The sequence below is a fragment of the Pseudomonas sp. NPDC087185 genome, assembly GCF_044744955.1.
In the GTDB taxonomy this organism is placed as follows: domain Bacteria; phylum Pseudomonadota; class Gammaproteobacteria; order Pseudomonadales; family Pseudomonadaceae; genus Aquipseudomonas.
The window spans coordinates 170,864-286,206 of sequence record NZ_JBIUZK010000007.1 but is presented as its reverse complement, the minus strand read 5'-3'; the positions used below and the strand labels follow the sequence as shown (position 1 = coordinate 286,206).

Below are 115,343 nucleotides of genomic sequence, written 5' to 3'. Positions count from 1 at the left end.
GAAATCAGCGCCCCGTCGTAGCTGCGCTCGAAATACTGGCGGTTCTGCGCCTCGGCGGCAATTTGCGGAATGATCCCACCAAAACTGTCGACCTCCTGTGATGACAGCCAGTACGTCTTGTAGCCGGCGGCGCGCAAGATGCCCACCAGCGACTTGGTCGAGGCAATCAGATCCCAGTGCTTGATAGGTTCAAGGCTGAGCAATGAGGGCACCGCGACCGACGTATAGGGCGCGGTAGTGCACATGCTGTTGAACTTGAAAACACCCGTTTCCTTGTCAAGGTTAGGTGTAGTTGGTTGGGAGTAACCGTACAGCGACCAATTGTGCGGCCGCGAGGACTCGCCAATCACGAAAACCAGCGTTTCTATAGCCGACTGGTCTGAAATCGCGGTTATGTTAACGTCAGACTCCAGGCGCTGTTTTATGTACTGCTTGGACGCCGTGTACAAACTCAGCGTCAACCCCACTTGCGACAAATAACCCATTGGCGTGCTTTGATCTTTTGCCACGAGATCAAGCACTGCACTTTTGCCAAACCCGTTGAGTTTGACGGTTTTATAAAAGTACGCACCATACCCCACGCACAAAGCGCCAAACGCCATACAACATATCGCTTTGTTCTTATACAACCTGCGCCCATACAGCCCCGCCAGGCCAACACCGTAACACAGAAAAAATATCAGCAGCACGGCACTGATCGAGCGCCAATAGGTGCTCAGGAAGTCGCTGGCCTCCTTGTAGTTGGTCAGACCTATGAACAGATAGGCCGCCGTCAACCGGGAGCCGAAATTAAGAACGAGGAAAAGATCGACGCTGGCCACCAGATAGAACGGCAGCAGAAAAACATGTACCTTGAACTGATGAGTTGAAACAAAGCGTATGGCCAGCAACCAGAGCAACGAGATAGCCAGGGTGTAGAAAACCAGCAGATCCGTTTTCGAACATCGACAGTCTGCCAACAACCTGACGACCAAAGGTGATAACAAAAATGACCATAACAGCGCCGTTGGCCATTCGGCCCTAACCAGCGCTGACGCCCCCTCACCCAGCTTCGTTAGGGTTCTCATGTTCGAATTCTCATGGTGCAGTGTAAATCGTCAGTAGGCCTGCTTGCCGGTGAAGGCATTGAGCGTGCGCACCAGGATCACGAAGTCGAGCCACAGCGACCAGTTATTGATGTACTCGATGTCCGAGTTCACCCGCTGGATCATCTGCTCGATATCCTTGGTTTCCCCCCGGTGGCCGCGCACCTGAGCCAGGCCCGTCATGCCGGGCTTGATGTTGTGGCGCGCGAAGTAATCGACGATGTCCTGGGAATACAGCGTGTCATGTTGCAGTGCGTGCGGGCGCGGGCCCACCAGTGACATTTCGCCTGTCAGCACGTTGAACAACTGCGGCAGTTCATCCAGGCTGGTGCGGCGAATGAAGGCGCCGACCCGGGTCAGCCGCGGGTCATTCTTCTGCGCCTGCTGGACTACACCACTCTCGGGCTGGTGCACACGCATGCTGCGAAACTTCCAGATGCGGAAAGACTCACCGGTCCAACCCGTGCGCTCCTGGCGGAAGAACACAGGCCCTGGGCTATCGAACTTGATGACGGCGGCGACCACCAGCAACACCGGTGATGCGCACAGCAGAATGAACGCTGCCAGCACACGGTCTTCCAGGTTTTTCAGGAACAGGCTCATCCCGGTCAGCGGAGTTTCAGACAGCGTAAGCACTGGGATACCGGCAATTTCACGCACACTGTGGTTGATCAGGCGCAGGGAGAAGATGTCGGGCACCCAGTTGACAGCGATGCACTTGTCCAGCAGCCTCAGGTAGACATCGTTGATCAACTCAGAACCGCCAAGCGGCGTTACCAGGTACACCGTGCGGATCGCGTGCTTGCTGATGATCTCATCCAGGTCGCCAATACGGCCTAATACCGGCAAACGCAGTTTTGCGTCAGCCGCCTCTTGCCCCTCGACTTCATCGATCAGCACACACCCCACTACCCGCTCGCCAAACCAGGGGTTATTGCTTATTTTCTGATACAGGAAGTTAGCCAGATCGCCGCCACCGATAATCAAGGCGTTATCGAGACGGGCGCGGGCGGTAAAACGTTTTTGCAATTCGCGCATGACAATATGCAGCAGCAACTGCACCACATAACCTATAACGAATAGTTGCCCCACCAGCAGCCGTGAATAGGTTTCGCTTTGTTTGGTCACGAAGGCGATGACCACGAGAAAACAAAAAGTCGCCGACCACGCCTTGAACAACCTGAACGCCTTGACCGACAGGCCAACGTTACTTCGGTAAATTGCATAATGGTCGTAAATAACAGCCAGCGCACCAATCAGCAACAACAGCATGATTACATAGTCTGAAGTAATGTAACCAAACCGGTCATAAATCAGGTACCACGCCACACCGGTGACAGCAATCCCGTCGAGCCCCGCCTGGATGGCGTTACTCACGCTGCTTCTGCGCTGGAGCAAGGAACGGCTGCTTCTAGGCTCGAATACCATTATGAGGCCTCTTTTTAGGTGCGCGACTCACGCGAATTCATTACTGCAACGCGATAAAACCAACCTTAGATTTAATACAAAATCATTAAATTGAGACGGCGGCACCCCACGCCGCATATTTTCACTGTAGCAGCACCCGGCCACCAGTGCGGGCCAATTCCGGGGGGGCTCAGCGTTGTTGCGGTGCTTTGCTGCACAGCAGTGCACGCAGCATGAACAGCGGGTTGCCGACCACGTAGCGGACAAACAAGCGCCTGGGCTCCTTGAACAGCCGGTAAACCCACTCGCCTCCCAGTCGACGCATCCAGTTTGGCGCTCGCGTGACCTTGCCGCCGATGAAATCCAGAATGGCCCCGCCGCAGACAATCAGGCAGGGCCTGCCAATGTCGGCCAGCCTGGCGGCGACGGTTTCCTGCTTGGGCATGCCCATGCCCAACACGATCATCTCCGGTTGCAGCGCCCTGGCGAGGTTGATGTAGGTGTCGACCCCGGCGAAACCATCGTGTACCGACACGACGTTCACGCCGTACAGCGCTTCGCTGCGCTGCGCGGCCTGGCTCAGGTAAGGCTCCTGGGTGCCCCAGAACGCGACCCGCCTACCTCGGAACGCTGACAGCAGTTCAGGGATGAAGTCGGTGCCATTCATGTTGAGCCCCGGGGCCAGCCCCAGGCGCCGGTAGAGGATCGCGATGCCGGAACCATCGCGCAGCAGCACATCGGCAGCCGTCAGCGCCTCGCAGTATTCAGCGTTGCTGGCTACCAGGTTCATCGCATGCGCATTGACAAACCCGAGCACGGTCGCGGCCTGCGGCGCGCACAGTGCCTCGAGCACCTGCCGTTCATCTGCCGGGTCATTGACCACCCGCAGCTTACCGATGATCGTCTTCCAGCGTTTGAGCCAAGCCCAGTCATCCATTAGTTGTCATCTCGTTTCGAGCGCACCCATTCCACTTGCCGCTTGAGCAGAAAACCGAGGTACAGGGGGATCTTCTTCGCCGCGTAGAACGGCGCATACAACAACACCGAGAACGGGATCAGCTCACGTGAGAAGCGCCACCAGGCCAGCAGCACCGCCGTGCCCAGCAGGGCCAGGCTAAGTGTTGCAATCACTGCCGGCAGCGCAATACCGAACACCAGCAAGGCCAGCCACGCGACGGTGAACACCACCACCATGGCCAAAGACAGCAACGCCAACGGTGGTACCAGCAAGTCCACGGTCATCGCCAGCAGGGGCCAGTTGCGCTGTGCCAGGGCCCGCCCGATCAACCCCGGCCCCTCCGCCAGCACCAGCCCCAGGTGACCATGCTCCCAACGTGTACGTTGGCTGGCCAGGCCTTCCTGGCTGGTGGGGAACTGGCTGGTGACTTGCGCAGCGGGGCAGAACAACGGCGGCTTGCCGTCACGACAAAGCTCCAAGCCCAGCTTTATGTCCTCGACCAAATGCCCGGTCGCCAGGTTGGCCGCTGCCACATCCTGCCAAGTGAATGCCATGCCCGCCCCCATCAACTGGCAGGGCAGCCCCGCCCGCGTCCAGCCGCGCGGACGCACCAGGTTCTTCACCCGCCAGGCAAACTCGGCAACCTGTACCTTCAGCCCCGCGCCTTTCGGCGCGTGCATCAGGTAAAGGGATTGCACCGGCCGGCCGGACTCGATACAGCAGTGCGCCAAGCGTTCGACAGTACCGGCACTCACCTGGCAATCGGCATCGATGATCAACACCACGTCCGGTGGGTCTTCGGCCAAGTGCCGCACACCGTAGTCCAGCGCATAGCCTTTGCCACGCAATTGCGCGTGCTGGCGCTCGATCACCTGCGCACCGGCGGCACGCGCCAGCGCGGCGGTATCGTCGCTGCAGTTGTCCGCCACCACCAGCAACCGGTCGCCTTCGAGCAATTGTGGGCGGATGGTCGCGAGCGCCGATGCGATGACCGCCGCCTCGTCATGTGCCGGGACCAATACGGCCACGCGCGGGCGCGCGCCCCTGATCGCAGGTACAGGCCGCGCCGGCAGGCACGCCATCAGCACCTGGACGCACAGCACCAATACCGGCAAGAGCACCAGCAGCGCCAGGGTGCCCAATAGCCAACTCAGTAATGTAATCATGCAATTGCCTTGAAATAGCTGACCAACCTGGCCGCTTCGGTATCGATGTCGTGGCGCTGCAGCACGCGCTCATAGGCCGCGTCACCCATCCGCTGCAGGGTGTCGGCAGGTTGCGCCAGGCAGTCCGCCATGGCCGTGGCCAGCTCTTCGACAGCCCCGGCCGGGAACAGCCAGCCGTTTTCGCCCTGCCGAACCAACTCAGGTATACCCGCCACGTAGGTGGTGAGTACCGGGCGGCGCAAGGCCATCGCCTCCATGATCACGACCGGCAAGCCTTCGGCGAAACTAGGCAGTACCAAGGCACGGGCGGCCAGGATCTCTTCGCGCACCTGGGCACTGCTGATCCAGCCCGTGACGCGCACATGTGCCTGCAGGCCATGGCGGGCGATCAGCGCGTCGATCTGCTCGCGCATTTCACCATCACCGGCCAAGACCATTTCGAACGCCACACCCTTGGCCAACAGGATTCGCGCGGCTTCGAGCAACAACAGCTGGCCCTTCTGTTCGCACAGGCGCCCTACGCACACCAACCGCGGCGCTGCCGACGGTGCAACGGCAGCGCCCTCGTGGAAGCTGCGCTCCAGCCCGCAATGCACCACCTTGACCTTGACCCAGTGCTCATGGGCCACCCAGCGGAACAACTGGCTGCGCCCGTACGAGCTGACCGCGGCGACGAACGCGGCGCGGCGAACCTTTTCCCCCATGTGCAGGAACTGCGGTTTGTCGAACTCTTCCGGCCCATGCACGGTGAAGCTGTAGCTGGGCCCTCCAAGGGCGTTGGCCAGCATCACCACTTCAGTGGAGTTGGTGCCGAAATGCGCGTGCACGTGTTCGGCCCCCGACGCTTGTAGCCACTGCACGACGCGGCACGCCTCGGCCAGATAGACCAGGTGGTAGGGCCAGGCACGATCGGCACGCAGCCCCATGCGCAGCGCCAGGCCCAACGCGTGGCAAAAACCTCGTGGCTGGGCGCGCAGCACCTGCAGCAACGGTTTCAGCAGCCCTTTGACGCCGTCCTGCAGCACGTAACGGGTTTTATCCCGCTCGGCTACATCGTCGCTGTCCTGCAGCGCGGCGTCCCAGCCCCGCAGGGCGATGCGTTGAACCTCGATGCCTTGACGTTCCAGCGCAAGAATCTCGCGCCGTATGAAGCTGTGACTGACCTTGGGATACTGATTGATGAAATAAGCAATGCGCATACGCCCCCAAATCGAAGTCCGTTCACTGAATGGCCAAGTCGACTCCGCGATACCCTGGCCTTCATCACGCTGTTCGTCACTGACTGCAGGCCAGTTGTGGCTGCGCCGGCAGCTCTTTTTGCCCGGCCGTGCCGGGCAGTGCTGCTTCTATCTGGGCAAACACGTCGTCCAACAGTTCATTGCGCCTGCGGTACATGGCCCGTTTCTTCGGTGCGATGTCCTCCAGAGTACGCTTTGCCGGCGCCAGCGGAACTGCAAAAAAATCGTCATGTGCCGAGGCTTGGGCGCCGTTCTCCTGCCATATCACATCATAGTTGGCGGCCAGGTCCTGGGCCTTGTCAGCGCCGAAATACGGGTGCCGGTGGTGTCGGTACTGATCACCGACAGCATAGATGCGGGCGACCCCAACCGCCCTGGCCAGGCATTTGAGTGCTTCGACCAGCAGGCTTCTGGGGCGCAGCCCCTGGAAATCCTTGGTCAGGTCGCGGTAGATAGTCAGCGAGGTTTCGCTGTCGATGCCTTTGTGGATGCCCTGCACCGCACCAATGAACAAGCACAGCTCGCCGTCACTGCGGCGCAGCGTGAACGCCAACGACGCTACACGCAGGTCAGCCTGGAACAGGTTGAGCACCAGCTCCCCTTCACGCTTGAACCAGATGGGCCGATCCAGCACCAGGGTACAGCCCGCGCAGTGGCTCGACAGGTCACCGACTACCCGGCTTTCATCGCGCCCCAGCAACAACAGCGCGGGGTAATCCTTTGCGACCACTTCATAGTGTGAAGCCACCACATCGAACCGCTCACGGGCATCCCAACATTTGCTGATGTAGGGCCACTGCACCATGCCGATGCAGTCCACCCCCAGCCTGGCGAAACGTTCGTCGCCCAGCGCATTCGACATGCGTTGCATGAACGCGCTCAGGTCCGGCCACTGCCTGATCATCGCAACCGTCAACTTGCGCTTGTTGTTCAGCGCCCGAGGCGAGTAGCCGGGTTGCAAGGTGAGCACACTTTTAGCTAACGATCTGAAAATCATAGGCATCTCATTTGTACTCGATCAACACCGTTTTGCCGGCCGCGCCCCTGTTCAGCAGGTATTTGAGTTGGCCGAACATCTCAGGGAATTTACCCAGCACTAGAAATACCGCCTGCAACCAGTTCTCGCGCACCGACCTGCCGCCGCGCCGTGCCAGGCGCGCGGCCTGCAACGGGTAGATCAGCAGCAGCAAGAGCCCCCACGGGCCCAGCAACACGCTGGCCAAAACGATCAGCAGCGGTATGCCAAGGCCCCACAGCCAGGCACGTCGCGACTCACGCAACCAATGCCGCTCAGGTGGCGCGCCATGCAAGGCCGCCCCTTCGGCATAGGCATACCCTGCACGCAGGCTGCGCCGCCACCACTGGCCGAAGCGGCTCATGGCGGCGTCGTGCAGGGTCATTTCGGCGGCCAGGCGCCAGACTTTCCACCCCGCCGCTCGCAGGCGGATGCACAGCTCGGGTTCTTCCCCGGCAATCAGTTCAGGGCGATAGCCGGACACGGCCATGAAGGCATCGACACGCATCAGCGCATCACCGCCGCACGCCTTGGCTTCACCCAGCGGGGTGTCCCATTCTAGGTCGCACAGCAGGTTGTAGATCGAATGCTGGGGGAAGCGCTCGCGGCGGCGGCCGCACACCACCGCCACCTGCGGGTGGGCATCGAGAAACGCTTGCGCTGCGGCCAGCCAGCCCGCATCCACCTCGCAGTCACCATCGACGAACTGCACATGGCGGACTGACGGCAGGCGCGTGTGCAGGCAGGCAAACCCTTCGTTGCGCGCGCGCGCAGCGGTGAAAGGGATGGTCATGTCCAGCGCCAGCACCTCCACGCCAAGCGACGATGCCCGTTGCACCGAGCCATCCGTGGAGCCTGAATCGACATACACCACCTTGTCCGCCCGCCCGGCCAACGACGCCAGGCAACGCTCAAGACGAAGGCCTTCGTTACGGCCGATAACCACCACTCCAATGCCTGTCTCCATGGGGCCTCACTCGACAGCGCTGAACGGAACCACCCTTATCCGCGGCCATTCCTTGGCTAGATCATGTGCACTCCATTGCTTCGCTGTGCTTTCTGGCCTTGATGGTTGCGGGCACGCCGACGGCCAGCGAGTTGTCCGGTACGTCGATCAACACCACCGCATTGGAGCCGATCGCGACATTGTTGCCGATACGGATGTTGCCCAGTACCTTGGCGCCGGCACCGATGTCGACATTGTTGCCAAATACCGGCGCAATGGGTTCATCGACGTTCTTCAGCCCTACCACCACGCCATTGCGAATCCGGCAGTCATCGCCGAATCGAGCATAGCCGCTGATGACGATGCCGCCAAAATGGTCGATGACAAAGTTGCGGCCGATCACCACTTCGCACGGCAGCTCCACCCCGGTGATGATCTGCACGAACTTGAACAACACCTTGTAGACAAACGAGAGGATCTTGCGCAAGAACGCGGGCCGAACGCCATAGCGCCAGCGGCCAAAGCGATACACCAGCAATACCCAGAAGCCCTGGGCGCCCCAATCACCACCGTGGGCACGCAAGTCCGCGCGAATGTTATCGAACATGGAGTCACCTACCGTGTGGGTTGGCTTGCGAACCGGGTCTTGAACAACAGCGACCACGTGGCCTGCGTATGCCGCCAGCACGCCTTGATCGCGTCCCAGCCTCGTCCCTTGAGCAGTGCCTTGAGCGCCAGTACCAGGTCACCCAGGCACACCAGCAGCATATGCAGGATCAACCCTGGCACACCGTGATGCTTGCGAAAGTACAGCAGCTCGCTCTCGATCTGGTAGCTGGAGATCTGCCGGCTCGCCGCCTCCAGTTCAGCGACCGACTTGGAGCTTTCGCCACCGATGTGCACGACCGTGGTGTGGGGGTAGAAAACAACCTTCCAACCGGCCGCCTTGACCCGCTTGCAGTGGTCGACCTCCTCGTAATAAAGGAAGTAGCGCGGGTCGAACAACCCCACCTGGTCGAGCACTTCGCGGCGCACCAGATAGAAGCAGCCGGGCAGCCAGTCGCACTCACGCACCGCGTCATGGTCCCAGGTCATCTCGTCGACCATCTTCAACCCAGGGAAAAAGCGCCCAAGGCCGGTACGCGCGACAAACACGTTCAACGGTGTCGGGAAGTACCGGCAACTGGGTTGCAGATCACCATCGCGCCCTACCAGGCGCACGCCCAGGATGCCGCACTCCGGATGAGCGTCCATGTAATCGATGGTTTTCTGCAGGCTGTCGTCGGCCACAAAAGCGTCGGTATTGAGCAGCAGCGCGTATTTGCCCTGCAGGTGCGCCAGCAACTGATTGTTGGCGCGGCCAAAGCCGACATTGAGCGTGTTGCTCAGCAACACTGCATCGGGGCAGACCTGGGCCAGCCGTTGCACCGAATCGTCGACGGAGGCGTTATCCACTACCAGGTAGCTGGCCAGCCGTTCACCGCCGGCCTTGCGCAGCGCATCGAACATCGGTTGCAGCAACGATGCGGTATTGAAGTTGACGACCATCACATCGACGGGTTTTCTATCCATTGCTTCCGTCTCCGAAGAAATACTCGCTGCGCTGGCGCGCCAGCGCAGGCTCCACCGTGGGGTCGTAAGCGCCCTTGCGGTTTTTCACCATCTCGATCCAAGGATAGGCGTTGCAGCGGGCCTCGACCCGGCTGATCAGCTCTTCGGTGGTGCAAATGAATTTGGCCGGGTTGCCGCCGACCACTGTCCCGGGTAGCACATCCTTGGTGACCACGGCGCCGGCGGCGACCACCGAATCCGGCCCGATGGTCACCCGCGGCATGACGATCGCACCGTGCCCGACAAAGCTGTTGTCCTTGATGTCAATGTAGCCGACCGAGTCCAGGTGCTTGCCGTAACAGATCTCGATCAACGCCACCACGCCGTCATGGCCGATCAGTGTGCAGTCCGACAGGCCCACGTTGCTGCCAATGCGCACCAGAGTTGGGTCGGTCACGTTGCAACCGCAGTTGATGTAGACATTGCTGCCCACCGAATGAAACTTGCCCCACCGCGCCAGGTAAGTGCCCCATTCCAGGGGGGTTGGATTGCAGAATTTCTTGTAGGCCGAACTTGCCCGTCCCGTCGCGTAAAAGTACTGCGTCATGGCATTCCGTATCCATCCATTCATACTGCTAGCCTCGCAAGTCAAGCGCTCCTGGACTGTCCCTGAGGCGAATTGGTCTCGTTCTTCTGGGTGATGACCGCAACGCTCTCAACCCTTTGCCCTTTTGTTTCATTCCTTCAAACAACGGCACCGCTGGCCGCCTTTAACTTGGCGTTCAGGTGGTCGGCCAATCGCAATGCAAACTGCAACAGCGGCATCGTCGGGTTGGACGCGCCGCCCGTCGCAAAAATGCTGCTGCCGGCCACATAGAGGTTCTGTGTGCCGAACACTTTACAGTCAGTGTCGACCACACCGAACTCGGGGGACGCCGCCATGCGCGTGGTGCCCATATGGTGCGCATGCGGTTGCACGTTCAGTGGCAGGTCGCTGTCGTAGACAAAGTCGTTCAACTTGACGAAGCCAAGCCCCATGGCGGCGAATTGTTTGGCCAGTTCGCTGCCGATGCACTTGATGGTATGCCTGTCGGTGGCACTGAGTGCCCAATTGACATTGACTTTGGCGACACCGAGCTCATCGGTTTCATCGAGCAGCGAGATGCGGCTTTGTACATTCGGGAATTGCTCGATCATCGTGCTGATGACGCCATCCCCCGGGCAGCTGAACTTGGCAAAGAACTCGATCTTGCTGGCCACCCCCATCTCGCAGGCGATGTTCTCCAGAAAGTGTTTGACCTCAGCCGTTCTACCATAGGTTTGCACATCGGCAAGCACAGCAGTGGTGACATTGCCTTTGCCGGCGTGGTATTCGGAGACGAAGGCATCGGTGGTGTAGTACTGGCGTGTGTCGGTGCCCTGATCGTCTTTCAATATGAACGTGCCCATATCGACATTCAGGTGTTCCATCAGGCAACGCCCGGTCAGCCCCTCTTTTTTGACCACGTTTGCGTTCACCAGGGAAGCGCTGTTGAGCAACTGCCTTGCATTCTCGATGGCGCCGGTTGCCAGGATGAAGTTGCGGGCGGTGACACGCTCGCGATTGCGCGAGTAGTCAGACACCACCGCGGCTTTCAATTCACCTGATGCCGGGTCGAACTCAAGGTCGACGCAGTTGCAGTTGATGAACACATCGAGCCCAGCTGTATCGTTGAGCGCCGCTGCGTATTTTTGCGCGAAACGCGTTGGCGGGCTGAGCAGAAACCGGTCAGCCTCGAAGTCACCGCCGTCCAGGCCCGCGTTCAGCGCGCGAAAGTCGGCACCCCGCGGCAGGTCGACGATATCCATCGCCGCTGGCAGGTAGTGCTCCACCTCCTCATAGGCAATGGGCCAACCCGGTAGGCCGACAGGCGGCGCCACCGCAAAGTCGGAGGCCGTAAACGGGCGGCACCGGCCAGCCCAGTGGTTTGAAGTGCCCCCCAGGTAACGTAGCCGGGTCTCCTGGGCGTACAGTTCAACGCCCGTGGACGAGCACTTGTAGAACGCTTGCGAGCGGGGTGAATACTCATGCCCGCCGCCTTCGAGCAACACCACACTCCACCCCGCCTCGGCCAGGCGCAGGGCCAGGGTGATGCCGGCCGGGCCAGCACCGATGATGCAGACGTCGTAAGCCTTGCGCAGGGTCTTGTCTGATTCATAGTCCTTGATCATGCTGGCCCGTCCCTGAAGTACTCGGAAGGCAATACCCAACCATTGATCACGATAAATTCACCCGTGGGCGCCCTTTTGCGCGCAACCGTCGGAGAAACTCCGAACACGGCTGCCCCGGCACCCAACAAGACGCAATTGCGAAGAAAGCCCCTACGACCGAACTGCCGAGTAAGAAACTGCAGCTTCCCCATGATCAAAAGACCTATGCCATTGATTTTATCGAGCCCGCTTTGGTTAGGGACAACGTGCCGAGAGGGCTTCAAAGCCAATCGAACAAGCGCGTGAGCAAATACCCGCACAGCGCGCCGACCGCCATCATCGGCAGTACCACAAGTTCGCGTTTCACACTGAAAATGTCTAGCTTGCAATTGACATAGATGATCAGGAACAGCGTTGGGAACGTATGCAGTGCAGCGCCCCAGATCGCGTATTTGACCCCACCGATGGCCAGCAACAACGGGATCAGGCTCCACAGCGAAATGAGCCGGATAATATTGTCCATTGCCTGGTACTTGGTATGGCCGAGGGCGATCCACAACTGGTGTGCGAGGGTGTAACGCAGTGTAAAGAACGACAACGACAGGATAGCCAGCATTGGGCCGGCGTCGGCATAACGCGCGTCGTACAACCATCCGACCAGCAGCGGGCTGCCGGTCAGGAAGCCGCCGCACAGGAACAACATGACCAGGTCCACAATCAGCCTGAAATGGAAGTACAACCGCTTCAGGCGCGCCTTGTCACCGGACCTGGCAGCCTCGCTGAACGCCGGCAGGGCAACCGATGCGAAGAGTTTCATCAGGCCGGTCTGAAGCGACCCCAGAATCAGCACGGCAATCGAATAGACGCCCAGCTGCGCCACCGTCATGGTGCCGCCAAACCAGATGCGGTCGCCATACATGGCCAACACACCGACCATCGAAGACAGCAATATCCAACGGCCAAACACGATCAGCTCGGTCAGCGCTTCTCGGTCCCATTGCAGGCGGTTGCGCGGGCCCTGCAGGGCCAGGTGGCCCAGCAGCGTGCCGGCCAGGGCCGAGGTCAGCCCGGCAATCACCAGCGACCAGATCGAACGGGTGAAATAACCGATCAGCAACATCGTGATCAAACCGACGACCTGCGAGGCAATGTCCACCAGGACCACGCGCTTCTGTTGGAAAGTTCGCACCGCGACGTCTATCTTGGTCGACTGGAACCCCCAGATGATCGCCGACAGGCCGGTCACCGCCAGCACCAGGGGCAGCTCGGGGGCGGCATAGGTAGAGTGCGCCGGCCACAGGTCCGCCACTTGCGCGCCCCAGGCGCCAAGCGCCAGCAGCAGCGTCAATGCAAACAGTGTGAAGCCGCGCACAATCTGCACGGTCCAGGCGGTGTTGAGAAACAGCGGGTCGTCGCCACGGTGGCTCTGGATGATGTTCTGGCGCAGACCGACATCGGACAGCAGGTGGAGCAGTACCGAAACGGTGGTGGCAATGACCATCACCCCGAACATTTCCGGCAACAGCAGCCGGGCCATGATCAAGTTGCCGCCAAGGCGCAGCACCTGCGAGGCAATCAGCGACACCAGGTTCCATGCCCCGGCGCCCATGGCGCGCTTGCGCAGACTGGCAGATGCTTGCACATCAATCGACGGCATGACTTCAATCTCTGACTGATTGGCTAGAAGTCACTATAGTTTCAATTAGCCATGATGCTAGTGCCCACCCACCCAGGGACAGGTAACCCCCTCGATGCCAGAACATATACGTGCGCTGATCGTCATTCTGTTCGTGGCCTGTGTGGTGTTTTTCCTCGCGCGCAGCCCGGCTACCGACCTGATTCCCGAGGGGGATTTCAAGCGCCGCCGCAACCTGTGGTTCGCCTTGACGCTGGTGGCGTTTTTTTCCCATAGCTACTGGATCTACACCGCCGTTGCCGCGCTGATCCTGCTTACCGCCAGGCGCCGCGAGCGCAACCCCATGGCGTTGTTCTTCATGCTGTTGTTCGTCATCCCGCCAGCGTCCATCGAGGTGCCCGGGTTTGGCGTGGTCAATTACCTGATCGAACTGAACCACCAGCGCATCCTGGCCCTGTGCGTGCTACTGCCTGCGGCGCTGGTGCTGAGCAAGCAGAGCGATACCCTGCCTTTCGGCCGGCTCTGGGCCGACAAGCTGCTGGCCGCCAGCCTGGTGCTGGTGGGCCTGCTGTACCTGCGCGAGACCACGGTGACCGACACCTTGCGCCAGGGTGTGTACTTGTATATCGACGTATTCCTGCCGTATTACGTCGCCAGCCGGGGGCTGCGGGAAATCAGCGACTTCAAGGACGTGATGCTGGCCTTCGTCATCGCCGCGTTCGTGTTGTCGCTGCTGGCGGTGGCCGAGTACGTGCGCCATTGGCTGCTGTACAACGCGCTGCTCGATGCCCTGGGCGTGCAATGGAGCATGAAAGGCTACCTGAGCCGCGGCGGCGCGCTACGCGCCAGTGTCACCACCGGCCAGGCCATTGCCTTGGGTTACGTCATCACGGTCGCCATCGGGCTGTTCCTGTTCGTCCAGGGCTACGTGCGCAACCGCATGCAGCGTTACCTGGGCGCCCTGCTGCTGGCCGCCGGGCTGTTCGCGCCGCTGTCGCGCGGCCCCTGGGTGGGCGCGGTGGTGCTGATCGTGGTGTACATCGCCATGGGCAGGCGCGCGGCAAGCCGGCTGGCCATGCTGGGCCTGGCCGGGTTGCTGAGCATTCCGCTGCTGAGCATCCTGCCCGGCGGCGAAAAAGTGCTCGACCTGTTGCCATTCATCGGCAGCGTGGACAACGAGAACATCACCTATCGCCAGCGCCTGCTCGACAACTCGTGGATCGTCATTCAGCGATACCCACTGTTCGGTTCGTTCGATTTCCGCAACACCCCGGAAATGCAGTCGATGATCCAGGGCGAAGGCATCATCGACATCGTCAACACCTACATCAACCTGGCGCTGCGCATCGGCCTGGTCGGGCTGGCACTGTTCGTGGGGTTCTTTGCCTGCGTCGTGCTGGGCATCAGAAAGACGCTGCGCACCTTTACCGACAGGGATGACCCGTATCGCGAACTGGGCCGGGTGCTGCTCGCAACCTTGCTCGGCATCCTGGTGACCATCTTCACGGTCAGCAGCATCACGGTGATCCCGGTGATCTACTGGTCGATCGCAGGGCTGGGGATTGCCTATATCCAGATGGTCCGCAGGCTCGGCCATGCCGATGCCACACAGCCCGCCAACGCCAGCCTGCAATCGAGGTAATACGATGACCTGCACACTCCTCGGCCCTTGGACCCGAGCAACGGCACTCGTTGGCCTGTTGATGTTGCCGCTGGCCAGCTGGGGCTCGGAGTGGGTGGTCAGCGTCAACGAGCAGAATGGCTTGCCAGGCCTGACACGCGGCGGCGGCGCGGCAATGGCGTCCAGCTTCAATTTCTGGGGCGCCAACTGGAGTTGGACCGGCTTTTACCCCACGCTCAAGGTCGAAGGCCCCTACCACTACACGCTCGCGGGGCGGAACAAGGACCTGGATTTCGACCTGAACGCCGACATACGCAAGGAACAGGCGCAAACCTTGACCTGGCACTTCGACCTGCAAGCGCAGAGCAAGCAGACCGGTGTCATGGGCGGCGGCATCGTCTGGGACTTCGACCCCGCGCTGATCGCCGGCGAAATGGGCGACCCGGTGCTGCTGCCGGACAATCGCGGCTGGTCGTGGGGCAAGAACGCGCAAGGCCCGCGCGTGGAAATGCGCTTCGACCCGCCGTTGGCCAAGGTCTATTTCGAACGGGGCGACACCCGCCAGATACGGACGTTCTTCTACACCGACCCGATCCGCCCGGGCCGCCAACAGATCAAGGCGGTGATGAACGTCACCGGGGACATCGCCCTCGGCCCGACCCCGAGCGAACGCTTTGGCCTCGCCGACCCCATGCAGTGGCCGGATGACCAGCTCGACTGGCGTACCTCACCGGTGGACCTGTCGTTCCTCAACGCCGCAGAAAAACCCGCAGGCAAACGCGGGTTCGTCAAGGCGGTCGGTGAACAGTTGATGTTTGCCGACAACACCCCGGCGCGCTTCTGGGGCACCAACCTGTCGGCCTATGCGCTGTTCAAGACCCCTGAAGAAGAGATCAAGGCGCAAGCCAAACGGCTGTCTGCGCTAGGCTTCAACCTGGTCAGGGTACACCACCACGATTCGCCGTGGGTAAGCCCGAATGTCTTCGGCGACCTGGAGCGCTTGAAGGATACCCAGCAACTCGATGCCGATGCGCTGAAGAAGATCGACTGGTGGATCAAGTGCCTCAAGGACGAAGGCATCTATGTGTGGCTCGACATGAACGTGTCGCGGGTACTGACTGCCAACGACAACATTTATGGCTTCGATGAGCTGCCCAAGGAGCATGGCGTTGCCGGCCTCAAGGGCTACGCCTACGTCAACGTCACCCTCCAGCAGGCCATGAAGCGCTTTGCCCAGCAGTACATGACCCACGTGAACGGCTACACCGGCTTGGCCTACAAGGACGACCCGGCCATCGCCGCCATCCTGATCACCAACGAGAACGACATCACCCACCACTTCGGCAACGCCCTGCTGCCGGACAAGGGCGTGCCCAAGCACAGCAAGCTGTACATGGAAGAAGCCAAGGCCTTCGCCAAGCGGCAGAACCTGCCGGCAGACCAGACATGGCGTGCCTGGGAACAAGGGCCGTCAAAGCGGTTCCTCAACGACCTGGAACATCGCGTGTTCGTCGACATGGTCAAGGACCTGCGTGACCTGGGGGTCAAGGCCCCTATTGCCACCACCAGCACCTGGGGCGGCAACGGCCTGTCATCACTGCCGTCGCTGACCACCGGTGACGTGATCGACGCCCACGCCTATGGCGGCATCGGCCAGCTGGAGAAAAACCCGCTGACCAGCGACGGCCTGATCAACTGGCTCGGTGCAGCCCAGGTGGTCGGCTTGCCAATGACGGTCACCGAGTGGAATGCCGAGCCCTTCCCGTTACCTGATCGTCACTCGTTGCCGTTGTACGTCGCGGCCACCGCCAGCCACCAGGGCTGGGACGCGATCATGCAATACGCCTACAGCCAGCAGGGCTTCCTGGCTCAGTGGCGCAGGGCGGACAACTGGAACGCCTACAACGACCCCGGGCTGATGGCCACGATGCCCGCTGCCGCCCTGCTCTACCGCCGCGAAGACGTGCAACTGGCCAAGACCCGCTACGTGTTCGCGCCTACGCCTGAGACCTTGTACAACAAGCTGATCACACCGAACACCTCAGTGCTGCTGCGTACCGCCATGGAGAAAGGCAGGCTGCAGATCGCCATGCCGCAGACGCCACAGCTGCCCTGGTTGCGGCCCGGGGCCATCCCCGCCGATGCACAGGTGCTGCGTGACCCGGACCAATCACTGCTGGATGCCAATGCCAGCGAGGCGGTTACCGACACCGGTGAACTGCGGCGCAACTGGCAACGCGGGGTTTACACCATCGACACCCACCTGACCCAGGCCGCAACCGGCTGGCTGGGCGGCCAATCGCTGGCCCTTGGCGACATCACGCTTGGGCTCAAGACCGCCTACGCCAGCGTCGCGGTACAAAGCCTCGATGCCAAACCGCTCAACCAGTCGCGCAGCCTGCTGATCTCACTGGGCACCCGCGCCGTCCCGCGGCCAGACGACATGACACCCTTCCACGTCGAACCCCTTGAGGGCACTTTGAGCATCAAGGCCCCCACCGGCTTGAAACTCTACAGCCGCAGCACCGACGGGCAAGAAAAGTTGCTGCCGTCGAGCTTCAAGGATGGCCGCTACCTGATCACCTTCGACGGCCAATCCATGACCAACTGGCTTTTCTTGAAATAGGGCATATCGCCATCTAGAGTCAATTCAGACCTGAATTCCAGGCATTCGACGCTGCGTCTGTTCCAGGAGGATTGGATGAAGTACTTGGTGGTCGGGGGTTCAGGTTATATCGGTTCGCACATGGTCAAGCACCTGATGCGCGCCGGGCATGCAGTGGTGGTGGCGGATACTGAGGCCGCAGGCCCTGGCATCGAATGGGTCGAGCTGGATATCGCCAATGCGCACGCGCTGGACACCCTGTTCGGGGATTGCCACTTCGACGCCGTCTTCCATTTCGCCTCGTACATCCAGGTAGCTGAATCAGTCACCGACCCTGGCAAGTATTACCAGAACAACGTCGCGGCCACCCTGACGCTGTTGAACGCCATGGTGCGGGCGGGCATCAGGCACCTGATCTTCTCCTCCACCGCCGCCGTCTATGGCGACCCGCACTACGTGCCCATCGATGAGCAGCACCCAAAGGCGCCAATCAACCCCTACGGCCGCAGCAAGTGGATGGTGGAACAGATCCTCCAGGACTTCGACCGGGCGTATGGGCTGAAGTCGGTGTGCCTGCGCTACTTCAATGCTGCGGGCGCCGACCCGGAAGGTCTGCTGGGTGAATGCCACGAGCCGGAGACGCACCTGATCCCGTTGATCCTGCAGGCCGCCTCGGGGCGGCGCGAGGCGATCACCGTGTTCGGTCATGATTACGACACGCCGGACGGCAGCTGCATTCGGGATTACGTGCATGTAGCCGACTTAGCGTCGGCCCATGAACTGGCAGTGGAGTATCTGTCGAAGGGAGGCACTACCACGGCGTTCAACCTGGGCAATGGCTTGGGGTTTTCGGTGCAGGAAGTCATCGATACTGCGCGCGATGTAACGGGGCGGCAGATCAATGTGGTCGAGGCCGCACGTCGCGATGGTGACCCGGCGAGACTGGTGGCGGATGCTTCCAGGGCCAGGCTGGTGCTGGGCTGGCAGCCACGGTTTGATTCGCTGGAGCAGATAGTGCGCCATGCTTGGGAGTGGGAGCTGCAGTATCCGTGGCGATGAACTGAGATCCAGAACACACAAGAGCAGGCCTCCCCAGCCTGCTCCCGTTTGTAGCAAGCCTGCGTCTAGTAGTAAGCCCGCGGCTTCTCATCCGCCTTGTTCAACACCGCGCCGATCAGGTTCGCCGTCGCCAGGTGGTGCAGGCAATCCTCGATGTCCTTCTTGCTGTTCATCCCGTTGGCCACCACCAGCAGCACGCAATCGAACTTCGGCAGCACGGTGAGCGCATCATCGGAGCTCAACAGCGGTGGCAAGTCGAAAATGCAGATGCGCGAGTCGTAGCGGTCGCGCAAGTCGCTGATCAGGCTGCTGACCTTGGGCGATGACAGCATCTCGGTGGACATCGGGATGGGTTCGCGCGTGGGCAGCACGACGAAACGCGGCAAGGTCGGGTTGACCATCACCTCTTCCAGCCAGGCCTCACCCTTGAGCAGCTCGTTGAGCGCTTTGCCCATCGGCAAGCCAAGGCTGCTGCCGACCCTTGGCCGGCGCAGGTCGAAGTCCACCAGCAAGGCGGTCTTGGTGGTGTGATGGGCGATGCTCATCGCCAGGTTCACGGCCAGCACCGTCTTGCCCGCCTCGGGTGTCGGCGAGGTGATCGCCAGGGTGCGCCAGCCGTTTTCCTCCATGGCCTGCAGCACTTGCGTGCGAAGCAGGTCGATGGCGCCGCTCATGTTCGAGTTCTTGTTGTACGAGACGATCCGGTTGCGCTCCAGATGCTCCGCATTCAGCGGCACCACCTTGGTCTGCACATAATCGAACTGCCCCAACGCTTCAGGTTTGTCCGCCAGCAGCGGAGCCTTGGGTGTTTCAGCGGGGGTGGGGGAAACCTGGTGAATATTCTTTCCGATAGCCGGCGTAATTCTGTCCATCGCTGCGCTTCCCTATTCAAACCGAGCCATAGCTTTAAACAGCAAGAGGTCCAGTGGCATGTAGAACACGTGGACGACCACCATCAGCATAGCAACTAGCACCAACCCGGCGATCAGCAGCCACGTCCGCCACTTGCGGCGCCTGGTCACATCCGCCTGCGTGGAAATGTACGGCACAGCCACCAGCACACGCTTGCCCAGCACGCTTTCCAGCGCACCCACACCGCGTACCCGCTGGTTGAGCATTTCCAGCAACATCACCAACCCACCGCCAATGGCCGGTGCCAACACCAGGCCCAGGGCGACGATTTTCTTGCGGTTGGGCTTGACCGGTTTTTCCGGCATCAGAGGAGGCTCCAGCAGCACGAAACGTTCGGCCTTGTTTTCCTGTTCGAGGCTTTCGGTGATTTTCGCACCCATTTCCTTGTTGCGGATTTCCTCGTACTTCTTGCGTGCGTTGTCGTGATCACGCATCAAGGTCACCAGCCCACGCTCGACTTGCGGGGCTTCGAGGATGTCGGCCTCGTAGCCTTCCATCTTGGCGGTGAGCTGGCGTTTCTGTTCGGCCAGCGAGCTGATGCGCGATTGCGCTGCAGCCATCTTGGTGCGCACCCTCGCGGCATCGAGGTTCATGGCCGCAGCCGCAGCGATGCCCTTCCCGCCCGACGCCTGCAGCAGATCGATCTTGCGTTTGACCGCCACGACATCGGGGTGCGCCGGGGTGTATTTGGTGAGCAGCCGGGCGTACTCGGCCTTGAGGCTGGCCAGGTCTTGCGGTTGGTCTGCTGATGCAGGCCTCCCGCCGGCGGCCTGGCTAGGCACGCCCGCATTGGCGGCAGACAGTTCCAGTTCGAGGTAACGCAGTTCTTCCTGGGCGGACTTGTAGTCGCGGTCAACCTCACGGAACTCCAGCTCCGAGCGCGACAGCATGCTCATGCGCAGCTGCTGGTTCTCGGGCAAGGCATTGGCGTGGGCCTGTTTGAAGTCCGCCAGCTTGTTTTCGAGGTCGGCAAGTTCCGCGCCGAGCTTGTTCGCCTCTTGGGTGAGGAACTCGGTGGTTTCAGTAGCCCTTTCAGTGCGCTGTTTCATGTTTTCGTTGAGGAACAGCGTCACCAGTTCGTCGGCCACTTCCTTGGCGACGTCAGCGCGTTTGTCTTCGTACGAAACCGTGAACGCGACCGTCGCTTCGCCTCGGCCTTTTACATAGGTACTCAGCGTGGCCACGACGATCGCGTTGCGCATCTGGTCGATCTTGTCGGTTTCGCTGAACTGCCGGCCCTTGTCGGCGAACAGGTTGTACTTGTCGATGATCTTCAGCAAGTTCTCGCGGGTCATCACGCGCTGGCGGATGACCTCGATGCGCTCATCGGCAAAGCTGTTGTTGTTCGCTGAAACCAGGTCCGGGGAAATCTGCTGGGACTCCACCAGGATGGTGCCGGTCGATTGATAAAGCGGCGGCACCGTGACGGCGACCCCCACGGTTGCGGCAACCACGACCACGATGCTCACCCCCAGCAACAAGGCGCGGTCCTTGATGATGGCGATGTAATCTTTGAGGGAAAGCTCGTACTCGGATTTCATGGTGGCCACCCGTGCGAGAGTCAGATGTCGGGATATCTATACGTCAGCGTCAATCCAGCAATGGTCGCGTCAGCGTCGGGCAAGCCATCTTGCTTACGCTGCTTGTACATCAAAGAGAAACGCAAGTCCCAGGCCGGCGAAAACGCTCGGCTGGCCCAGATGCCGTAGGTCTGCAAGGTATTCGGTGATACGCCTTTGCTGTCCTGCCAGGATGCATCGACGCCCACGCGGTCGACCTCGGTGACCAGGTAGCTCCAACTGCCGCGAACCATGTCGAGTTCGGCGAAACCGCCCTCGGCGTTGGCGACAGTGCTGCGCTCGGCGCTCAAGCTGGCATCGGCACGTACGCCGCGATAGAACAGCGACATGCCGCCTTCACCACGGCGCCCTCCCCCCGGGCCAGTAGTCTTGTTGACGCCAACATGCATCTCGCCTTCGAAGCGCTCGGAGAACCGGTGACGCACGCCGATGTTCGGGCTGTAACTGTTGGAGGACACTGCAGTGGTGTCATCCTGCGGTTCATAACGCCTGGCGTTGAAACCGGTGATGATGTCGGTGCGCTCGTTCCAGGCGTAGGTCCAGGTCGATTTGTTGAACAACTCGTCGTAGCCGGTCAGCGTACTGATGTCGTAACGTGCATGTGAGTACGTGAGCACGTTCGCCAGCGTACTGCGCTCGGTCACCGCACTTGTCCAGTTACCCTCCAGCGTGGTCATCTTCTGGGTGCCGTCGGTGGTGACCACACCGGTATCCTGCACGGCCCCGGACAGCGTGGAGCTTTCTTCATAGCGGGCCAGCAGGCCAAAGCCGCCGGTCTCGGTTTCGCGCTGCCAGCCCAAGCTCAGTTTGGGGTCTTCGCGGTCATCGACGACCGAACGGTCGGATGAGCGCAGTACGTTCACGCCCAACCCAAAGCGCAGCTGGTCACGATCGAACTGGCCCGTGAGGGTGTAGTCGGGTGCAATGATGGTACGCGTCACACCTTTCTCCTCGGACGTCAGGAGCAATGGGTTGCTGTCGTACTCGACAGACGTGGGTACCACGACTGAAGACTGCCAGATGGCGGCGTGAGCCACCCCCACGAACGGCATCATCATGATCGCCGTCGCAACACGTGTTGGTCGAAAAATAGGCACTGGAGATTCTTATTTATATGAAGGGTCAAGGTACGACCAGCGTATCGCCAGCCTGAAGTTGGAAGTTGGTGGACATGTCGCGCCCGGAAACCAGATCCTTGTAGCGCACCGGCAAGACCTTTTGCGACGGACCGCTGCCGCGGATCACCTTGATGGCACTTTCGTCGGCGAATTTGTCCATTCCGCCCGACATGCTAAGTGCCTGAAGCACCGCCGTAGGGCCCGCCATGGGCACCGGGCCTGGCTTGATCACCTTGCCTTGCACATACACGAGATTACCCGCGGTGCCGGTGACGACGACGCTGACGTTGGGGTCGGCGAGAAAGGGTTTGAGCCCGGCCGTTACCTTACTGGCTACCGCCGTGACATCAAGGCCGGCCACATCGATTCGGCCAGCCAGAGGGAATGTGATGCTGCCGTCGGGAAGGACAACGGTTTCCTGGCGAAGTGTGTCTTCCTGCCATACCGAGATCAACACCCTGTCGCCGGGGCTGAGCAGGTACGCCGGGTTGCCAGGGTCGGCGACACTGGCGCCGGACCACGCTACGAGTACGCAGAAGATGGAAATCAGCAAACGCGCCATGAGGGATCCCTCCGGCCTTGCGGCCCAGGTTCAAGAGCACTGAATGAGAACAACACTAAACCTCTCGCTCCGCTTCGCAGCCGGTAAACCTGCTGCGCTGGCCTCGAGCGTCCTGGAGGCCTTCTACCGCGATGCCGCTTCGCCTGCCATTGCCAACCTGCGCCTGGGGCGCCAGCTACTGGAATATAGCAACAGCTGGAAAATTGACAAGCGGCGGATCCCCCCTCGACGCCACGCTCCGTTATTAAGCGTCAAATCACTGGCAGTCGCGTAAAGGTATTCAACTTTTTAATCGTGTTGTACTGAACTAGATTTTCTTTCTGTTGGCCACGGCAACAAACCCGATAACCGCAAATGCAAACAGCCAACCGGCTGTCGCCAAGGGAACAATGTTGGTCTGGCTCATATAAGAGTCAGCCGCCCGAGCTGCACCACTCAATAACACCAACAGAAAAATGGATTTGATGAACAGTGTCGAGCGCATGGTCCCCTCCTACGAAGAGGAAAGTGTGTCATTGGTGTTGTGCGGAAGAATGTAACGCTGGTGATTGGAGCTTATGGGCACGGTGCCATTACGTCAACGATCCGACACCATAATAAATATCAATCGACCACTGTCGCTCTCGTCAATATCTCGACATGCAAAAGATGCAAGGTAGCTTAACCCTGAAGACTCTATTGCAAGCGCTTGATATGGCTGTGATTTGAAATATCACCTTTCGCTGCTGAACCGCCCGGCTATGTGGACGATGCGGCAGTTCAACAGCGTGGATGTGTTTCATCAGCGAGAACAGGTGAGAATCATTGCGCTTCGCGTCACGCTTATGACGGGAACAGGTCTAGGGTGCGCTCCACTTCCTCGATATCGACGGTAAAGCCATCACCCTCGGGCATGCCCACGACAAAGCCGAAATGCTGATGATCGCGATCCGTCAGGTATTTGTAATAGCTGACGAAGCGGTTCGGCGGCTGCAGGGCCAGCACCGCGCCCCCTGTGCGCAGGACATTGACGCCGTGCACCAGCTGGCTGCCCTCGACGCCGATCACCGTCCTGGCCCCCGCGCAGGCCGCAACAATGGTCGGCACATCACACTTGAGCGGGTTGATGACGCGAAAGCCGCGGTGCTTGCGCAAGTGTTCGGCCACTTCCAGTTCGTTGCGCATCAAACGCAAGTCGCCTTCACTGCCGCGCAGGATGAATACCCCTGGGTGTGCGCTGGGGTCTACATGCGACAGCAACTTGTCACCCATGGCACGGTAGCGCTGGTGCCGGCTGCGGTTATTGCTTACATCGTCGAACAACACCAGTTCCTTGAAATAAGCGCTGCGAATTCGCAACGGCTGCATCCCTAACCAATCTTCATAAGCCGGCCCTTGGGTGAACAGCGGATACCGGGCCGATGGCGCGGTGGTTACCGGCACGCCTTCGTCGCAGGCCAATGCATAAGTCGGGCAATCTTCCATCAGCCAGGTGCCAAACCAGGTGTTGCCATTCTGCGTGCAGTAGGCAGCCCCCCGCTCGATCTCGTACTCCACTTTCACCCGCGGAAAACGACCGGGCTTCAACGACAGCCAGTGGCTGGCATTGGCCTTGTAGAGCGCCCCGTCGATCATCCATACATCCTTGATCAGGTAGCCGCGGGTCGGCCCCTGTTGTGCACTGATGCCACCCTCCATGGTGCGTGCCGGGTGCACGTAGGGGTAGAAGCGCTTGGCTTCCCAGCCAGTGACCCGGTCCAGTTGATTGGGTAAATAGTAAGCCGGGGGCGACAGGGTCTGCTCGCCGGGTGCGATATCCCAAGTTTTAACAGCCAGGTTTTTTATATCGATATCGGCTCTGCGCATGAGCCGCTTTCTGAGCATGTTTCGGTAGGCCGCCAGTGTCCAGGTATGTTCGCTGGCCATCCGTGATGCACTGAACATTGAGATATCGCTACCCATCACACGCCCCCTATAGATGACACTGTCAATAACCCGCCAAAGACGTGTGTTGAAATGCCTGCCTGACGTGCAACTTAACTGGACAACACCCTTTCCATCGTCGGCGGGGTTTTTACGCTGGCATAACGCTCGCGCAAGTTCTCGAGAAACAATTCGCCGGAACTTTTCGCGCCATACAGGTAGATCTTGTGCAGGCCGCCGAACACCATTTCGTGATAACGGCTGGCCAGTTCTTCATCACTGGAGCCCTCGGGCAAGCCGAGGTGCAGCGTCAACTTGTTGCCTTCCACCGCAAATAGCGGTGTGTCCCAAAGAAACTGCGCTACCCCGGTCTTAGGCAAGCGGATGAACAGGTAGGCATGGTTGCCCAGCGAATCGACGTCACCGCCGCGCCGGCGCTTCCATTTCAGCAGCCCGTCGTCGGGCCGCGCCAGGCACAGGCCAATATCATAATAGTCATAGCCATTGGCCAAGGCCCACTCAAGCGCCATGAACGTGGTAATCGAGTTGACTTCGCGCAGCCTCTTGGCGTCGGAAAACACCGCTTCGCAGTACCCGAAACGCAGGGTGCTCCAGTAGCGCTTGCCCGCGCGGGTTATCTCGCAGCCCAGGTGGCAAGCAACCACTTCGCCATTGAGCGTGATCAAGTCCAGCCGGCCCACGCCCTTGGCCAGGCGGAACACGTCTTCCGTGGGAAATTGCGCCGCATGAATACCCTGCCTGGCAGTGGCATAGGGGCGCAGCAGGTCACGGTCGGCCATGGCGATTTCTTCATCCGACATGGTCTGCCGCATTTCGTACAGTGGACGGTTCTTGCGGATGCTGCGGCGCAGTTCGCTGTCGTAGCGAGCAGTGATATCGTCCAGCGAGCGTCCCAGCGGGACAACGGCGCTCAGGTAATGCGGGACAGACAAGGCCCCCAGGGTGGGCAGTTCACTGACCACCACCCGGTTCGCAGTACCGGTCGCCGCACTGCTCTCGGGCGCTTGGGCTGTCTGCTGCCCCTTGCCGCCAATCAGCAACTTGGCCATTTCTCGTTGCTGCTTTCTGCCAATGTACAAAATCTCGTACGGGCTTTCCTGTTGTACCCTGAACCTGGCGACCTCCCAGCGCCAAAAGCAGGCGCGCCCTAACACGTCGCGTAACACATTTGAGACGTTTCTGAGCTCGTAGCGCATGGACGGGGAGATGAATTTTCGGGCTATCGCTGCCAGGTGCTGTTTCATGTCTTCTTCGACGTCCTTAGAGGTTGCCCATGGGCTTGATCGGAAAAGAGTAACGGTAAAGCGCAGATAACCCACTCAACACACTGATATATATAATAACTTTGCCTAACACCACCCCTAACATTCAGTAACAATTTAAGATGCAAGGGCGCAACTTGGCAAGCGGCCAATTGATATCACGCCCCTCTATTTAATGGCGTCAAATAACGTGTAATTAACACACGGGGCCGCTGCTGGCATCTATCGACAAGTGACTATCTCTCGAGGCTCCCGCCACCCTTCACCCGGGCAGGCTGGCTGGCCAACCAACGCGCGAGGTCAGGCGCCGGCATCGGCCGCCCCATCAGGTAACCCTGCCCCTGATCGCAGCCTGCATTGCGCAGGAAGTCGTACTGCTCCTGGGTTTCGATGCCTTCTGCCGTGATGCGATACCCCAGGGCGTGGCCCAGGTCGATGATCGCGCGGGCGATGGCCACTGCGTCATCGTCACCCGGCAGGTCCTTGATGAAGGCCCGGTCGATTTTCAGGTGATCGATCGGCAAGGCGCGCAGGTAAGCCAGCGACGAGTATCCCGTGCCGAAGTCGTCCACTGCCGTGGCGACGCCCATGGCCTGCAACTGAGCCAGGGCGGCGCAGGCCTGTTGCTGGCTTTCCATCAGCAGGCTCTCGGTGATTTCCACTTCCAGCAGGTTCGGCGACAGGTCGTGGCGTTCCAGCGCCACCGCCAGGCTCGATACGTAATCGCTGCGTTCGATCTGCAACGCGGCCACGTTGATGGCCAGCGGGCCAGGCAGGCAGTTATCGCTACGCCAGGCGGCCAACTGCGCGCAGGCCAGCTCCAGCACGCGCTCACCCAGCGGAATGATCAGGCCGGTACGCTCCGCCAGCGGGATGAACTCGCCTGGCGAAACCAGGCCATGCTGGGGGTCGCGCCAGCGCAGCAAGGCTTCGACCCCTTCCAGATGGCCACTGAACAGATCGACCTTGGGTTGGTACCACAGCTCGAACTCGTTGTTCTGCAACGCCCGGCGCAGGTTGCGCTCAAGGTCCAGGCGCTGCTGCAGCCGCGCCGTCATGTCGGGGTGATAAGGCCTCCAGGTATTGCGCCCGCCCTCCTTGGCCACGTACATCGCCGTGTCAGCGTGACGCAGCAGGCTGTCGACGTCTTCCCCGTGTTGCGGGCACCAGGCCAGGCCTATGCTACCGGTGACCAACGCGGCGTTGCCGTTGAGATCGAACGGCCGCTGCAGGCAGCGCAGCAGGTGACGGACCTGATGATTGATCTGGCCCTGGGTGCCCTGCAGCATGAACACGAACTCATCGCCGCCCAGGCGGCACAGGCGGTCTGCGGCGTCCAGCTCCTGCAGAAAACGCGCGGTGGCCTGCTGCAACAGCAGGTCACCCATCGCATGCCCCAGGCTGTCATTGACCTGCTTGAAGCCGTCGATATCCAGCATCAGCACCGCCAAGCCATGGCCTTTGCAGGTGGCCTCGGCCAACTGCTGCTGGAACAGTACCCGGTTGGGCAGGCCGGTGATGGTGTCGTAATGCGCCAGCCGCTGCAGCTGCGCCTGCGAACGCTGCAGCTCGCGGTTGCGCTGCACCAGTTGGCGCTGCTTGCGGTTGATCTGGGCGACGAACAGGCTGATCAGCCCCGTGCTGATCAGCGCGAACCAGAACAAGGGCGAGGCGAACAGCGCCACCGCCTGGTGCGCCTGCTGACGTTGCGCGTCCAGGTGCCCAAGCGCCACCGACAAGCCGATACCACCCAGGGCAAAGGCCACCGGCAGCAAGCGCTGGAAGGTCTGGCGCAGGGTGCCGGCAGCCGGCTTCTGCTCATCGGAATACGGGGAATTGGACGGGATCATAAGCCTGCGGACGCACTCGATTGCTTCTGTATCGGCGCAGCCCCAGCAATGTTGAGCCAGACTGGTGTTTTTCTTCAGGGCGGTGCATGCTCCAAGCTGAAGCGTTTCACCTAGACCATTATGTGAGGTGCAGTACCCATGGACCGTTTGCTCGATTCGTTGTTTCCTGCCGCCGAGAACATCCCCGAGGCGTGGCGCCTGGGTGAGCCCCTCGAGCAACGCGACTACCTGGTGAACGGTGAACTGCGGCGCTGGGATGGCCCGCTGGCCACGGTGCGCAGCCCGGTGTGGCTCAAGGAAGGCGACAGCGAGCGCCAGGTCATTCTCGGCAGCGCCCCGCTGCTCGATGCCGACACCGCGCTGACCGCACTCGATGCCGCCGTAGAAGCCTATGACAAGGGCCGCGGCGCGTGGCCTAACATGCGCGTTGCCGAACGCATCGCGCATGTCGAAACCTTCCTGGCGCGCATGCGCGAGCAGCGCCAGGCGGTGGTCAAACTGCTGATGTGGGAGATCGGCAAGAACCTCAAGGATTCCGAGAAGGAGTTCGACCGCACCTGCGATTACATCGTCGATACCATCAACGCGCTCAAGGACCTCGACCGCCGCTCCAGCCGCTTCGAACTGGAACAAGGCACCCTTGGTCAGATCCGCCGCGCGCCGTTAGGCGTGGCACTGTGCATGGGGCCGTACAACTACCCGCTCAACGAGACCTTCACCACGCTGATCCCGGCCTTGATCATGGGCAACACCGTGGTGTTCAAGCCGGCCAAGTTCGGTGTGCTGCTGATCCGCCCGCTGCTCGAAGCCTTCCGCGACAGTTTCCCGCCAGGGGTGATCAACGTCATTTATGGCCGTGGCCGCGAAACGGTCAGCGCCCTGATGGCGAGCGGCAAGGTCGATGTGTTCGCCTTCATCGGCACGCACAAGGCCGCCAGCGACCTGAAAAAACTGCACCCTCGCCCGCACCGCCTGCGCGCTGCGCTGGGGCTGGATGCCAAGAACCCCGGCATCGTGCTGCCTCAGGTAGACCTGGATAACGCAGTCGAAGAAGCCGTCACCGGTGCGCTGTCGTTCAACGGCCAGCGCTGCACCGCTCTGAAGATTCTCTTCGTTCATGAAGACGTGGTCGATTCGTTCCTCGACAAGTTCCAGCGCAAGCTCGCCGCGCTGAAACCGGGCATGCCCTGGGAGCCCGGCGTGGCCCTGACGCCGCTGCCGGAACAGGGCAAGGTCGATTACCTCGACGGCCTGGTGGCCGACGCCACGGCCAAGGGCGCGCGGGTACTCAACGAAGGCGGCGGGCAAAGCCGTGGTTCGTTCTTTTACCCTGCCCTGCTCTACCCGGTCAGCAGCGACATGCGCGTGTACGACGAGGAACAGTTCGGCCCTGTGGTGCCGGTGGTGCCTTACCGCGACCTGCAGGATGTGATCGACTACGTACTCGAGTCCGACTACGGCCAGCAGCTGAGCCTGTTCGGCAACGACCCGCAGACCATCGGCAGCCTGGTCGACATCTTCGCCAATCAGGTCGGCCGCATCAACCTCAACGCCCAGTGCCAACGCGGCCCGGACACCTACCCGTTCAACGGCCGCAAGAACAGCGCCGAGGGTACGCTGTCGGTGCATGACGCCCTGCGGGTGTTCTCGATCCGCACCTTGGTCGCGACGCGATTCCAGGAAGCCAACAAAGCACTGATCAGCGAGATCATTCGCAATCGGCAGTCGAGCTTCCTGACCACCGATTACATCTTCTGACCGCGCCGCGGTTATAGACAATCGTTCTAGCAGGTGTGTCGATCTTCCTCTTTGCTAAACGACTCTATGCAACAGGGGCCCGACCGGGCTCCTTTGCAACCACGTCACGGGAGATTCGAACATGGCAGCCAAACCCATCCCCGAAGGCCAGCACAGCATCACCCCCTACCTGGGCATAAAGGATGCCGCCAAGGCCATCGAGTTCTACAAGAACGCCTTTGGCGCAGTCGAGATGTTCCGCCTCGAAGGCCCGGACGGCCGTGTCGGCCACGCCGAACTGAGGATCGGCGACTCGTCACTGATGCTCGCCGACCCCTGCGACATGGAAGGCGGCCTGACGTCCAGCCAGTCGCTCAACGGCGTCGCCGTCGGCCTGCACCTGTATGTCGAAGACTGCGACAAGGTCTACGCCCAGGCCCTGGCCGCCGGCGCTACCCCATTGCATGACGTGCAGGACCAGTTCTACGGCGACCGCAGTGGCACGCTGAAAGACCCGTTCGGCAACATGTGGTTCGTCTCCACCCATAAAGAGGACCTCAGCCCCGACGAAATCCGCGCTCGTGCCGCCAAGATGTTTGGCGGTAGTTGAGTTGCACGTTGAAAGCGGCGCGACTTTGCTTGAAGCTTGTGGCTCGTAGCTGGGAGCTGCTTCATGCGAATCATCGACAAAACCGCCGCGCAGGTGCGTAGCCTGATCCCGGCCGAAGAGGAACTGCTGCAGGCCTTTGCCACCGGCACCCTCGTCGGCCCCCGCCTGCTGCAGGCCAACCAGCTGCTGATGAAGGTGCGCAGCGCCAACCAGTGGCTGGCCTGCGACTGCCGCAAGGATGCCCTGCCGGTACTCAATGTCACCCTCAATGGCAGCACCGGCACGCTGTTTCTCAAGAACAACCCCGGCACCGCCGAGCATGCGCCTGGTTGCCCCTTCACCAAGGACGAACGCGAGGCCGCCGAGCGCGAGGACGACCCAGCCCCACCCGCCGCCTGGCTGGCGCCCGATACCGCACTGCGCCTGCTCGGCGACTTTCGCAAGGCCAGCGAAAGCACCGGCGGCGCCAGTGACGGCAGCGAACGCCGTGAACAGCAACGCCTGCTGTCGCTGCTGCTGACCTGGATCGAAACCAGTGGTTTGAACCTGTATGCCACGCACCTGAAAAAAGACCTCACCCGCCAGTTCACCGAACTGCGCAGCGTCGCCAGCCGTTACCCGCTGCTGGAGCGCGTGCCTGCCAGCAATTACCTCGAAACCCGGCTGGACATGAAGCACATGATGATGCTCAAGGCCCGCCTGCGCGAGGCCACGGTGTTCGGCAACCACCGCCGCCATGGCCTTTTGCTGGACTGCGTCGACCAGATCAAGGGGCGCAAGCTGTTCAACAACCGCAGCGAGGATGGATTCGACTTCCAGGGGCACCATCTGTACTGGGGTGGCAGTCGGGCGTCCGGGCCACTGCTGGCCCTGACCCTGTATTCCCCCACCACGGCAGGCAGTCACTTCTATGAACTGATCCACGTGGCCAGCGTACCGGTGCTGTCACGTTCACACCTGTTCCCGGTGTACCGCGATGAAGAGCGTGAACCGCTCAAGGCACTGGTATCGTTGATCGACTGGATGGCGAGCAAGGGCGTCAAGGTGCAGATGCGCCGGCCGGTGATCGGGGGCCAGGTGATGGATGAACTGGTGCTGACGTCGGACCAGGACCGAGTGCTGTCGGTGTCATTGCTTGAGCAGCCGCAGGGTCCCGAACCGGATGCCGAAAACTTCAAGCGCTATGCCGATTTCAAGAGCCTGGAGACGTTCCGCAAGTTTGTGGCCGGGTTCTTCATTCGCGAGCGCTGAGCACCGAACCCTGTAGGCGCCAGTAAACCGTCTCCTGCAGGGGCTTCTCATTGACGCTCCTCACCCAAGGAAAAGCGTGTACGCCGGGTTCTCGGTCTCATCCCAGTACCGATAGCCCATCTCCTCCAGCGCCAGCGGCAACCCTGCCTGTTCTTCACCTGGCACCTCCAGCGCGGCAAATACCCGCGCCTCCGCCGCGCCATGGTTGCGGTAATGGAACAGGCTGATGTTCCAACGCTTGCCCAACCGCTCCAGGAAGCCCAGCAGCGCCCCCGGCCGCTCGGGGAACTCAAAGCGCAGCACGCGCTCATCCGCCCCAGGCGCCGCATGCCCGCCCACGGTATGGCGCACGTGCAGCTTGGCCAATTCGTTGTCGGTCAGGTCGAGCACGCTGTAACCCTGACTGGCAAGGCTGGCCAACAGTTGCTCGCGGGGGTCGTGCAGCGGGTGCGTCTGCACACCGACAAACAACCGCGCCTCCTTGCCCGGGTAATAGCGGTAGTTGAACTCGGTGATCTGGCGCTTGCCCAGCGCCTGGCAAAAGGCCCGGAAGCTGCCAGGCTGCTCGGGGATGGTGACGGCGATGATCGCCTCGCGCTGCTCACCCAGTTCGGCGCGCTCGGCCACATGGCGCAAGCGGTCGAAATTGACGTTGGCACCGGAATCGATGGCTACCAGGGTCTGGCCCTGTATACCCTCGCGGGCCACGTACTTCTTGATCCCGGCCACAGCCAGGGCACCGGAAGGCTCGGTGATGGAACGGGTATCGTCGTAGATGTCCTTGATCGCCGCGCACAACTCGTCGCTGCTGACGGTCACCACTTCATCCACGAAGTGTCGGCACAGCTCGAAACAATGGGCACCAACCTGGGCCACCGCGACGCCGTCGGCGAACGTCCCCACCTGCGGCAGGATCACCCGCTCACCGGCGGCCATGGCGGCCTGCAGGCAATTGGAGTCCTCCGGTTCGACACCGATCACCTTCACCTCTGGGCGCAGGTATTTCACATACGCGGCGATCCCCGCCACCAGCCCGCCGCCGCCCACCGGCACGAAGATCGCGTCCAGCGCACCGGGTTGCTGGCGAAGGATCTCCATGCCCACGGTGCCTTGGCCGGCGATCACGTCCGGGTCGTCGTACGGCGGCACGAAGGTTGCGCCCTCGCTGTCGGCAAGCTTCAGCGCATGGGCCAGGGCATGCGGGAAGCTCTCGCCGTGCAGCACCACATGCCCGCCCCGCGAGCGTACTCCCTCAACCTTTAGCGAGGGCGTGGTGGTTGGCATGACGATGGTGGCCTTCAGGCCCAGGTGCGAAGCCGCCAGGGCAACACCCTGGGCGTGGTTGCCTGCTGACGCGGTGATCACCCCGCGCTCGCGTTGGGCTGCGGTCAAACGCGTCAGGCGGGTGTAGGCACCGCGGATCTTGAACGAGAATGTGGGCTGCAGGTCTTCGCGCTTGAGCAGCACCCGGTTACCAAGGCTGGCCGAAAGCGCCGGGGCGGGTTGCAGGGGCGTCTCGATGGCCAGGTCGTACACCGGTGCGGACAAAATGCGCCGCACCTGCTCCGACAGCAACTGCTGCGGGCTAAGCGGGGTACGTGGGCTGACGTTGAGGCTGGTCATCGATTGCAACTCCTTGGCTGTTTTCACGTTGCCCAGGAGTCAGAGAGTAGAAACCCGCCTCCAGGGCGGGTTCGGTGCACGTAAGCGCTAGCCCGCCAAACTGATAATGGCGGTAATAATAATGGCGTTCACGTGCGGGAAAGTGTTCATGGGGTAGGAACTTATCCCGCCGTGCGTGGGCGTGTCAACACTTGGCCTGCTGCGCCGAGAGCGGTACATCGAACACTTTGTCGAAGCCCCACTGGAACACAAAGGCATACACGAAGAAGAACACAAAGAGCGCCAGGTTGGTGAGGAACGCGGCCCACACGCTGACATCCAGCCAGTACGCTACCAGCGGCAGCAAGATCACCACCAGCCCGCCTTCGAAGCCCAGGGCGTGCAGCAGCCGGCGCATGAAGGTGCGCTCACGTTGGGGCTGGCGCGCTTCCCAGCGCTCGAAGGCCCAATTGAAGCCCATGTTCCAGCTCATCGCGATGCCCGACATCAGGATCGACAGCACCGTCGACTGGGCCATGCCGGCACCGAACGCCAGCTCCAGCGCCGGCGCCACGCAGGCCACGGCAATGGCCTCGTAGAGAATGGCCTGGACGATCTTGCGTGCCTTGCCTTGCATGTTTGGTTCCCCTTTGTGTGCTTGCCTTAGGCATTTCATCGTTCTTGAGATCGAGCGCTGCCCGCGCGGCGCTCGATTTGCGCAACGCATGCTAACCCAACCCTGGCGGCTAGCGTACGACTGCGCATTGGACAACCCCGCAGCTGACTGCTTGTATCTATCCATTGCAACCGTTGCGAAGTCGTACACCTCTGTCCAGGGAATCGTACGGGGAACAAGACGATGGCTAACACCGTCATGATGGTATTCGGTACCCGCCCAGAAGCAATCAAGATGGCCCCTCTGGCCAGGGTCCTGCGCGAGTGGCCCGACATCGACCTGCATATCTGCTCCACCGGCCAGCACCGCGAAATGCTCGAACAGGTGCTGACGGCCTTCGGCCTGAGTGTCGACCAAGACCTGAGGGTGATGACCCAGAACCAGACCCTCAACGGGCTGGCCCGAGACCTGCTGGACAAGATCGACAAGGCGTATGAGCAGGTCAAACCGGACATCGTGCTGGTGCACGGCGACACCACCACCAGCTTCATCGCCGGCCTGGCCGCGTTCCACCGGCGTATCCCCATCGGCCACGTCGAAGCCGGGCTGCGCACCGGCAACCTGCAGCAACCCTGGCCCGAGGAAGCCAACCGGCGCCTGACCGGGGTGATCGCCGACCTGCACTTTGCCCCCACCACCAAGGCCCGTGACAACCTGCTGCGCGAAGGCGTGCCGCTGGAACACATCGAGGTGACTGGCAATACCGTTATCGACGCCCTGCTGTGGATGCGTGAATACCTGGCCGATACCGCCTGGCACCCCGTCGCCGAATCCCCATTGCACACGCTGCGCGATGACCAACGCATGGTGCTGATCACCAGCCATCGTCGGGAAAACTTCGGCGCCGGTTTCGAACGCATTTGCCTGGCCCTGGCCGAGCTGGCCCTGCGCTACCCCGATGTGCAGTTCGTCTACCCCGTGCACCTCAACCCGCATGTGCAAAAAGCGGTGTACGGCCTGCTGTCCGGGCGCGACAACATCCACCTGGTGGCACCGCAGGACTACCAGCATTTCGTCTGGCTGATGAACCGCGCCCACATCATTCTCACCGATTCCGGTGGCGTGCAGGAAGAAGCCCCGGCGTTGGGCAAACCGGTACTGGTACTGCGCAAGGTCACCGAGCGCCCATCAGTGCTGGAGGGCGGCACCGTCAAGCTGGTCGGCACCCACGCCGAGCGCATCGTCAAGGAAACCAGCCAACTGCTGGACGACGAGGCAGCCTACACGCGCATGGCCCGGGTGTTTACGCCATTCGGTGATGGCCACGCCAGCGAGATCATCGCCGAACGCCTGAGCCGCTGGTTCGAGGAAGCCGCCAGCCAACGGGACGACGCATGAGCCTGGCTTTCATCGACTTCCTCACCTATGTGCTGTTCGGCCTGAAAATCCTGGCCATCGTCCTTGCCACCTTGATGTTCCTGCTGGGCCTCGACGACCTGTTCATCGACCTCTGCTACTGGTGCCGCAAGCTGGTCCGCCATTTCCGCATCTACGACAAGCACGAAAGGGCCGACGAGAAGCGCCTGTTCGACGTGCCGGAGAAACCCCTTGCGATCATGGTCCCGGCCTGGAACGAAGTCGGCGTAGTGGGCGAAATGGCGCGCCTGGCGGCGTCGACCATCGACTACGAGAACTACCAGATCTTCGTCGGCACCTACCCCAACGACCCGCAGACCCAGGCCGACGTCGATGCCGTGTGCCTGCATTACCCCAACGTGCACAAAGTGGTCTGCGCCCGCCCCGGCCCGACCAGCAAGGCTGACTGCCTGAACAACATCATCGACGCCATCCTGCGCTTTCAGGACGACGCGCGCATCGAGTTCGCCGGCTTCATCCTGCATGATGCCGAGGACGTCATCTCGCCCATGGAGCTGCGCCTGTTCAACTACCTGTTGCCGGCCAAGGACATGATCCAGATCCCGGTGTACCCCTACGCGCCGGAATGGAAGGGCTTCACCGCCGGGCACTACGTGGACGAGTTCGCCGAAAACCACGGCAAGGATGTGATCGTGCGCGAGGCACTCACCGGTCAGGTGCCCAGCGCCGGCGTAGGCACCTGCTTCAGCCGTCACGCCATCAGCGCCCTGCTCGAAGACGGCGACGGCATCGCCTTCGACGTGCAGAGCCTGACCGAAGACTACGACATCGGCTTTCGCCTGAAGCAGAAGGGTATGAAGTGCATCTTCGCCCGCTACTCGGTCAGCGACCCGGCCCTGGCCCTCAAGCACGAATGGCGCCCCGGCATGAGCCGCGAATTCGCCCAGGTGATCTGCGTGCGCGAGCACTTTCCGCGCGACTGGCAGCATGCCATTCGGCAGAAGTCGCGGTGGATCGTCGGCATCGTGTTCCAGGGCACCAGCAACCTCGGCTGGAGCCGCAAGGGCGCGCTCAACTACTTCCTCTGGCGTGACCGTCGCGGCCTGTTCGCCTACCTGTTGAGCTTTCTGGTCAACCTGTTGCTGCTGGTGCTGCTGGCCATGTGGCTGGTGACGGTGGTGGCGCCGGAGTCGTGGCGCTTCATGTCGATCCTCAGCGACAGCTGGCTGCTCACCACCCTGCTCTGGCTCAACGGCCTGATGCTGATCAACCGCCTGTTCCAGCGCGGCTGGTTCGTGACCCGCTATTACGGCATAGGCGAAGGGCTGCTGTCGGCCCCGCGGATGATGTGGAGCAACTTCGTCAACTTCTTCGCCAACCTGCGCGCCCTGCGCCAGGTGATGGAGATGGGCGATTCGCGCCGGGTGGCTTGGGACAAGACCACCCACGAGTTCCCAGCGCTGGCTTCGCCAGCCCGCACACCGCTGGGCCACCGCCTGGTGGAGAAAGGCTACATCAGCGAAGAACAGCTGGAGCAGGCCATCACCAGCCCGGTGCGCCGACGCCTGGGCCGCGAGCTGCTGCTGCGCGGCTGGTTGACCAGTGAACAGCTTGTTCAGGCGCTCTCCGAACAGCTCGACCTGCCGTGGGCGCCGCTCAACCCGTTCAAGCTCGATGCGCAATTGATCGCCAAGCTGCCGCGTCGGCTGGCCACACACTACGGCGTACTGCCGGTGGCCGAAGACGGCGACACCCTGGTGCTGGCCAGCGAGAGCCCGGTCAGCCAGGTCTCGCTGGGTGTGATCAGCCGCCAGCTCAAGCGCCCCGTCACCTGCCGCCTGGCGCCCCAGGGCCGAGTCACGTTGGGCCTGCGCTACCACTACCCAAGCCCCTGGCAGCACGAGGAGACCCGGCAGATGCTCGCGGTGCTCGAAAAGCATCAGGACAACGCCGAGCTGATCGAGCAGGTCAGCACCCACCAGGTCATGCTCGGTGCCTTGCTGCAGGTGCGCGGCATGGTCCCGGCCACCTTGTTCAACCAGGCCCTGATCGACTTCGAACCCGAGCAGCAGAGCCTCGGCGAGCACCTGATCGCACGCGGCATCATCACCGAGCACGTGCTGCAGCAGGCACTCTGCGAACAGGCCAGCGAGCAGCAGGCCGCCTTTGACCTGACCAGGGAGGTGGCATGAAGCCGCGCTTTACCCTCACGTTCGCCGGCTTGTTGCTGTGCTCCACCGCCCTGCCCGCCCTGGCCGCGCCGATGACCGACTTTCAACGCTTTACCAGCTACCCGTTCCTGGAACGCAGCTACCGCGAAGCGAAAAAGGACAACTGGACCGAAGTCGAACGCCTGACCCGGCATGTGCTGGGCCGCGTACCGAACAATGACGAGGCCCGCGCACTGCTAATCGAAGCGCTGGCCCACCAGCGCCGCTACAAAGACGCCGAAGCGATGGCCGAGGCGCTCGGCGACGGCCCTGAGTACGCCGATGCCTTGCTTGAACTGCGCCTGACCTGGATCGAACAGGACCCTCCGCCTCCCAGCCAGGTGGAAGGTTGGCTGGCCAAGGCCGACGGCATGCACCGGGTACGCCTGTGGCAAGCCTACAGCCTGAGCCTGGCCAAGTTTGGCGGTGCCGGCAAGGCCCTGGACTGGCTCAACCAGTTGCCGCCGCGTGACGATGGCCAGGTGCTGCGCCTGGCCCGGGCCAACTTTGCCGAGCAACTGCGCAACTGGAAAGCAACCATCGAGCAGCTGCAACCCTTAGCCGACAAAGGCCAGTTACCGACAGCAGACTGGCAGCGCCTGGCCAATGCCTACGTGCAACAGGTCGATGAAAAGGGCCTGACCCAACTGCTGCAAAGCGCTCCCTCCCCCGAAGTGGCCAACCAGACCCGCCTGGCCATGGCCAACCGGGCCATCGCTGTAGGCCATAACCAGCAGGCACAGCGCTGGCTGCAGGCACTGCCCGCCGAGCAACTGCAACACCCCGCGCTACGCCAGCAACTTTGGGAACTGGCCCGTGAAGGCAACGATGCGCCCTTGGTGCGGCGCCTGAGCAATGAGCTGCAGCGCCCGTGCCTGGAGACGGTCGACTGGCTGTCACGCCACGACCCGGACGTCGCCCGCGAGCAGTTCAAGGACTGCCAGGCCAGCACGGACGCCCGCGCCTACGCGGTACTCAAGCAGCGGCTCTATGGCGACCCTGCCCCAGCGCCGCAACCGCGCACGGCCGCTCAATGGGCGCAGCGCTACCGTCAAAGCGGTGATCTGGCGGCCCTCGAACACGCCACCTTCCTGCTGCTGCAACAAGGTCACAGCCTGCGCACGCGAGCGTTGCTGGAGCAAGCCTACGACCGCCGTCAGGGGCGCCTGACGCCCTCGCTGCTACAACGCCTGGGCAACCTCTATGCGCGCAACGACGGGCCGCTGGACAAGCGGCGCATGCTCAGCCTGATCCCCCGGGTCGATGCCAACACCCGCGCCCAGTTGCTCGGCCGCCTGGCCGAGGCCGGCCAGTGCGACGCCGTGCGCCAGGCCGTTCCCGCAACCCCTGCCGAGGCTGGGCAGTATCGCGCCCTGGGCCGTTGCGCCCTGCCCGACCAGCCCGGTGAAGCCGTGGTCTACTACCAGGCTGCCGAACGCCTGGGCGACAGCGGTAACCGCCTGCCACTGGCCTATGCCCTGGAAGCTGCCGGTGACTCCCAGGCGGCCCTGGCAATTTGGCGCAGCCTGCCGGCCAGTGCCTGGACCGACAATGCCCGCCTGACCGCCGCCGCTGGCGCGTTGAATGCCGGCGACCCGCTGGCCGCACGCCGTTACTGGGACGCCGCCGCGCACAACAACGCCGACGACTGGGCCCTGGGCGCCGCCATTGCCCAACGCCAGGGCGACCTGCAGGCGGCGTTGGGCTTTCAGCGCCAGGCCCTGGCGCACAACCCGCGTGCCGACCACTACTACGCAGCCGCCAGCAGCGCGCAACTGGCGGGCGACAGCGCCCAGAGCACGGCCTGGCTGGCCGAAGCAGTACGCCTGGCTCCAGACCAGCCACGCTACCGCGCCGACTACGGCATGCGCCTGGCGGGCTCGCCTGACAAGGCCCAGCGCCGCCAGTCGATACCCTACCTGGAGGGCGCCACCCAGGACTTCCCGGAGGACTACCGCCTCGGTGAGACCCTCGCCCTGCGTTACGTCGAAGCCCAGGACAGCGCCGCGGCCCGCCGTGAGCTGCGCCGGATCCTCGATGTGGAACAGAACCTGGTGGATGGCGACGACGAATATGGCAGCCTCGAAGCACGCAAGTACCGGCAGCGCCGCGCCCACGAAACCCTGTCACGCCGCGACAGCGTCACCCTGGCCAGCACCTGGTCACCCGCCGGCACCTCGACCAACGACAAATTCCTCGACAACGGCCAGCGCAGTGGCAGTGCACGCCGGGCACAGTCGCAGAACGTGCAGCTGGCCATGTGGGACCACGCCCTGGGCGAGGAGCCCAGCCGCAACGGCAGCACGCTGTCGGTGTACGGCCGGGTGCTGTTCGGTGGCCAGAGCCGCACCGATTACGCGCAAAGCATGGGCACCGGCGTCGGCCTGCGCTACAAGCCGCTGGGCCAGGCCAACCTCAACCTGTATGCCGAGCTGTACCACCAGCGCCAGATCGATGCCGAGCACTACAGCGGCCTGAGCCTGGGCGAGCTGCTGAGCCCGGCCAAGGTCGGTGGCAACTGGGGCGATTTACGCCACAATGCCGAGTCGAGCAACGACCTGCTGCTGCGGGCCACCGCCTCGTTCCTCGACCAGGGCGACTGGCGCAACGACTGGCGGGTCGACCAAGATGACTGGAACGAGCGTTTCCTTTACCTCGATGCCGCCTGGTGGACCCGCGCCGGCGATCACGCCTGGCTCTCGCGCTACCAGCAGGGCCATGCCTGGAAGCTGCCCGGCACGTCACCGCAAACCCTCATGCCTTACGGCTTTATCGAATTCGCCAGCCAGGACCCGAGCAACGACTGGCGCCAGGATGCCCGCGCAGGCGTTGGCGTGCGCTGGCAATGGTGGTTCGATGACGACCGCTACAACGCCTACCGCGGCTCGCTGAAAGTGCGCGCCGAGTACCAGCAGTCGCTCGGGGGCAACCTCTACGAGCGCGCCAACGGGGTGCTGGTTGGCGCGGAGATGACCTTCTGATGCGTACATTGTTGGCAATCTGCATGCTTGCCCTGTGCTGGCCGGCCATGGCCGACCAGCGCCTGTTCTATCAACCGCTGAACCGCGACGCTGATATCAGCCCTGCCCAGTGGCAGCAGCTGTGGCGCGCCACGGCTGCCCAGGGCGGCAAAACCGTGATCGTGCAGTGGAGCGCCTATGGCGACAGCGACTTCGGCGGCCCCCACGGCTGGTTGGCCAACAGCCTGCGCGAGGCCCGCGCCCAGGGGCTTGAGCTGGTACTCGGGTTGTACATGGACCCCGCCTACTACCGGCGCATCGAGCCGCTCGATGGCGATGGCCTGAGCAGCTACTGGAAAGCCCAGCTGGGTCGTTCGCTCGGCCAGTACCGGCAGCTGCGCAAGGACTGGCAGCTGAACGTGGCCGGCTGGTACCTGCCCATGGAGCTGGACGACCTGCACTTTCGTGACGCGGCCCGCCGTGAGGCACTGTACAGCCAATTGCAGGCATTCAACCGGCAGCTGGATAAACCCCTGCACATCAGCGCCTTCAGCGCGGGCAAGCTGGCGCCACGGGTCAATGCCACGTGGCTGGACCAACTGGCGGGGTTGGGTTTGACTGTGTGGTGGCAGGACGGCGCGGGGACCGGGCGCTTGCCGGCGTTGGTCCGCCAGCGCTATGAGCAGGCCTTGCCATGCCGGGTCGGCGTCGTACGTGAAGCATTTCGCCAGGTGAGTGCGCCGGGGCAGGGATTCAGGGCTGAGCCAGCAGAGCCGGCGCTAGCTGGCGGGTGCCATGCAGAAGCCGTGTTTGCCCTGCGCTATCGGCCTTGGGCTCGGGGCACCCTATCGAATGATTGAGTGTCATGGCCGGCCCTTTCGCGGGCTTGTTTCGCGAAGAGGCCGGCACAGACAACGTATTCCTCAACAGGAACACCTGAATGTTCAAGACCATCGAGGAACACGTGCGCAAACAGGTGGCCCCCGCGGCCCTGCGCGCCGAGTTCCGCCAGCATGAATTCGACACGTCTCGACGCTTCTGCCAACTCATCTTCTGCCTCAGCATCACGGTCTGGCTGATTTTCGACCTCATCGTCAGCTACCTGGGCAACCAAGACTTCACCTGGCTTTCAGGCCTGTTCATGGGGCTGCTGTGCAGCCTCACCGTGGCCCTCGGGTTCACCCGCAGGTCTCACCACTTCGACGTGCTCAACCTGCTGTTCATCGCCGTCATCACCCTGGGCATGCGCCTGGTCATCGACGGCATCCCGATCGCCCTGCGCCCGGTCTGGCTGGTGCTGGGCACCTCCACCGTGCTGTACAGCGTCTCGGTGCTGCCCGTGCGGCGCTGGTCGTTCTTCTGTGCCATGGCCATCACCTGGGCCGTGCTCAATCCATTCTATGACACCAACATCGACCTCGATGACCTCGAAGCGGCCATGCTGCTGAGCTATGCGGTGTTCCTCAGCGGCCTGGTAATCTACAGTTATCTGCGCATCCGCCAGGCCAAGCTGCACAACTTCTACATGTCCAAGTTGCTGCTCGAGCAGGCCTATGTCGACGTACTGACCGAAATCCCCAACCGCCGCTCGTTCATGGCCAAGGCCGAGCGCCAGCTGCAGCATGGGCCGCCCGGGCAATACCTGGCGATGATCGACATCGACAACTTCAAGAAGGTCAACGACCGCTTCGGGCATGACATTGGCGATGAAGTGCTCAAGCGCGTGGCGATGCACATCAAGGCATCGATGGGTACGCACGAATTCGCCAGGCTGGGCGGCGAGGAGTTTGCAGTTTTCTTCCAGGGCCTGGACCAACAGGCTGTCGAGCAGCAGGTGGAGGCCTTGTGCAAGCGGGTGCGCGATGACGTAGGCGAGCACCCGGTCACCATCAGCATCGGCCTGGCCCAGGTGGACAGCGCCGACACCCTGACCATGGCGTTGGTCAAGGCTGACCAGGCACTGTATGAGGCCAAGCACAGCGGCAAGGACCGTTTCGTGCTTTGGACTAGCCGGCTGGCAGGCGAATCCTGAACTGCGCCCCACCCAATGCCGACTGCGCCACGGTGAGTGTCCCGCCCTGCCCTTCGATGGCCCTTCTGCTGATCGCCAACCCCAGCCCGAACCCGCCGGTATTGCGGTCGCGGCTGCGGTCCAGGCGGTAGAACGGCTGGAAGATCCGCTCACGCTCCTCGACCGGGATGCCGATGCCGTCATCCTCGACCGTCAGCAGGCACGCGCCGTCCTCTTCCAGCCGCAAGCGCAACAGCAGACTCTCATCGCAGTAGCGCATGCCATTGCGCACCAGGTTCTGCACTGCCCGCGCGGTCAGCCGCGGGTCGAGCACGAAGCGCGGCAGATCGCCCTCGGCGCGCACTTCCCACTGGATGCTCCGGCTGTCGAGTTCTTCGGCAAAGCCGCCGAGCACACTGTCGACCAGCTCCAGCAATGACACTTCAACCCGCTCACGGGCCTGGTCGGCGTTGTAAAGGCGGCTGTAAGACAACAATTCGAGCACCAGCTCATCCAGCTCACGCACATGCCCGACCAGCTCCAACAGGCGCTTGCGGCTGGAGGGCGGCACTTCGTCGAACAACAGCACCAGGCCGAAATCCAGCCGCGTGAGCGGCGTGCGCAATTCATGGGACACCGCATTGAGCAGCTCGCGCTGCTGGTTAACGTGGCGCTCCAGGTCACTGGCCATGGTGTCGAACACCCCGGCCAATTCACCAATGTTGGAGTGCGGCGAAATGTGCGTACGCTCGGCCATCTGCCCCTGCCCCAGGCGCCTGGCGGTCTCCTTCAGGCGCTCCAGGTCACGCCAGTGCGGCCACACCCACAGCAGCAGGCAACCCAGCATGGCGGCGCCGATCAGCACGGTCACGCCCCAGGACAGTACGTTGATGTCCAGCGGGTCTGGTGGCGCATGCAGGCTGACCAGCCAGCCTTCCTCCAGTGGTGCGAGTACCGTTTCGTAATAGCCCCAGTCGCCGATGCGTACGGCGTACAGGCCATGCTCCAGGCGGGCCTGCTCTTGCGCGCTCAACCCGGCCTGGTCGCTGCGCAGCAGGGTCACCTCCAGCGGCGCGAATAGCTTGGCCAGGTCCTGCTCCACCGCAGGCCATTGCTCGCGCGGGGCCTGGCGGAACTGGCGGACGATCAACGACTGCACGCCCTTGGCCTGGTCCAGGTTGTAGGCCATGAAGCGGTCGTGGAACAGGCCGACGATGGCGTCCGGGATCAGCAGCAGCGCACCGGCGTAGGCGACGATGATCACCAGGTACAGGCGCACCAGAATCTTCAGCATGCGGTATCAGCACTCCCACTCGACGCGGCTGAACAAGTAGCCCTTGCCCCACACGGTCTTGATCTTGCGCGCCTCGCCGGCGCTGTCGTCGAATTTGCGGCGCAGCTTGGAAATGGCCACGTCCACCGAACGGTCGGTGCCATTGAACTCGATGCCGCGCAATTGCTGCAGGATGCGGTCGCGGCTGAGCACTTCACCGGCATTGCGCGCCAGCACCACCAGCAGGTTGTACTCGCCACTGGACAACTCGACCTCTTCACCGCGCCAGCTGACCAAGCGCTCGGCCAGGTCGATGCGCAAACCGCCAACCAGGATCTGCTCACTGTCCAGGCGCGGCTCGTGCACGCTACTGCGGCGCAGCAAGGTGCGTACGCGTGCCAGCAAGACCCGCGGTTCGCAGGGTTTGGTCACGTAGTCGTCAGCGCCCATTTCCAGGCCCAGTACTTGGTCGTGGCTGTCGTCGCGGGCCGTCAGCATCAGGATCGGCAGGCTCTGCGATTCCTGGCGCAGCAGGCGGCACACTTGCAGGCCATCGATGCCCGGCAGCATCAGGTCGAGGATCACCAGGTCCGGTTTGTCCTGGCGAAACGCCTCCAGCACATGGTCGCCCCGGGCGATCACCCGCACATGGAAGTCGTTGCGTTGCAGGTAGCTGGCAATCAGCTCGGACAGGGCACTGTCGTCTTCGACCAGCAGAAGGTTTGGCATAAGCGCTTGGACACAAGGGGAAAGAGCGGCAGGATATAGAATCCCGCGGGCAGGCAGGATCGTTCTTCACACTTTTTCACACACACCCTACACAGCTTAACAGGCGCTCAGGCAACCACTGCCTTAGCATACGCACGGTCATCATCGGAAGATCCGTATGCCTATCCTGTTTACCCATCGCCTGCGCCCTTTGGCGCTTCTGGCACTGCTGACCCTGTCCCTGGCCGGTTGTGGCGAAAACGCCGAGCACGACGAGCAGGCACCCACGCCCCATGTTCGGGTGGAAACCCTGCAACTGCAGCCGCTGGCCATCAGCACCGAGCTCAGCGGGCGCATTCTTGCCCCGCGTACTGCCGAGGTACGCGCCCGGGTCGCCGGCGTGGTGCTCAAGCGTGTTTACCGCGAGGGCAGCGACGTCCAGCAAGGCGACGTGCTGTTCCTGATCGATCCGGCGCCGTTCAAGGCCGACCACGACAGCGCACGCGCCACCCTGGCAAAAGCCCAGGCCAACCTGTACCAGGCGCGCCTGCAGGAGCAACGTTACCGCGAGCTGGTCGACGACAAGGCAGTCAGCCGCCAGGAGTACGACAACGCCCGCGCCGCCTTCCTCCAGGCCGACGCCGAAGTTGGCGAGGCCAAGGCTGCACTGGAACGGGCACGCCTGAACCTGGGCTACGCCACCGTCACCGCGCCGATTTCCGGGCGCATAGGCCGTGCGCTGGTCACCGAAGGCGCCCTGGTGGGGCAGAACGAAACCACGCCGCTGGCCACCATCCAGCAGCTGGACCCGATCCACGCCGACGTCACCCAGTCGACCCGCGAACTCAACGCCCTGCGCCGCGCCTTGCGCGCCGGCGAACTGCAGCAGGCCGGCAACGGCGAAGCCCGTGCCACGTTGATTCAGGACGACGGCAGCGCCTACCCGCTGCCCGGCAAGCTGCTGTTCTCCGACATCAGCGTCGACCCGAGCACCAACCAGATCACCCTGCGCAGCGAGTTCCCCAACCCGGACCTCGACCTGCTGCCCGGCAGCTACGTGCGCGTGCGCCTGGAACAGGCCGTGCAGCCCAAAGGCATCAGCGTGCCGCAGCGCGCCATCCTGCGCGACAGTGCCGGGGTGCCGAAAGTGCTGGTGGTCGACGCCCAGGCGCGCATCAGCGAGCGCCAGGTAGTCCTTGGCAATGCCCAGGGCGACCGTTGGATCGTCAGCGAGGGCCTGGCCGCCGGTGACCGAGTGGTGGTGGAGGGCCTGCAGCACGTCAAGGCCGGTGACCCGGTGCAGGTCGACGCCAGCCCGAACACTCAGCCCATCGCCCAGCACAACGGCCAATGAGGGCCTGACCCATGCCGCAATTCTTCATCGACCGACCGGTATTCGCCTGGGTGGTCGCGCTGTTCATCCTGCTGGCCGGCGCGCTGGCCATCCCGCAACTGCCGGTGGCCCAGTACCCCAACGTGGCGCCGCCGCAGGTGGAAATCTACGCCGTGTACCCGGGTGCCTCGGCCGCGACCATGGACGAGAGCGTGGTCAGCCTGATCGAGCAAGAGCTCAATGGCGCCGACAACTTGCTCTACTTCGAATCGCAAAGCAGCCTGGGCAGCGCCACCATCACCGCCACCTTCGAGCCCGGCACCCACCCCGACCTGGCCCAGGTCGATGTGCAGAACCGCCTCAAGGTGGTCGAGTCGCGCCTGCCGCGCCCGGTCACCCAGCAGGGCCTGCAAGTCGAGAAGGTCTCTACCGGCTTTCTGCTGCTCGGCACCCTGACCTCCGAGGACGGCACCCTCGACGAAACCGCGCTGTCGGACATCCTCGCGCGTAACGTGATGAACGAAATCCGCCGCCTCAAGGGTGTCGGCAAAGCCCAGCTGTATGGGTCCGAACGGGCCATGCGCATCTGGATCGACCCGGCCAGGCTGATTGGCTTCAACCTCACGCCCAATGACGTCGCCGAGGCCATCGCCGCGCAGAACGCCCAGGTCGCCCCCGGCAGCATCGGCGACCTGCCTGCCCGCAGCACCCAGGAGATCACCGCCAACGTGGTCGTCAAGGGCCAGCTGAGCACGCCTGAAGCGTTCGCCGCTATCGTGCTGCGGGCAAACCAGGACGGCTCTACCGTGACCCTCGGCGATGTTGCCCGGGTCGAGATCGGCGCCCAGGAATACCAGTACGGCACGCGCCTTAATGGCAAGCCGGCCAGTGCTTTCAGCGTGCAGCTTGCGCCGGGCGCCAACGCCATGGAAACCGCCACCCTGGTGCGGGCGAAGATGCTGGAGCTGTCGCGCTACTTCCCCGAAGGGGTCAAGTACGATATCCCGTACGACACCTCACCGTTCGTCAAGGTCTCCATTCAGCAGGTCATCAGCACCTTGTTCGAGGCCATGCTGCTGGTGTTTGCGGTGATGTTCCTGTTCCTGCAGAACCTGCGCTACACGCTGATCCCGACCCTGGTGGTGCCGGTGGCACTGATGGGCACCTTCGCCGTGATGCTGGCGCTGGGCTTTTCGGTGAACGTGCTGACCCTGTTTGGCATGGTGCTGGCCATCGGCATCCTGGTCGACGATGCCATCGTAGTGGTGGAGAACGTCGAGCGGATCATGGCCGAAGAAGGCCTGCCGCCCAAGGAAGCCACGCGCAAGGCCATGGGCCAGATCAGCGGCGCCATCATCGGCATCACCCTGGTGCTGGTGGCAGTGTTCCTGCCGATGGCATTCATGAAAGGTTCGGTGGGCGTCATCTACCAACAGTTTTCGCTATCGATGGCAGTGTCGATCCTGTTCTCGGCGTTCCTCGCCCTGAGCCTGACCCCAGCCCTGTGTGCGACCCTGCTCAAGCCCTTGGCCAAAGGCGAACACCACGAGCGCAAGGGCTTCTTCGGCTGGTTCAACCGGCGTTTCGAAGCCATGGGCAGCGGTTACGAGCGCTGGGTAGTGAACGCGCTGAAGCGCAGCGGGCGCTACCTGCTGGTGTACGGCGTGCTGCTGGCGGTGCTGGGTTACGGCTTCAGCCAATTGCCCACGGCGTTCCTGCCGACCGAGGACCAGGGCTATACGATCACTGACATCCAGCTGCCGCCCGGTGCCAGCCGTATGCGCACCGAGCAGGTGGCCGCGCAGATCGAGGCGCACAACGCCCAAGAGCCCGGCGTGGGTAACACCACCGTGATTCTCGGTTTCAGCTTCTCCGGCAGCGGGCAGAACGCGGCCCTGACCTTCACCACCCTGAAGGATTGGTCCGAACGCGGTGCCGACGACAGTGCCCAGTCGATTGCCGACCGGGCAACGGCGGCGTTTTCAAAGATCAAGGATGCGGTGGCGTTCTCCGTGCTGCCCCCGCCCATCGACGGCCTGGGTGAATCCACCGGCTTCGAGTTCCGCCTGCAAGACCGAGGCGGCATGGGCCATGCCGCGCTGATGGCCGCCCGTGACGAACTGTTGGCGGGCGCGCGCAAAAGCAACGTGCTGGCTAACGTGCGCGAGTCGTCGCTGGCCGAAAGCCCGCAGGTGCAGCTGGAGATCGACCGCCGCCAGGCCAACGCGCTGGGTATCTCGTTTGCCGACATCGGCGCGGTGCTGGACACTGCCGTAGGCTCCAACTACGTGAACGACTTCCCCAACCAAGGCCGCATGCAACGGGTGGTGGTACAGGCCGAAGGCGACCAGCGCAGCCAGGTCGAGGACTTGCTGAAGATTCACGTACGCAACAGCAGCGGCAAGATGGTCCCGCTGGGCGCCTTTGTGCAGGCAAAGTGGGTCAGTGGCCCGGTGCAGCTGACCCGCTACAACGGTTACCCGGCGGTGTCGATCTCCGGCGAGCCGGCAACCGGCTACAGCTCGGGCGACGCCATGGCCGAGGTCGAACGCCTGGTCGCGCAATTGCCGGCCGGCGCCGGCCTGGAGTGGACCGGCCTGTCGCTGCAGGAGCGCCTGTCCGGCAGCCAGGCACCGCTGCTGATGGCGCTGTCGCTGCTGGTGGTGTTCCTGTGCCTGGCGGCCCTGTACGAAAGCTGGTCGATCCCCACCGCGGTGCTGCTGGTGGTGCCGCTTGGCGTGCTCGGTGCGGTGCTGGCGGTGACCCTGCGCGGCATGCCCAACGACGTGTTCTTCAAGGTCGGCCTGATCACCCTGATCGGCCTGTCAGCGAAGAACGCCATCCTCATCATCGAGTTCGCCAAGAGCCTGGTCGACCAGGGCGTGGATGCCGTCGACGCCGCCGTGCAGGCAGCACGCCTGCGCCTGCGCCCGATCGTGATGACCTCGCTGGCGTTCATCCTCGGCGTGGTACCGCTGGCGATTGCCACCGGCGCCAGCTCGGCGAGCCAGCAGGCGATCGGTACCGGGGTGATCGGCGGGATGCTCAGCGCCACCTTGGCGATAGTGTTCGTGCCGGTGTTCTTCGTGGTGGTGATGCGCTTGGCTGGGCGCAAGCAAGCTCAAACCGCTCAGGCCGAAGCCAGCGACGCCTGACTGGACAAGCATCGCGTTGAATGAGAGGGTTCCGGGCATTGTCTGCCCGGAACCCTTTTTCATGACTGCTCCCCTGCCCCCTTGTTCGATCCTGATTCTCGCCGGTGGCCGCGGCCAGCGCATGGGCGGGCGTGACAAAGGGCTGGTGCAATGGCGGGGTGAGCCGCTGGTGGCGCATGTGCAGCGGGTGGTGCGGCCGCTTAGTGACGATGTGGTGATCTCCTGCAATCGTAACCAGGCGCTTTACCGAGCGTTTGCCGATCAGTTGGTTTCCGATGCTGAAGGGGACTTCCCTGGCCCGCTGGCCGGGGTAATTGCCGGGCTGGCGGTGGCGCGACATGACTGGGTGGTGGTGCTGGCTTGCGATGCGCCGTTGATTGACCAAGGGTTGATCGAGGATTTGCTGCAGTTGGCGGTGGCCAATGCCAGTGCTGCCATGGTGCGCCAGGGTGGGTATTGGCAGCCAATGTTCAGCGTGCTGCCGCGCAGGCTGCTGCCGGTGCTGGAGCAGGCCTGGGCGGCGGGTGAGCGGAGTTTGCAGAAGGCGCTGTTGCTGGAACCGGTGCAGAGGTTGGCGTGTGCCGAGGGTGATCAGCGGTTGAGCAACTTCAACAGCCCGGACTTACTGCAAGGCTGAGATTTTGGCCGATCTCACTGGCCTCTTCGCGGGACAAGCAACGGATCCCCCCCAGCCAGCGCCTCGATACTGATCTCCCGCATCCTGAACTTCTGCACTTTGCCGGTCACCGTCATCGGGAACTCGTCGACGAAGCGGAAATACCGGGGCACCTTGAAATGCGCGATGCGCGCCCTGGCCCACTCACGCAATTCGTCTGCGCTCGCCGCATGCCCCGGATGCAACCGTACCCAGGCAACGATCTCCTCCCCATACTTGCTGCACGGTACGCCGATCACCTGCACATCAGCCACGGCGGGATGGGTGAAGAAGAACTCTTCCAGCTCCCTGGGATAGATGTTCTCACCACCGCGGATGATCATGTCCTTGCTGCGCCCGACAATGCGCACATAGCCCTCCTCGTCCATCACCGCCAGGTCACCGGTGTGCATCCAGCCTTCGCCGTCGATGCTTTCGGCGGTAGCCTTGGGGTTGTTCCAGTAGCCCAGCATCACGCTGTAACCACGGGTGCACAGTTCGCCAATCTCGCCACATGGCACGGTGTTGCCGTCGGCATTTATCACCTTGTTTTCCAGCCGCGGCTGGGTGCGGCCAACGCGGGTCACGCGGCGTTCCAGGTCGTCATTGGCGCCGGTCTGCAGCGACACCGGGCTGGTCTCGGTCATGCCATAGGCAATCTGTACCTCGGCCATGTGCATCTCGTCGATCACCCGGCGCATCACTTCGATCGGGCAGGTGGCGCCGGCCATGATCCCGGTGCGCAGGCTCGACAGGTCGAAGTCGCCGCGCTGCGGGTGGTCCAGTTCGGCGATGAACATGGTCGGTACGCCATACAGCGCAGTGGCCCTTTCTTCGGCCACAGCGCGCAAGGTCGCCAGCGGGTCGAAGGCATCGTTGGGGTAGATCAGGGTACTGCCGTGGGTCATGCAACCCAGGTTGGCCATGACCATGCCGAAACAGTGGTACAGCGGCACCGGGACGACAAGACGGTCGTGCTCGGTCAGGCCGAGGCTTTCACCGACCATGTAGCCGTTGTTGAGGATGTTGCGGTGGCTGAGCGTGGCGCCTTTGGGAAAGCCCGTGGTGCCGGAGGTGTACTGGATATTGATCGGGTCGCCGGGCTGTAACTGCGCCTGGCGCGCGGCCAGGGCCTCAACGCTCACGGCATCGGCGCGGGTTTGCAGGTCGTGCCAGGGGAGGAAGCCCGCCGGTGGCGTGACCGCCAGGCTGACGACCCCGCGCAATTCCGGGAAGCGCTCGCAGATCAACGCGCCGGGGTGCCCTTTCGCCAGCCCCGGGATCAAGCCCAACAGCATGGCGTGGTAGTCCGAGGTTTTGAACGTGTCGGCGCAGATGACCCAGCGGCAGCCAGACTGGCCGAGGGCGTAATCCAGCTCGCTTGCGCGGTAGGCCGGGTTGATATTGACCAGGATCGCGCCGACCTTGGCGCTGGCGAACTGGGTGATACACCATTCGGCGCAGTTCGGTGCCCAGATGCCAAGCCGGTCGCCGGGTTGTACGCCCAAGGCCATGAGCGCGCGGGCGTGCTGATCGACGGCGTCGGCCAGTTGCCGCCAGGTGTAACGCAAGGCCTGATGGCGCACCACCAGCGCTTCGCGCTCGGGGAAGCGGGCGACGATGGTGTCGAAGGCGTCGCCGATGCACTGGGTGAGCAAGGCCTTGCCCTGGTCGCCCTGGGAATAGCTTGGCTGGGTCATGGGTGCTCTCTGGTTGTTTTTGTAGGGGTCCACCGGCCCTTGCGCGGGACAAGCTCGCTCCCACAGGATCTGCACAATCCTCTGTAGGAGCGGGCTTGCCCCGCGAAGACGCCAACACCGAACTACCTGACAAACACCTGCGGCGTAGTGGTCGACATGTCGCCACCCGGCAGCTTGATGTTCTTCACCTTCTCCAGCGTCTGCGGGTCGAACACCGCCAGATCATTGAAGGTGCCGCCCAGGTACAACTTGTCGCCCTTCTTGTCGAAGGTCACGCAGTAATAGGTGTGTTCAAGGTTAGCCGCCTTGATCAGCTTGCGCTCTTTGATGTCATACCGCGCCAGGCGGTTGAGCACGCCGTAGATCTGGTTCGGGTCCTTCGGGGAGCGCAGGCCGGTGAAGTACAGCTCGGTCAGGTCGGCGAATTCCTGGGTGTGGGTCTTGCCGGTCTTCAGGTCGACGCTCAGGTAGCCGTACAGCAGCTCGGCGGTGTTGGGGTCCTGTTTCTCGTCCTTGAACTTGGCGATGGTGTACAGCATCGAGAATTCGTGGCGCGGGCTCTGGTGCGGCCAGAAGTACAGCACGTCCGGCGCGCTGTAGCCCTTGCGGTTCCAGGTGCGCAGCGGCAACGCCACTTCGTACTTGCCGGTGTTCACGTCCATCTTGTAGATGTCCGGCCCTGCCACGAACAGGCTGCCGTCGTCAGCAGCGCGCATCAGGTACACCTGGCGTGGCATCGGGAAGGTACGCACCGGCTTGGCATCGACACCGTCGGCAGTGCGGAACACTTCCAGGCGCGGCGGCTTGACCACGTAATGGTCGTTCAGGCGCTGGCTGGGGTTGACCGTGGCGTACACCTCTTTGCCGTCCGGGCTGATGGCGAACGAGTACATCGACTTGCCGACCTCACCGGGCACGCTGGACAGGTTGGCGTGGAAGGTGGTCTTGCAGGTGTCCAGGTCGATGCCATAGATGTCGGCGTAATGGTTGTTGAGCACATAGGCGGTGCGGTTGTCCGGCGCCATCATCGCGGTGCCGGGGCCGAAGGCGTCGGGCAGGCGGCAGCTCTTGTACAGCAGGTCGCTGGCCACATCGACCACGTGCAGGTTGTTCGGGTAGTTGGTGGCGATCAGGTATTCCTTGCCGGCCTTGAGGGCGGGCCCGGTGTCATCGGCCTGTACCGCCCAGGCGCAGGCCGTGGCGGCGACGGTGAGCGCGAGCTGCGCGCAGAGTCCAGGTTTCATGCGGTTTCCCCTTGTCATTCTTGTTGGGCCGGTCACTTGTCTTTCGGGAACACGGTGCCGAGGTTGCGCCAATCGTCCTGCGAGTTGGTTGCCTGGGCGTTCCAGTCCTGGTAGGTGCTCATCATGTCCGGCACCTGGGCCGGCCACCAGCAAGGGTCGGAGCAGCCATACAGGTCGGCCTCCATCGGCTGGCACAGCGAGCTGACGCCACCAAAGGCGTCAACTTCCCAACCCGGGTCGGTAGTGGCGGTGCAGCCAGCCACCGCGCTCATGGCCATGACTTCTTCCACACGGTCTTCGGCGGCAGCCTGTTCAAGGATGCGCGCCTTGTTGTTCAGGGGCTTCAAGTGCTTCATGTCAGTGTGCCTTGCGCGGGGTGATGTAGCGGTCGATGAAGGCCGGGTTGGCGGCCATGATGCGGCTGTAGACCTCGATGCCGAAGTCGACCCAGTCACGCATCAGCTCGCAATAGTGATAGGTCGGGTGCTGCGGGTCGCCGTAGCGCGCATAGCTTTCGTGGTAACAGCCGCCGGAGCACAGGTTGCGGATGCGGCAGCTGTCGCAACCTGTGTTGCTGCGGTCCAGGCGCTGGGACAGGAAGTCGTTCAGCTGCGCCTGTTTCACACCCTGGTGCACATTGCCAAAGGTCGGCAGGCTGGAGCCTGTGAAGCGGTGGCACAGGTTCAGCTCACCCCCGTGGTCCACCGCCAGCATCTTCAGCCCAGCGCCGCACGGCAGAGCTTTCTTGTGGCCTTCGTGGATGTCGGTGATCAGCTGGTGCAGGTTGGAGAAGCCGATATTGCGGTGCTCCAGCGCCGCCTCCAGGTAGCGCCGGCCGAGAGCCTTCATGTTGGCAAAGACCTCGATCAGCTCCTCGCCGGTCAGGTTGAAATCGGCCATGTCGCCCGAGGTCACCGGGGCAAAACCCACCTCGGCAAAACCCAGCTCGTTAAACAGGTGGTTCCAGATCGTTTCGACATCGGTGATGCCACGGGTCAGGGTCACCCGCGCACCGACCGGGCGGCTGGTGTAGCGCGACAGCAGCATCTCGGCCTTGCGCCGCACCACGTCATAGGTGCCCTGCCCGCCCACGGTGATGCGGTTGCGGTCGTGCACGGTCTTGGGCCCGTCAATGCTCACCGACAGGCCGAAGCGGTGGGCATTGAGCCAGTCAATGGTGTCTTCGGTAAGCAGCGTGGCATTGGTGGTCATGATGAATTCCACCTGCTTGCCAGCTTCGGCGAAGCGCCGCTCGCAGTAGGCGACCATGTGTTCGATCAGCGGCCGGTTGGACAGCGGCTCGCCGCCGAAGAACACCACGCTGTAGCGTTGCTCGTCGGGTGACTCCTTGAGCAGCATCTCCACCGAGGCCTCGGCGGTGGCGGTGCTCATCTTCTTGCCGGCAGACGGTTTGTCCAGGTCTTCCTTGTAGCAGTAGGTGCAGCTGAGGTTGCAACCGGTGTTGACGTTGAGCACCACGGTATTCAGTGCGGTTCGCTCGACCTGCTTGAGGGCGATTTCCGGGGTCAGCGGCGAGCCGTCGCTGACCAGCTCCAGCGCGATCAGCTCACGCAGGGTGTCCTGGATGTCGTCGCCGGCGAACTGTTGGCCGAGGCGCTGCAGCAGCTCCTCGGCGGAGCAGCCTTGCTGACGCAGGGTATCGATGATGCCGCCGGTCACCGCGTCGGCGGTGAACAGCGAACTGCTGGGGATATGGAACAGCATGCGATCGGCATCGACCTGCACTTCGTGCAGGTTGCGCTCGACCAGGTTCAGTAGTACGCCCATGGTGACCTCCCGATAATCGATCCGTTGGTGAATGCGGCTGGTAAACGGCCCTTAGGGCAAGGGCGGGTTGTTCCAGCGCTGGACGGTGACGATCATGTGGCCCTCACCCGTCTGGCCGCCGTCAGCCAGGGTCGCGATCACCTTCAGGTTGCCAGCGTTGTTGGTCATCATCTTGCGTGCAGGGTTAGGGCCCGCACCGCCTGGCACGAACACGCCATCGGCCTGCATCTGCCCGGCAAATTTGACGTCTTCGTCCTCGACCGCCCGTTCGTTGAACGGCTCGACCTTCCAGGTGGCCGGCAGGTAGCCGATGCGCAGCGGCTGGCCGCTGGCATCCTTGCCCCAGGCTTCGGCCTCGAAACGCCCCTGCACCTTCGGTACCGAGGCGCCGTTTTCGCCGATGCGGGCGATGGAGAACGCCGGCACCACCTTCACTTCATCCACTTTGTCGTAGACGGCGAGGTTCGCGCCCTTCAGCGCACCGACCGCCACTTCACGCTGGCCAGGTCTGGCATCGGCCGCCGCGCGCGCCTTGACCCGTACCAGGGTCGGGGTCTGCTCCAGCACCTCGGTCACCTCGACACCGGCGCCCAGGTCTGGCTTGCCGCTCAGGTCACTGCCGACCAGGGTGATCTCGCTTTCGCCACCCGCTTTGATAAAGGCAGGCTGCACCGCCAACAAGCGTGGCTTGCCCGCTTTGACCGCGGTGAAGTCCAGCCCGCGCTCGTCGTGCTCGGCCTCGAACATGCGGCCTTTCATCTCGCCATCCAGCGCGGCGAACACCTGCCGCAGGTTGGCATCGCCGACCTTCACGTTGCCGCGCCACTCATAGCCGTTGTAGAGGATCGCCGAGCCCGTGCCGTTGAATGCCGTGCCATCGGCGTAGGCTCCCTTGACCTCGACCTTGAAGGTATCGCCCTGCTCGGGGCTGACGGTCATCACCCCGCGCACGTCGCCTTTGGCCAGCATGTGGCCGCTGAAAGCCCATTGCCCTGGCAGGGTGTCGGCCTTGGGTTTGGCTTTCTGCCAGTCTGCCCAGGCCGCATTTTCCAGCGGGAAACGCTTGGCCAACTCTGGCACCACTTGCTTGAGGGCGATGTCCAGCCAGTCGCGGTCGCGCGCCTGGGCCTGGTATTCCAGCGATGGCCACTGGCTGAGGTGGAAGTTGACAAGGTGTTCCCATTCCTGCGCCGGGCGGCGCTGCAGGGCGACGCGGGCACCGGAGTGGCAGCGGCCACAGGTTTCGCCGATGAGCGGGTCGAAGTGCTCGACGGTATTGAGCCGGCGCTCCATGGCGTAGCGCACGCCATCAGTTTCACTCGGGGCAAGGCCCTGCTGGTCGGCAAGGTACTTGACCAGGGTGCGACGGTCGTCGTCGCTGATCTGCAGGCCGTGCATGATCTGCATGCGGGCGATGCTCATCAGCCAGCCTTCGGGCGTCTTGCGCTGATGGCTGATGCGGCTGTAGCTGTCGTTGCCCTCGGGGATGTGGCACCCCATGCACTTGTTCTGCAAGAGGCTCGGGCCCTGCTCGGCCGCCATGGCCTGGGTGCCCAGCAGTGCGGCGGCGATCATCGCCAGTTTGCCCGCATGCCGCCGGAGTCGAGTCGTCTTCAAGGTCAGACCTCCACGGTTGTTGTTCTTATGGTTTTCGCACGCTTTGGTACAGCAGGTGTGCATGTGACAGTTGCGATACAGAAACTGTGCCACCTGCTTGAAAGCTGTTGTATTTCAAATTCTTAGTGAGTTTATGGAGCCTGCAGGAGCCCAGTGAGCCCGCGCTGAAGCGTGCTATTTCGCGACAGGGTGTTTCATCTTGAGACAGGGCCTGCTGCGCAGGCCATTCGCGGGGCAAGCCCGCTCCCACAGATAGGCTGCTGCCCTGAGGACGGGTGATGTAACGGTGGGCGGGCTCGCCCCCGCCAAGAGGCCGGTACAGTCACTGTTTCAATCACCGTCTCACACCGTCTCAATGTGCAACAGCGCAGCCACGCCGTTGCCCCCATGCACCAGGGCAAACCCAAGGCAGTTCAAGCAGTTGCGCCCCTTTTGCCAGCTTGGCACGACCATTGCGCCAGTGCCCGTCACATCCAATGACAAGAGGCACAGCCCCATGCTTTCCGACCTGCCCATCCTGCCCGCCACCCGCGCCTTCCTGCAGCGCAAGCTTAAAATGCGCATCGGCGCCGACTGGCAGGACGCCGCCAGCGGTCGCACCCTGGCGTTGCGCAACCCGGCCACCGGCGAAGTGCTCGGCGAAGTGCCTGCCGCCGAGCTGGAAGACGTCGACCGCGCGGTGCGCGCCGCCCGCCAGGCCTTCGACGACTCGCCCTGGAGCCGCCTGCGCCCACGCGAACGGCAGAACCTGCTGTGGCGCCTGGCCGACCTGATGGAACGCGACGCGCAGCAACTGGCCGAGCTGGAATGCCTGAACAACGGCAAGAGCGCCGCCGTGGCCAAGTTCATGGACGTACAACTGGCCATCGACTTCTTGCGCTACATGGCGGGCTGGGCCACCAAGATCGAGGGTAGCACCGTCGAAGCCTCGATGCCGTTGATGCCCAACGACCAGTTTCACGGCTTCACACGCCGCGAAGCGGTGGGTGTGGTCGGCGCCATCGTCGCCTGGAACTTCCCGCTGCTGCTGGCCTGCTGGAAGCTCGGGCCGGCCCTGGCCACCGGCTGCACCGTGGTGCTCAAGCCTGCCGACGAAACCCCGCTGACCGCGCTCAAGCTCGCCGAGCTGGTGGATGAAGCCGGCTACCCGGCCGGTGTGCTCAACGTGATCACCGGCACCGGCCTGAATGCCGGCGCAGCGCTGAGCCGCCACCCAGGCGTGGACAAGCTGACGTTCACCGGCTCTACCGAAGTCGGCAAGCTGATCGGCAAGGCGGCCATGGACAACATGACCCGCGTCACCCTGGAGCTGGGCGGCAAGTCGCCGACCATCGTCATGCCCGACGCCAACCTGCAGGAAGCCGCCGCTGGCGCCGCCACGGCGATCTTCTTCAACCAGGGCCAGGTGTGTTGTGCCGGCTCCCGGTTGTACGTACACCGCAAGCATTTCGACAACGTGGTGGCCGATATCGCCAGCATTGCCAACGGCATGAAGCTCGGTAACGGCCTGGACCCGTCCGTGCACATGGGCCCGCTGATCTCGGCCAAGCAACAGGACCGCGTCACCGGCTACATCGAGCTCGGCCGCGAGCTGGGCGCGACCATCGCCTGTGGCGGCGAAGCCTTTGGGCCGGGCTATTTCGTCAAGCCGACGGTGATCGTCGACGTCGACCAGCGCCATCGCCTGGTGCAGGAGGAAATCTTCGGGCCGGTGCTGGTGGCGATGCCGTTCGATGACCTCGACGAGGTGATCGGCATGGCCAACGACAACCCCTACGGCCTGGGCGCCAGCATCTGGTCGAATGACCTGGCCGCCGTGCACCGGATGATCCCGCGCATCAAGTCGGGCTCAGTGTGGGTCAACTGCCACAGCGCCCTGGACCCGGCCCTGCCGTTCGGGGGCTACAAGATGTCTGGCGTCGGCCGCGAAATGGGCGCGGCCGCGATCGAACATTACACCGAGCTGAAATCGGTGCTGATCAAGCTCTGACCTGCAGCCTGTACGGCCTTTCACGGGGCAAGCCCGCGAAGAGGCCGTTACAGCAACCCAAAACCACAATAAAAACATGGAGTACACCATGAGGCACCCGCTCGCCTGCACGTTGGCACTGTTGCTCGCTACCCCCCTCACCCAAGCCCACGAGCTCTACAACCACGACGGCACCACCCTCAACGCCGACCTTGAAGCTCTGTTCGGCGCCTTCCACAGCGACGAGAGCTACAACCAGGCCGGCAACCGCCAGCCGGGCAGCAGCAACTGGCGCGAGGGCTACGTCAAGTACGGGCTCAGCGGCAGTCAGGCGCTGGTCGACAGCGGCGCCCTGTACGGCGCCTTCAACCTGCTCAGCTCCGCCACCTGGGGCGATGGCGATGCCGCAGGCCTGACGCTCGGCGACGAGCGTCGTACAGCCATTGAAGACCTGTACCTGGGCTGGCGTTCAGCCAATCTGTTCCCGGTGCTGGGCGAGGATGGGGTCGATATTTCCGGCGGCCGCCAGGTCGTGACCTTGGGTGACGGTTTTCTGATCCAGGGTGACCCTGTGAACCTGGGCAAGGTCGACCTGGGCGCCAATTTCGACCGGGGCGGCGCCTATTACCTGGCCGCGCGCAAGGCCTTCGACCGCACGGCCGTGCTGCGCTTGGGTGGCAAGCAAGGCTGGCGAGGCGACGTGATGTGGCTGAAGTCCGACAACCATTACCAGGCCGACACCTCAATGGCGGTGGCCAACATCGAGCATGCTGCCCACGACGGCACCGTCGGCGTCAGCTGGATCCGTGGCCTGGACGTCGACCAGCGCTATGCGCGGATCATGGGCCTGGAGCACCGCGACGGTATGGACACGGTCAGCCTGCGCGGGCGCGGCAACCTAGGGGTCCAAGACCTGGAACTGGCCGGCGAGTACGTCACCCAGGGCCGCAGCGACGGGCGCGAGCACGCCTGGTACCTGGAGGGCAACTGGACGTTCTCCGAACTGCCCTGGACACCCACCGCCAGCTACCGCTACAGCCATTTCTCGGAAGGTTTCGACCCGCTGTTCTATGGCCTGAGCCGCGGTTACGGCACCTGGTTCCAGGGTGAGGTGGCGGCCAACTATGCCGGGCCGTTCAACAGCAACAGCCAGGTGCACCACGTGGCGCTCAAGGGTAAACCCCGGGACAACCTGACGGTGGGGGCGTTGTACTTCGACTTCGATACCCTCGACACCGGCCAAGGCAACCTGGGTGGGCGTGAGCTGGACCTATATGTGGAATGGATGGTCAACGAGCACCTGCTGATCAGCCCGCTGGTGGGGTTCTACAAGCCGGCGCGCAGTGCAGCGAATGGCGGGACGCAGATGGGCAGCCGGGACACCGGGACCTACCTGCAGTTGATCGTCGGGACGTTCTTCTGATCCGAGATCCTGGGGGCGCTGCGCGCCCCTTTCTCAGGTATGCCCCTGCTCTACCAGCCACCGCCGCACCATCAGCTGCCGCGCCTCAGAATGACTGCTCATGACCCCATCGAATGACTGCCCAGCCTGCAATGCCCGCACCACCGGCGCCAGTTCCACCCCCTGCAAATGCCAAACCCCCAATGGCTGATCCGCGGTCACCACGACTTCGGCCTCATCCACCAGCCCATCACGCAGCACCGGCCTGCATTCCACCCGCACAGCCTGCCAATCGGCCGCCAGATGCAACGGCTGCGCGTCCGGCCAACCCCGTCGCCGCGCCCAGAACGGCCGCCCTGCGCGCGCCTGTTCCTGGCCATAGAAATCCCGCCCGATCCGGGCAAAACGCATGAACAGCTGCTCAACCCGCTGCTGATGAAATTGCCGCGCCAGGGCCGCGCGTTCAGGCCGACGCAGCAAGGTATTGATCACTGCAGGCGCCTGCAGCGCCGACGACAACGACTGGAAAATCCCATTCCCCGACAGTGGGTCAACCGCCATGGCAGCATCCCCCACCCGTACCCAGTCGCCCCCCACGCAATCACCGGCAACAATCGCCGTGCTGCTGCGCGCGTGCACCTGTGCAGGCGCCAGGGCCGGCGCGCCGAACAATTCGGCCACCAACATCGATTCACCGCGCCGTCTGGCGCAGTACTCAGGCAGTGCGGCCTTGCCCGGCACACCCTGGGCATCCAGGGTGATCTGCCAGTAACAGCGCCCATCGGCCAACCTGGCCATCCAGGCCCAGCCGTCGTCCAGGCTTTCTACCGCTGAGGCCGGTGCGCCAGGTCGGGCCTGCCAGGCATTGAGCAGGCTGACCGTCTCTGGCCCCCGCAAGCGGTCCGCCGCCAACGGCGCCTGACGCCCCCGCGCTTCAACCAGAAACTCGGCCTGCAGCACACGCCCATCGTCCAGGCGTACCTGATGGCCCTCGGCCTGCAGCACTTCACGGATGCGCCCTTCGACCAGCATCACGCCCGCCCGTGCAAGGTCGTCGCGCAAGGCGCGGTCGAAGCGTTGCCGGTCGAGCAGAAACTCCTGATTCATCTGCAGCTGTTCGCCGTTCCAGCGCACCTGACGGGTCGCCGGCATCGCCGTCTCGCGCAACGCGCCGCCCAGGCCGGCGTGGCGCAGGCCTTCCAGTACCCGCTGCGAAACGCCTTCCACAGCCGCGAAACGGCGCCAGTCGGACACCACCGTGACCGGGTAGCCCAAGCGGCGCAGGCCGATGGCCGTAGCCGCGCCAGCGGGGCCGGCACCCAATACCAGAATGTGCGGTTCAGCCATCACGCGCGCCCCGTCGCTCAGGGCCGACGAATGCTGCGTGGGTTTGCAGCCAGGCCAACACGTGCTCGCGTTCGAGCTCGGGACGTTGCCGCAACAAGGCTGCGATCCGCCCAGTGACAGCGGCGCAGCCCAAACTGGCGCCGGCCATGCTGCGCTCGCCAACATAGCCACCAAAGTCGGCCTGGGCGCTGTTCAACCACGACCATTGCCCAGGGGCACAGCGGGCATCGCCAGTAATACGGATGACACCCGTGTAGGCAGCGGGATAGACCACGCTGCCCTGCGCCGGGCTGGAGGCGCAAAGCAACACGCCTGTGGCCTGAACCTCGGCACAGGCCTGACGCAACACGGGCCGGTCCTGCTGCAGCCCGAGGCTCAGGTTGATCAGCGTCGCGCCCTGCTCTGCCAGCCACAGCAAGGCTGCGGCAACCTGCAAGGCGCTGGTGCTGCCCTGTGCAGTGAATACCTGGGCCACCAGCAACGGCACCTGGCCGGCCTCCTCCCGCAAGCGCGCCAGCACGGCACTGCCATGGCCCAGTCGGTCGGGCTGCGGCTCACCGTCTCGCAGCACGCCATCAGCCAGCCAAAAACGTCGAGATGCAAATAGATCATGGGCCTGCGCGGTCGTGCAGCCACTGTCGACGACGCCAACTCGCACTTCATCGGCCATGCTTGATGACCTCTTGGGGGAGCACCCGCAACTGCCCGCCTTGCAGATGCAGGTGCAGGTCGGCGCCTGCCAAGGTCGAAACGCGATGGCTGATGAGAATGCGCGTGCGCCCGGCAAACAACTGGTCGATGGCGGCAATCACCTCGCGCTCGGTGGCTTCGTCCACCGCCGAGGTGGCTTCATCCAGCACCAGGATGGACGGGGCCTGCAGCACCGCACGGGCGATGGCGATGCGTTGCTTCTGGCCACCGGAAAGCTGCTGGCCGCGCTCACCGAGCAGGCCATCCAGGCCCAGCGGCAGGCTGTCGACCAAGCTTTCCAGGTGCGCCAGGCGTACGACCCGCTCAAGCTCAGCGCGGTTGGCCTGCGGCGCGCCATACGCGAGGTTCTGCGCCAGGGTGCCACGGAACAGCACGATGTCCTGGCTGACCACGGCAATGCGCTGGCGCAACGCAGCCAGGTCGAGTTCACGCAGGTCAGCGCCATCCAGCAGGATGCACCCTGCGTCTGGATCATAGAAACGCTGCAGCAGGTCGATCAACGTTGATTTGCCGACGCCGGAAGCGCCACTGATGGCCACCTTGAGCCCGCCTGGCACGCACACATGCACATCGTCGAGCACCGCACCCTGGCGCCCATCGTGGGCAAAGTGCACGCCTTGCAGGCGCAACTCGCCCGGGCCTTGGGGCATCGGCCGGGGCGTATCCGCTTCGCGCACCGCCACGGCCTCCTGCTTTAGCTCCATCACCCGGCCCAGGCTGACGGCCATGCGCTGCACCGCCACATAAAGGCCCAGCAAGCTCTGCACCGGGCCCACGGCCATGCCCATGTAGGTGGAAAACGCGATCAGCGCGCCCAGTTGCCAAGTGCCTTGGATGACCCACCAGCCGCCCACCAGGAATGCGCAGGCGCGGCACCAGGACGTCAGCGTACCGGGTATCGCCTGGGTGAAGAACTCGGTGACCTGCACCTTGAGCAACTGGCGCATGTAACCCTGGCCCAGCTGGTCGAGGCGCCCGGCCTCGCGGGCTTGCTGGCCGGCAGCCTGGATGAACTTCATCGCCGGCAGCGTTTCGACCAGGAACGACGACACATCCGCCGAACGCTCGCGCAGGCTGCGCACCTCGCGTTCGACCTTGCGCCGCATCCAGCGCAGCCACAGCACTTCGATCGGGACCAGCAGTGCCAACAGCAGCGACAGTTGCCACGACAGCATCAGCATCAACGCCACCGCGCCCACCAGGCCGATCACTGCAGACACCGCCGAGAACAGCGAGTCCACGGCAAAGCGCTGGATTTCGGCCACATCGCCATCCAGCCGCGACAAGATATCCCCGGTGCGCCGGCGCCCGTAGAACGTCGGCGACAGCTGCTGCAGGTGGCGATACAGATCATCACGCAGGGCAAACAGGATGCGCCCGGACAGCCGCGTGTGCAGGTAGCGGTTGACGCCGGCCAGCACGGTGCCGAGCAGGCCGGCGACGATCATGATTGCCGCCATGTGCCAGAGGGTCTGGTAATCCTTGGCCAGCAGGCCTTCGTCGATCAACGTCTTGACCAGCCAGGGTTGGGCCAGGGCCAACAGCGAAGCCCCTAAAGACAAGCCCAGCAGCACGCCGATGGCGCGCCGATGCGGACGGACGAAACCATACAGCCAGGCTAGCGCCTGGCGCATGAGTGCAGGGTCGCTGGTTTCTACCAGCCTTGCGAACAAGCCGCCCATGTCAACCGCGCAACTGCTTGAGCTTGCGGTACAGCGTCGCCCGGCTGATGCCCAGCGCCTCGGCAGCGGCCGAGACATTGCCCTGATGGCGGGCCAATGCTTCGCGAATCAGCTCCAGTTCGTTGTCCTTCAAACTGCCGGAGGGCGCCGTGCCACTGGCCAGTTCATCGAGCAGGCAGTCGGTCAGGTGGTCGAGCGTCAGCAGTGCCTCGCCGTCCTCGCGCATGGCCAGGGCAGTGCGCACGACCATTTCCAGTTGGCGGATGTTGCCTGGCCAGTCGAAACCTTCGAGCAGTGAGGCCAATGCCGGGTCGAGGCTCACGCCCTTGGCGCCGGCCTTGTCCAGCAGGCCCTGAATGATGGCCGCGAGGTCGTCGCGTTCGCGCAACGCCGGCAAACGCAACGTCACGCCGTTGACCCGGTAGTACAGGTCTTCACGAAAATGCTGTTCGTGCACCAAGCGCTTGAGGTCGCGGTGGGTGGCGCAGATCAGCGCCACGTCGATGTCCTGCTCGTCGGCTGCGCCCAAAGGTGCCACCCGACGCTCCTGCAGCACCCGCAACAGGCGTGCCTGCAGGGCCAGCGGCATGTCGCCGATCTCGTCGAGGAACAGCGTGCCGCCGTGGGCCTGCATCAGCCGCCCGACCATCCCGCCGCGACGCGAGCCGGTAAAGGCGCCCTCGCGGTAGCCAAACAGTTCCGACTCGATCAGCCCCTCGGGAATGGCTGCGCAGTTGACCGCGACAAAGGGTTTGTCGGCGCGTGGGCTGGCCTGGTGCAGCGCCCGCGCGACCACCTCCTTGCCGGTACCGGTCTCGCCCAACAGCAACACTGGCAGGCCATTGCCCAGGCCCTGGCGGGCCATGCGCAGGTTGCGCGCCAGGCGCGCATCGCCCCCGGCCAAGGCATCCAGCGCTGGCGACTTATTGGCCAGCGTCGGCTTGTTCGGGGCCGCGTTGCTGCTCAATTGGCCATGGCGTGGCAGCTGCAGGGCGCGGAAGAAGAACTCGCCCTTGGCGGTCTGTACGCTGCTCACTCCGCCCTGCCACAGGCGCGTGATAAAGGCCGGCGAGCGCTCGCCCAGCAGGTCGCTGCTGCGCCGCCCGATCAGGCTCTGGCGCGGCACCTGCAGCAGCTGGCAGGCATTGTCGCTGGCCGCCAGCACTTCACCGTCCAGGCTCAGCGCCAGCAAGCCATGCCAGGCACTGTTGAGGTACTGCGGGCGGCTGTGGAAGGCCAGCACCAGCTGCTCGGGGTGGCACAGGCCGAACAGCCGGCTTTCGATATTGCCGGCGGCCAGCATCAGCATTGTCAGGCTGTCCTGCGGCTGGGCCATGGCCCCTTCACGGGTGATGTCGAGCACCCCGATCACCTCGCCATTCGGGTCGCGCAGCGGCACCGAGGTGCAGGCGAACGGGCTGAGCCGGTCGAGGTAGTGCTCGCCGCAGTTGATCAGGGTCGGCCGCCCTTCCACCACCGCCGTGCCGATGGCGTTGGTGCCGCGCAGCGATTCGCTCCAGCAGCTGCCGGGGTGCAGGTCGCGCAGGCCTTCGCGTTCGAGCACGTGGGTCTGCCCTTCGATGGCCAGCACATTGGCCTGGGCGTCGCCGAGGATGATGATGCCGGCCTTGCCCTGGCGCGCGACCAGGTAATCCAGTTCGGGGGTCACCGCGTCGACCAGCAGCCGGTTGCGTTCGAGCAACGTGCGCAGGTCGTGCCCCTGCTGCAGGCCCAGGCCCACCTGCTCGCCCTGCAGGCAGTCCAGGCCATGGCCCAGGCTGCGCCGCCAGGAGGCGTCGATTTCGTCGCGCAGCATGCCCAGCGGCAGCTCGCCTTCGCTGGCCAGCTTGAGGCGAGCCTGGCGGGATTCGTTCAGCGGGTCTTGGGCGTTTGTTATGGGTAATTGTCGCGCCATGTTCTGCTCCAGCTGTGCCCCTCACGGTGGAGGGCAACGGGCTTTGTGACTCGCCGCAGTGTGCTTCAGATTGACGTTTGCGTAAAGCCGGAAACCGGCGCACCCAATCCCCCAAAGCTGGGGCAGACGCCCCATGGGCAACCGCCATCAAAGTCTTTTCACTTACCTCTGTAGCCCTTGCCCCACAAGCACTCCAGCGATTTACCAGCAACTTGGCACGCCAGTTGCCCCTCCCCTGCCAGACGCCCCAAGTCCATGGGCCCGTTTGCAGGAGGAATTGACTCATGCACCGACCGATACCCAACCCGCTGGCCGTGGCGATTTTCGCCAGCATGCTCCAGCTCCCGGCGCAGGCAGCGCTGTATGCCGTCGACACCGGTCCCTACAACCCCGCCAACGGCGGCTTTGCCGCCTGGTACCAGGATTCGCATGGGCGAACCCTGGACCTGTGCCTGACCAAGGCGGTCAGTTCACGTGTCGCCGGCGCACCCGGCGCACCGTCGTACATGTGCACACTGCTGCCGACGCCCGGCGTGTTCGACGACACCCAGCCGATCGTCTTCCCCACCAACTTCCCCGACGAAGCGTTCTGGTTCACCGCCGACGCTGCCATCGTTGACGCCGCTCGCGGCATCGACCTGAGCTACGGCACGGCGATCGAGGCAGCCTTCGCTGCCGAGGAACCGGTCGAAGGCGACCAGGTGAGTTTCGCCCGGGTGCGCATCCGCGTCGACGTGCCGACCGCCGGCACCTACGTGATCACCCACCCTTACGGCGTTGAGGTGTTCGACGTGCCCGCCGCCGGCCGCCGCGCGATCAACATGACGCGCGACATCGGCATTGCCGGCGCCGGCGATTTCAGCGGCGCCCTCAAGGGCGATGTCGGGCCGTTCCTGCGCAGCGTCAACGGCCCTTACACCGAGGGCAGCGAGCGTTTCATCGGCGACCCCAACCTGGACGAGCGCGTCACCGGCAGCCCGTTCAATACCAACTACGTGCGTATCGAGGGCCCTGGCGGCATCGACCTGCGCACCGAGTTGTTCTCGATCTCCGGCAAGCTCTCCGAGGTGGCCCGGCCTACCCCGTTGATGCCCCTGCGCAGCACCTACTCTCGGCATACCGAGAACGGCGACCTGCGGGCCCAGCAGGACATGTTCGTGCTGGCGCCCCCGCCACCGGCCACTGTCACCCTGACCAGCCAGACCCCGGCCCTGCCCCTGGCCGAAGCCAATGGCACCGGCACCTGGTACGCCCAGTCGGTGATCAACCCGGCACCCGACACCCACCTGCTGATCAGCGCCGACAACAGCCTGGCCATTCCCACCAGCAGCGTGACCAACGCCAGCCTGCCACTGACCGACCTGGTGACCATCACCCGCGCCGAATACAGCCTGGCCAACAGCACCCTGACCCTGGTCGCCAGCACCAGCGACGAGACCTCGCCCCCGCTGCTCACGGCCAAGACCGGCAATGGCACGGTGATCAGCAACCTGACGGGCGACGGCGCAGTGAAGACGCTGAGCACCACCCTGTCGCCCATCCCGCCGGCCAAGGTGCAGGTCACCAGCGCCAATGGCGGTAGCGACATCGAAGACGTGGTGCTGGTGCCATGAACAGACAAAGGCTCAGCCTTCAAGGAGGCAGCATGAACACTTGGCCACGCCGTGCGCTGTTCGCCGCCGGTTTTTCCCTCACTGTTACCAGTGCAGCCTGGGCTGCACTGTCCGAGGTCGACCCGGGCCCCTACACCTTCGCCACCGGCGGTTACCCGATGTGGTACAAGGACGCCGACGGTCTGGCCCTGGAGCTTTGCCAGTCGCGCGCGACCAGTTCGCGGGTCGCCGGGGCCCCGGGTGCGCCGTCCTACATGTGTACGCTGCTGCCGGAGCCGGGCATCTACGATGACGCCCTGCCGCTGGTGTTCCCCGACAACTGGCCACCGGAGATGTTCTGGTTCCTGGCCGAAGCCACCATCCCTGCCGTGGGCAACAGTGGCTATGAACTGGACGCCTACGTGGCGGGCCTTGAGGCCGCGTTTGCCGCCGAGAACCCGGTCGATGGCGATCAGCAAAGTTTTGCCCGTATCCGAATCCGGGTATCGGTGCCCACCGCCGGCACCTACACCATCACCCACCCCTATGGCGTCGAGACGGTCAACGTCGCCACGCCCGGCCGGCGTGCGATCAACATCACCCGCGATATCGGCATCGGCGCACCGGGCAACTTCAGCGGCGCGCTCAACGGTGCGCTCGGGCCGTTCCTGCGCGGGGCTGGCGCACCGTATGTGGAAGTCAACCCGGACACCGGCGCCAGCGAAACCTTCATCGGTGACCCGAACCGGACCGAAGCGGTGCTTGGCAGCCCATTCGGCACCAACTTCATCCGCATCCAGGGCCCGGCCGGGACCATTCAGACCACCCAGTTCACGGTGTCCGGCAAGGTCCTCGACCAGCGTGCGCAAACCCCGGTCACCCTGGAGCGCGCCACCTACTCGCGCAACGGCAGTGGTACCCGCGTGGCGGTGTTCGCGAAAGCCCCCAACAGCGCCAGCCTGTGCCTGCGCAACAGCCTGGCGCTGGTCGGCACGCCGCCTTCGCCTTGCCAGTTCAGCCTGCTTTCAGACAACAACGGGCTGTTCTTCAGCCAGCAACTGAGCCAGGCCGCGCCGCCGTCGGTGGTGGTGGTCACCGCTAGCAACAGCGCCGACAACACCCGGCCGACAGCGCTGTCGAGCAAGCTGTCCGACGTGGTCAAGGTGAGCACCGCGCGGTATGAGTGGGCCAACAAGCGGCTGACCATCGAAGCGCTTTCCAGCGACGAGGTGGTGGTGCCTGACTTGCTTGCCCAGGGCTACGGCCGCCTGTCGAAGTCCGGGACGTTGCAGACCCTGACGGTCAACGACGTCACGCAACCGCCTGCCACCGTCACGGTCAAGTCTGCCCACGGCGGCGTTGATGTGGAACCGGTGGTGGTGGTCGGCACCGCACCGGTCGAAGCCACCAACCAGCCGCCGCTGGCCCAGGCCGATGTCGGCAGCACCAGTGTCGGCGTACCGCTGACCCTGAGCCTGCTGCAGAACGACAGCGACCCGGACGGCAACGTACCGCTGAGCATCACCGACCTGACCCAGCCGGGCACCGGCCTGGGGGGGGTGGTACTCAACGGCACCACTGCCGTCACCTACACCCCACCGGCCGGCGCCACCCAGCCTTTGGTGGCCACCTTCAGCTACCGGGCAATGGACAGCAAAGGCCTGAAGTCCACGCCTGCAAACGTCACCGTCAACGTCGCGCCCAACCGGGCACCGACCGCCAACCCAGAAACCGTCACCACCTTGGGCGTACCGCTGACCATCAACGTGCTGGCAAACGACACCGACCCGGAAGGCAACCTGCCACTGGCGGTCGCCAACCTCACCCAACCCGCCGCCGGCCGCGGCACGGTCAGCACCGATGGCACCAGCATCACCTACACGCCACCGGCCACCGTCACCACGGCGTTCACCACCACGTTCACCTACCAGGCGCGTGACGCGCTGGGGGCGGTGTCCACCTCGGGCACGGTCACCGTCAACGTTCAGCCACGCCCTGCGGCCGAGACCTTCGCGGTCACGGCGGCAACGGTGCAGGCACGCTCCAACAACCGGTTCAACTGGGACATCAGCGGTACGTCCTCGGTGACCACCGGCAACACCATCACCGTGCGCGTGACCACCACCACCGGCGTGCAGACCTTGGGCACCACCACGGTACCGGTGACCGGCCGCTGGCGCCTGGCGGTGAGCAACAGCACCACGGTGATCCCGACAGCAGCACCGACGGCAACCATCACCACCAGCCAAGGCACCACCCGCACCGTCAACGTGACCGTGCAGTGAGGCCGGGAGAACGCCATGAAGCGCCTGTATCCGCTGCTCCTGTGCCTGGCCCTTGCCGGCCACGCCCAGGCCGACGACCTGATGGACAACGCCGACCTTGCCGCCGGCAGCGACCTCGGTGACCCGGTGATCATCCGCCTGCTGCCGGCAGGCGCCGGCCAGGTGGCGGTGATCGAACAGCAGGGTTCGGGCAACCGCGCCGCCCTCGACCAGAACGGCCAGGCCCTGTTGGGCCGCATCGTCCAGGCTGGGGGCGCGCAGGAGGCGTACATCCTGCAAGAAGGTAGTGACCTGATGGCCAGCATCAGCCAACAGGGAAATGGCAACAGCGCGTCGATCCGCCAGAGCGGCACCAGCAACAGCGCCAGCATCGAGCAGATCGGCAACGACAACAGCGCCAGCATCGTGCAGGCCGGCTCGGGTCTCAGCAGTTCCGTGACCCAGGCCGGTAATGGCCAGCATGTGCAGATCACTCAATACCGATAGACCTGGAGGCACCACCATGTTCAAGCTCGCTCCCTTAAGCGCCGCTATCGTCCTGGCCGTCGCCGGCCAGGTCATGGCGGACGACAGCACCTCGACCCAGTCGCAGACCGGCAACCAGAACATCGCCGAAGTCAAACAGACGGTCGCCCCATTTGCCGCCGCCACCCAGACCCAATCTGGCAAAGGCCACAACCACCTGGCGGTGCAGGAAAACAGCACCAGCTACATCGACCAGACCGCCAGCGGCTCGTACAACGCCGGTTACGGCGAGCAGCTGTTCGAAAACGGCAGCCAGATCACCCAACAGGCAGCGGGCACCTACAACGACGCCTTCGCCAGCCAGTCGCTGGGCGAGAACAACGAAGCGCTGCAGGCCCAGCAAGGCGCAGAAAACCGTTCGACCGTGTGGCAGGACAGCCAGTTGGGCAGCCAGGCCACCACCCAGCAGAACGGCCAGCGCAACGAAGCCTTCGTCGAGCAATTGTTCGGCGGCAGCAACAACAAGAGCCTGGTGAACCAGGACGGCCAGGACAACTACGCCGCCGCCGAGCACCTGACGCACAACGACGGCAACATCGAGATCTACCAGCAAGGCAAGCAGAACTGGGCCTACGGCGACCAGCGCGACGGCACCGGCGGCATCATCGCCATCGACCAGAACGGCACGGGCAACTCGATGGAGGTATGGCAGGACACCCAGGTCGGCAGCCAGGCCACGGTCAACCAGAACGGCCAGCTCAACGAAGGCTACATCGACCAGAGCCTGGGCAACGACAACACCGCCCGCCTTTATCAGCAAGGCAAGTCCAACGCCAGCTGGTCCGATCAGTTCGAAACCACGAACTCGACCACCAATATCTCCCAGACCGGCACCAGCAACCTGCACTTCACCTACCAGAACGGTGACAACCAGAGCCTGACCATCACCACCCAGGGCACCGGCAACAAAGTCATGGCCAGCAACTGGAAGGGCGAGAAACTCGGCGGGCAGTTCGGTAGCGACCAGACCGCCGTGATCAACCAGAAAGGCACCGGCAACGCCGTCAACCTGACCCAGAACGGTAGCTTGCAACTGGCCACCCTGGGCCAGAAAGGCACCAACAACTCGATGGAAACCAAGCAGGCCGACAGCAACAACGAGCTGTACTTCGAACAGAACGGCACCGACAACATCCTGGTCGCCGACCAGCGCGGCACCGACAACTATGCAACCGGCGACACCAACGGTACCGGCAGCACCATCACCCTCGACCAGTCCGGCTATGCCAACCAGAGCTACACCACCCAGCTGTACGGCAGTGGCAACATCGCCAACATCAAGCAGGGCGACACCGCCAACGTCGCCTACGTGACCCAGGGCGGCAACAACAACAAGGCCGTCGTCGACCAGGCCGGCGCCAACCAGAGCGCCACCATCACCCAGATGGGCAACGGCAACACGGCTACGGCCACCCAGCGTTAAAGGCTCCCCCCTTGAACCGCGCCACCTTCTCTCCCTGGTGTCGCGGTTCCTTTTTCCCGTCTCCGGGCATTGCACAGCCCACGCACAACCCTGTATCGGTGGCAGCGGGTTTACCTGCAATAGGCCAACAACACCCGCAGGGTTAGAATGGCCAGACCCATTACGCGACGTCACCTCCATGATCCAGTCCGACCTCGACCTGTTCGGCCCCCAGCCACAACGTCTGGCCAGCCATACCGTGTTGCTGCCCGGCTTCGCCCTGGCCCAAATCGAGCCGCTGCTGGATGCGCTGCGCCCGGTTCTGCGCGCCGCGCCGTTGAGGAACATGCAGACCCCAGGCGGCTTGAACATGGCCGTGGCATTGACCAACTGCGGTGCGCTGGGCTGGGTAAGTGACGCAAAAGGCTATCGCTACACCCCCATCGACCCACTGAGCGGCAACCCCTGGCCCGCCCTGCCCCAGATACTGCTCGACCTGGCCGAGCGGGCGGCTTCGGCAGCCGGTTTCGATGGCTTCGTACCCGACGCCTGCCTGGTCAACCACTACCTGCCGGGTACCCGCCTGAGCCTTCACCAGGACCGTGATGAAGCGGATTTCGGCCAGCCGATCGTGTCGATTTCACTGGGTTTGCCGGCGGTGTTCCTGTTTGGCGGGCTCCAGCGTTCGGACAAGGCTCAACGCATTGCGCTGAGCCATGGCGATGTACTGGTCTGGGGGGGCGAGGACCGGTTGCGCTTTCATGGCGTGCTGCCGATCAAACCGGGCGTGCATCCGCGCATGGGCGAGCGCAGGATCAACCTCACGTTGCGCAAGGCGGGTTAACTGTGGATGAGCGCGCTTTGCTGTGAAAGCAGCGCAGCCCGGAGCAGGACTATCAGTCGAAGTCGAAGAGCGGTTGGCACACCCCCACCGGCGTCGGATAGGTCCCTTCAGGGCAGGCTACCGGCGGCGGTGGGTTCTGCGCCTGGGCAACCTGAACCAGCCCGGCAGTGGCCAGCAGTGCAATCAATGCAATCTTTTTCATATCGGATTCCTTGTTTGAGGTTCTCGGCGTTGCCCGACAGATCCTATCCCTCGCGCCATTTAGAGGGCTTTAGCCAGAAGCCCTTTGGGTCTTTGGGAAATCCGCTTTCGCTGCGTGGGAAACCTCAGAGCAACAGGTGTAGAGTTTCGGCTCCTGCATTCATATCCAGACTGCATCCCCGTGCGGGTAATCACCGACCTACTCACCAGGTCCGCTCTAACAGGATTGGCATGGTTGCCAGCCCTGTTAGTACGGCATGGCATCGCTGTGGGTTGTCATTGCGGTTGTGACTGGCTCAGGTACTTGTCCACGCTGGCCTTGCCATCCCCTGCATCCCCCGCCACCTGCCACAGGCGCCGTTCGATACCCTGTGCCAGCAAATGCCCCACCGCCGCCTCGATCGCCGACAGCACGCACAGCTGCGCCGGCTCGTTGGTGGTGTAGCCCACCTCGGCCTCCAGCAGTTTCTTGAACTCGATGAACTTGAACACCCCGGCACTGCGGCCCACCGAATAGATGGTCTTGCTGGTCATCACGTTGGCCAGCACCTGCCCGGTACGCACGTCCACCGCGCGCAGGTTGACCGTCACCTGGTCCACTCGGTATTCGCGGGAGATGTCTATCCCTAGGTAGCGCGCGCCTTCTCCTCCGCTGCGCACGTTGGTGTCGTAGGCGATGATGCCGCCTTCGAGCATCAGGTTGGCTGCCTGCAGCGGCGGCAGCTCGGCCATGATGTTTTCCGCAACGTCCGGCTTCTTCTGCGAAGCACGGATGATCTTGCGCTCGGTCAGCAGGTTCTGCAGGCCTTCGCGCTCCAGCACCACGAACCAGCCGCTGGCACTCAGGGCATCCATGAGCATGCTCGCGGCCCCCTGGGTGACGCTGGTGGAGAACGAGCTGGCCGGGGTCGGCTTGTATTGCCCGGTCTGGTCGCGGAAACCATACACCACCGCCATCAGCCGGCCTTTGGGCCGCGGCATGTTGATCAGGTCGTAGTAGGTCGAGGCGCGCGGGGTCAGGGTCGGGGTTTCCGAGTCCTGTTCGGCCGACATGGGTTCGCGCAGGCTGCACCCTTGGAGGCCTTGCAGCGCGGCGAAGATCAGCAAAGTGCTCAGCAGACGTTTCATGGTGTTCTCTCCCCAACTAAAAGCCCTTCCCTCTCAGGGGTTCAGGCCGCTGACCTCAATGATCGAAATTTCTCCCGTGGCGCGGTCGGTGACCTTGATGCTCAGGGCACCAGAGTCGTCGAGCACATCGATCAGGAAAGCGTCGGTAGCCATGCTGCCGGTCTGGCCGTTGCTGATGTTGTCCAGCAGCTGCGACAACATCCGCGACTCCAGCTGGTTGCTGAAGCGCTCCAGGGCCGAGGTGCCGCCGAAGGCGGAGGTACGGTCCTTGAGGTCGGGGTCGTCGTAGTCGTTCTGCGCCTGGGCATTGTTGAGCAGCCAGGTGCCGTTGAGCGGGTTGCCGCCGAAGGCCGGGTTGACCGGCGTGTACACCAGTTCCGTGGCCTGGGCCGCGACGGCGCTGGCCAGCAGGCCGGCGGCGATGCAGTGCGCAATGCGAGTGTTCATAGCTCGTCCCTCTCCAGATCAGTGGTGTCCTGAAGCAGGCGCTGCAGCTTGCGCTGAATCACCTCCTGCTTGACCAGGTCGGCGGCCGCAACGGCCTCATCTTTCAATTGGGTGACATTGGGCGGCAGAAAGCGCCGGTACAGCACGTCACGCTCGAATTCCACGGTCACCAGGCTGCCCCAGCGGGCATCCGGGCGTTCGCGCACCACCAGGTTGAAGTCCAGGCGGCTGGTGGCGCGCAGGCGGTCGGCGAAGTAGTAGTAAAAGTCGTGGCCGATGTGCGAGATGGTGTTGTCGACGATGAAGCCTTTCATCTCGTCTTCGGCTTCGGCATGGGCCACACCGGACACGCCGGCGGCCAGCAGCAAGCCCATGCTCAGGCAAAACACGTTGAGGCTCTTCATGGCGTGTCTCCAGAACCTGCAGTGTGGGTTTGCGCGCCACTGGCGCTTTCGTTGAAGGCCTGTTCGGCGACGAACTGCCAGTCGCTGTAGTGCTCCAGGCCTTCAAAGCCCGACCACTGGGTGTCGAAGCCGCTGCGTTTGAACGGGGTGGCGTCCGAGCGGCTGTGCACGCCGGTGATGCGCCCGTCGATCGAGCGCAGCAGGCCCCATTCGTCACTGCCGGTGATCGGGTCGGGGTACAACCGGCGGATATGGTGCCGGGCCTCGGGGAAGCGATTGTCGTCAAGCAGGTCGGCGAGGTCCTGCGGGTACTGGGCCAGGCCCGGGGATGCGCGGTAGTAGCTGCGCAGCGCCTGGGCGTACTGGCTGCCCACCCACAGCAACTGGCGTTCGTGATCGCGCTGGGCGACGCTGGACCACACTGTGCCGGTAGCGGCCAGGGCCACGCTGCTGACCGCAATCAGCAGTAGCACCCCCAGGTAGGTGAAGCCGGCGCAGGCCTTACCACTCAGCGAAGAGGCTGCCATCACGCGCCCTCCCTGTTGCACCGCTCTTGATGTCAGCCACGCCACCCGCCACACCTTCCGGCGGTGGTACCAGCTGCCAGGCATCGCTGCGTTCGGTGATCGGATCGACCGGGGTGTTGCGCAGGTAACGCAACTCGACCAGTTGCTCCAGTGAATCGGGGTAGTGCCCGGTGTCCCCGTAGAAGTGGTCCAGCGACTCGCGCAACACCGCCAGGCTCTGGCGCAAGGTGGCCTCGCGGGAGCTTTCCAGGCTGTTGAAGTAACGCGGCATGGCGATGGTCATCAACGTGGCGATGATCGCCATTACCACCAGCAATTCGATCAGGGTGAAGCCTTGGCTGCGTTTCATGGCCGTCACCATTGCCCGTAGGGGATGTTGTTGAGGCCTTTGCCGCGGGCCTTGGAGTACACGTCGAAAACGTCTTCGCCTTCACGCGGGTTGTCGGGGCTGCTGTCGTAGGCGCGTACGCCCCAGCCACCGCCGTCCTCCCCCTTGGCCGCCAGCAGCGGGTCATGCGGGATACGCCGCAGGAAGTAGAACTTGGCGCCCTTGGCACTGCGCACATCGCGCACGCCGTCGACCAGCACCTGCAGGTTCGGCGGGTAGCCGCTGGCATCCAGGCGTTTTTCGATGAAGCCGGCGTCGAAGGCTCGCTTGTAGGCGTCGATGGCATCGCGGATCTGGTACAGCGCCTCGCGCAGTTGCTGCTCCTTGCCGCGGCGCACCACGGTTTCGGTCAGTGGTGCGGCCATGCTGGCGAGCAGCCCGAGCAGTGCCAGCGTGAGCACCACCTCGATCAGGCTGAAGCCTTGCGCGCGGCGTTTCATGGACGTGGGCTCCGGGTTGCCGGCACCACCGCCATCTGGCTTTCGACCACCGGTGCCTCACCCGGCTCGGCACTCGGCGCATCGGCTGGCACCGCCCCGGCTGGCAGCGGCTGGGCCAGTTGACGCACCTGCAGGCTCGATTCGGTGCCGGTGGCAAATTCCATGTCCGACGGGCTCTGGTACGGCAGGTTGCGCACGATGCGCGGGGTAATCGCCAGCACCAGTTCGGACTTGCTCATGTCATCGCGATTGCTGCCGAACAGCCGGCCCAGCCCCGGAATGTCGCCAAGCCCAGGGATCTTGTTGCCGCTGGAGGTCTTGTCATTGCGCACGAGGCCCGCCAGCACCTGGGTTTCACCGTCGTGCAGGCGCAGGCTGGTCTGCGCGTTACGGGTGTCGACCTGGACCGGGATGGTGCCCTGGCGGGTCGGCTCCAGCGGGGTGGCGTTGCTGACTTCCAGCGCCACCTTGATCGCCACCTCGTTGTTCAGGTGCACGGTGGGCTGCACTTCGAGCTTCAAGCCGACATCCAGGTAGGTGACGCTTTCGGTGATCACCGGGCCCTGGGTGGAAGGCACCGAGGTTGCGCTGATGATCGGTACCCGCTGGCCGATATGGATGCGCGCCTGCTCGCGGTTGCTGACGCGAATCACTGGGCTTGCCAGGGTGTTGATGTCCTTGTCCTGGGCGTTGATCTTGGCTTGCGGCGCCGGCGAGATGCTGATGCGGCCGGAGTTGATGCCGCGCAGCTGGTCAAGCACGCTGACCGGGTTGCCGTCATCGCTCAACACGCCGAAGGTGTTGGGCCATTGCAGGCCGAGGTCGAGGATGCGCGAGCGGGCCACTTCCATCACTTCCACTTCCAGCACCACCTCGGGGTTGGACTGGTCCTGGGACTGCAGCAGCTTCTCGGCCATGCGCACGGCATCGGGGGTGTCGCGCATGGTCAGGGTGTTGAGGCGTTCGTCGACGAACACGTCGCGGGTCTTGAGCATGGTCTTGACCATGTTCAGCGCGGTGTTGGCGTCGATGCTGGTCAGGTAGAAGGTGCGCATGACCAGTTCCTGGTAATCCTTGGTCTTCTGCGGCGAATCGGGGTAGATCAGCAGGGTGTTGTCGTTGATGATCTTCTGATGCAGCTGGTTCTGCTCCAGCAGCAGCGCCACGGCGTCCTCGATGCGCACATCACGGACGAAGATGGTCGCCTTCATGTCCGGGCGCAGGTCCTTGTCGAAGATGAAGTTGATGCCCGCTACCTGCGACAGCACTTCGAAGATGGTCTTCACTGCCGCGTCGCGAAACTCCAGGGTGACCGGGCGTTCCAGCTTGCTGCGCAGTTGCGGGAACGGCTGCGCGGTGCGCGCCTGGACGTTCTCGATGTCGCTGCGCAGCATGATGCCCTTCTGGTTTTGCGGGTCCAGCCGCAGCACCTCGCGCATGTAGCGCTCGGCACCGAACAGGTCGCCCTGGCGCAGGGCGGCCTGGCCCAGCGCAACGCGGTCGTCGAGGGTGCGCATCAGTTCGATCTGGCGGATGCCTTCCTGGGCACGGCGGTTGTTCGGCTCGAAAGTCAGCACCCGGCCATAGCCGATGCGGGCGCCGGCGAAGTCGTGGCGGGCACGGTCGCTGTCGGCCTGAGCAATCAGCGCCTCGACCGCTTGCTGGCGGCCGTGGGCCAGGGCGATGTTCAGGTCGGTGTCACGCGGGTCTTCGCGCAGCGCTTCCTCCAGGCGGGCGATGCCGGCCTCGTACTGGCCCTCCTGCATCAGCTCCTGGCTGTCCTTGCGCACCGCGCTCGACCCGCAGCCGGCAATGGCCACGCAGAGCGCCAGGAGCATGAATGGAGCAGGCTTGCACAACTTCGATGGCTTCATGGTGCGCTCCCGACAGACAGAGTCTGCGACTGATGCAAAGGCAGGTAGACCAGGTCCAGCTCGTTGGCCGAGACGCGGTCGAGGCGGTAGGTGTCGTCAATCACGTCGCCCTGGCGCACGACGTAGAGTTTTTCGCCGCTCTGCAGGAAGATCTGCAGGTCGTCCCGGTCGCCGATGCGGCCGATGAACTGGAAGGGCAACGCGGGTGCCGTGGGGGCAGCCGCCACTACCGGCGTGGCGATTACAGGTTGTTCGGTGACCGTGGCCAGGGTTTGCAGTGGGGTCCATTGCTGGCGGGGGAACAGATCTTTGGAAGCCTGTTCTGGCTTCATCGCCGGCAAACCAGCTCCCACAGGGGTTGGTGGTGTGGGCGCCAGCTTGCCGGCGATGGGGGCCACCTCACCTTCCTGGCCAAACCAGTGCCCCGGCGCCCAGGCCAACGCCCCGGCAACCCCCAGAAACCCCACCCACACCACTGCGCGCTGAGTGTTCATCACGACCTCGACAGGTAAAGGGTCATGCGCAGGCGGCCGTTGAGCTCGCTGTCGCCGATGCGTTTGCGTTGCAGCTCGAGGTCTTCCAGCACCAGGGTCGGCAACTGGCCCAGCAGGCCGCGCAGGAAGCCGCGGATTTGCGGGTAGCTGCCGCGTACTGGCAGGACGATCTGGTAGCGCGCCAGTTGGGTCTTGGGATCGACGCCCAGTGCGTACTCGCCTCGCGCCAGGCTGATGTGCTCGGCACTGGCAAGGTGGTACAGGCGCTCGATCAGCTCGCTGGCCTCGGGCTGCCCCGGCAGCTGCTGACGCAGGCTGTCCAGCGCTTGCTGTTCAGGCTTGACGGCAATTTTCAGTTCGCCGCGCTTTACCCGTTCTAGCTGGGCGCTGGCATCGGCTTCGGTGGCGCGCAATTCGCGCAGGGCTTGCCACTGCGGCAGCACAGCGGCCAACGCGACACCGGCAGCCAGCACGGCCACTGCGGCGGCGGCCAGGCCGACCGGGCCGAGGCGGCGCAACTGCTCCTGGAGGATCAGTCGGCTTATCGAGTCAGGGGCGCGCATGGCCGGTCTCCCAGGTGGCGGTGAGGGTAAAACGCACCGGGTGCTCGGGCTGGCCCGTCACCACTTCATGGTTGAGCAGCGACACATCGCTGAGCTCGGTGCTCTGTTCCAGGCGGTGGTGGTACTGCAGCATCGATTCCAGGTTGCGCGCCTCGGCGGCGATGCGGACCTGCCCTTTGCGTGCATCGGGGGTCAGGGTGAGCAGCGCCACGTCTTCTTGTGGTTGTGCTTCGAGCATGGCGAACAGTTGTTGCCAAGGCCGTTGCAGTTGCTGCGAAACACTGCGCATCTGTGCCAGGTTTTCGGCCTGTTCACGGCTGGCCGCGCTGTTCTGCGGTGCGGCAGTGGCTGGCCGACGGCCCAGTTGCAGTTCCAGGCCGTGTACGCGGGTTTCAAGGGCTACCTGCTCGGTTTGCAAGTGCTGTTGCAGCAGAACCAGCACGGCCACTGCAGCGCCGCCGAGCATCAGCAGCGACCAGGCCACGGGGCTGCTGCGCCGGGGTTGGAATTCCAGGTCGAGGCGGCGCATCTCAAGCCACCGCTCGCCACATGGCGCACAGCGGGTCGGCTTCGCTGGCCGGTTGGCACAGCTGCACCGCCGCCAGCTGCGGTACGTCGCACCGGACCGGGGCATGCAGGTAGACCTGCGGCATCTGCTCGCCGTACAGCTCGCAGGTGCGTTCGATCAGCGCCTGCAGGGCCTGGTCGCTGTCGGCGCAGCCCTGCGCCAGCACCTGCTGCCAGGCACCGCCGGCTGCCAGCAGCAGCACGCTGCGGCGCGGCTCGGCGAGCACGAAGAGGAAGTCGCCCTGCTGCAGCTGCGCAAGGCATCGGTTGTAGGCGGCCATCAGGTACGGCTGCACCGAACGCAGCTTCAGGCGGCTCTCGCGGCCCAGCGCCTGCAACCCCTGCAGCAGTGCCACAGGGAGAGCCGTGGCAATGCGCGCAGCGCCTGCCGGTTCCGGCGAGAGGGCGATGCGCCAGTCGTCCAGCGACTGCGCGTAGAGGTTTTCGAAACAGGCACGGGCGTAAGCGTCCAACTCACGCGGGTGGCTGATGGCGTCGCTCCACGGCACCAGGCAGAAGCGGCTGTAGCGGGCCGACAGCAGCACCTGCAGCTGGCCGCCGCGCACCGCCTGTTCGGTCAGCAGTGCGGCGAGTGCCTGCAGGGCTGCTTCCCAGGCCGGTTGCGCAGCCTCGCAGGTGAAGGCGCGGCTGCCCAGCCACTGGTGCTGTTTACCGTGCCAGCAACCCAGGCCGACACCCTCTGCGCCGAGCACGGCGCAGTATTGCTTGGCGGCATGATCACGCAATGAATGTGACACGGTTGATCTCCTCGAGTGTGGTGCGGCCCTCGCGGACCAGGTCCAGGGCGGACGTACGCAGCAGGCGCAGGCCGCGTTGGCAGGCCAGCGCCTTGATCTGCGCCAGCGGGCGGCGTTCGACGATCATCTGCCGCAGGTCGTCGTCCAGGTGCAGCAGTTCGGCGATGGCACTGCGGCCGCGGTAGCCACTGCCACGGCACTGGCCACAGCCTTGGGCGCGGACGAACGTCCAGCCGTGTACGGCGTCACGGCTCAGCCCCGAGGCGGCGAGCAGCTCGTCGTCGGCCTCGCAGGGCGTGCAGCAGTGCGGGCAGGCCAGGCGGATCAGGCGCTGGGCCAGCACGGCATTGAGTGCGGAGACGAAGCTGTAGGGGTCGACCTGCATCTGGCTGAAACGGCCGATCACATCGAACACGTTGTTGGCGTGGATGGTGGTGAATACCAAGTGGCCGGTGAGCGCGGACTGCACGGCGATCTGCGCGGTGTCGGGGTCGCGAATCTCGCCGACCAGGATCTTGTCCGGGTCGTGGCGCAGGATCGAGCGCAGGCCGCGGGCGAAGGTCAGGCCCTTCTTCTCGTTGACCGGAATCTGCAGCACGCCGGGCAGCTGGTATTCCACCGGGTCTTCGATGGTGATGATCTTGTCCACACCGTGGTTGATCTCGCTGATCATGGCGTACAGGGTGGTGGTCTTGCCGCTGCCGGTGGGGCCGGTGACCAGGATCATGCCGTAGGGTTCGGCGGCCAGTCGGCGCAGGGCGCGCAGGGTTTCGTCGGCAAAGCCCAGGGCCTGCAGCTGCACGCCGCTGACCCGGTCGGACAGGTCCTGCTTGTCGAGCACCCGCAGCACCGCATCCTCACCGAAGATGCTGGGCATGATCGAGACGCGGAAGTCGATCTGGCGGTCACCGACAGCAATCTTGAAGCGGCCGTCCTGGGGCACGCGCTTCTCGCCGATGTCCAGTTCGGCCATGACCTTGATGCGCGAGATCACCTGGTCGGCGAAGGCGCTGCCGCTGGCCTTGCCGGCACCGTTGAGCACGCCGTCGATGCGGTACTTGATGGTCAGGCCCTGGCCGGTCATGCCTAAGTGGATGTCGCTGGCATGCTGCTTGAGGGCGTCGTACAGGGTCGAGTTGACCAGCTTGACCACCTTGCTCTGGTCTTCGCTGATGCTGGTCAGCGACAGGCGCTGCAGCGGGTCGCTTTCGCTGCTGGCTTCGGCGTCGTGGTCAAGGGCATCGACGGCGTGGAAGCTTTCTTCGTGGCGGGCCAGAAAGGTGGCAAGGTCAGCGGCGTGGGCCAGGTGCAGCGGCGCGCCCTGCAGCACATCGTCGATCCACGCCAGGCGGGCGTGGTCGAAGGGGTCGGCAAACACGCCGTGCAGTTCACCGCCCTGCTCTACCAGGACGAATTCGCGCTTCAGGCACTGGGCCAGGCTGACCTTGTCGAAACGCGGGGTGCTGGCGAGCAGCGCCTGGCTGTCCAGCACCGGATAATGCAGGGTGATGCCCAGGCGGCGGACGAAGGTGTCGGGGGTGTTGCAGGAGAGGCGTTCCAGGCAGTTGAGCAGGCGCTCGTCGCTGGCTTGCAGGCGGGCCTGCGCCAGGAGTTCCCTGGGGTAGGCCGTAACGCTTTGATCGAATACATCGGACATGGCCTGCGACTCCGCTCAGGGGGCGCGTCGCAGGCTCGGTGAGGGCTGCGGGCGCCGCTATTCCCCTGTGAGCAGTTGGTCGTCGTCAGGTCCAGGAGGCTTGGCGCCATTACGGCGGCGGTCGGCCAGGACCCAGCTACCATCGTACAACTGCAGGGGGAACGATTCGTTCCTGGTATGGCGTCGTTCGACGAACCCTTCTGCCGGGTTGTCCGTGGCCCTGCGCCGGCGCTCGATGCCCATCAGGTCGAAGATCGCGCGGGCCAGTTCCACCAACGGGAACGGCTTGAACAGGACATGGGTCACACCCAGTTCGGCGGCGCGCTCACGGACCTCGGCGGTCGGGTGGGCGGTGATCAGCACGAAATGGCTCTGCCTGTTCTTGCGCACGGTCTCCAGGACCTGAAACCCCTCCATGTCGGGCAAGCGGTAATCCAGCACAATCACACCCGGTGCCAGGCTCTCAGCCAGGCCGATACCACTGGCACCATCGTGGGCAACATGAACTTCCAGGCCTTGCGCCTGCAGGTACGCTTGCAGATTCTGCGCAAGGGTCTGTTCGTCATCGACTACCAATACTCTGTTCACCAAGGTCGACTCCCAAGAACTGCCCGGTTCCCCGGTCTGCGAAGTGCGGCCTTGGTAAGGCTTGAGCAGGCTTCGTGCCAGGCGTGAATAGTCATGTTGCACCACTTTAAGTCATTGATTTTGATTGTATCTTTGAAAACCTCAACAACAGGCGCTGGCCCGGTGCCCCACATCCGGGGCACCTGATGGCACTTTGCCAAGCCGTTATTCCCCAGCTTTGGGGAAACGTCATCCGGGCTGCTAGTCAGCGAGTTCCACTGTAGCGGATTCGCGCAAACGTTGGCGCACGCTTTGCCGAGCCTGCGCCTGCAATTGCCCGATGAGCGCGGCCCTGGCCAGAACCAGGCCCTGTTCGGGTATGACTGATGTGTTATCACTTTGGTTCTGCGCTCCTTGCAGTCTTTCTCGATTGGCCTGGTAGAACGCCAGCACGTCAGCCGGGGTGGGTTCCGGTACCGCACTGAGCTGGCTGTATACCTGCTGCGAGGCCAGTTCGTGGCGTATGTAGTCCGCGTATTCTGCCCGGCTGAAACCGGCATCGGCCAGGCGCTGTTCGAACAGTACCGGGCTGCCGAAGGCAGCCTCAACTTCGCCCACCTGGGCCGACACCTGCTCATCGCTGATGACGATGCCACGCAACTGCGCCGCTTGCCACAACAGCTCCTTGTCGATCAGTTCGTCCAACGCCTGGCCGCGCAAGCGTTTGTACAGCGTCGGGTTGCGGATGCTGGTCACCGCTCGGCCCTGGGCCTGGAGGTACTCGCTGAAATAACGCTCCAGGCGCAGCACACCGATGTCCACCCCATTGACCCGCGCCGCCGGCAGATCGGCCCAGCTCGCTTTGGCGACCATCATCAACAGGCACAGCAACAGCGTCCGCATGGCAACCTCCGCTCAAGGGCTGTCCGGCACAGGCCGGTAAGGGGCTACAGAGGTGAAACGCGGCCCGGGCAGCGCCACTGCGACCACATGGGCTCCCGCCATGCCCTGGCGCCGGCCGGGGCCGAAACCGAGTGCCGGGGTCAGCCCGGTGTCGACGTCATGCAAGCCTTCCAGGGCCGCGATCAGGCGCTCGCGGCTGGCATCGCGACCGATCTGTTTGAGGGCCTCGGTCAGCAGGCGCAGGGCGCACAGGGTGTTGACCTGCAGCGACGCCTGGCGCGGGTCGAGGCCTTGGCGCTGCTGCAGGCCGGCCAAGGTCGCCATGCCCTGCGTGGTCCAGTCGCCGGGCACGAACGGATAGGCCAGGAACAGCCGCTCCGACCAGTGCGCCGGCAGCGTGCCCACAGCACTGGCCACCTGGCTGGAGGCGGCGAGCAGATAGGGGGCACGGCCTGCCGCCTGTAATGCCGCAGCCAACTCGGCAAAGGCCTGGGCGCGGCCGAGGAAGACAACCCCCTGCCCCTGCACCGCCTGGCCGGTGAACACCTCGATCGGTGGCGGTGACCAGCCCTGCTGTTGCAGCCGCTCGCGCACCTGCTCGGCCAGCCCCGCTTGGTCGTTGCCGGCGTACACCACATGCAGCCCGTCGGGCGCCAGCCCCAGGGAGGTGCGGGCATGCGCGGCCAGGCTCAGCAACTGCGTGGCGATGCCTGGCAACGGGTCGAAAATCTGTGCGCTGCCACCGCTGCGCGGCGTGTTGCCGATCAAGGGCAGGCCTTGCTGCTCAAGTACCGCGGTCAGGCGCTGGTCGAGCACAGGCGCCAGTGGGCTGATCAGGGCAAAAGGCTGATCCTGACCCAGCAGCTGCTGCAACGCTTGCTCGGCACTGGCGTGGTCGATGCCAGGGTCGGCCACGCGCAGTTCCAGACGCCGTCCATGAATACCACCTTGCTGGTTGAGCTGCGCCACGCCGTCCTCGAGCACGGCGCGCACTACATGCCCAGCTTCGGCCAGCGGCCCTTTTGTGGGCAATAGAGTGCCAAGCCGTAGCACCTCTTCTTCCACGCCCGGGTCACGGTCTTCAGCCAGGCGTTTCAGGTAGGCGGTGAGGTTGCGCTGGTCGGCCTGGGTCAGCTCGAAGCGCGGCATGGCTGAGTCCAGACGGTTGCCGGCTGGGTCGACGCCGTGCGCGATGGCGCGGGCCAGGCTGGCGTCGGCGTAGGCTGGGTAGCTACGGCCGTTGGTCTGCCGCAGGCCTTGGCCCAGGGCCAGGCGCTGCCAGTCGAGGCTCGGTGGGCGGACCCCACCTTCGGTGCGGCCGCGGCCGTCGTTGCCGTGGCAACTGGCGCAAGGCAATACACTGGCGGGGACGTTCATGTCGCTGGCGCCGACCCGGGCGGTGAGTTGGGCGTCGCTGCTGGAAACGCCTTCGCGGTAAAGGCGTTTGCCGGCCTGCTCCTGGGGGGTGAGGTCCATAGCAAAGGCTTGGCCGCATAGACTGAGCGTCAGCAGCAGGGCCAAGGCTCTAGTGGTGTTCATGGCTCAGCGCCCGGCCAGGGGCTGGGTCAGTAACTGCATCCGCTGGGCGATGGCCGCGGGCGGCGCATCCGGCCGGATCTTGCTCCAGCGCTTGCCGGCCACGTCACCGGCAATCAGCTGGGTCGAATGCTGCTCGGGGCTGGGCAGGAACTGGCCGATGCGGCCGAGCACCAGGTCGACATTGGCTTTGTCGCCGGTCAGGAACAGCCAATTGGCGCTGTCTACCCCCTGCTTTTCGGCAAACGCCTTGAGCGCCGCCGGGGTGTCGTTGAGCGGGTCGCTGCTGATCGACACGAAGGTCACCTGGCTGGCCAGTGCCGGCCCCATGGCCTCACGGACTTCGCGCAGCTTGCGGGTGATCAGCGGGCAGGCATCGGTGCAGTGGGTGAAGATCACGTTGAGCATCACCACCTTGTCCTTGAGCACATCACTGTAAAAGCGCAGTTCGCGGCCGTTCTGGTCCTGCAGCACCGTCTCGGTGAACCAGGTCTGGGCATCGCGGGTACCGCCGCCGCTGGCCATGGTCGGTGGCGCCGGTTGCGGGCTGGGTTCGCGCGCGGCGTGGCCGTCGTGGGCCATGGCGACCGAGGCGAAGATCCACAGGCAAGCGGCCAGCACCAGCCAGTCAAAGCTGCGCATGGCGGCATGATGCGAGGTTTGGCTGCTCATGGTTGCACCTCCTGATGTTCAGCAATGGCGGTACTTTTGGCATGTACCCGGCGGGCGCTAAGGCGGTTGATCTCCCCGATCAGCACGGCGGGGTCGGTGAAACCGTAGTAGCGCGTCCAGTGGCCGCTGCGCCCGTCCCCCACCAGGATCAGCGGCGGATGCTGGCGGAGGTCGGCACTGAAGCTGCCTAGGCCTTTGAGGGTCTCGGTAATGGCGTACTGCGAGCCGGTCAGCCAGCTCCACCCAGGCCCGTGCTGAAAGGCCTTGGCATAACGTTGCAGGCGCTTGGCGTCGTCACGCTGCGGGTCGACGCTGATCGACACCAGGCGGATTTCCTCGCCCACGCGCCCCCCCAATTGTTGCTGGACCTTGCCCATGATCGACGACACCACCGGGCACACCGTCGTGCAGCTGGTGTAGATGAAGCCCATCACCACCAGGTGCTCGCCGACCAGGTCTTTTTCCAGGCGCACCGGCATGCCGTTCTGGTCCAGCAGCGGGACATCGGCAAAGCGCACGCTGGCCTTTTCCTGGCGCGCCGCCGCCTGCGGTTCGGCCGGGCCGTTGTGGTCGTGGCCAGCGTGGGCCAGGGCCAGGTTGCTGAAGCCCGCCAGGGCCAGGCTCAGGGCAAGCAACTTGCAAGAATGCGTGGCGTTCATCGCACATTCCTCACTTCAGTGGGGGAAGCGGCAGACGCTGCGGCGGGCAGGACGCGCAGGCTGGTGTAGTTGTCTTCGGTGAACTTGCGCCCGAGCGACGGCGACTGCACATGCAGGTACCAGGCGCCAGCTTCAGGTAGTTGCAGTGCGGCCTGGTACACGCCCTCGCCCACCTCTTCCAGGCGCAGGTTGCGCGGCATCGATGAGGGGGCCAGGAAATAGCGCAGGGTCAGGTCGTCCAGGCCCACCCGCGGGCGGCCATCGTCGCCGACAATGCGCACCTTGGCGGTGAAGGCGCTGTGCTGCGGCAGCGGCTGATCGAGGCCGATGAACTCGGCATGCGCGCCCTTGCGCTTGCTGGCGTCGGGCGCGGCGGCCACATCGGTGCTGAAGCAGTGAATGATCTGTGGCTGGTTGAGCAGAAACGCCACATCGAAATTGCCGGCCGCCGGCATTTTAACCGTCGAGCCGTACACCCCTGGCGCCAGCTCGCGCAGGCTGCGGTCGATGACGAGGGCCGCGCGGGCCTGATGGCCGCGGTTGTTGTAGCCGGACATCGGCGCGTTCATGCCCTCGGCGTAGAAGTAGGTGGTGTTGTCCACCGGGTTGACCACGAACACCGAATTGTCGTCGCGCGACACCGACAAGCCTTGTGCCAGCGGCAAATCACCCGCCTGGCGCGGTGCGGCCGGGCCGGCCTCGAAACCCTGGACGATCGGCGTGCGCCCCTCGCCCAGGCTGCCTAGGTTGATCATGCTGACTTTCGAAGAGGCCAGGCCGCGCACGTAGGCATAGCCTTTGGTGAACGTCAGCTGGTACGGTTCTGCCGCCACCGGGATGCGGTGGATCAGCTTGTCGGTACTGGCGTCGATCACCAGGGCCTGGTTTTCCAGGGTGTTGAGCACGATGCCGTAGCGCCCATCGCCACTGAAACGCATCGGCCCCAAGCCCTGTTCGGCCTGCACCGTGTGGCGCAACTGGTGGTTGCGGGCATCGTATACCCGCACGGTGCCTTCCGAACCATCACTCACGTACACCGCCTGGGACAGTGGCGAATAGGCCACTGCCAGCGGGTGGGGGCCGACCTCCAGGGTTTTCACCAGGCGCATCTCGGGGATGTCGATGATGCTCAGGGTGCCACCGTCGCGGTTGCTGATGTAGGCGTAGCGCGAATCGGCGCTGAAGGCGATTTCGTGGTGCCCGGAGCCGGTGGCGAAGCTCTTCAGCGTGGTGCGGCCCGGCACATCGATCACCGTCACCCCGCCCTTGGCCGGATCATCACTGTTATTGCCGACCCACAGCCGGTGCTGGTCCGGTTGCAGGGCCACGCGCAACGGCATTTCGCCGGCCTCGAGGCTGGCCACGCGGGTGAAGGTCTCGGTGTCGATCACCGCCACCTTGCCGCGTTCGGGAATCGACACGAACACCTGCTTGTCGTCACCGGTGGCCACCCAGTCCATGGGCCGGCCCGGCAGGTCGATTCGCGCCAGGGTGCTGGTGACGCCGCCCACCGACACGGTCGGGTCGATCACCGTCAGGCTGGCATCCTTGTTCAGCACCAGCAGAAAATAACTGTTCAGGTCCAGCAACGGCCGCGCACCGATGCTGCTCTTGAGAAACAGCGCAACCCGGGCCTTGCAGCTCTGGTCACGGGTGCTTTCCAGCGGGGCTGCCTGCGCCGGGTCGATCCACGCCCCCGGCGCCATGCCCGACAGCGGCTGGCCGCTGTTCTGGTCGGTGACCTTGAAGCGAATGTTGGCGAAGGCACCTTCGCGCAGCTCGCCACCGGCCAGCGGCCGGGCTTCGAACTCCACGGTCACACCGTCGCGGCTGAGCCGGTGCAGGGCCTGGGGGTCGGCAGGCGCCTGCAGCAGCTCGCGCGGGTCGCACCAGAGCTCTTCATAAGCGACCCCGAGGCCGATCAGGGCCATGCTCAGCAGCAGGCCGGCGTATACCGGGCGCAGTTTGAGCTTCATGGCAGCGCCCTCTTCGACACGGGCGTACATGGGACGGCGGGTTTGGGTGGGACGACCATGCAGCACCTCCACGAGGCTTATTATTCTGTGGAGTGCAGTAGCAAACGCTATGCCATCAAAAAACTGATTGAATAAGAGCGGGTTAGCGCAACAACCGGAGAACGGTGGGGAGCAAGCCCCGGGGCATGCCCCAAAGGCGGGGGCCGTTGGCGGGTGCGCTCCTGTTGGCGGGACCTGGCATTTTTACCAGTTTCGAGGGAGTTCGAATCTGGCAATACTCAGGCCTGCGTCCCCACAGACCCCGGAGCCAACATGAATGCAATCACTGAAACATCACCTGCGACATCGTCCCGACTATCCGCGCCCCTGAACGTCAAAGTGACCAACGCATTGCGCGTCAACGCCGATCAGGAACAGGTCCTGCATCCCAGCTACATCATCGCTCGGGGACGCGTCCCGATTAGCCCCACCCCCGCATCCAATGCCTCATTCCAGACGGTTGTTGAAGGCGGCACGCCCTCGTATGCCTATTCATCGAACAACCTAGCGGTTGCAGTCGTGAGCACAACCGGGAAGGTGGTGGCCGCAGGCATCGGTTCGGCGATCATCACGGTCACCGACGACAAAGGCCGGACAGCCAGTTACACCATTACCTTCAAGGGGACAATGAGGCTTGTCGAGCAAGGCCGAGCAGTTCCCTGGTCATCAGACAGCCAGGACAGAAACCGCCCCGAGTACTATGCCCTGACTCGGGAACAAATGAGGTGGTTCTGGGAACAGTACAAGGACGAAGACCTAAGTCGATCAGTGCCTGCGATTCTGGGGTGGGCCAGCAATACCAACTACTGGAGCGGGGACAATGACCTGAGTGGCGCCGTAGCATGGGCCGTCAACTTCTCTGCACTGGCACCTAACTTCGCAGGCACTTCAACCGGCGGGGGCGTACTACTGCCTACCGTTACCAAGATCAGCTGGTAACCCAGACAACCAGGCCACTGGAACGCTCCCGTGGCCTGGTTCCCTGTGTGCATCCATCCCTGGGCATTGCTGTGCTATTGCGCAGGCGCAATGGCCGGCGGTGGGTCGTTGGTCACCCGCAAGATCCCCCACAGCCCCGAGGTGTTGCCGTAAGCGGCATAGTCGCGGAACAGGTAGTCGCCCGGCACGCCATTGGCGCCCCCGGCACTGGGCAGCATGAAGCTGAAGTGCGCGGCAGGCAGCACGCTCTCCTGGGCGCCGATGTACATCGACATCGGGTTGTAGCCGAAACGCACCGAGCCGATGCCAGGCAGGCTCATCGGGTACCCGTCAAGGTCGCTCTTCTCGGCCTGGTAAGCGTGCAGCGGCCACAGGTGCCCGTCGAGCTGGTAGGTGATGCCACGGCTGCCACCACTGGGCATCACCACGTGGTTGCGCACCGGCTGCCCAGGCTTGGCCCACAGTACCGGGGTTTGCGGGTCACCGCCCACCAGGGCATTGCTGTAGGCCATGTGCGCGTTCGGCACATCGGCGAAGCCAAAGCCATCGGCATGGCCGAACGGTGCATCCGGCGCCAGGCCAAAGCGCAGCCAGAGTGGCTCGGTCTTGTAGTTGATGGCCATGTTGCCGTTGTCTTTCGGGTCACCGGGCACGCCGTTGCCTTCAGTGGCAATCCCCTCCACCGGGCGACCGTCAGCCCAGCGCATGTTCAGCGAGCGCTGCCAGACCGTGACGAAGTCGCGGTAGTCCGGCTGACCGCTGACCTTCACCGTGGCCTGGGTGCGGCTGGCGGTGTCCTCGGCCCAGGTGGCTGTTTGCGGCAGGATGCTCATGGCGCCGACCAGGCCCTTCTGCGACTGCTTGATGACATCCGCCGGGGTCAGGTTGAGGCCACCGAACTCGATCGCCGTGGTGTTGATGTTGTCCACCGTACGGCCCAGTTGCAGCACGGGTTTGCCTTCACGTTCCAGGTGCCCGGCGTAGTACTGGTACACCTTGGTCGGGTAGGCGCCGCTGCTGCCGTTGCGCGGTGGCACGGTCTGCACCGGGTTGAGGCCGACGTTGACGCCATCGGACTTGGTGATGTCGTACGCCAGCAGCTGCGCGTGCAGGCCCACGTGGCTGGACGGCCGCATCAGGTTGTTGTTGAACGCGGTGGAGCCTTCGCTGCCGTTGCGGTCGCGCTTGACCACATTCTGCATCACCGCCGTGCTGGGCAGGTCAGGCATGACCAGCGGCAGGCGGTTCTCCAGGGTGATGCTGATGCAGTCACCGGCGTTGGCGCGCAGCACCAGTGGCTCCACGGGCACCCCGGCCTTGAGCTTGCCGGTGCTGGCGTCCAGGTCGGCCTTGCGTACGTATAGCACGGCCGTCGGGTCATGCAGTGGCGCGCTGTGGCCGCCCACGGTGAAGGTGGCGCCGTCCTCCTCGTCGGTCACCGTCACCTGCGGGATGCTCGTTCTGCGGCTGTTGAACACCAGCGTGCCGCCGTTGGCCTTCAGCGGGCCGCCGACGTGTTGGCCGATGCCGGCCGGGTCATTGATGCTGACGCCGTGGCGGTTTTCGAGGATGTCGTTGGCCAGCGCGGCGACAATCTCGTAGTTGCGCTTGACCGTCGCCCGGGTGCCGACGCCGGTGGGGTTGGCCGTGGTTTTCGGGCAGATGCCATCGAAGTTGACGGTATTGCGCATGGCCACCGGCTGCGGGTTGTTCGGCAGCGCGAACAGGTCGGCACGTTGCGCGGTGTAGTTGCGCATGACGCCCCAGATGCCGTTCCAATAGCCTTCCAGCGCCGCATCCAGCGAGTACAGGTAGTCGCCGTTGGTGGCGGCGGAGCTGGATATCATCGACACCGGGGCCATGAAACCCAGTTGCTCGGAAATACCGATCATCTGCGAGGCCTTCCAACCCGAGTTGGAGCTGTTGCCGAAGCCGGTGCCGTTTTGCAGCCATTTGACACCGTGCAAGGTGACGTTGTGCTCCTCCTCATGGCCGCCCGCATGCATACGCAGCCGCACATTGTCGCCGGAGTAGGTGCGCAGCAGGGGCGTGAACGGGTCGCCTGGCTCGCTGCCTGCAGTGTTGATGTGCGGCGGGAACAGCGTGGTGCCGCCGGTGGGGCCGACCGCCGAAGTGATCGCCGAAGGGGCCAGGTTCATCGCCGGGATGGCACGGTCGGTGCGGCTTTGCAAGGCATAGCCGAGGTCGCCGCCGAGGCCATCGGCCTGCATGCCGCGCTTGCCGTCGGGCGCTACCTTGTTTGGGTCGAACACGCGCAGGGCCAGCGGCTCGTTGCGGTAGTTGACGACGAACATGCCCGGGTCATCCACCGAGATCGCTTGCGGGCATGGCCGGCTCGGACAACCGGGGTTCAACCCACCACGCGACTCGACCACCGACTCCAGCAGGTTCGAGGCTTTCTGCCGGACCGGTGGGTTGATGGCGTAGCGGAAGCTGTCGGCGGTGGCTGGGTAGGCCTGGCCATTGGGAATGCCATCGGGGCCGGCGCCCACATACACGCCAGCTTCATAAGCATGCTGGAAGTCGCTGTACTCGAGGAAGAACTCACGGTAGCTGTCGTTCTTGCCATCACCGTCGTGGTCGCCCGTCTTGATCACCGCCTGCCACGAGGTCGGGCCGCCGTCCTGGCGGAGCGCCGGGTTGTACAGCTGCTCGCCGGTTTCGGCGTGGTACCACGTAGAGCCGGCGGGTTCGGCCAGCACGGTGGCGTACAGGCCCAACTGCTGGTGGGTCGATGGGCCGAGGTGGTCATGGGTGAAGATGGTGCCCAGGCCACGGTCGACGTTGTGCACGTTGACCAGTGGGTCGGCGAACCAGCGCTGCATGGCTGTGCGTGCGCCTACCCAGTCGGCCCGGCCGAAGCGGCCGAAGTACGGGTGCAGCTTGGCTTTCGGACAGGCGGCGGTGCCGTCGCGGCTGTCGCCTTCGGCACAGCCATTGAACGCGCGAATGGCATGCACACGCTCCACCACGCTGCCCGGCGAAAGTATGCCGTCTTCGTAGTTCCAGCCGTTGGCCGACCCGTCGGCCGCCGTAAGGTCCCACTTGGGCAGATGGATGTGCTGGCCGATCACGTCAGTGGGGGTGCGCACCTGGTAGTCGTCCATTTCATAGAACGATGGGATCAGGTTGGTGTGCTGGTACATGGTGCAATCGAAGGTGTTCATGCGCATCACCAGCGGCTCTGGCGGGCGCTGCTTGGTGATCACCGGCCAGGCGTCTTCCCACAGAGCAATGATGCGCGCCTGCGGGAAGTGGTAGCCGACCTTGTTGTACACCGCATCGAACTGGATATTGGCACCCTTGTAGATGCGTGGGCGGTCGGCGGTGAAGGTGGACGCGCCGCGGAAGTTGATGCCGCCCAGGCTCTCGCCGCTGAAGAACTCACCGGTGCCCGAAGACTGGGTCAGGCGCTTGCCGCGGTCGTCCATGCACGGCTCGAAGAACGGCGCACCGGCGGTAGGCAGTGCACCGTTGGTACGAAACGCCTTGGCCACCGGCTGGCCGCCGGGGATCAAGGCAAAGCTTGGGTGCTCGGCCTTGGCGTGGAACTGCATGGCGGCCTGTTCGACGTCGGTGCCTTCTTCGGGCAGGTAGATCGGCTTGGCCTTGTGCACCACCTTGGAGAAGTCCAGCTTGGTAGTGGTGGCTTCAGCCTCGCCACCGGCAGAAACACCGTCCAGCGCATGACGGCCGAGGCCGCCGTCCCAACCGTCGACCTGGTTGGCGTCGAGGTTGGCCCACAGGGCCTTGCCGCTGTCCTTGAGCTGGCGTGCCAAGGCGGGGTCGAGCATGTCCAGCGGTGGGGTCGGCGGGCGTTGGCCAACGCTGCTTTCCATGCCGCCGATCCAGAACGGGTAGCCTGGGTTTTTCAGGCTGCCGTCGGCGTTGCGGTTGGTTTCACTGCGGTCGACCAGTGCCAGCGAGCCGACCGCCTTGGCGGCGCCCGGTGCGTGGCCATGGTCGTCATCGCCCTGCGCTTCACCTTCGTCATCATCGTCATGCTCGGCAACCAACTGTTCGGAGAGTTTCGGTACCACCACGACCTTGCCCGGCATCGGCGCCATGGCCTTGCCCGGCAGCGGCACGATGGCTGGGATCGGCGTGCCGGCGATGATCTCACCGTCGGGCAGCGCCCGCGCGCCAGCCGCCGGCTTGCCGCTGCGCAAGGCGAACGGCGTGCCATGGAAGCCGTTGGCGCCCTGCCCGCTGACTTCCAGCCGGGTGCCCTCCTCGAACACATCGTGCACCCGCCACATGGCCCACATGCCCTGGGCGAAGTGCGGGTAGAAGTGGCAGTGGTAGATGGCGTCACCCGCGACACGGTTGCGGTTGCCCGAGCCTCCGTTGGCGATTTCGTAGCTGTAGCCCACACCTGGGCCTATGCCCTGGGCGTCGATGTAATCGGAGTTGTCGTCGTTGGGGTTGAACAGCCACTGGTGGCCGTGCAGGTGGAAAATGTGCTGCTCGTGGCCGTTGTGGGTGTTGCGGAACTTGGTGAAATCACCAATGTAGCTGTGGTGCACATTGGCCGGTTCCGATGGGTACAGCGCCATGTTGGCCTTGACCCCGACCGCGCTCGCCGGTGGCGTCTGGCCCGGGCGGATATGCTCCAGCCCGATGTTGGCCGGGACGTCCACCAGGGTGCCGATATCACCGACCGTATGCGCGCTTAGGAAGAACTCCTCATAGGCGCAGGACAGGCAGTCATGCATTGGCCCGACCCCCAGCCGGTTGGCCACGACTTCCGCGCCCATGCCGCCCGAGCCGTAGTTGATCATGAACGCGTCACGCGCAGGTTCCAGCACGTGCCCCATGACCGGGTCGGCCCAGTAACCGGGGAACGCTTGGGTGGCGGCAACTTCATCGGCGAACTGCGAGGCGAAGTCGCGGAATGCCTCCAGCCGGTTGGGCAATGCCGGGTTGCGCTTGTTGATGCTTTCCAGCGGATAGGTGGAGCGCGGGAAACTGCCGTCCGGGTTAGGGCCCATGACGATGGCGTCGGTTTCGCTGCTGAGGATTTCGTTGCCGTCGACCATGGCGATGATCGGCTTGCCGGCCTTGCCTTCGGCGATCCACGGCTGCAGTTGCGGGTAGCGCGCCTCATAGTCGACCACGGGCTGGCCGGTGGCAGCGCGGCCAGTGCTGGCCAGGCGCATTTCCTCCTCGGTCAGGGTGTTGCGGTAGGTGCGCCCGCCTTTGGGCACCACCACCACCTGGCCAAACAGGCCGTTGGCCACGTTGCCGCCGTTGCCCTGGCCACCAAACGTGGCGCCCAGGCTGGTCGCCGCGAAGGCGCCCTCACGTTCGGCATAGAGGGTATAGCTGCGGGTGGCCCCAGGGGCGATCAGGTAGTTGCCGTTGCGGCCGGTGTTGGCGGCGATGTCGCCGATGCTGGAGACCGCCTGCAGGCCGTTCACCTGGAAGCCCACATGGCGGTCGGTCACCTGCTCGTCGGCAACGAAGTTTTCGCCTCCGTCATTCTCCACTTCCGGGGCTTCTTCCCCCTCTTCACCTTCGACCTCGTTGTCATCGTGGTCGATGCCGTGTTTATTGGGGTTGGCCTGATAAGCCAACAAGTTGGTCAGGTTGACCGTCAGGCAGTCGCCAGCGGCGACCCGCAGCACGATAGGGCGCGGGCGTTTGTCCGGGCGCAGGGTGACCTTGCCGGGCACGGCGGCCCCGCCCTGGCTGAGCGGGACCTGGTGCTCGTCCACCACATCCTGGCGCAGGGCGAACATCATACCGTTGGCGTTCTGCGCGCCAAGGCGGTTGAACATCAGTGGCTGGTCCAGGGCTACCACATTGGCCACCAGGGTGCGCTGGCATTGCACAGCCGCTTCGCTGGTCGTCTCCCAGCCCAACAGGGCCAGTACAAGTGATGTCAGGACAGGGCCTTTGTTCGGGGTAGACATGCTGCACCTCCGGGACACAGGGACTCTGCAAGAGGTTCAGCAAGGACTATGCCACCAACGAATATCGTTCATATTCAAGTGGTTAGGCAATCAAACGCAGCCAAGGTGGGGAATGTTCCCCCGCGGCAAACCCCACATCAGGGGGCGATATCCATTGCCCTCAGCGGCAATTGGCTCCCCTGAAATAGATTGAACATCCACGCAAATGCGCTTTCAAACCATTGATATTGGTCCTTTGCAGGAACCCAGCCGCGATGAAGATGCCTGGCCGTTCTCCTAACGCCAACCTGCAGCTCGACTATGTGCGCGACACGCTGTTCGGCCCGGTTGCCCAAAGCGTGGAATGCCAGTGCCAGCTTGCTGCGCTGAACCTGCAGGGTCGCCCTGCCCTTCGTCTGCATATCTGCCCACCACTGCCCGACAAGGTCGAGCGCGCTCACAGCGTGGCGTTCGTCTGGGATGGGCGCAGCTATCACGGCGTGGTGCGTGACCAGGGCAAGTGCGGCGATGGCGGCCTGAACCTGCTGGTTGAGCTGCAGTAGCCGATCAACGGCGGCGAACCGGGGTGAACCTGCCACGAATGACGCGTCTCCATAACTAGAGGCCTCTGCCTTCAGGAGATCGCCATGAACAGTCCGTTGCTCAAGCTCTTTACCCACCCCTCCGACGCCTGGATGGACATTCGTCGCGCCGAGGAAGACCATCCGCAGCAGTACCTCCCCCGTCTGCTGGTATTAGCGGTGATACCCGCACTCTGCCTATTCGTAGGTACCACCACGTTCGGTTGGAGCCTGGCCGCCGAAGAACGGGTGCGCCTGAGCATGGGCAGCGCTGCGCAATTGGCCGGATTGCTCTACGCCACCACCGTGGTCGGGGTAATGCTGATGGGGGTAATGATCCGCTGGATGTCGCGCGGCTTTGACGTGCAACCCAGCCTCAGCCAATGCATCGGCTTCGCGGCCTACTGCGCCTCGCCGTGGTTTTTTGCCGGTGTTATTGGCCTGGTGCCGATCCGCTGGTTGGCGCTGATTGTGCTGGCAGCAGCTTCTGCCTACGCCACTGTATTGTTGTACGGCGGGCTACAGACCTTCCTGCGCTTGCGCAAGGAACAGGCGATGCTGTTTGCAACGTGCGTATGGGGAGTGGGGTTGCTGTTGCTGGTGACCATCCTGGTGTCGATGATCCTGTTCTGGTCCAACGGCCTGATGCCGGAATATGTGCGCCCAGCCAGCCTAGGCTGACCGGGCACGGGGGGCGGTCAGGCGAGCGCCCGCAACGGCGCTGGGTGGCTGGCACGCAGCGCATGTAGCTGGCCGACCAGGTTCACTACATCACGGCAACTGTTCAGGTTCTGCAATGACACCCCGGTGAGGGTAACGCCCTCCTCCAGGCTTTGCCCCTGGCCCAGCCGGATGGTCAAGCTGGCGCCGTCGGTGCAACTGACTTCACAACGGTCAGGCAGGCAGGCCTGTTCGATCATTTGGCGCATTTCCAGCATCGAAACTCCAATCAACGACATGTCACGACCCTCTCTTGTTATGGATGGCCTGTGGTTAAGTGAGTACGCCTTTGTCAGGCAGGGTGCCAATAGATAGTTCGCATGCCCAAGCGGCCGTCCATGCGCCAAGGCAATGATAATGCGGGAGATCATCTAGCACCTTAGTGGAAGAACGGTGCAGGGCCATGACCGTTCGATCCAATGATGGCACTTGGCGACAGGCGGTCAGCCTGGCAAAGACGCCCACAAATGCTGCGCTGCATAAGCCCGCCAGGGGTGCCAGGCCAAGGCACGGTCGGCCAATTGCACCTGCGGCCCTTCCAGCAGGCGCAATGCCTTGAGCAGGGCCACATCGCCCAAAGGGAAGGCATCGCGCACACCTGCCTGGCGCAGCGCCAGGTACTGCGCGCTCCAGGGGCCTATGCCCTTCAAGCGGCAAAGTTTGGTGACCAGGGGTTCCAACGCCTGGTCCGGGCGCAGCAGGCCGGGTTGCTCCAGCAGCGCACGCGCCACGGTTGCGAGGGTTACGGCGCGCGAACGGGGCATGCCGAGGTTCGCCAATTCGGCTGTAGCGAGTACCTGGGCAGTGGGGAATACATGCGTCAGGCCTGTGGCCTGCAGGCCCATTGGCCGGCCATGGCGTGCCACCAGGCGGCCGGCCAGGGTCATGGCACCCGCCACGCTGATCTGTTGGCCGAGCACGGTACGCATGGCTTGCTCGCAGGCGTCCCAGCCTTGAGGGACACGCAGGCCCGGGCGGGCGGCCAAGAGCTTGGCCATCAAGGGGTCGCGGGACAAGGCGCAAGCGATGCGCGCGGGGTCGGCGTCCAAGTCGAAGACGCGGCGGATACGGGCGATCAGAGCGGGAATCTTGCTACTGGGTAGGGCGCTGAGGCGGATGTTGAGACAGTTGCCGGCTGCGGGCCTGGCTTCAAGTACGGCGTGCTCGCCATCGACGACAAGGCTGCGACGGTAGATGCCGTTGCTGAAGGTTTCAATGCCGGGGATACACCGGGCTGATAAGAATGCCAGGGTTGAGGGCCAATGATAGGGCGCACGGTAACGCAGCCACAGCGAGTGGTGACCGTCAGGGTTGAAGGTGCGGCGCACTGCGTGCATGCAGTTCATTGGAATGATAATGCCAATAGTTGTGTGGGCTGTGTTGGCCCTTTCGCGGGGCAAGCCCGCACCCATACGTTTTGTGTGCGGGCCCGCCGCGCGAAGAGGCCGGTGCAGCTACTCAGTGCGCTTCGGCCTCCATCAGCCCAAACCGCCCGGCATGGAAATCATCGAACGACTCGGCGATCTCTGCCTGGCTGTTCATCACAAAGGGCCCATAGCCCACGATCGGCTCATCGATCGGCTCGCCGCTGAGCCACAGCACACTCGCGCCTTCGAGCGCCTCGATCAGCACATCTTCACCCGCACGTTGCAGCAACACCAGGCTGGAAGGCCCAGCGTCACGCTCGCCGTTGACCCGCACGCTGCCACGCAGCACCACCAGCGCAGCATTGTGGCCCGCGGCGACCGGCAGCTGCAGTGTCGAACCCGCCTTCAAGCGCATGTCCCAGACGTCCATCGCGGTGAAGGTCCGCGCAGGCCCCTGATGCCCTTGGTAGCTGCCGGCAATCACCCGCAGGCTGCCGGCGTCCCCTTCAAGCGGCACTTCAGGGATATCCGCTGCGAGCAGTGTCTGATAACCCGCCGCCGCACGCTTGTCACGCGCTGGCAGGTTGACCCACAGCTGCACCATCTCGAGCATGCCGCCACTGCGGGCGAACGCCGGGGAATGGAACTCTTCGTGGATGATGCCGTTGGCGGCGGTCATCCATTGCACATCACCCGGGCCGATCAGGCCGCCGGCACCCGTGGAGTCGCGGTGTTCCAGCTCGCCCTGGTAAACGATGGTCACCGTCTCGAAGCCGCGGTGCGGATGCTGGCCAACGCCGCGCCGCTCGGTGGTCGGCGTGAATGCGTGTGGCCCCGCGTAGTCCAGCAGCAGGAACGGGCTGATCTGGCTGGCCAGGTTGTCGTAGGTGAACAGGCTGCGCACCGGGAAGCCATCGCCGACCCAGTGGGCGTGCGGGCTGCGGTGAATACCCAGGATCTTTTTCATGAGAAGTCTCCTCTCTAAGGCTAGGTTCACCTTACCAATGAGACCAATCAACCGGTAGCCAGCGGAAATGGCTTTGATCGTTCCACCAATAGAACAGTTAGTCAGCGCTGGAGGAAATCCAGCACCTGCAGTGCAGCCGTGGCCGGGTCTTCTTGCATGAAGCAGTGCCCCCCGGCAACCTGGCTCGCTTCGACATGGTGGTTCAGGGCCGTCAGCCGCTGCACGGAATGGGGCACGAAGGGATAGGTGTGCTGACCATGCAGTACAAGGGTTGGCGCCTGGATGGCCGCCAACTGTGCCCACATTCGCGACGGGAACGAGCTGAAGATTTCCACCTCACGGCTGGGCCGGCACTTGAGCACCACGCCCTCACCGCAATCGCCGAGGGCATGTTCAATGTAGGCGTGCAGCGCGGCGTCTTTCCAGCCCTTGAAAATCCCCCGCCCCTGCAGCGAAGCCAGCGCCGCCTCGCGGTCCGGCCAGTGGCTGCGACGGCTGGCGGCTTTGCGCGCCAGGGCATGCCGGCGGTGCAGGCCGACCAGCGCGGCGGCGCCCATCACGCCGATCATGCGCCGGCTGAACAACACCGGGTCGAGCAGCACCGCACGTTGGAACAGGCCTGGCTCACTGGCCAGGATCAAGCCGGTGAGCACGCCACCGAAGCTGTGCCCCAGTGCGTAACGCGGTACCTCGCCATACTCGCCGCGGCCCGCCTCGAACGCCTCCGCTGCCAGCGCAGCAGTGCGGTTCCAGCCGCGGAACACACCACCATGGTCACTGTCGCCATGCCCCTGGACATCGCACAGCCACAAGTCGAAATGCTCGCCCAGGCGCATCAGCATCGGCTCGTAGGCCAGGCAGCAAAAGCCGTTGCCGTGCAAGAAATGCAGCAATGGCTTGCCACTGGCCGGTGAGCGCCAACCGCGCAGGGTGAAACCATCGGAGCATTCGTGGGACCAGGGGATCAACTGCATGGGTTGGCTGTACTCGACGCGTTACGAAAACGACGATTCTACAAACAGCAGGGGGTAGAGCGAAATCACCAGCAGCAAGGCCATCAGGACATTGAACAGCACCAGCCAGCGTGGGTTCTGCAACAGGTTGCGCAGGGCACTGCCGCACATCACCCAAACCCCTACGCTGGGCAGGTTGACCAAGGCGAACACGGCGGCGACGACGATCACGTTCATCACGTAGCCCTGGGCCGGCGTGTAGGTGGTAATGGCCCCCACCGCCATCACCCAGGCCTTGGGGTTGACCCACTGAAATGCCGCCGCGCCCAGAAAGCTCAGCGGCTTGCGGGCATTGGGCGAATCGGCGCTCAGCGGCCCGGAAGTGGCGATCTTCCACGCCAGGTACAGCAAGTAGGCGGCGCCCACGTAGCGCAGCACGGTGTACAACGCCGGCCATGCCTTGAACACCTCGCCCAGGCCCAGGCCGACAGCCAGCACCATGATCATGAAGCCAATGCTGATACCCAACGCATGGGGGATCGAGCGGCGAACGCCAAAGTTCACGCCCGAAGCCAGCAACATGGTGTTGTTTGGCCCCGGGGTGATCGACGAAACGAAGGCAAAAAGTACGAAGGCTGTGAGCAGGTCGACAGAGGCAAGCATGGCAGGCATTCCAGAATCTTTATAAGTGCTGTCAGACTACTGGAGTAGCCGTCGCTCCCGACCGGTACAGTTAGATTAAATTAAGCAGATACACATTACTGTATCGCCTCTGACACCCCGAACCACCAGGAAGCCTTGCATGAGCTTGACCATCCGCCCTGCCGTACGCACTGATGCCCCGCAGATCCTTGCCTTCATTACCGAGCTGGCCGAGTACGAGCGTGCGCGCCATGAAGTGATCGCCAATGTTGCCGACATCGAGCACAGCCTGTTCGACGAGGGCAGTACGGTGCGCAGCCTGATCTGCGAGCGCGAGGGTCGGACGATCGGGTTTGCCGTGTACTTCTACAGCTACTCCACGTGGTTGGGGCGAAACGGCATCTACCTGGAAGACCTGTACATCACTCCGGAGCAACGTGGAGGTGGCGCGGGCCGCGACCTGCTGCGGCACATCGCCCGTGAAGCCGTGGACAACCGCTGCGGGCGATTGGAATGGAGTGTGCTGGACTGGAACGAGCCGGCGATCGGGTTCTACAAATCGCTGGGCGCCGAGCCTCAGGATGAGTGGGTGCGGTACCGGTTGGATGGGGACAAGCTGCTGCAGTTTGCCCAAGGTTGAGCGGTCGCTCGCACTGGCTCTATCGCCGGCAAGCCGGCTCACTCAAGGGCCGGCGGTGCTGCTGGCCTGTGGAGCCGGCTTGCCGGCGATAGGGCCGGTATGGCCTACATCAATTTCCCCGCCAAACCGCCCCGGCAATATCCACGCGCTTGGGTAACACCCGGTTCTCGAAAAACAACTGCGCCGTCCGCTGCTGCGCCGCGACGATGTCATCGCTCACCGCGATCACCGGCGACGCCGGACGATGGCTGAAGCTGCGCCGCACCACCTCTTGTGGCAAGCCCATGAACTGCGCCAACAACTGGATGCTGCCGGCCTCATCGCTGCGCGTCAGCGCCTCGGCGCGGGTGATCTCGTCAAGCAACTGCTTGACGAACTCGCCGTTGGCCTCGACATATCCCCGTGCCCCTAGCATGAAGGGCCCGATCAGCCCCAGCCCTTCGCCGTCGGCCAGCAACCGCGCCTTGCCTTCCAGGTCGATGGCCGAATAGAACGGGTCCCAGATGGCCCAGGCATCCACGCTGCCACGCTCGAAGGCCGCACGCGCATCGGCGGGCGCCAGGTAAACCGCCTGTACGTCACGGATGCTCAGGCCAGCCTTGGCCAAGCTGCGCAGCAGCAGGTTGTGCGCGCTGGAACCTTTTTGCAGGGCAATGCGCTTGCCTTTGAGCTCGGCAACCGAATGGATCGGGCTGCCGTTGGGCACCAGGATCACCTCGGCTTTCGGCTTCGGCGGCTCGGCACCGATATACAGCAGGTCGGCACCGGCGGCCTGGGCAAAAATCGGCGGGATGTCGCCGGTCGAGCCGATGTCCAGGCTGCCGATGTTCAGCGCTTCAAGCATCTGTGGGCCCGCCGGAAACTCGATCCACTCGACCTGGGTGTTGGCAAAGCGCTGCTCCAGCAGGCGGTGCTGCTTGGCCAGCACCAGGCTGATGGAGCCCTTCTGGTAGCCGATGCGCAAGGTGGCAGGGTCTGCCGCCTGCACCGCACCGGCCAGGGCCAGCAGCGCAACTAACGCAAAGCGTGCAACGCGCATCGGTCACTCCTTCCAGTCGGTCGAGGGTTTTTCCCAGAGGTTGATTCCACCCTCCACGGCGTACTGGTCGATCTCGGCCAGCTCTTCGGCACTGAACGCCAGGTTGTCGAGCGCGGCGACGTTCTCGACGATCTGTTCGGGCCGACTGGCGCCGATCAGGGCCGAGCTCACCCGTGGATCACGCAGGGTCCAGGCCAGTGCCAGCTGCGCCAGGCTCTGGCCACGGCGCTGGGCGATTTCATTCAGGGCGCGGGCACGGGCGATGTTGGCCTCGGACAGGTGCTGGGGCAGCAACGAGCCGCCGCCCGCACGGTTGACCCGTGCATCGGCCGGGATGCCATCAAGGTACTTGTCGCTGAGCAGCCCTTGGGCCAGGGCGGTGAACACGATCACCCCGGCGCCCAGTTCGGCCGTGGTGTCGAGCAGGTCATGCTCGATCCAGCGGTTGAACAGGTTGTACGAAGGCTGGTGAATCAGCAGCGGTACGTTCAGCGCTGCCAGCAGCGCGGCGATGTCGCGGGTCTTGCCGGCCGAATACGAGGAAATACCGATGTACAGCGCCTTGCCCTGGCGCACGATATCGGCAAGGGCAATGGCGGTCTCTTCAAGCGGCGTGTCGGCGTCGAAGCGATGCGAGTAGAAGATATCCACGTAGTCCAGGCCCAGGCGCTGTAGGCTCTGGTCGAGGCTTGAGATCAGGTACTTGCGCGAACTGCCACCCTGCCCGTACGGCCCCGGCCACATATCCCAGCCGGCCTTGCTGGAGATGATCAGCTCGTCGCGGTGGCTGCGCAGGTCTTCGCGCAGCAGGCGGCCGAAGTTGGTCTCGGCGCTGCCATAAGGCGGGCCGTAGTTGTTGGCCAGGTCGAAGTGGTTGATGCCGGCATCGAACGCGGTGCGCAGCAAGGCGCGCTGGGTGTCGATGGGCGTGGCATCGCCAAAGTTGTGCCACAGGCCCAGGGACAGGGCCGGCAGCACCAGGCCGCTGCGGCCGACACGGCGGTAAGGCATGCGCGCATAGCGCTCGGGGTGGGCAATGTAGCTCATGGTTGGCCTCGCTCGGCAAAAAATGGGTTGACGGGGCGCACCAGCCCCAGGTGCTCGCGCAAGGTACGGCCCTGGTACTGGCGACGGAACAGGCCACGGCGCTGCAGTTCTGGGACCACCTGGGTGGCGAAGTCCTCCAGGCCCTGGGGCAGATGCGGCACCAGCACGTTGAAGCCATCGGCGGCATGGCCTTCGAACCAGGCCTGGAGCTCGTCGGCGATCTGCGTCGGCGTGCCGACCAGGCTGTAGTGCCCTCGCCCGCCAGCAATGCGCCGGCCCAGTTCGGCCAGGGTCAGCTGTTCATTCCCGGCCAGCTCGGTCAGCAGTTGCTGCCGGCTGCGCTGGCCGTCCTGGGTCGGCGGCAGGTCGGGCAACGGCCCGTCCAGCGGGTAGCCGGACAGGTCGAAGTTGCCCAGCATCCGCCCGAGCAAGGCAACGCCGACGCGTGGGTCGACCAGGTCCTGAAATTGCTGGTACTTGGCCTGCGCCTCGGCTGCACTGCGCCCGACCACGACGAACACGCCGGGCATGATCTTCAGTGCGTCCTCGCTGCGCCCATGGCGCGCCAGGCGGCCCTTGAGGTCGCTGTAGAATGCCTGGGCGCGGGCCAGACTGGGTTGCGCGGTGAACACCACCTCGGCACTTTCGGCAGCCAGTTCACGGCCCGCCTCTGAAGCGCCCGCCTGCACCAGCACCGGCCTTCCCTGGGGTGAGCGGGCGACGTTCAGCGGCCCCCTGACGCGGAAGTGCTCACCGGCATGGTCAAGGGTGCGCACCGCCTCTGGGCGGTGGAACTGGCCGCTGGCCTTGTCGCGCACAAAGGCATCGTCGGCCCAGCTGTCCCAGAGTCCCTGGACCACCTGCTGGAATTCACGGGCCCGGGCATAGCGTTCGGCATGCGGGATATGCGCATCGCGGCCGAAGTTGCCGGCCTCGGCGGCGGCATCGGAGGTGACCAGGTTCCAGCCAGCTCGCCCGCCGGACAAATGGTCCAGCGACGCGTACTTGCGTGCAACGTGATACGGCTCGTTGTAACTGGTGGTGGCCGTGGCGATCAGGCCGATGCGCTCGGTCACCGCGCTCAGCGCCGACAGCAGGGTCAGTGGCTCGAAGTACACCGAGCGAGCGCTGTGGCTGGCCAGCGCGTCCGTCGGCGCGGCGACGCTGTCGGCTACGAACAACGCGTCGAAACAGGCCGCCTCGGCCACTTGTGCGGCGCGGCGGTAGCTGGCGAAGTCCAACGGGTCGGCTGGCACATCCGGGTGGCGCCAGGCGGCGAGGTGGTGCCCGGTGGCCATGAGGAACGCACCCAGGCTCATTTGACGACTCATGTCGATCTCCTTGAAAGGTCAGAAGTCCTTGCGAAGCTGCACGCCGAAATAGCGCCCATCGTCACGCGGCACCGAGCGGTAGATGTAGTCCCCGCCACTGGCCAGCATCTGCGCATACGACTTGTCACCGAGGTTCTTGCCCAGCAGCGCCACGCGCCAGCCGTCGTTGTAGTCGGCCAGGGCGATGCTGGCGTTCCAGATGCCGTAGGCGCCCTGAACGGTGTCGGGGTTCTGGTCGAGGCTGAACTGCACGTCGTCCTGCCAGCTGTAATCGCTGGACAGCTCGATATCCAGGCCGTTGTCCAACGGGATCGAGTAGTCGGCCCGCACATAGGTTTTCCAATCCGGGGTGAACGGCAGGCGGCCTCCGTCGATGTTGCAGTTGGCCGCCGCGCCGACCGGGCAGTTGAAGTGGTCGACCCGCGCCTTGGTGTAGGCCACCGCCGCCGACAGCTTGAGTTGGCGGGTGGCCTGGAAGCTGGCGTCCAGCTCCACGCCCTGGGTCTTGACCTTGCCCGCGTTGACCAGGCGGGTGACCACCTGGTTGGCCACGGTGTCGTAGAAGTTGGCCTGGTAGTCGTCGTAATCGGTGTGGAATACCGCGAGGTTGGCCATCAGGCGGTTGTCCAGCGCCGTGCCTTTGAGGCCGATTTCGTAGGCGTCTGAGGTTTCCGGCTTGAGCGCGTCGGTGTCGCGCGGCTGCATGTTGAAGAACACGTTGTAGGCCGGGCCTTTGTAGCCGCGCGAATAGGTGACATAACCGGTCAGGTTGTCGTTGAAGTCATATTGCAGGCCCGTGCGGCCGCTCCAGCCATCCTCGTCCACCGAGCCTGCGCTTGCGGTGGACGGCTGAATGCCGGTAACGGACGTGGCCGATGTGGACACGCGACGGTGGTCGTACTCGAGGTCGTCGTGGGTCCAGCGCAGGCCGAAGATCGCACGGAAATCGTCCGTGAAGTTGAAGGTATTTTCGCCAAACAGGGCCACGCTGTCGTTGGTGGTGGAGTAATCCGCCCGGCCCGTGTTGGCCACCCCGCTGTTGACCGACAGGCGCTGGTAGGTTTCGTTGGACGTGCCGTGCATGTAGAAGGCGCCCAGCACGTATTCGTTGAACTGGCCCTTGGGCGAAGTCAGGCGGAACTCCTGGCTGTACTGGTCGTAGTCCACCGTGCCCTTGTCATGCGAGGCGGTCACGGGCAGCAAGGCGCGGCGGTCGCCGTCCTGGTACTGGGTGTTGTCCCAGCCGCGCCAGGCACTGATCGAGGTCAGGGTGTAGTCGCCCAGTTGCCAGTCGAGCTGGGCCGACAGGCCCTGGTTCTCATCTTCGACATGGGTCTTGAAGTCGCTGTTGATGTCACGGTTGTGGGCACTGGCCGTTACCGGGCGCAGCGTGTTGGCAAAGGCGCTGCTGGCGCGGGTGATCACGCCGCTGGGCAAGGTGTCCTCGCCCTTCATGTAGTCGGCGATCAGGGTCAGGCGCAGGGCTTCGCTGGGCTCGAACTCCAGCTTGCCGCGCACACCTTTGCGCTCGTAGCCGTTGACGTCGTGGCCATTGGCGACGTTCTCGACATTGCCGTCGTAGTCGCCCCACAGCGTGCTCAGCGATCCCTTGAGCTGCTCGTTCAGCCGGCCGCCGATGCCGAAGCGCAGGCGGTTCTCGTCACCACCGCCGAAGTGCGAATAGTCCACATAGCCTTGGGTCTGCTCGGGGATGGCTTTGCTGACCACGTTCAGCACACCGGCCGAGGCGTTCTTGCCGAACAGCGTGCCCTGCGGGCCGCGCAGCACCTCGATGCGTTCAAGGTCGAGCAGGTCGAGTGTGGACTGGCCGGGGCGGCCGAACACCACCCCATCGACCACCGTGGCCACGGTCGGCTCGACGCCCGGTGACGTGGAGATGGTGCCCACGCCGCGGATGAACAGCGACGTGTCCTTGTTGGACGCGCCGGCTCGGTAATTGAGGGTCGGTACCTGCTGGACGATGCTGGCGACATTGTTGCGGTTGTCGCGCTCAAGCTGCTCGCCGTCGACCACCGACACCGCCACCGGCACTTGCTGCAGGGTCGACTCGCGGCGGGTGGCTGTGACCGTCACCGCGCCCAGTGAAGTGGCCTGCGCCTGCGCGCTTTGCGCGGCAGGCTCTGCGGCCTGGGCGCACTGGCCGACAGCTGCCAGCAGCACGGCAGCCGCCAGGGGATGGCGTTGGGTAAAGGGGAAGGCGCTTCGGCTTTTCTGCATGATGCTCACTCTGCCAATCGAGACCAGACCAGGCCCACAACGGGGCCGACACGGGTGTTGCTGTGGTTGTCTGGTCTCGCTCGTGCGAGTGGCAGGCGCTTGCCAACAGCAGCGCTTGTTAGCGCTAACATGAACAAGTATCAGAGGCGCTTGCTTAGCAGGTCAAATACTAAAAAGGCAGATTTATATGCCATAAAGCTATTTGCCAGTCGTGTGGCCGTTAGCGCTAACATCGGGCCGTTTCCACCAGGATGCCGCCCGTGAGCCAAGCCAAGGATCCACCCCGCAAGCGCCGCGGCGCCGGCCGTGTCACCCTCGCCGAGGTGGCGCGTGCGGCCCAGGTTTCGTCCATCAGCGTGTCGCGTTATTTCAACCAGCCTGAACAGGTTTCAGCGCCACTGCGCGAACGGATCGAGGCCGCCGTGCAGGCGCTGGGCTATGTGCCCAACCTGGTGGCGGGTGGCCTTGCCTCGGCTCGCGGGCGCATTGTCGGCATGGTGATCCCGAACATCTCCGGGCCGATTTTCGCGCAAACCATCCAGGCCTTCAGTGACACCCTCAGCCGGCATGGCTATCAACTGCTGCTGGCGTCCAGCTACTTCGACGAAGCGCAGGAAGAAAGCGCCGTGCGTGCCTTTCTGGGATGGTCACCGGCGGCACTGGTGGTCACCAGCCGTTTCCACAGCCCGGCAACCGAAAAGATGCTGACCGAGGCCGACGTGCCGGTGGTGGAAGTCTGGGACTACTGCCCCGAACGGGTGTCGATGCAGGTCGGGTTTCTGCATTACCAGGTCGGTGTGCAGGCGTGCCGCTACCTGCTGGACAAAGGCCATCGACGCATTGCCTTCGTGCAGAACAGCGCCGCAGGCGACCTGAGTGCGCTGGAGCGGCGCGACGGTTACAGCGCAACGCTGCGCGAGGCCGGGCTTGAGCCCTGGGTGTTCGTGCCCTCTGCCGACAGCACACCGTTCGAGGCCGGCAAGCAGGCCATGGAGGCGTTGATCCGGCGCAATCCACGGCCAGAGGCGATCATCTTCGCCAATGACAACCTGGCCGCAGGCGCCCTCCTCGCCGGACAGCGCGCCGGGTTGCGCTTGCCTGAAGACATGGCGATCGTAGGTTTCGGTGACTACGCGTTTGCCGAAATGCTGTTGCCGAGCCTGACCACCCTGCGCCCGCCGTCACGGGAGATCGGCGAGCTGGCGGCATTGCGTGTGTTGCAGCACCTTGGAGCCCTGGAGCATGTCGGCGAGGTGCAGCGTTTGAACTTGCTGGAATGTGCACTGATTGCCCGCGAAAGCGCTTGAGCACACTTGCCATGCTGTGACATTTCTCGCCGCGAGGATTATGCTCTGCTCACATGTCCAACCGCCCCAATATGTGAGCGCCGAATATGAAAATCGATGACATGGACGCCTTCGTGGCGGTCATCCGTTGCCAGTCGACCAACCTCGCCGCCGAAGCCCTGCAACTGACCCAGCCGGCCATCACCCGCCGCGTGCAGAACTTCGAGGAAGACCTGGGCGCCACCCTGCTCGACCGCAACACCAAACCGCTCAAGCCCACACCCATGGGCCTGCGGGTGTACGAGCAGTGCAAGGCCATCCTGCGCGAGATCGATTCGTTGCGCGAACTGGTGGCCAACGATGGCGCGCCGTCCGGCACCTTGCGCCTGGGCGTACCCCAGACCCTTGGCGATGTGGTGCTGCTCGACGCCCTGGCGAACATCCGCGTGACCTACCCCGCGCTGCGCACCCAGGTCACCAGTGGCTGGGGCAGCAGCCTGATCGCGCGCATGGAAAACGGCGAGCTCGATGCTGCTGCTGCGTTGTTCCCGCCCGGCAAGATCTTCCCCGAGGGTATCGCCAGCCAGTCCATAGGCCGCATGCCGCTGCGCGTGGTGGCTGCCAAGGGCAGTGCCAGCAAACGCAGCTACAAACTCAGGGACTGCTATACCCGTGGCTGGGTGTTGAACCCCGATGGCTGCGGCTTCCGCGCGGGGCTGCAACGGGCGTTGAGCGAACAGGGCCTGAGCCTGTCGATCAACCTGGAGACCTTTGGCACTGACCTGCAGCTGGGGCTGGTGGCCAATGGGCAAGGCTTGGGGCTGGTGCCCGAACCGCTGCTGCAGAGCAGCCGCTACCGTGATGCGCTGGACGTCGTGAATGTGACCGACTTCAAGCCGCAGGTGGATTTGTGGCTGTTCCACCCTCGGTACCTGGGCAACCTGCAAGAGCCGGTTGAGTTGTTCGGGGAGATTGCGGGGAATCGCCTACGGCGTGTTTGAAACCTTGCGGGCGCATGCCTTGGGATCTTCAGCGCCGAAAAACTCGAGGCATGCTGCCGACGGATTTCCTCCGATCACACCTACAAAATAAACATATCGCATAACATTTAACATCTGTAATTCTACAAACAAATAATTAGCATAGAACCAAAAAGACTTTTACAGCGTTAATCCAGACGAATACGGTCTTAGAAACCCACCGTGTTCCAGGGATGAATGCACCATGAGTCACCCGCCTTCCGACACCGCCCTCGCCGAGCTGACCCAGGCCCTGGCGGCCAACGCCGAGCGTCATGACCGCAGCGGTCAGTTCCCCCATGACAACTTCCACCTGCTCCATCAACACCGCCTGCTCGGCCTTACCGTGCCACGCAATCTGGGTGGTGGTGGCGCCGACCTGGCCACGGCGCGACGGGTCATCGCGGCCGTCGGCAAAGGCTGCCCGTCCACCGCGCTGATTCTGGTGATGCAGTACCTGCAGCACTTTCGCCTGCAGGACGAAGCCCGCTGGCCCGAGCGGCTGCGCCTGCAGGTCGCGCGCGAGGCCGTGGACCACGGCGCACTGATCAACGCCTTTCGCGTCGAACCCGAACTGGGCACGCCGGCCCGCGGCGGCCTGCCCGCCACCCTGGCGCGGCGCACCGGCGAAGGCTGGCGGCTGTCGGGGCGCAAGATCTACTCCACCGGCAGCCATGGCTTGACCTGGTACCTGGTGTGGGCGCGCAGCGACGATGCCGACCCGCTGGTGGGTGGCTACCTGGTGCACAAGGACACGCCCGGCATCCGCATCATCGAAGACTGGGACCACCTGGGCATGCGCGCCACCTGCAGCCACGAAGTACGTTTCGACGACGTGCTGATCCCGCTGGACCATGCCGTCAGCGTCAGCCCCGCCAGCGCACCGCGCGCGGAGCTCGATGGCACCGGCCTGCTTTGGATGTCGGTGCTTTTACCCGCCTTGTATGACGGTGTCGCCCAGGCTGCGCGCGACTGGCTGGTGCGCTTTCTCAACCACCGCGCGCCCTCCAACCTTGGCGCGCCGCTGGCCACGCTGCCGCGCTTTCAGGACGTGGTCGGGCGCATCGACACCTTGCTGTTCGCCAACCAGAGCCTGCTGGATTCAGCGGTGGCCGGGCTCACCGACCCGCGCCACGCTGGGCAGCTCAAGCACCTGGTCAGCGCCAATGCCATCCGGGCGGTGGAACTGGCCATCGAGGCGGCCGGCAACCCCGGCCTGTCGCGCCGCAACCCACTGGAACGGCATTACCGCGACGTGCTGTGCAGCCGTATCCACACGCCGCAGGACGACGTGGTGCTCGGCCACGTCGGGCGCGCCGCGCTGGCGGAGGTGGCAGCATGAGCCACTCGATCATTGCCAGCCAGCTGGATGCAGCGGCCAACCAGTACCTGCGTGACAACCTGCCCGACCATGAGGTGGTCGACATCGCACCGGGCCAGCTGCAGCTGGATGGCGCTGCCGATGTGTTCATCGTGCGGCCGATCAATGTGCGCGGTAACCGCGTCGATAACCCTCCACCTGGCTGGCCCTGGTCGCTGCGCTGGGTGCAGGTGGTGTCATCAGGCATCGACTTCTACCCCGACTGGGTATTCAAAGGGCCGCCGGTCACCAGTGGCAAGGGCGCCAATGCCGAGCAGGTGGCCGAGTTCGCCCTGGCCTTGGTGTTTGCCGCAGCCAAGCAGTTACCGGGGCTATGGGTCAAGGATGGCGATTGGCGCCTGACGCCGCTGGCCCCACTGCGTGGCCGTACCCTGGGCATTCTCGGCTTTGGCAGCATCGGCCAGAGCCTGGCAAGCAAGGCCAATGCCCTGGGCATGCGCGTACTGGCCCTGAGCCGCCCAGGGCAACCGCTGGCTGAGGTGCCGGGCGTGCAACGTGTCGATGACCTGCGCCAACTGTTCGCCGGCAGCGATCACCTAGTCATCGCCGCCCCGCTCACACCGGCAACGCGGGGGCTGATCGACCGAAAGGTGCTGGCCGAGGCCAAGCCAGGCCTGCACTTGATCAACATCGCCCGCGGCGGCCTGCTCGATCAGCACGCCCTGCTCGACGCGCTGGACAGTGGCCTGATCGGCCGCGCCAGCCTGGACGTCACCGACCCAGAACCACTGCCCGACGGCCACCCGCTCTACCACCACCCCCGCGTATTCCTGTCGCCGCACACCTCGGCGATTTCCGAGGAGGGCTACCCGGCCCTGCTCGACGCGTTCCTCGACAACTTCGCCCGCTACCGCGAGCAGGCGCCGCTGCGCAACCTGGTCGACATCCAGCGCGGCTACTGACCATATTCCCTGGAGAACAAACATGAGCTCACTGTCCGTCGTAACGCCGCAAGAAAACACCGTGCGCCAGCGCGTCAGCACCGAGGAATGGGAGGTGCGGGTCAAGCTCGCCGCCGCCTACCGCCTGGCGGCCCTGTTCCGCTGGACCGACCACATCTACACCCACTTCTCGGCGCGCGTGCCGGGGCCTGACGAGCATTTCCTGATCAATGCCTTCGGCCTGTTGTTCGATGAAATCACGGCCTCCAACCTGGTCAAGGTGGATGTCGACGGCACGATCATCGACGACCCGCTGGGCCTGGGCATCAACCAGGCCGGCTATGTCATCCACAGCGCCATCCACCGCGCCCGCCACGACCTCAAGGCCGTGCTGCATACCCACACCCGTGACGGCGCGGCAGTCTCGGCCCAGCGCGATGGCCTGCTGCCGATCTCGCAGCACGCCCTGGCCTACTACAGCCGGGTGGCTTACCACGACTACGAAGGCGTGGCGCTGGACCTGGACGAGCAGCAGCGGCTGGTGGCCAACCTGGGGGACAGCAACATCCTGATCCTGCGCAACCATGGCCTGCTGACTGGCGGCATCAGTGTCGAGCATGCCTTCCGAGAGCTCCATGGGCTGGAGCGTGCCTGCAATATTCAGGTGGCGGCGCAGGCAGGGGGCAATGACCAACTGCTGCAGGCCTCGCCTGCGGCGATTGCCAAGGTGCATGAACAGTCCAAGCGTTTTTCCGATGGGCTTGGCGAGGGGATTCAGCGGCATTGGGATGCGCTGATTCGACAGTTGGACCGTGAAGGCCGTGATTATCAGAACTGATTGAACGGCACCCAAAATCCCAATGAAGGAACGCCCGATGCCCCCACTGCGCCTTGCCAAACACCTGTTCAGCGCCTGCACCCTGGCGTTGGCCCTCGCCGCGTGCTCACCCTCCGGCGAAGACAGCACCCGTAAAACCCTGAACATCGCCTTCTGGGGCGACAACACCACGTTGGTCAGCGTCGACCCGTTCCAGGTCTACTGGCTGGAACATCGCGTGCTGCTGCGCAACGTGGCCGAATCGCTGACCGATCAGGACCCGGACAGCGGCCGGATCATCCCCTGGCTGGCGCAACGCTGGGAAGTCAGCGACGACGCACTGAGCTACACCTTCTACCTGCGCCAGGACGTTACCTTCAGCAATGGCGAGCGCTTCGACGCCCAGGCCGTGAAGACCGCCTTCGACAGCAACAAGGCCTTTGCCGGGCAATTGCCCGCCACCTTCGGCGCCACCTACCTGGCCGGCTACGACCATGCCGAGGTGCTCGACCCGTTCACCGTGCGCCTGGTGCTGTCACGGCCCAATGCCGGCTTCCTGCAGGCCACTTCCACCACCAACCTGGCGGTGCTCGCCCCGGCTTCATACACGCTCAGCGCCCAGGAACGCTCGCTGGGCAAGATCATCGGCACCGGCCCCTTCGTGCTCGAACACTACACCCCCGAAGTCGGCGCGCAGCTGGTCAAGCGCGCGGACTACGCCTGGCCTTCGGCCAACATGAAGAACCCGGGCGCGGCGCACCTGGATGCGGTGAACATCAGCTACATCCCCGAAGAAAGCGTGCGCAACGGCCTGTTCCTGCAGGGCAAGGCCGACATTCTGTGGCCACGCAACCCGTTCTCGGAAGTGGATCTGAAACTGTTCCAGGCCAAGGGGGCGACCATCCAGAGCCGCTCGCTGCCAGGCCCTGCCCTGAACCTCTACCCCAACACCCGCAACGACCGCCTGCTGGCCGACCGCCAGGTGCGCCAGGCCCTGCAGAAAGCCATCGACCGCAGCAGCTACGCGCACACCGTGTACAACGCCGAGTTCCCGGTGGTCAGCGGGGTGTATGACGTGACCACACCGTACTTCAAGGCCCAGGCGGGCAAGCTCGGCTACGACCCACAAGGCGCCGAACGGCTGCTCGATGCCGCCGGCTGGAGCAAGGGCGATGACGGTTACCGGCACAAGGACGGCAAGCGCCTGACCTTGCGCTATAACATCAGCCCGGCGGAAAGCGCAGGCGACGTGCTGGTGCAGGACCAACTGCGCAAGGTCGGCATCGACCTCAAGCTCAACGTCCTGACCCGCGCCGAGTGGGTGGCTGGCAACGCTGCGGGCAACTACGACCTGACCTCCACCTACATGACCCGCGCCGACCCGATCATCCTGCAGACCATCCTCGACCCGCGCGCCGCCAACAGCGCCACGATGGCCACCAACACCTACGAGCCACACACCCTGAGCAAGGCCCAGGCGCTGTTCGACAGCGGCATCACCGCCATTCACGATGCGCAGCGCGCCCAGGCTTACGGCCAGCTACAGGACCTGCTGATCGACGAAGCCTCGGCGTTCCCGCTGTACGAGCGCGTCTGGCAGGCCGCCACTGCGGCGCGGGTCAAGGACTTCCGCTGGACCGCAGAAGGGTTCGCCTTGCTGAGCGACATCCAGGTCGGCCAGCCATGAACCGTTACCTGATTGGCCGTATTGGCCAAGCGCTGCTGGTGCTTTGGGGTGCGTACACCATCACCTACTTCATCCTCTACCTGCTGCCGGGCGATACCCTGGCAATCATGCTCAGTGCCTCGGGCATGGAAGCCGATGGCCTGTCGCCCGAGGACTTGGCCAAGGCCCGTGCCTATTACGGCCTGGACAAGGGCCTGTTCGAGCAGTATTTCGACCTGCTCTGGCGCGCGCTGCACGGCGACCTGGGCCAGTCGCTGTCGCTCAACCGGCCGGTGACCGCGCTGCTCGCCGAGCGCTTGCCGCAAACCCTGTCGCTGGCCGGGCTGGCCATCGTCCTGTCGCTACTGGGCGGCATCGGCCTTGCGTACCTGACGGCCTACTTGCAGTGGCGGCCGCTGAAGGTGGCGCTGTCGCGCTTGCCGTCGCTCGGTTTTTCAGTGCCGGTGTTCTGGATGGGGCTGCTGCTGATCCAGGTTTTTGCCTTCGGCCTGGGCTGGTTCCCGGCCACCGGCAGCCAAGGTTTCGTCAGCCTGGTACTGCCGGCCGTGACCCTGGCCATCCCTAGCGCGGCCGTGTATGCCCAGGTGCTGATACGCGGTTTCCAGGGCGTCTGGCACGAGCCCTACATCACAACCGCATTTGCCAAGGGCCTGAGCCGCGCCCAGGTGCAAGCCCGCCACGCCCTGCGCAACGCGGCATTGCCCATCCTCACCCTGGTGGGCCTGCAGGTGGGCAATACGGTGTCCGGCGCCGTGCTGGTCGAGACCATCTTTTCGCGCAACGGTGTCGGCCGGCTGGCCCAGGAAGCCGTGCTGCGCCAGGACATCCCTGTGGTGCTGGCGATCGTCGCGGTATCGGCCGCCGCGTTCGTGCTGGTCAACCTGATCGTCGACCTGCTCTACCCCTACCTTGACCCGCGCATCACCCACGCCACAAAGGTGACCTGACCATGACCAGCGATACCCATGTGTTGCCTAATGCCGCGCCCGCCGTGGCCTGGAAGCGCCGCACGCGCCTGCAGCGCTTCGCCCAGGTGTTGACACCCTTGCTGGCGCGCCCCGGTTTCGCCCTGGCCCTGCTGGTGGTGCTGTTCGCACTGGTTGCCGCCGTGGTGCCGCATTGGCTGACCAGCTTCGACCCGTACGCCACGTCACCGGCCGCCAAGCTGACCGGGCCCGGTGCCGCGCACTGGTTCGGCACCGACGAGCTGGGCCGCGACCTGTATACCCGGGTGGTGTACGGCGCCAGCCTGTCGGTGCAGGCGGCCCTGCTGGCCGTTGGCATTGCCCTGGCCGGCGGGCTTGGGCTGGGCGTGCTGGCGGGGTTTGCCGGCGGGCGCATCGACGCGCTGATCATGCGCGTGGTCGATGTGCTGCTGGCCCTGCCCGGCCTGCTGCTCGCGCTGGCCATTGTCACCGCCATCGGCTTCGGCACGGTGCCTGTGGCGATCGCCGTCGGTGTGGGCATCATCCCGGGCTTCGCCCGCACGACCCGCGCCGAGGTGCTGCGGGTCAAGACCTTGCCCTATGTAGAGGCCGCACGCCTGGGTGGCGCCAGCTGGCGCCGCACGCTGCTGCGGCACATCCTGCCCAACGCCTGGGGCCCGGTCGCGGTGCTCGCCACCCTGGACTTCGGCGCGGCGATCCTGGCCACTGCGGGCCTGAGCTTCCTGGGCTTTGGCGCGGCGCCACCCGCCGCGGAATGGGGCACGCTGATCGCCAACGGCCGACACTTCCTGATCACCGCCCCCTGGGTATCGCTGCTGCCTGGCCTGTTCGTGGTAGCCGTGGTGTTCAGCCTCAACCATCTCGCCCGCACCTTCGAGGAGAACCCGCGATGAGCGAACACCCCCTGATCGCCGTGCGCGACCTCAGCGTCAGCTACCACGCCGGCGGCCATGTCACCCAGGCGGTCAAATGCCTGTCTTTTTCCCTGGCCCAGGGCGAGACCGTGGCCATCGTCGGTGAGTCTGGCTCGGGCAAGTCGACATTGGCCAACGCGCTGCTCGGCCTGCTGCCGGGCAACGCGCAGGTCGAGAGCGGCCAGCTTTGGGTCGAGGGCGTCGACGTGGCCCGTGCCAGCGAAAAGCAGAACCGCCGGTTGCGCGGCCGCACCATCGGCCTGGTACCGCAAGACCCGATGGTCAGCCTCAACCCGACGCTGCGTGTCGGCCAGCAGATTGGCGAAGCGCTGGTGCTGGCCCACGGCCGGCGCTACCGCAGCCTCGACGCCGATGTGCTGGCACTGCTAGCCCAGGTCGGCCTGGACAACCCGGCCCTGCGCGCCCGCCAGTACCCACACGAGCTGTCCGGTGGCATGCGCCAACGGGTGCTGATTGCCATCGCCCTGGCCGGCAACCCGCGCCTGATCATTGCCGACGAACCCACCAGTGCCCTGGACGTGACGGTGCAACGCAAGATTCTCGATCATCTGCAACGGCTGGTGGCCGAGCGTGGCATTTCGCTGCTGATCATCACCCACGACCTGGGTGTGGCCACTGACCGCGCCGACCGCCTGCTGGTGATGAAACAGGGCGAACTGGTGGAGCAAGGCCCGCCCCGGCAAGTCGTCGAGGCCCCTCAGCACCCTTACACACGCGCCCTGCTCGGCGCTGCCCCGGCCTTCAACTGCCACCGCCGAGCACGGGCGTTGGCGCCGGGCGCTCAGCCAATCCTCAGCCTGGAGGGTGTGGGCAAGACTTTCGAACTGCCAAAGGTCAAGGGCCAGGACAACCGTTTTGTCGCTCTGCACGACCTCAACCTGCAGGTACACCCAGGCCAGACCTTGGCCATCGTCGGTGAGTCGGGGTCTGGCAAGAGCACCGCGTTACGCATCGCGCTCGGCCTGGAGGCACCCAGCCAGGGGCGCATCCTGTTCGACCAGGTGGA

General features: G+C 64.1%; 97 protein-coding genes (2 of these 97 running past the window's edge). 35 read left to right on the top strand and 62 right to left on the bottom strand.

The window, feature by feature from the left end:
* The 12 genes from ACIPIJ_RS23745 to ACIPIJ_RS23690 all read right to left on the bottom strand — a co-directional run.
* Positions 1–1,067 carry the 5' portion of a phosphoethanolamine transferase gene (locus tag ACIPIJ_RS23745; RefSeq protein WP_401081275.1) on the bottom strand. It extends 595 nt beyond the left edge of the window, so 1,067 of the gene's 1,662 nt are visible here — the first part of the coding sequence; the start codon lies at positions 1,065–1,067; the stop codon falls past the left edge of the window.
* A 30-nt stretch (positions 1,068–1,097) separates the two neighbouring features.
* Positions 1,098–2,513: an undecaprenyl-phosphate glucose phosphotransferase gene (locus ACIPIJ_RS23740; RefSeq protein ID WP_401081272.1), complete on the bottom strand. Its 1,416-nt coding sequence runs from the start codon at positions 2,511–2,513 to the stop codon at positions 1,098–1,100.
* 169 nt (positions 2,514–2,682) lie between these two features.
* Positions 2,683–3,429: a WecB/TagA/CpsF family glycosyltransferase gene (locus ACIPIJ_RS23735; RefSeq protein WP_401081269.1), complete on the bottom strand. Its 747-nt coding sequence runs from the start codon at positions 3,427–3,429 to the stop codon at positions 2,683–2,685.
* Positions 3,429–4,616, bottom strand: coding sequence for a glycosyltransferase family 2 protein (locus ACIPIJ_RS23730; protein ID WP_401081266.1), 1,188 nt, complete (start codon positions 4,614–4,616; stop codon positions 3,429–3,431). The genes ACIPIJ_RS23735 and ACIPIJ_RS23730 overlap by 1 nt, the downstream gene beginning before the upstream one ends.
* Complete coding sequence (locus tag ACIPIJ_RS23725; RefSeq protein WP_401081263.1) at positions 4,613–5,815, bottom strand: glycosyltransferase; 1,203 nt, start codon at positions 5,813–5,815, stop codon at positions 4,613–4,615. Before ACIPIJ_RS23725 ends, ACIPIJ_RS23730 begins: the two co-directional genes overlap by 4 nt.
* Positions 5,816–5,891: 76 nt before the next feature.
* Entirely contained in the window at positions 5,892–6,851 is a 960-nt protein-coding gene (locus tag ACIPIJ_RS23720) for a DUF535 family protein (RefSeq protein ID WP_401081260.1), read from the bottom strand.
* Between the two features lie 7 nt (positions 6,852–6,858).
* Positions 6,859–7,836: a glycosyltransferase family 2 protein gene (locus tag ACIPIJ_RS23715; protein ID WP_401081257.1), complete on the bottom strand. Its 978-nt coding sequence runs from the start codon at positions 7,834–7,836 to the stop codon at positions 6,859–6,861.
* 61 nt (positions 7,837–7,897) lie between these two features.
* Positions 7,898–8,422: a serine O-acetyltransferase gene (locus tag ACIPIJ_RS23710; protein WP_401081254.1), complete on the bottom strand. Its 525-nt coding sequence runs from the start codon at positions 8,420–8,422 to the stop codon at positions 7,898–7,900.
* A gap of 8 nt (positions 8,423–8,430) precedes the next feature.
* Positions 8,431–9,387, bottom strand: coding sequence for a glycosyltransferase family 2 protein (locus tag ACIPIJ_RS23705; protein ID WP_401081252.1), 957 nt, complete (start codon positions 9,385–9,387; stop codon positions 8,431–8,433).
* Positions 9,380–9,997: an acyltransferase gene (locus tag ACIPIJ_RS23700; protein ID WP_401081249.1), complete on the bottom strand. Its 618-nt coding sequence runs from the start codon at positions 9,995–9,997 to the stop codon at positions 9,380–9,382. Before ACIPIJ_RS23700 ends, ACIPIJ_RS23705 begins: the two co-directional genes overlap by 8 nt.
* 113 nt (positions 9,998–10,110) lie before the next feature.
* Entirely contained in the window at positions 10,111–11,577 is a 1,467-nt protein-coding gene (locus tag ACIPIJ_RS23695; protein ID WP_401081247.1) for an FAD-dependent oxidoreductase, read from the bottom strand.
* A gap of 259 nt (positions 11,578–11,836) precedes the next feature.
* A complete protein-coding gene (locus ACIPIJ_RS23690; protein WP_401081244.1) occupies positions 11,837–13,213 on the bottom strand; it encodes an oligosaccharide flippase family protein in 1,377 nt (458 codons plus the stop codon).
* A 94-nt stretch (positions 13,214–13,307) separates the two neighbouring features.
* On the opposite strand from ACIPIJ_RS23690, the gene ACIPIJ_RS23685 reads away from it, so the two are divergent.
* The 3 genes from ACIPIJ_RS23685 to galE all read left to right on the top strand — a co-directional run bounded on the left by ACIPIJ_RS23685 (position 13,308) and on the right by galE (position 18,477).
* Positions 13,308–14,834, top strand: a complete 1,527-nt coding sequence (locus ACIPIJ_RS23685) for an O-antigen ligase family protein (RefSeq protein WP_401081241.1) — start codon at positions 13,308–13,310, stop codon at positions 14,832–14,834.
* Between the two features lie 4 nt (positions 14,835–14,838).
* Complete coding sequence (locus tag ACIPIJ_RS23680; RefSeq protein ID WP_401081238.1) at positions 14,839–17,439, top strand: glycosyl hydrolase family 5; 2,601 nt, start codon at positions 14,839–14,841, stop codon at positions 17,437–17,439.
* 75 nt (positions 17,440–17,514) lie between these two features.
* The gene (gene galE / locus ACIPIJ_RS23675) at positions 17,515–18,477 is read left to right on the top strand and encodes a UDP-glucose 4-epimerase GalE (RefSeq protein ID WP_401081235.1); all 963 of its coding nucleotides are present in this window, start codon (positions 17,515–17,517) and stop codon (positions 18,475–18,477) included.
* A 65-nt stretch (positions 18,478–18,542) separates the two neighbouring features.
* Here galE and ACIPIJ_RS23670 read toward each other — a convergent pair whose 3' ends face one another.
* Genes ACIPIJ_RS23670 through ACIPIJ_RS23655 form a run of 4 tightly spaced genes read right to left on the bottom strand, consistent with a single transcriptional unit; the run spans position 18,543 to position 22,649 of the window.
* The gene (locus ACIPIJ_RS23670) at positions 18,543–19,349 is read right to left on the bottom strand and encodes a CpsD/CapB family tyrosine-protein kinase (protein ID WP_401081232.1); all 807 of its coding nucleotides are present in this window, start codon (positions 19,347–19,349) and stop codon (positions 18,543–18,545) included.
* Between the two features lie 12 nt (positions 19,350–19,361).
* Positions 19,362–20,930, bottom strand: coding sequence for a GumC family protein (locus ACIPIJ_RS23665; RefSeq protein WP_401081229.1), 1,569 nt, complete (start codon positions 20,928–20,930; stop codon positions 19,362–19,364).
* A gap of 20 nt (positions 20,931–20,950) precedes the next feature.
* Positions 20,951–22,066 carry a hypothetical protein gene (locus tag ACIPIJ_RS23660; protein WP_401081226.1) on the bottom strand — a complete coding sequence of 372 codons (1,116 nt, stop codon included), beginning with the start codon at positions 22,064–22,066 and terminating at the stop codon, positions 20,951–20,953.
* A gap of 25 nt (positions 22,067–22,091) precedes the next feature.
* Complete coding sequence (locus ACIPIJ_RS23655) at positions 22,092–22,649, bottom strand: polysaccharide biosynthesis/export family protein (RefSeq protein WP_401081224.1); 558 nt, start codon at positions 22,647–22,649, stop codon at positions 22,092–22,094.
* Positions 22,650–22,692: 43 nt separating this feature from the next.
* Between ACIPIJ_RS23655 and ACIPIJ_RS23650 the strand changes: the two genes are divergently transcribed.
* A complete protein-coding gene (locus ACIPIJ_RS23650; RefSeq protein ID WP_401081221.1) occupies positions 22,693–22,923 on the top strand; it encodes a hypothetical protein in 231 nt (76 codons plus the stop codon).
* A 33-nt stretch (positions 22,924–22,956) separates the two neighbouring features.
* On the opposite strand, the gene eppA is transcribed toward ACIPIJ_RS23650, so the two are convergent.
* From eppA to ACIPIJ_RS23630, 4 genes are all read right to left on the bottom strand, one after another.
* A complete protein-coding gene (eppA, locus tag ACIPIJ_RS23645; protein ID WP_167060926.1) occupies positions 22,957–23,133 on the bottom strand; it encodes an EPS-associated small membrane protein EppA in 177 nt (58 codons plus the stop codon).
* A gap of 338 nt (positions 23,134–23,471) precedes the next feature.
* Positions 23,472–24,590: a glycosyltransferase family 61 protein gene (locus tag ACIPIJ_RS23640; RefSeq protein ID WP_401081217.1), complete on the bottom strand. Its 1,119-nt coding sequence runs from the start codon at positions 24,588–24,590 to the stop codon at positions 23,472–23,474.
* 74 nt (positions 24,591–24,664) lie between these two features.
* Entirely contained in the window at positions 24,665–25,816 is a 1,152-nt protein-coding gene (locus tag ACIPIJ_RS23635) for a hypothetical protein (RefSeq protein ID WP_401081214.1), read from the bottom strand.
* A gap of 254 nt (positions 25,817–26,070) precedes the next feature.
* Positions 26,071–27,684, bottom strand: a complete 1,614-nt coding sequence (locus ACIPIJ_RS23630) for a putative bifunctional diguanylate cyclase/phosphodiesterase (RefSeq protein WP_401081211.1) — start codon at positions 27,682–27,684, stop codon at positions 26,071–26,073.
* 138 nt (positions 27,685–27,822) lie between these two features.
* Between ACIPIJ_RS23630 and ACIPIJ_RS23625 the strand changes: the two genes are divergently transcribed.
* The 3 genes from ACIPIJ_RS23625 (at position 27,823) to ACIPIJ_RS23615 (ending at position 31,282) form a co-directional block, all read left to right on the top strand.
* Positions 27,823–29,442, top strand: a complete 1,620-nt coding sequence (locus tag ACIPIJ_RS23625) for an NADP-dependent glyceraldehyde-3-phosphate dehydrogenase (RefSeq protein WP_401081208.1) — start codon at positions 27,823–27,825, stop codon at positions 29,440–29,442.
* 121 nt (positions 29,443–29,563) lie between these two features.
* Positions 29,564–30,031, top strand: coding sequence for a VOC family protein (locus ACIPIJ_RS23620; RefSeq protein WP_401081205.1), 468 nt, complete (start codon positions 29,564–29,566; stop codon positions 30,029–30,031).
* A gap of 63 nt (positions 30,032–30,094) precedes the next feature.
* Complete coding sequence (locus ACIPIJ_RS23615; protein WP_401081202.1) at positions 30,095–31,282, top strand: hypothetical protein; 1,188 nt, start codon at positions 30,095–30,097, stop codon at positions 31,280–31,282.
* Positions 31,283–31,342: 60 nt separating this feature from the next.
* On the opposite strand, the gene ilvA is transcribed toward ACIPIJ_RS23615, so the two are convergent.
* Complete coding sequence (gene ilvA, locus ACIPIJ_RS23610; RefSeq protein WP_401081199.1) at positions 31,343–32,905, bottom strand: threonine ammonia-lyase, biosynthetic; 1,563 nt, start codon at positions 32,903–32,905, stop codon at positions 31,343–31,345.
* 184 nt (positions 32,906–33,089) lie between these two features.
* Positions 33,090–33,521, bottom strand: coding sequence for a PACE efflux transporter (locus ACIPIJ_RS23605; protein WP_401081196.1), 432 nt, complete (start codon positions 33,519–33,521; stop codon positions 33,090–33,092).
* Positions 33,522–33,743: 222 nt separating this feature from the next.
* Here ACIPIJ_RS23605 and wecB point away from each other — a divergent pair, with 222 nt between their 5' ends.
* From wecB to ACIPIJ_RS23580, 5 genes are all read left to right on the top strand, one after another.
* Positions 33,744–34,898 (top strand): non-hydrolyzing UDP-N-acetylglucosamine 2-epimerase, encoded by a 1,155-nt coding sequence (gene wecB / locus ACIPIJ_RS23600; RefSeq protein WP_401081193.1) that lies wholly within the window; start codon positions 33,744–33,746, stop codon positions 34,896–34,898.
* Positions 34,895–37,069 carry a cyclic di-3',5'-guanylate-activated glycosyltransferase NrfB gene (gene nrfB / locus ACIPIJ_RS23595; protein WP_401081190.1) on the top strand — a complete coding sequence of 725 codons (2,175 nt, stop codon included), beginning with the start codon at positions 34,895–34,897 and terminating at the stop codon, positions 37,067–37,069. The genes wecB and nrfB overlap by 4 nt, the downstream gene beginning before the upstream one ends.
* The gene (locus tag ACIPIJ_RS23590; RefSeq protein WP_401081187.1) at positions 37,066–40,068 is read left to right on the top strand and encodes a phage receptor; all 3,003 of its coding nucleotides are present in this window, start codon (positions 37,066–37,068) and stop codon (positions 40,066–40,068) included. The genes nrfB and ACIPIJ_RS23590 overlap by 4 nt, the downstream gene beginning before the upstream one ends.
* Positions 40,068–40,907, top strand: a complete 840-nt coding sequence (locus ACIPIJ_RS23585) for a DUF4434 family protein (protein WP_401081185.1) — start codon at positions 40,068–40,070, stop codon at positions 40,905–40,907. Before ACIPIJ_RS23590 ends, ACIPIJ_RS23585 begins: the two co-directional genes overlap by 1 nt.
* 80 nt (positions 40,908–40,987) lie before the next feature.
* Positions 40,988–42,079 carry a GGDEF domain-containing protein gene (locus tag ACIPIJ_RS23580; RefSeq protein ID WP_401081182.1) on the top strand — a complete coding sequence of 364 codons (1,092 nt, stop codon included), beginning with the start codon at positions 40,988–40,990 and terminating at the stop codon, positions 42,077–42,079.
* On the opposite strand, the gene ACIPIJ_RS23575 is transcribed toward ACIPIJ_RS23580, so the two are convergent.
* Positions 42,054–43,352, bottom strand: a complete 1,299-nt coding sequence (locus ACIPIJ_RS23575; protein ID WP_401081179.1) for an ATP-binding protein — start codon at positions 43,350–43,352, stop codon at positions 42,054–42,056. The genes ACIPIJ_RS23580 and ACIPIJ_RS23575 overlap by 26 nt on opposite strands.
* A 6-nt stretch (positions 43,353–43,358) precedes the next feature.
* The gene (locus ACIPIJ_RS23570; RefSeq protein ID WP_401081176.1) at positions 43,359–44,060 is read right to left on the bottom strand and encodes a response regulator; all 702 of its coding nucleotides are present in this window, start codon (positions 44,058–44,060) and stop codon (positions 43,359–43,361) included.
* A 157-nt stretch (positions 44,061–44,217) separates the two neighbouring features.
* Between ACIPIJ_RS23570 and ACIPIJ_RS23565 the strand changes: the two genes are divergently transcribed.
* The 3 genes from ACIPIJ_RS23565 (at position 44,218) to mobA (ending at position 49,164) form a co-directional block, all read left to right on the top strand.
* Positions 44,218–45,393, top strand: a complete 1,176-nt coding sequence (locus ACIPIJ_RS23565; protein WP_401081173.1) for an efflux RND transporter periplasmic adaptor subunit — start codon at positions 44,218–44,220, stop codon at positions 45,391–45,393.
* Positions 45,394–45,404: 11 nt separating this feature from the next.
* Positions 45,405–48,527: a multidrug efflux RND transporter permease subunit gene (locus ACIPIJ_RS23560; RefSeq protein WP_401081170.1), complete on the top strand. Its 3,123-nt coding sequence runs from the start codon at positions 45,405–45,407 to the stop codon at positions 48,525–48,527.
* Positions 48,528–48,588: 61 nt separating this feature from the next.
* The gene (gene mobA, locus ACIPIJ_RS23555; protein ID WP_401081167.1) at positions 48,589–49,164 is read left to right on the top strand and encodes a molybdenum cofactor guanylyltransferase MobA; all 576 of its coding nucleotides are present in this window, start codon (positions 48,589–48,591) and stop codon (positions 49,162–49,164) included.
* Positions 49,165–49,178: 14 nt separating this feature from the next.
* Here mobA and ACIPIJ_RS23550 read toward each other — a convergent pair whose 3' ends face one another.
* From ACIPIJ_RS23550 to peaA, 5 genes are all read right to left on the bottom strand, one after another.
* Positions 49,179–50,882: a fatty acid CoA ligase family protein gene (locus ACIPIJ_RS23550; protein ID WP_401081164.1), complete on the bottom strand. Its 1,704-nt coding sequence runs from the start codon at positions 50,880–50,882 to the stop codon at positions 49,179–49,181.
* A gap of 122 nt (positions 50,883–51,004) precedes the next feature.
* Positions 51,005–52,126, bottom strand: a complete 1,122-nt coding sequence (gene peaD, locus ACIPIJ_RS23545; protein WP_401081161.1) for a quinohemoprotein amine dehydrogenase subunit beta — start codon at positions 52,124–52,126, stop codon at positions 51,005–51,007.
* Positions 52,127–52,158: 32 nt separating this feature from the next.
* A complete protein-coding gene (gene qhpC / locus ACIPIJ_RS23540; RefSeq protein WP_008091708.1) occupies positions 52,159–52,482 on the bottom strand; it encodes a quinohemoprotein amine dehydrogenase subunit gamma in 324 nt (107 codons plus the stop codon).
* A gap of 1 nt (position 52,483) precedes the next feature.
* Positions 52,484–53,914 (bottom strand): quinohemoprotein amine dehydrogenase maturation protein, encoded by a 1,431-nt coding sequence (peaB, locus tag ACIPIJ_RS23535; protein ID WP_401081158.1) that lies wholly within the window; start codon positions 53,912–53,914, stop codon positions 52,484–52,486.
* 51 nt (positions 53,915–53,965) lie between these two features.
* Entirely contained in the window at positions 53,966–55,531 is a 1,566-nt protein-coding gene (gene peaA / locus ACIPIJ_RS23530; RefSeq protein WP_401081155.1) for a quinohemoprotein amine dehydrogenase subunit alpha, read from the bottom strand.
* A gap of 496 nt (positions 55,532–56,027) precedes the next feature.
* On the opposite strand from peaA, the gene ACIPIJ_RS23525 reads away from it, so the two are divergent.
* Positions 56,028–57,521, top strand: coding sequence for an aldehyde dehydrogenase family protein (locus ACIPIJ_RS23525; protein WP_401081152.1), 1,494 nt, complete (start codon positions 56,028–56,030; stop codon positions 57,519–57,521).
* Positions 57,522–57,609: 88 nt separating this feature from the next.
* Entirely contained in the window at positions 57,610–58,923 is a 1,314-nt protein-coding gene (locus tag ACIPIJ_RS23520) for a hypothetical protein (RefSeq protein WP_401081149.1), read from the top strand.
* A 33-nt stretch (positions 58,924–58,956) separates the two neighbouring features.
* Here the strand turns inward: ACIPIJ_RS23520 and ACIPIJ_RS23515 are convergent, their stop codons facing one another.
* Genes ACIPIJ_RS23515 through ACIPIJ_RS23500 form a run of 4 tightly spaced genes read right to left on the bottom strand, consistent with a single transcriptional unit; the run spans position 58,957 to position 64,557 of the window.
* Complete coding sequence (locus tag ACIPIJ_RS23515; RefSeq protein WP_401081146.1) at positions 58,957–60,249, bottom strand: NAD(P)/FAD-dependent oxidoreductase; 1,293 nt, start codon at positions 60,247–60,249, stop codon at positions 58,957–58,959.
* A complete protein-coding gene (locus tag ACIPIJ_RS23510; RefSeq protein ID WP_401081143.1) occupies positions 60,242–60,919 on the bottom strand; it encodes a S8 family serine peptidase in 678 nt (225 codons plus the stop codon). The genes ACIPIJ_RS23515 and ACIPIJ_RS23510 overlap by 8 nt, the downstream gene beginning before the upstream one ends.
* Positions 60,909–62,642 (bottom strand): ABC transporter ATP-binding protein, encoded by a 1,734-nt coding sequence (locus tag ACIPIJ_RS23505; RefSeq protein WP_401081140.1) that lies wholly within the window; start codon positions 62,640–62,642, stop codon positions 60,909–60,911. Before ACIPIJ_RS23505 ends, ACIPIJ_RS23510 begins: the two co-directional genes overlap by 11 nt.
* Before the next feature lies 1 nt (position 62,643).
* Positions 62,644–64,557 (bottom strand): sigma-54-dependent Fis family transcriptional regulator, encoded by a 1,914-nt coding sequence (locus ACIPIJ_RS23500; RefSeq protein ID WP_401081137.1) that lies wholly within the window; start codon positions 64,555–64,557, stop codon positions 62,644–62,646.
* Between the two features lie 284 nt (positions 64,558–64,841).
* On the opposite strand from ACIPIJ_RS23500, the gene ACIPIJ_RS23495 reads away from it, so the two are divergent.
* From ACIPIJ_RS23495 to alkB, 5 genes are all read left to right on the top strand, one after another.
* Positions 64,842–66,170, top strand: coding sequence for a hypothetical protein (locus tag ACIPIJ_RS23495; RefSeq protein WP_401081134.1), 1,329 nt, complete (start codon positions 64,842–64,844; stop codon positions 66,168–66,170).
* 32 nt (positions 66,171–66,202) lie between these two features.
* A complete protein-coding gene (locus tag ACIPIJ_RS23490; protein ID WP_401081131.1) occupies positions 66,203–68,434 on the top strand; it encodes an Ig-like domain-containing protein in 2,232 nt (743 codons plus the stop codon).
* A gap of 15 nt (positions 68,435–68,449) precedes the next feature.
* Positions 68,450–68,920 (top strand): curlin, encoded by a 471-nt coding sequence (locus tag ACIPIJ_RS23485; RefSeq protein ID WP_401081128.1) that lies wholly within the window; start codon positions 68,450–68,452, stop codon positions 68,918–68,920.
* Between the two features lie 16 nt (positions 68,921–68,936).
* Positions 68,937–70,382, top strand: a complete 1,446-nt coding sequence (locus tag ACIPIJ_RS23480) for a curlin (protein ID WP_401081125.1) — start codon at positions 68,937–68,939, stop codon at positions 70,380–70,382.
* A gap of 178 nt (positions 70,383–70,560) precedes the next feature.
* A complete protein-coding gene (gene alkB, locus ACIPIJ_RS23475) occupies positions 70,561–71,205 on the top strand; it encodes a DNA oxidative demethylase AlkB (protein ID WP_401081122.1) in 645 nt (214 codons plus the stop codon).
* A gap of 52 nt (positions 71,206–71,257) precedes the next feature.
* Here alkB and ACIPIJ_RS23470 read toward each other — a convergent pair whose 3' ends face one another.
* The 19 genes from ACIPIJ_RS23470 to ACIPIJ_RS23380 all read right to left on the bottom strand — a co-directional run bounded on the left by ACIPIJ_RS23470 (position 71,258) and on the right by ACIPIJ_RS23380 (position 86,966).
* Positions 71,258–71,407 (bottom strand): hypothetical protein, encoded by a 150-nt coding sequence (locus ACIPIJ_RS23470; RefSeq protein WP_401081119.1) that lies wholly within the window; start codon positions 71,405–71,407, stop codon positions 71,258–71,260.
* 275 nt (positions 71,408–71,682) lie between these two features.
* A complete protein-coding gene (locus ACIPIJ_RS23465) occupies positions 71,683–72,534 on the bottom strand; it encodes a CsgG/HfaB family protein (protein WP_401081116.1) in 852 nt (283 codons plus the stop codon).
* Positions 72,535–72,567: 33 nt separating this feature from the next.
* Positions 72,568–72,981 carry a curli assembly protein CsgF gene (locus ACIPIJ_RS23460; protein WP_401081113.1) on the bottom strand — a complete coding sequence of 138 codons (414 nt, stop codon included), beginning with the start codon at positions 72,979–72,981 and terminating at the stop codon, positions 72,568–72,570.
* Positions 72,978–73,385, bottom strand: coding sequence for a curli production assembly/transport protein CsgE (gene csgE, locus ACIPIJ_RS23455; RefSeq protein ID WP_401081111.1), 408 nt, complete (start codon positions 73,383–73,385; stop codon positions 72,978–72,980). The genes ACIPIJ_RS23460 and csgE overlap by 4 nt, the downstream gene beginning before the upstream one ends.
* Positions 73,382–73,912 (bottom strand): type II secretion system protein, encoded by a 531-nt coding sequence (locus ACIPIJ_RS23450; RefSeq protein WP_401081108.1) that lies wholly within the window; start codon positions 73,910–73,912, stop codon positions 73,382–73,384. Before ACIPIJ_RS23450 ends, csgE begins: the two co-directional genes overlap by 4 nt.
* The gene (locus tag ACIPIJ_RS23445) at positions 73,887–74,261 is read right to left on the bottom strand and encodes a type II secretion system protein (RefSeq protein WP_401081105.1); all 375 of its coding nucleotides are present in this window, start codon (positions 74,259–74,261) and stop codon (positions 73,887–73,889) included. The genes ACIPIJ_RS23450 and ACIPIJ_RS23445 overlap by 26 nt, the downstream gene beginning before the upstream one ends.
* A gap of 5 nt (positions 74,262–74,266) precedes the next feature.
* Complete coding sequence (locus ACIPIJ_RS23440) at positions 74,267–74,740, bottom strand: type II secretion system protein (protein WP_401081103.1); 474 nt, start codon at positions 74,738–74,740, stop codon at positions 74,267–74,269.
* On the bottom strand, positions 74,737–76,614 hold the full coding sequence (locus tag ACIPIJ_RS23435) for a secretin N-terminal domain-containing protein (protein ID WP_401081100.1): 1,878 nt from the start codon (positions 76,612–76,614) through the stop codon (positions 74,737–74,739). Before ACIPIJ_RS23435 ends, ACIPIJ_RS23440 begins: the two co-directional genes overlap by 4 nt.
* Positions 76,611–77,108 (bottom strand): hypothetical protein, encoded by a 498-nt coding sequence (locus ACIPIJ_RS23430; RefSeq protein ID WP_401081097.1) that lies wholly within the window; start codon positions 77,106–77,108, stop codon positions 76,611–76,613. The genes ACIPIJ_RS23435 and ACIPIJ_RS23430 overlap by 4 nt, the downstream gene beginning before the upstream one ends.
* The gene (gene pilO / locus ACIPIJ_RS23425) at positions 77,108–77,671 is read right to left on the bottom strand and encodes a type 4a pilus biogenesis protein PilO (protein WP_401081095.1); all 564 of its coding nucleotides are present in this window, start codon (positions 77,669–77,671) and stop codon (positions 77,108–77,110) included. Before pilO ends, ACIPIJ_RS23430 begins: the two co-directional genes overlap by 1 nt.
* On the bottom strand, positions 77,658–78,200 hold the full coding sequence (locus ACIPIJ_RS23420) for a PilN domain-containing protein (protein ID WP_401081092.1): 543 nt from the start codon (positions 78,198–78,200) through the stop codon (positions 77,658–77,660). The genes pilO and ACIPIJ_RS23420 overlap by 14 nt, the downstream gene beginning before the upstream one ends.
* A gap of 1 nt (position 78,201) precedes the next feature.
* The gene (locus ACIPIJ_RS23415; protein ID WP_401081090.1) at positions 78,202–78,996 is read right to left on the bottom strand and encodes a hypothetical protein; all 795 of its coding nucleotides are present in this window, start codon (positions 78,994–78,996) and stop codon (positions 78,202–78,204) included.
* Complete coding sequence (locus ACIPIJ_RS23410; protein ID WP_401081088.1) at positions 78,977–80,653, bottom strand: GspE/PulE family protein; 1,677 nt, start codon at positions 80,651–80,653, stop codon at positions 78,977–78,979. The genes ACIPIJ_RS23415 and ACIPIJ_RS23410 overlap by 20 nt, the downstream gene beginning before the upstream one ends.
* Before the next feature lie 57 nt (positions 80,654–80,710).
* Positions 80,711–81,244, bottom strand: coding sequence for a response regulator (locus ACIPIJ_RS23405; RefSeq protein ID WP_401081347.1), 534 nt, complete (start codon positions 81,242–81,244; stop codon positions 80,711–80,713).
* Between the two features lie 237 nt (positions 81,245–81,481).
* Positions 81,482–82,123, bottom strand: coding sequence for a SurA N-terminal domain-containing protein (locus ACIPIJ_RS23400; RefSeq protein WP_401081085.1), 642 nt, complete (start codon positions 82,121–82,123; stop codon positions 81,482–81,484).
* Between the two features lie 12 nt (positions 82,124–82,135).
* Positions 82,136–83,662 (bottom strand): ABC transporter substrate-binding protein, encoded by a 1,527-nt coding sequence (locus ACIPIJ_RS23395; protein WP_401081082.1) that lies wholly within the window; start codon positions 83,660–83,662, stop codon positions 82,136–82,138.
* Positions 83,663–83,665: 3 nt separating this feature from the next.
* A complete protein-coding gene (locus ACIPIJ_RS23390) occupies positions 83,666–84,331 on the bottom strand; it encodes an SCO family protein (protein WP_401081079.1) in 666 nt (221 codons plus the stop codon).
* Positions 84,328–84,990 carry an SCO family protein gene (locus ACIPIJ_RS23385; RefSeq protein WP_401081077.1) on the bottom strand — a complete coding sequence of 221 codons (663 nt, stop codon included), beginning with the start codon at positions 84,988–84,990 and terminating at the stop codon, positions 84,328–84,330. The genes ACIPIJ_RS23390 and ACIPIJ_RS23385 overlap by 4 nt, the downstream gene beginning before the upstream one ends.
* The gene (locus ACIPIJ_RS23380) at positions 84,987–86,966 is read right to left on the bottom strand and encodes a beta-propeller fold lactonase family protein (RefSeq protein ID WP_401081074.1); all 1,980 of its coding nucleotides are present in this window, start codon (positions 86,964–86,966) and stop codon (positions 84,987–84,989) included. Before ACIPIJ_RS23380 ends, ACIPIJ_RS23385 begins: the two co-directional genes overlap by 4 nt.
* A 312-nt stretch (positions 86,967–87,278) precedes the next feature.
* On the opposite strand from ACIPIJ_RS23380, the gene ACIPIJ_RS23375 reads away from it, so the two are divergent.
* Positions 87,279–87,944 carry a hypothetical protein gene (locus ACIPIJ_RS23375; RefSeq protein ID WP_401081071.1) on the top strand — a complete coding sequence of 222 codons (666 nt, stop codon included), beginning with the start codon at positions 87,279–87,281 and terminating at the stop codon, positions 87,942–87,944.
* Positions 87,945–88,018: 74 nt separating this feature from the next.
* Here the strand turns inward: ACIPIJ_RS23375 and mnxG are convergent, their stop codons facing one another.
* Positions 88,019–93,880 (bottom strand): manganese-oxidizing multicopper oxidase MnxG, encoded by a 5,862-nt coding sequence (gene mnxG / locus ACIPIJ_RS23370; protein ID WP_401081068.1) that lies wholly within the window; start codon positions 93,878–93,880, stop codon positions 88,019–88,021.
* 254 nt (positions 93,881–94,134) lie between these two features.
* Here mnxG and ACIPIJ_RS23365 point away from each other — a divergent pair, with 254 nt between their 5' ends.
* Together ACIPIJ_RS23365 and ACIPIJ_RS23360 are read left to right on the top strand one after the other, a co-directional pair.
* Positions 94,135–94,422 (top strand): hypothetical protein, encoded by a 288-nt coding sequence (locus ACIPIJ_RS23365; protein ID WP_401081066.1) that lies wholly within the window; start codon positions 94,135–94,137, stop codon positions 94,420–94,422.
* An 84-nt stretch (positions 94,423–94,506) separates the two neighbouring features.
* Positions 94,507–95,121 (top strand): Yip1 family protein, encoded by a 615-nt coding sequence (locus tag ACIPIJ_RS23360; RefSeq protein WP_401081065.1) that lies wholly within the window; start codon positions 94,507–94,509, stop codon positions 95,119–95,121.
* Between the two features lie 17 nt (positions 95,122–95,138).
* On the opposite strand, the gene ACIPIJ_RS23355 is transcribed toward ACIPIJ_RS23360, so the two are convergent.
* The 5 genes from ACIPIJ_RS23355 to ACIPIJ_RS23335 form a co-directional block, all read right to left on the bottom strand.
* Entirely contained in the window at positions 95,139–95,399 is a 261-nt protein-coding gene (locus tag ACIPIJ_RS23355; protein ID WP_401081062.1) for a DUF1652 domain-containing protein, read from the bottom strand.
* A gap of 204 nt (positions 95,400–95,603) precedes the next feature.
* Positions 95,604–96,497 carry a DNA-3-methyladenine glycosylase family protein gene (locus tag ACIPIJ_RS23350; protein ID WP_401081059.1) on the bottom strand — a complete coding sequence of 298 codons (894 nt, stop codon included), beginning with the start codon at positions 96,495–96,497 and terminating at the stop codon, positions 95,604–95,606.
* Positions 96,498–96,618: 121 nt separating this feature from the next.
* Complete coding sequence (locus ACIPIJ_RS23345; RefSeq protein WP_401081056.1) at positions 96,619–97,494, bottom strand: pirin family protein; 876 nt, start codon at positions 97,492–97,494, stop codon at positions 96,619–96,621.
* A 101-nt stretch (positions 97,495–97,595) separates the two neighbouring features.
* Positions 97,596–98,468, bottom strand: coding sequence for an alpha/beta fold hydrolase (locus ACIPIJ_RS23340; protein ID WP_401081054.1), 873 nt, complete (start codon positions 98,466–98,468; stop codon positions 97,596–97,598).
* A 21-nt stretch (positions 98,469–98,489) separates the two neighbouring features.
* Positions 98,490–99,119, bottom strand: coding sequence for a LysE family translocator (locus tag ACIPIJ_RS23335; RefSeq protein ID WP_401081051.1), 630 nt, complete (start codon positions 99,117–99,119; stop codon positions 98,490–98,492).
* A gap of 130 nt (positions 99,120–99,249) precedes the next feature.
* Between ACIPIJ_RS23335 and ACIPIJ_RS23330 the strand changes: the two genes are divergently transcribed.
* Positions 99,250–99,729 carry a GNAT family N-acetyltransferase gene (locus ACIPIJ_RS23330; protein WP_401081048.1) on the top strand — a complete coding sequence of 160 codons (480 nt, stop codon included), beginning with the start codon at positions 99,250–99,252 and terminating at the stop codon, positions 99,727–99,729.
* A gap of 109 nt (positions 99,730–99,838) precedes the next feature.
* Here ACIPIJ_RS23330 and ACIPIJ_RS23325 read toward each other — a convergent pair whose 3' ends face one another.
* From ACIPIJ_RS23325 to ACIPIJ_RS23310, 4 genes are read right to left on the bottom strand one after another with little or no spacing between them, the layout of a single operon-like run.
* A complete protein-coding gene (locus ACIPIJ_RS23325; protein ID WP_401081045.1) occupies positions 99,839–100,768 on the bottom strand; it encodes an aliphatic sulfonate ABC transporter substrate-binding protein in 930 nt (309 codons plus the stop codon).
* Positions 100,769–100,771: 3 nt separating this feature from the next.
* Entirely contained in the window at positions 100,772–101,815 is a 1,044-nt protein-coding gene (mgrA, locus tag ACIPIJ_RS23320; RefSeq protein ID WP_401081042.1) for an L-glyceraldehyde 3-phosphate reductase, read from the bottom strand.
* Positions 101,812–103,146 (bottom strand): LLM class flavin-dependent oxidoreductase, encoded by a 1,335-nt coding sequence (locus tag ACIPIJ_RS23315; RefSeq protein WP_401081040.1) that lies wholly within the window; start codon positions 103,144–103,146, stop codon positions 101,812–101,814. Before ACIPIJ_RS23315 ends, mgrA begins: the two co-directional genes overlap by 4 nt.
* Before the next feature lie 18 nt (positions 103,147–103,164).
* Positions 103,165–105,384 (bottom strand): TonB-dependent receptor, encoded by a 2,220-nt coding sequence (locus tag ACIPIJ_RS23310; protein WP_401081037.1) that lies wholly within the window; start codon positions 105,382–105,384, stop codon positions 103,165–103,167.
* A gap of 260 nt (positions 105,385–105,644) precedes the next feature.
* On the opposite strand from ACIPIJ_RS23310, the gene ACIPIJ_RS23305 reads away from it, so the two are divergent.
* The 9 genes from ACIPIJ_RS23305 to ACIPIJ_RS23265 form a co-directional block, all read left to right on the top strand.
* Positions 105,645–106,691, top strand: coding sequence for a LacI family DNA-binding transcriptional regulator (locus ACIPIJ_RS23305; RefSeq protein WP_401081034.1), 1,047 nt, complete (start codon positions 105,645–105,647; stop codon positions 106,689–106,691).
* An 86-nt stretch (positions 106,692–106,777) separates the two neighbouring features.
* Positions 106,778–107,671 (top strand): LysR family transcriptional regulator, encoded by an 894-nt coding sequence (locus ACIPIJ_RS23300; RefSeq protein ID WP_401081032.1) that lies wholly within the window; start codon positions 106,778–106,780, stop codon positions 107,669–107,671.
* A 223-nt stretch (positions 107,672–107,894) separates the two neighbouring features.
* Positions 107,895–109,031: an acyl-CoA dehydrogenase family protein gene (locus ACIPIJ_RS23295; RefSeq protein WP_401081029.1), complete on the top strand. Its 1,137-nt coding sequence runs from the start codon at positions 107,895–107,897 to the stop codon at positions 109,029–109,031.
* Positions 109,028–109,972, top strand: a complete 945-nt coding sequence (locus ACIPIJ_RS23290; RefSeq protein ID WP_401081026.1) for a D-isomer specific 2-hydroxyacid dehydrogenase family protein — start codon at positions 109,028–109,030, stop codon at positions 109,970–109,972. Before ACIPIJ_RS23295 ends, ACIPIJ_RS23290 begins: the two co-directional genes overlap by 4 nt.
* Positions 109,973–109,994: 22 nt before the next feature.
* Positions 109,995–110,789: a class II aldolase/adducin family protein gene (locus ACIPIJ_RS23285; RefSeq protein WP_401081023.1), complete on the top strand. Its 795-nt coding sequence runs from the start codon at positions 109,995–109,997 to the stop codon at positions 110,787–110,789.
* Positions 110,790–110,826: 37 nt separating this feature from the next.
* Positions 110,827–112,455: an ABC transporter substrate-binding protein gene (locus tag ACIPIJ_RS23280; RefSeq protein ID WP_401081021.1), complete on the top strand. Its 1,629-nt coding sequence runs from the start codon at positions 110,827–110,829 to the stop codon at positions 112,453–112,455.
* Entirely contained in the window at positions 112,452–113,402 is a 951-nt protein-coding gene (locus ACIPIJ_RS23275) for an ABC transporter permease (protein WP_401081018.1), read from the top strand. Before ACIPIJ_RS23280 ends, ACIPIJ_RS23275 begins: the two co-directional genes overlap by 4 nt.
* 2 nt (positions 113,403–113,404) lie before the next feature.
* Entirely contained in the window at positions 113,405–114,295 is an 891-nt protein-coding gene (locus tag ACIPIJ_RS23270; RefSeq protein WP_401081015.1) for an ABC transporter permease, read from the top strand.
* Positions 114,292–115,343, top strand: the 5' portion of a protein-coding gene (locus ACIPIJ_RS23265) for a dipeptide ABC transporter ATP-binding protein (protein WP_401081013.1). Its footprint extends 565 nt past the window's final position; 1,052 of the gene's 1,617 nt are visible here — the first part of the coding sequence; it begins with the start codon at positions 114,292–114,294; its stop codon lies beyond the right edge, outside the window. Before ACIPIJ_RS23270 ends, ACIPIJ_RS23265 begins: the two co-directional genes overlap by 4 nt.

Coding starts and splice junctions, on each gene's coding strand:
- ACIPIJ_RS23740 (WP_401081272.1), bottom strand. CDS start 2,513: ATGGTATTCGAGCCTAGAAGCAGCCGTTCCTTGCTCCAGCGCAGAAGC.
- ACIPIJ_RS23735 (WP_401081269.1), bottom strand. CDS start 3,429: ATGGATGACTGGGCTTGGCTCAAACGCTGGAAGACGATCATCGGTAAG.
- ACIPIJ_RS23730 (WP_401081266.1), bottom strand. CDS start 4,616: ATGATTACATTACTGAGTTGGCTATTGGGCACCCTGGCGCTGCTGGTG.
- ACIPIJ_RS23725 (WP_401081263.1), bottom strand. CDS start 5,815: ATGCGCATTGCTTATTTCATCAATCAGTATCCCAAGGTCAGTCACAGC.
- ACIPIJ_RS23720 (WP_401081260.1), bottom strand. CDS start 6,851: ATGATTTTCAGATCGTTAGCTAAAAGTGTGCTCACCTTGCAACCCGGC.
- ACIPIJ_RS23715 (WP_401081257.1), bottom strand. CDS start 7,836: ATGGAGACAGGCATTGGAGTGGTGGTTATCGGCCGTAACGAAGGCCTT.
- ACIPIJ_RS23710 (WP_401081254.1), bottom strand. CDS start 8,422: ATGTTCGATAACATTCGCGCGGACTTGCGTGCCCACGGTGGTGATTGG.
- ACIPIJ_RS23705 (WP_401081252.1), bottom strand. CDS start 9,387: ATGGATAGAAAACCCGTCGATGTGATGGTCGTCAACTTCAATACCGCA.
- ACIPIJ_RS23700 (WP_401081249.1), bottom strand. CDS start 9,997: ATGAATGGATGGATACGGAATGCCATGACGCAGTACTTTTACGCGACG.
- ACIPIJ_RS23695 (WP_401081247.1), bottom strand. CDS start 11,577: ATGATCAAGGACTATGAATCAGACAAGACCCTGCGCAAGGCTTACGAC.
- ACIPIJ_RS23690 (WP_401081244.1), bottom strand. CDS start 13,213: ATGCCGTCGATTGATGTGCAAGCATCTGCCAGTCTGCGCAAGCGCGCC.
- ACIPIJ_RS23685 (WP_401081241.1), top strand. CDS start 13,308: ATGCCAGAACATATACGTGCGCTGATCGTCATTCTGTTCGTGGCCTGT.
- ACIPIJ_RS23680 (WP_401081238.1), top strand. CDS start 14,839: ATGACCTGCACACTCCTCGGCCCTTGGACCCGAGCAACGGCACTCGTT.
- galE (WP_401081235.1), top strand. CDS start 17,515: ATGAAGTACTTGGTGGTCGGGGGTTCAGGTTATATCGGTTCGCACATG.
- ACIPIJ_RS23670 (WP_401081232.1), bottom strand. CDS start 19,349: ATGGACAGAATTACGCCGGCTATCGGAAAGAATATTCACCAGGTTTCC.
- ACIPIJ_RS23665 (WP_401081229.1), bottom strand. CDS start 20,930: ATGAAATCCGAGTACGAGCTTTCCCTCAAAGATTACATCGCCATCATC.
- ACIPIJ_RS23655 (WP_401081224.1), bottom strand. CDS start 22,649: ATGGCGCGTTTGCTGATTTCCATCTTCTGCGTACTCGTAGCGTGGTCC.
- ACIPIJ_RS23650 (WP_401081221.1), top strand. CDS start 22,693: ATGAGAACAACACTAAACCTCTCGCTCCGCTTCGCAGCCGGTAAACCT.
- eppA (WP_167060926.1), bottom strand. CDS start 23,133: ATGCGCTCGACACTGTTCATCAAATCCATTTTTCTGTTGGTGTTATTG.
- ACIPIJ_RS23640 (WP_401081217.1), bottom strand. CDS start 24,590: ATGGGTAGCGATATCTCAATGTTCAGTGCATCACGGATGGCCAGCGAA.
- ACIPIJ_RS23635 (WP_401081214.1), bottom strand. CDS start 25,816: ATGAAACAGCACCTGGCAGCGATAGCCCGAAAATTCATCTCCCCGTCC.
- ACIPIJ_RS23630 (WP_401081211.1), bottom strand. CDS start 27,684: ATGATCCCGTCCAATTCCCCGTATTCCGATGAGCAGAAGCCGGCTGCC.
- ACIPIJ_RS23625 (WP_401081208.1), top strand. CDS start 27,823: ATGGACCGTTTGCTCGATTCGTTGTTTCCTGCCGCCGAGAACATCCCC.
- ACIPIJ_RS23620 (WP_401081205.1), top strand. CDS start 29,564: ATGGCAGCCAAACCCATCCCCGAAGGCCAGCACAGCATCACCCCCTAC.
- ACIPIJ_RS23615 (WP_401081202.1), top strand. CDS start 30,095: ATGCGAATCATCGACAAAACCGCCGCGCAGGTGCGTAGCCTGATCCCG.
- ilvA (WP_401081199.1), bottom strand. CDS start 32,905: ATGACCAGCCTCAACGTCAGCCCACGTACCCCGCTTAGCCCGCAGCAG.
- ACIPIJ_RS23605 (WP_401081196.1), bottom strand. CDS start 33,521: ATGCAAGGCAAGGCACGCAAGATCGTCCAGGCCATTCTCTACGAGGCC.
- wecB (WP_401081193.1), top strand. CDS start 33,744: ATGGCTAACACCGTCATGATGGTATTCGGTACCCGCCCAGAAGCAATC.
- nrfB (WP_401081190.1), top strand. CDS start 34,895: ATGAGCCTGGCTTTCATCGACTTCCTCACCTATGTGCTGTTCGGCCTG.
- ACIPIJ_RS23590 (WP_401081187.1), top strand. CDS start 37,066: ATGAAGCCGCGCTTTACCCTCACGTTCGCCGGCTTGTTGCTGTGCTCC.
- ACIPIJ_RS23585 (WP_401081185.1), top strand. CDS start 40,068: ATGCGTACATTGTTGGCAATCTGCATGCTTGCCCTGTGCTGGCCGGCC.
- ACIPIJ_RS23580 (WP_401081182.1), top strand. CDS start 40,988: ATGTTCAAGACCATCGAGGAACACGTGCGCAAACAGGTGGCCCCCGCG.
- ACIPIJ_RS23575 (WP_401081179.1), bottom strand. CDS start 43,352: ATGCTGAAGATTCTGGTGCGCCTGTACCTGGTGATCATCGTCGCCTAC.
- ACIPIJ_RS23570 (WP_401081176.1), bottom strand. CDS start 44,060: ATGCCAAACCTTCTGCTGGTCGAAGACGACAGTGCCCTGTCCGAGCTG.
- ACIPIJ_RS23565 (WP_401081173.1), top strand. CDS start 44,218: ATGCCTATCCTGTTTACCCATCGCCTGCGCCCTTTGGCGCTTCTGGCA.
- ACIPIJ_RS23560 (WP_401081170.1), top strand. CDS start 45,405: ATGCCGCAATTCTTCATCGACCGACCGGTATTCGCCTGGGTGGTCGCG.
- mobA (WP_401081167.1), top strand. CDS start 48,589: ATGACTGCTCCCCTGCCCCCTTGTTCGATCCTGATTCTCGCCGGTGGC.
- ACIPIJ_RS23550 (WP_401081164.1), bottom strand. CDS start 50,882: ATGACCCAGCCAAGCTATTCCCAGGGCGACCAGGGCAAGGCCTTGCTC.
- peaD (WP_401081161.1), bottom strand. CDS start 52,126: ATGAAACCTGGACTCTGCGCGCAGCTCGCGCTCACCGTCGCCGCCACG.
- qhpC (WP_008091708.1), bottom strand. CDS start 52,482: ATGAAGCACTTGAAGCCCCTGAACAACAAGGCGCGCATCCTTGAACAG.
- peaB (WP_401081158.1), bottom strand. CDS start 53,914: ATGGGCGTACTACTGAACCTGGTCGAGCGCAACCTGCACGAAGTGCAG.
- ACIPIJ_RS23525 (WP_401081152.1), top strand. CDS start 56,028: ATGCTTTCCGACCTGCCCATCCTGCCCGCCACCCGCGCCTTCCTGCAG.
- ACIPIJ_RS23520 (WP_401081149.1), top strand. CDS start 57,610: ATGAGGCACCCGCTCGCCTGCACGTTGGCACTGTTGCTCGCTACCCCC.
- ACIPIJ_RS23515 (WP_401081146.1), bottom strand. CDS start 60,249: ATGGCTGAACCGCACATTCTGGTATTGGGTGCCGGCCCCGCTGGCGCG.
- ACIPIJ_RS23510 (WP_401081143.1), bottom strand. CDS start 60,919: ATGGCCGATGAAGTGCGAGTTGGCGTCGTCGACAGTGGCTGCACGACC.
- ACIPIJ_RS23505 (WP_401081140.1), bottom strand. CDS start 62,642: ATGGGCGGCTTGTTCGCAAGGCTGGTAGAAACCAGCGACCCTGCACTC.
- ACIPIJ_RS23500 (WP_401081137.1), bottom strand. CDS start 64,557: ATGGCGCGACAATTACCCATAACAAACGCCCAAGACCCGCTGAACGAA.
- ACIPIJ_RS23495 (WP_401081134.1), top strand. CDS start 64,842: ATGCACCGACCGATACCCAACCCGCTGGCCGTGGCGATTTTCGCCAGC.
- ACIPIJ_RS23490 (WP_401081131.1), top strand. CDS start 66,203: ATGAACACTTGGCCACGCCGTGCGCTGTTCGCCGCCGGTTTTTCCCTC.
- ACIPIJ_RS23485 (WP_401081128.1), top strand. CDS start 68,450: ATGAAGCGCCTGTATCCGCTGCTCCTGTGCCTGGCCCTTGCCGGCCAC.
- ACIPIJ_RS23480 (WP_401081125.1), top strand. CDS start 68,937: ATGTTCAAGCTCGCTCCCTTAAGCGCCGCTATCGTCCTGGCCGTCGCC.
- alkB (WP_401081122.1), top strand. CDS start 70,561: ATGATCCAGTCCGACCTCGACCTGTTCGGCCCCCAGCCACAACGTCTG.
- ACIPIJ_RS23470 (WP_401081119.1), bottom strand. CDS start 71,407: ATGAAAAAGATTGCATTGATTGCACTGCTGGCCACTGCCGGGCTGGTT.
- ACIPIJ_RS23465 (WP_401081116.1), bottom strand. CDS start 72,534: ATGAAACGTCTGCTGAGCACTTTGCTGATCTTCGCCGCGCTGCAAGGC.
- ACIPIJ_RS23460 (WP_401081113.1), bottom strand. CDS start 72,981: ATGAACACTCGCATTGCGCACTGCATCGCCGCCGGCCTGCTGGCCAGC.
- csgE (WP_401081111.1), bottom strand. CDS start 73,385: ATGAAGAGCCTCAACGTGTTTTGCCTGAGCATGGGCTTGCTGCTGGCC.
- ACIPIJ_RS23450 (WP_401081108.1), bottom strand. CDS start 73,912: ATGGCAGCCTCTTCGCTGAGTGGTAAGGCCTGCGCCGGCTTCACCTAC.
- ACIPIJ_RS23445 (WP_401081105.1), bottom strand. CDS start 74,261: ATGAAACGCAGCCAAGGCTTCACCCTGATCGAATTGCTGGTGGTAATG.
- ACIPIJ_RS23440 (WP_401081103.1), bottom strand. CDS start 74,740: ATGAAACGCCGCGCGCAAGGCTTCAGCCTGATCGAGGTGGTGCTCACG.
- ACIPIJ_RS23435 (WP_401081100.1), bottom strand. CDS start 76,614: ATGAAGCCATCGAAGTTGTGCAAGCCTGCTCCATTCATGCTCCTGGCG.
- ACIPIJ_RS23430 (WP_401081097.1), bottom strand. CDS start 77,108: ATGAACACTCAGCGCGCAGTGGTGTGGGTGGGGTTTCTGGGGGTTGCC.
- pilO (WP_401081095.1), bottom strand. CDS start 77,671: ATGCGCGCCCCTGACTCGATAAGCCGACTGATCCTCCAGGAGCAGTTG.
- ACIPIJ_RS23420 (WP_401081092.1), bottom strand. CDS start 78,200: ATGCGCCGCCTCGACCTGGAATTCCAACCCCGGCGCAGCAGCCCCGTG.
- ACIPIJ_RS23410 (WP_401081088.1), bottom strand. CDS start 80,653: ATGTCCGATGTATTCGATCAAAGCGTTACGGCCTACCCCAGGGAACTC.
- ACIPIJ_RS23400 (WP_401081085.1), bottom strand. CDS start 82,123: ATGCGGACGCTGTTGCTGTGCCTGTTGATGATGGTCGCCAAAGCGAGC.
- ACIPIJ_RS23395 (WP_401081082.1), bottom strand. CDS start 83,662: ATGAACACCACTAGAGCCTTGGCCCTGCTGCTGACGCTCAGTCTATGC.
- ACIPIJ_RS23390 (WP_401081079.1), bottom strand. CDS start 84,331: ATGAGCAGCCAAACCTCGCATCATGCCGCCATGCGCAGCTTTGACTGG.
- ACIPIJ_RS23385 (WP_401081077.1), bottom strand. CDS start 84,990: ATGAACGCCACGCATTCTTGCAAGTTGCTTGCCCTGAGCCTGGCCCTG.
- ACIPIJ_RS23380 (WP_401081074.1), bottom strand. CDS start 86,966: ATGAAGCTCAAACTGCGCCCGGTATACGCCGGCCTGCTGCTGAGCATG.
- ACIPIJ_RS23375 (WP_401081071.1), top strand. CDS start 87,279: ATGAATGCAATCACTGAAACATCACCTGCGACATCGTCCCGACTATCC.
- mnxG (WP_401081068.1), bottom strand. CDS start 93,880: ATGTCTACCCCGAACAAAGGCCCTGTCCTGACATCACTTGTACTGGCC.
- ACIPIJ_RS23365 (WP_401081066.1), top strand. CDS start 94,135: ATGAAGATGCCTGGCCGTTCTCCTAACGCCAACCTGCAGCTCGACTAT.
- ACIPIJ_RS23360 (WP_401081065.1), top strand. CDS start 94,507: ATGAACAGTCCGTTGCTCAAGCTCTTTACCCACCCCTCCGACGCCTGG.
- ACIPIJ_RS23355 (WP_401081062.1), bottom strand. CDS start 95,399: ATGTCGTTGATTGGAGTTTCGATGCTGGAAATGCGCCAAATGATCGAA.
- ACIPIJ_RS23350 (WP_401081059.1), bottom strand. CDS start 96,497: ATGCACGCAGTGCGCCGCACCTTCAACCCTGACGGTCACCACTCGCTG.
- ACIPIJ_RS23345 (WP_401081056.1), bottom strand. CDS start 97,494: ATGAAAAAGATCCTGGGTATTCACCGCAGCCCGCACGCCCACTGGGTC.
- ACIPIJ_RS23340 (WP_401081054.1), bottom strand. CDS start 98,468: ATGCAGTTGATCCCCTGGTCCCACGAATGCTCCGATGGTTTCACCCTG.
- ACIPIJ_RS23335 (WP_401081051.1), bottom strand. CDS start 99,119: ATGCCTGCCATGCTTGCCTCTGTCGACCTGCTCACAGCCTTCGTACTT.
- ACIPIJ_RS23330 (WP_401081048.1), top strand. CDS start 99,250: ATGAGCTTGACCATCCGCCCTGCCGTACGCACTGATGCCCCGCAGATC.
- ACIPIJ_RS23325 (WP_401081045.1), bottom strand. CDS start 100,768: ATGCGCGTTGCACGCTTTGCGTTAGTTGCGCTGCTGGCCCTGGCCGGT.
- mgrA (WP_401081042.1), bottom strand. CDS start 101,815: ATGAGCTACATTGCCCACCCCGAGCGCTATGCGCGCATGCCTTACCGC.
- ACIPIJ_RS23315 (WP_401081040.1), bottom strand. CDS start 103,146: ATGAGTCGTCAAATGAGCCTGGGTGCGTTCCTCATGGCCACCGGGCAC.
- ACIPIJ_RS23310 (WP_401081037.1), bottom strand. CDS start 105,384: ATGCAGAAAAGCCGAAGCGCCTTCCCCTTTACCCAACGCCATCCCCTG.
- ACIPIJ_RS23300 (WP_401081032.1), top strand. CDS start 106,778: ATGAAAATCGATGACATGGACGCCTTCGTGGCGGTCATCCGTTGCCAG.
- ACIPIJ_RS23295 (WP_401081029.1), top strand. CDS start 107,895: ATGAGTCACCCGCCTTCCGACACCGCCCTCGCCGAGCTGACCCAGGCC.
- ACIPIJ_RS23290 (WP_401081026.1), top strand. CDS start 109,028: ATGAGCCACTCGATCATTGCCAGCCAGCTGGATGCAGCGGCCAACCAG.
- ACIPIJ_RS23285 (WP_401081023.1), top strand. CDS start 109,995: ATGAGCTCACTGTCCGTCGTAACGCCGCAAGAAAACACCGTGCGCCAG.
- ACIPIJ_RS23280 (WP_401081021.1), top strand. CDS start 110,827: ATGCCCCCACTGCGCCTTGCCAAACACCTGTTCAGCGCCTGCACCCTG.
- ACIPIJ_RS23275 (WP_401081018.1), top strand. CDS start 112,452: ATGAACCGTTACCTGATTGGCCGTATTGGCCAAGCGCTGCTGGTGCTT.
- ACIPIJ_RS23270 (WP_401081015.1), top strand. CDS start 113,405: ATGACCAGCGATACCCATGTGTTGCCTAATGCCGCGCCCGCCGTGGCC.